The following is a 110,302-nucleotide window of genomic DNA, read 5'->3' as shown; positions in this document are numbered from 1 at the left end:
CCCTCGCCAAGTCGTACATAGTAACGTACGCCTGCGGGCAGGGTAAGTTCGCTGGCCGACAAACCGATGCTCAGGACCGCCTGGGACAATTGTATCGAGTTGTTTACCCAACCTTTACCAAGTGCCTACGTGGATCGCCGGGATCTCGCGGTCAGATGTTTCAGGTAAGTAATACCTGCCGCAAAGAGAGTGTTTGAAATGTTGAGTCGAATCGCAAAAGTGTCAATGGTCATTGCCGTACTGGCTTCCCTGTCCGGATGTTTTCCGTTCTGGGGGCCGCACCACGGAGGGGGCTGGCACGGCGATCACCGTTTTGACGGTGGCCCCCATGGGGGCGGCTACTACGGAGGCCCACGTTGAGGCAGGGAGTTATTCGTCGCGGCCTTCCATCATGGTCCGCTTGAGCATCACATAGAGCGCGCCTGCGCCGCCATGCTTGGCCAGGCATGAGCAAAAGCCCAGCACCTGCGGGTGCTGGCGCAACCAGGTGTTGACGTGGCTCTTGATCATCGGCCGTTTGCCATCCAGGCGTACGGCCTTGCCATGGGTCACCCGTACGCAGCGAATTTCCAGCCTGGTGGCTTCAGCGAGGAAGGTCCACAGGGTTTCCCGGGCCATTTCCACGCTCATGCCATGCAGGTCGAGGCTGCCCTCGAAGCTGATCTGACCCAGCTTGAGCTTGCGCATCTGGCCTTCCTGCACGCCATCGCGCGACCAATGCAAGACATCTTCCGGGCCGACATCGATGACAAACTGGTCCGACAAGCCGTCCACAGTGACCGAATCGGTGCGCACGGTGGCAGCCTGGCGCAGTTTTGCCAGATTCTTGCGATCAGTACGGGGCTTGCCCACGTCGGCGTGCTGTTGCTTGAGCGGCTTGATGCCGCGGGTTTCAGATCGAAACAGGGAAAAGTCGTCGTCTTGCATGGGGCCTCCGCGTAGCGGGCTAGTTTAACCGGGTCGTGGCGACCTGGGCGCAACTAAAACGTCGGAGGGAGAGGCGGGTGGGGCTTAATCGTGCTTTTTCATCAAGTGCGGCGACAGGCTCAGATCGCCCTGACGACGCTGGCGGCGGCGACTGCGGCGCCATATCCACACGCCTACGTACAGCGTAAACAGGCCACCGACGGCGATGACCGCCGCGCCAGCCGGGCTGGCATTGAGTTCGCCCAGGGCCTGGGGATGGCCGATCAGGCTGGAAACTCCGGCCACGATCAGCAGGATGCCGAAGGCTGCGAGCAGGGCGGCGAAGGTCGCAACGATACGCATCCGCCAACTGCCGGAGCCCCTTGGGCGCAGGCGTCGGGCATCGAAACCATCGGATACTTTCATTTCGACTTTCCTCCAGATCTATCGGCGCTCTGACCGGGATATGACCCGGTGGTTCCCGTTTTTCCGGAGTCTGCGGGCAAATGCCGGGATTAACGGATAGGCGGTTATGTGAGCGGGTTCACATAACCTGCTGGCGGATACCATTGCCCGAGATGCACGGGCAATCGGTCAAATCAGGTCTTTGGTCAGGGCCAGGGTGGCAAAGTTGTCGGCCATGATTGCCATTTCGGTCTGATGTACGACCTCAGCGCTGATCACGCCGCCTTTGTTTGGCAGGTCGCGGGTGGCGCAGGCATCTTCCACCAGAGTGCAGCGATAGCCGTAGTCCTTGGTGGCGCGCACGGTGGTGCTGATACTCGAATGGCTCATGAAGCCACAGACAATCAGGTCAACGGTGCCGAGCTCCTGCAGCTTCTGGTGCAGGCCAGTGTCCTGGAAGGCGTTGGGCAGACGCTTTTCGATGACGTATTCACCGTCTACCGGCAGCAGTTCGTTCATCAGCTCGCCGCGTTCGCCCTGAGGATCGAACAGGCCGCCGACGGTGCCCAGGTGGCGAATGTGGATCACCGGACGCTTGGCGGCGCGGGCGGCGTCGACCAGGCTGCTGATATTGGCAACGGCTTCTTTGACGCCGGTCAGGGCCAGGGGGCCGCTGAGGTATTCCTTCTGGGCGTCAATGATGATCAGAGTGGCATGACTCAAATTGGCCGGGGCATAACCCTTGCCGCTGAGTTGGAACATGGTCTTTAAATCGGACATCTGGGGCTCCTTTGAGTAGGGCTTTTGCCGCATTGTCCCCCGGCAGAGCTGTTCTGGGAATGGCAACGGTGATATCCCGCGTTTTTGTCGCACCCGAGGCGGGCAAAAAAGCAGGTGATGGCGATTTGCTAGTGGCGCATCGGTGGACGAAACTAGCAGTTGCGGGAGCCGCAATCAATCATGCCATTAAGGCATCGTTTGTCGCTGGTCCGGCTGTTAGAATCGACTGTCGTTTTCTCCAAGGAGCTTGCCCGTGATCAATTCCCGTCTGCGCACCCTGCGTGACCACATTCGATGGGCCGTCAGCCGTTTTCATGAAGAAGACCTGTTTTTCGGTCACGGCACCGACAACGCCTGGGATGACGCCCGGCAGTTGATTCTGGGGGCGTTGCACCTGCCTTGGGAAATCGCCGACAGCTATCTGGATTGCCGCCTGGAGGTTGACGAAATCGCCGACCTGCAGCGTTTGATTGCCCGCCGCGTCGACGAACGCGTGCCGACGCCTTATCTGCTGGGCGAAGCCTGGTTCTGCGGCATGTCGTTCATTGTCGACGACCGTGTGCTGATCCCGCGTTCGCCCATCGCCGAGCTGATCGAGAGCCACTTCGCGCCTTGGCTGGATGGCGAGCCTGCACGCATTCTCGACTTGTGCACCGGCAGCGGCTGCATAGGTATCGCGTGTGCCGACGAGTTCCCTGAAGCCGAGGTGGTGTTGTCGGATCTGTCCTATGACGCCCTGGAAGTGGCCAACCAGAACATCGAGCGCCATGGCGTGGAAGGCCGGGTCTTTACCGTGCAGGGTGATGGCTTTGAAGGCTTGCCCGGCCAATTGTTCGACCTGATCGTCTCCAACCCGCCCTATGTCGATGCCGAAGACTTCGCCGACATGCCAGACGAGTACCAGCACGAACCGGAACTGGCGCTGGCCTGCGGCGATGATGGCCTGAATCTGGTGCGTCGCATGTTGAGCGAGGCCGCCAATCACTTGACCGAGAAGGGCTTGCTGATCGTCGAAGTGGGCAATACCCAGGTACATGTCCAGGCGCTGTACCCGGAAGTCGATTTCCACTGGCTGGACTTCCAGCGCGGCGGCCACGGCGTGTTCATGCTCAGCGCGGCGCAATGCCGTGAGCATCAGGCGGTGTTTGCTGCGCGGGTTTGATGGGCACGAAATTTTTGGGCAATGAATTGTGGGAGCGAATCCTGTAAGGGACTGAATTCTATAGAGGAGCGGATCCTTCAAGGGAATGTGTTCTGTGGAGCGAATTCATTCGCGAAGGCATTATTACAGGCGATGAAATTTATTGGATTTACCGGCCTCTTCGCGAATGAATTCGCCCACAACTGCTCCCAATATTGATGCCTGCTCCGATGTTGGCGATGCGCTTTAACAATGCACCCGACCCATAATCAGGCATCTTGCTGATACCCCGCAAAAATTGGTTCGCCTGCTGCTGAACCAATCCTCTATCCCCTCCCGGACCAATCCCCCGAACCTTTGCTGATTGGCCCGAGCCACCTCGCTTACTCCTCTTCACCCGTCGCCATGTTGAAAAAGCGGCTGAACCAATTTCCATTGGCATCGCTATTGCACTCATCCTGACAGCGCAACGCGGTGTGCTGACCCGTGTTTTTAATGTTCTTAAAGCCTGTCACGAGAAACCATGATGCAAAGGTCCGAGACTGACGCCGATCACGATAACGCTTCCAGGCTGGCCCTTGATGCCCTGCGGCAGATGGTGGCCCAGCATGCGGCGTTCCCTCAGCGGCCATTGCCTACCGAGCGTGAGCTGGCCGTTGATTTCGGCGTCAGCCGCCGGGCTATTCGGCGGGCGCTGGCGGTACTGGAGGCCGAAGGCCAGATCTGGCGTCGCCAGGGCAAGGGCACGTTTGTCGGGCCTACGCCGCCAAGTGCAGCAATGAGTTTCGCCAAATTATCGAGCCGGACCAATTTCAGCGAAGTGATGGAGGCCCGCCTGCACCTCGAACCTGCTCTCGCCTCATTGGCCGCCGTACGGGCCAGTGGTGATCAGATGGCCATTCTACGGCGTCTTGCCGAGCGCACTAATCGTCAGCAGCACGCCACGGAAATCGATGCCGAAGCCATCGAGCTGTGGGACAGCGCCCTGCATCGTGGCATTGCCGAAGCCGCAGGCAACCGCCTGATGCTGGATATCTTCGAGATGCTCGACGCCATCCGCCTCGACCCTGCCTGGCGCGATTTGCGCCAGCGGGCGCGCAATGCCGATCGCCTGGACACCTACAGCCACGACCACGACGACATCGTCGGCGCCATCGAAAGCCGTGACCCGGTCAAGGCCGCCACCGCCATGCGCGGTCATTTACGCGCCTTGCAGCAGGCGCTGGACAACGTTATCCATCAGGACCTCGAGGCGAGCTTATGAGTCAGCAACAGCGAAACAGCTGCGGCCCGGTACTGAGCGTCAGCCAGCTCACCGTGCGTTTCAAGGGCGCACCGGCCAATGTGGTCGATGGCGTGTCCTTCTCGGTGCAACCGGGCAAGACCCTGGCGATTGTCGGTGAGTCCGGCTGCGGCAAAAGCGTCACCTCGATGGCGCTGATGGGGCTGTTGCCGGACACCGCCAGCGTCGAGGCCAGTACTTCCAGCCTGTTGGATGAAACCCTGTTGGGTATGTCCGCCGAGCGTCTGCTGGACGTGCGCGGCAATCGCATGGCGATGATTTTCCAGGAGCCCATGACCTCCCTCAACCCGGTGTTCACCATTGGCGAACAGATCGCCGAAAGCGTGATGCGCCATCAGGGCCTTTCCAGCAAGGACGCCCGGCAACGCGCCTTGCTGATGCTGGAAAAGGTCCGCGTACCCGACGCCGCGCAGCGTCTGGATGCCTATCCCCATGAACTCTCGGGCGGCATGCGTCAGCGCGCGATGATTGCCATGGCACTCGCCAACGACCCGGCGCTGATCATTGCCGACGAACCGACCACTGCCCTGGACGTGACCATTCAGGCGCAAATCCTTGCCTTGGTGGCCAATCTGCAGGCCGAGACCGGCACGTCGATGATCCTGATCACCCATGACCTCGGCGTGGTCGCCGAAGTGGCCGACGACGTCATGGTCATGTACGCCGGGCAAGTGGTTGAAAGTGGCACGGTGAAGACCCTGTTCGATGATCCGCAACACCCTTACACCATTGGCCTGATGGGCTCGATGCCATCCATAGGCCCGCGCGAAGGGCGCCTTGCCACCATCAACGGTCGTGTGCCAACGCCGGCTGAGATGCCAGCGGGTTGTCGCTTCGCCGGTCGCTGCCCGTTCGTTATCGCGGCCTGCCGTGAAGCGCGTCCGCCGTTGCTTGAAGTCTCGCCGGGGCATTTCGCTGCCTGTATTCGCGTTCCTCTGGAGCAGCATCTTGGAGTCAGTGCATGAGCCAGCCCGAAAGCCATCCTGATCAGCGTCTTGATGTGCATAAGCCGATTCTGGAAAGCATCGCCCTGAGCAAGCATTTCAGCAGCGAAGCCGGTCTGTTTCAGCGCAAGAAGCCGCCTGTACAAGCCGTCAACGAAGTGTCCCTGGCCGTGCGCCGGGGCGAGACCCTGGCGTTGGTGGGGGAGTCCGGTTCGGGCAAGTCGACCCTTGGCCGGCTGCTGTTGAATCTACTCAAACCCACTGCGGGCGACGTGATTTACGAAGGGCGCAACCTGGCCAATCTGCCGCCCGACAAGCTGCGTCAGGTACGGCGTGACTTACAGATCATCTTTCAAGACCCCTTCGCCTCGTTGAATCCGCGCATGAGCGTCGAGGCGATTGTCGGCGAGCCGATCTGGCTGCACCGGGACGACAGCCGTAGCGCGCGGCAAGACAAAGTCGCCGAACTGCTGCGCACGGTGGGCCTGGCGCCGGAGCACGGCAGTCGCTACCCCCACGAATTTTCCGGCGGCCAGCGCCAGCGCATCGGCATTGCCCGCGCCCTGGCTTCCGAGCCACGGCTGATTCTCGGCGACGAGCCGGTGTCCGCCCTGGACGTTTCGGTACAGGCCCAGGTGGTCAACCTGCTGGAAGACCTCAAGCATCAGTTTGGCCTGACCCTGGTGATCGTTGCCCACGGCCTCGCGGTGATTCGTCACATGAGCGACCGCGTGGCGGTGATGTACCTGGGCGAGATCGTCGAACTGGCACCGGTCAACGAACTGTTCGAAACACCTCTGCATCCCTATACCCAGGCATTGATGGCCGCCGTGCCAGTCAGCCATCCCGATCTGCGCCATCCACGTCCGCTGCTGGGTGGCGACATGCCCAGCCCGAGCAAACCGCCGTCGGGTTGCCGCTTCCACACCCGTTGCCCCCACGCGCGGCCGTTGTGCCGTGAGGTCAAGCCGCTGTTCGAAAGCGTCGAAGCCGGGCGCCAGGTCGCCTGTCATTACTGGCGCGAGATCGCCAACGCCGGGGCCGGTTCACTGGTGGTGCCGACGCCTGGCGCGGCCTACAGCCAACGCCTGAATCTGTTCAAAAGCCATCAAGCCCTATCTCTGGAGAGTCAGCCATGAAGTTCGCACACCTGATGACAGGAACGCTTTTACTGCTCGCTGCCAATGCCGCTTTTGCCGAAACCACGCTGCGTATCGGCATTCAGGATGACCCTGATGTACTCGACCCGCATCGCTCGCGGACCTATTCGGGCCGCCTGGTCTACACCGCGCTGTGCGACAAACTGGTGGATATCAGCCCGAACCTGACCTACGTGCCGCAACTGGCAACCTCGTGGAGCTGGAGCGAAGACGGCAAGACCCTGACCATGAGCCTGCGCGACGGCGTGACCTTCCACGACGGTGAGGTGTTCGACGCTGCTGCGGTGAAGTTCAACCTGGACCGCGCCCGCACCCTGCCGGACTCGCTGCGCAAGAGCGAGCTGGCGTCGGTGGAAAGCGTCGAGGTAATCGATGCGAAGACGGTGGCGATCAAGGTCAAACAGCCCGATGCCACGCTGATCTCGCAGCTGTCCGACCGTGCCGGGATGATGCTGGCGCCCAAGGCCTCGGCCACTGAAGTGGGTTCTAAGCCGATCTGCTCCGGGCCGTACAAGTTCGTGCAGCGGGTGCAGCAGGACCGCATTGTCCTGGAGCGCTTCGACAATTACTGGAACAAGCAGGCCTACCATTTCGACAAGGTGATCTTCCTGCCGATTCCCGACACCTCGGTGCGTCTGGCCAATCTGCGTTCGGGTGACCTGGACATCATCGAACGCGTGGCACCGACCGACGTGAAGACCGCCAAGGCCGACAGCAAGCTACAGGTATTCAACACCCCTGGGCTTGGCTATATGCAGCTGATGTACAACACCGATAACGGCGAGAAATCCAAGACGCCGATGGGTCAGGACAAGCGCGTGCGCAAGGCTTTTGAGCTGGCCATCGACCGCGATGCGATCAATCAGGTGGTCTTCGAAGGCCTCTATGCACCGAGCGCCCAGCCATTCCCGAAAAGCAGCCCTTACTACGATAAGGACCTGCCGATCCCGACCCGTGACATCGAACAAAGCAAGAAACTGTTGGCTGAAGCCGGGGTCAAGCTGCCTCTGAGTGTCGAACTGAAAGTGGCCAATAATCCGATTGCGCAACAGGTCGGCCAGATTATCCAGGCGATGGCCGAAGAAGCGGGCTTCAAGGTCAACCTGATTGCCACCGAATACGCCACGCTGCTCAGCGAACAACAGGCCGGCAACTTCCAGATCGGCATGAGCGCCTGGTCGGGTCGGCCTGATCCGGACGGTGACATTCATCAATTCGTGACCTGTAAGGGCGGCCAGAATGACGGCCACTTCTGCGACCCGAAACTCGACGAGTTACTGAACAAGGCACGTACGGTCAACGATCAGGCGCAGCGTCAGGCCCTGTATTTTGAAGCGCTGCGCCTGCTCGCCAGCGATGTACCGACCAGCTACCTGTATTTCGACCCGCGCATCATCGCCATGAAAAGCACTATCAGCGGGTTTGTGCCGAATCCGGATGGCCTGATTCGCCTGGCTGATGTGGCCTTTAAATGATTTGTACCCCGCATTGGGACCTTGTGGGAGCGTGGCTTGCCCGCGAACCGGTTTATCGGACGACATATCCGTCGTCTGACTTGACGCCTTCGCGGGCAAGCCTCGCTCCCACATCGGTAGAGGTATGCGCATGCTGACCTTCATCTTCAGACGCCTGTTCAGCGCCATCCCCACGCTGATCCTGGTCTCGCTGTTCGTCTTCACCCTGCAGAAACTGCTGCCGGGTGACCCGGTGCTGGCAATGGCGGGGGAGGAGCGCGACCCGGCGGTTATGGAATACCTGCGGGACAAATACCGGCTCAACGATCCGGTGCCGCTGCAGTACATCCATTGGGTCGGCAACGTGCTGCAAGGCGACTTCGGCACCTCGCTGCGTACCGAACAGCCGGTGACCACGCTGCTCGCCTCCAAGCTGCCGGTGACCATCGAGCTGGCGGTACTGGCCTTGATCATTGCGTTGCTGATCGGCATTCCCACCGGGGTGATTTCCGCCGTGCGCAAAGGCACGGCGGTCGATTACGGAGCCAACGTGGTGGCGTTGTCCGGCATCTCGATACCGCACTTCTGGCTGGGCATTCTGCTGATCATGATTTTTGCCGTGAAGCTGCAATGGTTACCGGCGTCGGGCTTCGTGCCTTTGGCTGAGGACATCGGGCAGAACCTGAAAACCCTGGTGCTGCCTGCTTTTGTGCTCGGTGCCGGGCTGTCCGGGGTGCTGATGCGTCACACCCGCAGCGCCATGCTCGAGGTGCTGCGCGCCGATTACGTGCGCACGGCCCGGGCCAAGGGGCTGTTCCCGCGCACGGTGATTCTCAAGCATGCACTGCGCAATGCGTTGATGCCCATCGTCACCCTGACCACGCTGCTGTTTGGCGAATTGCTCGGCGGCGCGGTGCTGACCGAGCAGGTTTTCAGTATTCCCGGCTTCGGCAAGATGATTGTCGATGCCGTGTTCAACCGCGACTACGCCGTGGTGCAGGGCGTGGTGCTGTGTGTAGCCATTGGCTTCCTGCTCCTGAATCTGCTGGCCGATGTGCTCTACCGCATGATCAACCCGCGCCTGAGGACTGCCTGATGACTTTAATCGCTCCGCTGGCGGCAAAGGCCACGGATACCGCCCTGAAACCCCGTACGCGTTCACCGTTCGTGCGCAAGTTCCTCGCCAATAAAGGCGCGGTGATCGGCACAGGGGTGTTGCTGGTATTCATTCTGGCGGCGCTGCTGGCGCCGTGGATTGCCCCTTACGACCCGCTCAAGGCCAATTTCCTTGCGGTGCGCAAGGCGCCGTCGCTGATGTACTGGCTGGGCACTGACGAACTGGGTCGCGACCTGTTTTCCCGCCTGCTGTGGGGCGCGCGCAGTTCGTTGCTGGCCGGGGGCGTTTCGGTGGCCATCGCCATGGTCATTGGCGTGCCCCTTGGCCTGATCGCCGGTTACTTTGGCGGCAAACTGGACGCGATCATTTCGCGGATTATGGAAGCTCTGCTGTCCTGTCCGTTCCTGGTACTGGCAATCGCTCTGGGCGCGTTCCTCGGGCCGAGCCTGACCAATGCCATGATTGCCATCGGTCTGTCGGCCATGCCGATCTTTTCCCGCCTGACCCGTGGCCAGGTCCTGGCAATCCGCCATGAGGATTATCTGGAAGGCGCCCGGGCCATTGGCTTGCCTGATCGCTGGATCATCCTGCGCTACGTGCTGCCCAACGTGATGTCGCCGTTGGTGGTACAGGCGACCCTGACCATTGCCTCGGCCATTCTTGCCGAAGCCAGCCTGTCGTTCCTCGGCCTGGGCCAGCAGCCGCCTTCACCGTCCTGGGGCTCGATGCTCAATACCGCGAAGAATTTCATGGAGCAGGCACCGTGGATGTCGATTGCGCCGGGTGTGGCGATCTACATCACCGTCCTGTGTTTCAACCTCCTGGGCGACGGTTTGCGTGACGCCCTGGACCCTAAAAGCTGATCACTGCCCAAAGAGAGCCCTTTCATGTTCGATGATCTGGATTACAGCCAACCCTACGCGTCCGCCCGCTCGCCGGTGATGGGCAACAACATGGTCGCCTGCTCGCAGCCATTGGCGGCACAGGCCGGCCTGGACATGCTGCGCAAGGGCGGCAACGCCGTCGACGCAGCGATTGCCGCGGCCATGGTGCTGACGGTGGTCGAGCCGACCGGTTGCGGTATCGGCAGCGATGCGTTCGCTATCGTCTGGGACGGCAAAAAGTTGCAGGGTCTGAATGCATCCGGTCGCTCGCCACAGGGCTGGACACCGGCATTTTTCGACGGCCAGAAAGAAATGCCGCAGCGTGGCTGGGGCGCCGTGACAGTGCCCGGCGCGGTGTCGGCCTGGGTCGCGTTGTCCGAGCGCTACGGCAAGTTGCCGTTTGCCACGCTGGCCGAGCCTGCCATCGGTTATGCCCGCGACGGTTATCAGGTCACGCCGATCATCGCCGAACTGTGGCGCCGTGGTGCCGGGCTGCTCAAGGATCAACCGGGCTTTGCCGAATGCTTCCTGCCGGGGGGCAAGGCGCCGAAGGCGGGCGAGAAGATCAAGCTCACGGATCACGCCAAGACCCTGCAATCGATTGCCGAGACCAAGGGCGAGTCGTTCTACCGTGGCGAACTGGCCCGGGCCATCATCGCCCACGCCAATGCCAACGGCAGCGTAATGAGTCTTGCGGATCTGGCCAGCCACAGGGTTGACTGGATCGAGACCCTGTCGGTGCCCTATGCCGGCGCCGTGGTGCACGAACTGCCGCCCAACGGTCAGGGCATTGCCACGCTGTCCGGCCTGACCATGCTTGAGGCGCTGGGTGTCGGTGAGTATCCGGTAGACAGTATCGCCACGGTTCACCCGGTCCTCGAAGCGATGAAGCTGGCCCTGGCCGACCTCAACGAACACGTGGCCGACAACGACCACATGCGTTTGCGCTCCGAACAGTTGCTCGACCCGGTTTATCTGAAGGAACGTGCCGCGCTGGTCACCGAACAGGCCGCCAACCCCGGTCACGGCTCGCCGAAAGCGGGCGGCACGGTGTATCTGTCGGCGGCGGACGAGAGCGGCATGATGGTCTCGTTCATTCAGTCCAACTACATGGGCTTCGGCTCCGGTGTTGTCGTGCCCGGCACGGGTATCAGCCTGCAGAACCGCGGTGCCGGTTTCAGCCTGGATCCTGCGCATGTGAACGTCGTTGCGCCGGGCAAGCGGCCTTTCCACACCATCATTCCTGGCTTCGTGATGAACGCCGACGGCACGCCATTGATGTCGTTTGGGTTGATGGGCGGGCCGATGCAGGCTCAGGGGCACTTGCAGATGATGATGCGCATCCTGCGCTACAAGCAGAATCCGCAAGCGGCCGCCGATGCACCACGCTGGAGGCTCGAAGCCGGGCTGAAAGTCGCGGTGGAGCGCTCGTTTGACCGGCTGGTGGTGGAAGAACTGCGAGCCAAGGGCCACGACGTTGATATAGAAGAGCCGAGCGGGGTATTTGCCTTTGGCGGCGCGCAGATCATTCAGCGCACCGCGCATGGCTATGTCGGCGGCACCGATCCGCGCAAGGATGGGTTGGTGGCGGCTTACTGAAGAAGGCGGCTAATCATGTGGGACCGGCTTTAGCCGGGAAGACGCTATGACAGGCGATATAGATGTATCGATCATACCTATGTCTTCCCGGCTAAAGCCGGTCCCACTTATCATTCAGAGAACATTCAGCGGTGCGTCGCAATCCAGATCAATAACCCGGCCTGGAACACGGCAAAGGTCACCAGGCAAGCGATGGTAAAGCGCAGGCTGCTGTCTTCGCGCTTGTACTTGCCGACCTTTTCTTCGTGCTGGCGAATCTGGACTTCCTGTTCCTTCATATTCTGTTCGGCTTTCTCGAGCATCTGCGAGGCTTCGAGAATTTCGATGATCTGCACTTTGTCGTTGTTCCAGGTGTTGTTCAGATTGCCAACCTGGACTTCCTTGACGCTGCCCTTGAGGTGCTGGGCGTCGGCATAGCCGACCTCGAAACCGCGGGTGCGCAGGAAGTGGTCGCGGCGCAGGCGGGTGTCTTCGTTGAGGCCGTCCTTGCTCGCCAGGTCAAAGCCTTCGATGCGATAGGTGGCCCAACGCTTTTGCGTCCAGTGGATGGCCTGGGCAATGAGGAAACGGCCGATACCACGGTTCCAGGGTTCGATCTGGATGCCGGAGGCGGGGCCAAAGCTGACAATGCGGGTGACATGATCGACCCAGACATCCAGGTTGTTCTGTTCGCGGCGCACACGCTGGCCTGGCAGCTGGATATTCATGCGCAGCAGGCTGGTTTCCTTGCTGTGGCGCTCGGCCTTGCCGAACTGGACGAAACGCAGCGGTCGGCCACCGGTGGCCCGATCCGTCTGCAAGGGCGCCAGGCGCAGCATCTGGAAAATCTCGGGCTGCACGTCGTCCCACAGCTTGGGAGTGGCTTCGACTTCGGGTGTGGCTTCGGCTTCGGCGGTTTCGGTCATGGGATTTGCTTCAGTCATTAACGACGATCCTGTCCAAGGCATTACGGAGCAAACACGATGCCAGTTCCCCATTATCGGCCACGTTGACGGAATCTGAAGGGCGCGCAGGTTTTGCTGGCGTCAAAAACTTCGCTCAGACCGCCGGCAACGCACCAATAAAGCGCAGGATCCGCTGGGACAGTTGGCTGGCCAAGGGTAGATCCGGATTCTTATAGGAGGCCAGTTGCTGTTTGATGTCATCGGGCACGATACGCATGACATGGTTCATGCCGTCGATCAGCGCCAGTTCGGCCTTGGGATTGGCCTTGTGCAGCAGTTCGGCATCCCGCACACCTACCTGGATATCGTTGCGGCCCTGAATGATCAGCGCCGGGACGCGCAGTTGGCCGAACGCGGCCGCCGGGTCCTGGCGAAACAGCGAGATCAGGTACGGCTGCACACTGGGGCGGAACAGCACCTGCAATTCGTCCGGGACATTGTCGTCGGTCTTGCCCGCCTTGAGGCTGCTCAGCAATTGTTCACTGCGTTGCAGCAACGGCGGCGGCATGCGCTCCTTGAGCTGTTCGCGCAGGACCTGATCCACCGGACGACCGGTGCCCGCCACGGAAATCACCGCCGCCGCGCCGCTTTTTTCTGCTGCCAGGGTCGCTACCAGTGCACCTTCGCTATGACCCAGCAGGATCAATGGGCCCAGGCGCGGGTCGGTCTTGAGTTTCTGGCTCCAGGCCACGGCGTCGGCGACGTAATGGTCGAAGCTCAGGTTGCGCTCATCCGGGGTGGCGGGGTGACTGGCGGCCACGCCGCGCTTGTCGTAGCGCACGCTGGCGATGTTATTGCTGGCCAGCATCAGGGCCAGGCGGCGCAGATTGTCGTTGCGCCCGCCATCGGGGTTGTTGCCGTCGCGGTCGGTGGGGCCGGAGCCGGCGATGATCAACACCACCGGCACCGGCTTGCTCGATTGCGGCAGCAGCAGGGTGCCGAACAGCTCGCCGCTGCCGGTGTCCAGGCTGATCGGCCGTTGCAGCACGACAGGGGCCGCCTGGGCCAGGCCAGTGGCTAATAAAGGGAGGAGCAGGGCAAGCATGCGTAACATCGTAAGGCCACTATTTGCGGGAATGCCGATTGGACGCGGCGCAACGCATAAGGTTCGAGGGTGAAGTCGATGATAAGCCCGCGTATACTTGTCGGCTTGTTTTTATCGATCTCGCTGATTTCTCGGAGCCTCCTGCATGTCCGGCAATACCTACGGCAAGCTGTTCACTGTCACCACTGCCGGCGAAAGCCATGGTCCGGCACTGGTTGCTATCGTTGACGGCTGCCCGCCGGGCCTCGAGCTGTCGCTGCAGGACCTGCAGATCGACCTGGACCGACGCAAGCCCGGCACCAGCCGCCATACCACCCAGCGCCAGGAAGCCGACGAGGTGGAAATCCTCTCCGGCGTCTTCGAGGGCAAGACCACCGGCACCTCCATCGGCCTGCTGATCCGCAATACCGATCAGAAATCCAAGGATTACTCGGCGATCCAGGACCTGTTCCGTCCGGCCCATGCCGATTACACCTACCACCAGAAGTACGGTGTGCGTGACTACCGTGGCGGTGGCCGCAGCTCGGCGCGGGAAACCGCCATGCGCGTGGCCGCAGGCGCCATTGCCAAAAAATACCTGGCGACCCTGGGCATTCAGGTGCGTGGTTACATGAGTCAGCTGGGGCCCATCGAGATTCCGTTCAAGACCTGGGATTCGGTAGAGCAGAACGCATTCTTCTGCCCGGACCCGGACAAGGTGCCGGAACTTGAAGCCTATATGGACCAGTTGCGTCGCGATCAGGATTCGGTCGGGGCGAAGATCACAGTGGTGGCCGAAGGCGTCATGCCGGGCCTGGGCGAGCCGATCTTTGATCGCCTGGATGCCGAACTGGCCCATGCCCTGATGAGCATCAATGCGGTCAAGGGCGTGGAGATCGGCGCCGGTTTCGCCAGTGTCGCCCAGCGTGGCACCGAGCATCGCGACGAGCTGACCCCTGAAGGCTTCTTGTCGAACAATGCCGGCGGCATCCTCGGCGGCATTTCTTCCGGTCAGCCTATCGTCGCCCATCTGGCCCTCAAGCCGACGTCCAGCATCACCACACCGGGGCAGTCCATCGACGTGCATGGCAACCCGGTTGACGTCATCACCAAGGGTCGTCACGACCCGTGCGTAGGTATCCGTGCCACGCCTATCGCCGAGGCGATGATGGCCATCGTGCTGCTCGACCATCTGTTGCGTCATCGCGGGCAGAATGCCGATGTGCGGGTGACCACGCCGGTGCTGGGGCAACTCTGATGGCCAGTGGCGTCACCACCGGCACGGTTTCCTGAGGTGACGCCATCGCCCACGGGGCAGCTTCCTTATTGGCGGCTGTCCGGTTTCTACCTGTTCTATTTCGCCCTGTTGGGGTCGACTGCGCCCTTCCTGGCGCTGTACTTCCACCACTTGGGCTTCGCCAGTGCGCGAATCGGCGAACTGGTGGCGATTCCCATGCTGATGCGCTGCATCGCACCGAATATCTGGGGCTGGCTGGGTGACTACACCGGGCGGCGCCTGGCTATCGTGCGTTTTGGCGCTGTCTGTGCGTTGCTGAGTTTTTCCCTGATTCTGTTCGACAAGAGCTATGCCTGGCTGGCGATGGTCATGGCCCTGCATGCGTTTTTCTGGCATGCCGTGTTGCCGCAGTTCGAAGTCATCACCCTGTCGCACCTGCAAGGGCAGGTGTCGCGCTACAGCCAGATTCGCCTGTGGGGCTCGATTGGCTTCATCCTTGCCGTCGTCGGCCTGGGCCGGTTGTTCGAAAGCTACAGTCTGGACCTGTACCCTCAGGGTTTGATGGTGATCCTGGCCGGGATCATGCTCAGCAGCTGGTGGGTGCCGAATGCGCCGCCCGCCACTTCGACTCGACCGGCCGCAGCGGGTGGTTTTCTCACGCAACTCGGGCAGTCAGGCGTCTGGGTGTTCTACCTGTGTGTGGCGCTGATGCAGTTCAGCCACGGGCCGTACTACACCTTCCTGACGCTGCACCTTGAGCATCTCGGTTACAGCCGTGGCGTGATCGGCCAGCTATGGGCAGTGGGCGTGGTGGCGGAAGTGCTGATGTTTCTGATCATGAGCCGCCTGTTGCAACGGTTCTCGGTGCGCCGGGTGCTGATGGTCAGTTTCTGCCTGGCCGGCATACGCTGGTGGCTGCTGGGCAGCGAAGCCGAATACCTGCCGGTGCTGATTTTCGCCCAGATCCTGCACGCCGCGACGTTTGGCAGCTTTCACGCGTCTGCCATTCATTTCGTGCAACGTACCTTCGGCCCGCAACAGCAAGGCCAGGGCCAGGCGCTGTATGCCGCGCTGTCCGGGACCGGCGGTGCACTGGGGGCGTTGTACGCCGGTTACAGCTGGAACACTCTGGGCCCGGCCTGGACCTTCAGTATCGCCAGCATCGCGGCCATGGCCGCCGCGATCCTGATTGCCACACGAATGAAAGAGGAGGGCGTATGACCCGCGAACAATTGAGCCAGGAAATCATCGATGCCGGGCGCTTCCTGTACGGCCGTGGCTGGTCGCCTGCCACCAGCAGCAACTATTCGGCGCGCCTGTCGGCGACCGAAGTGCTGCTGACCGTGTCGGGAAAGCACAAGGGCCAGTTGGGCCTGGACGATGTACTGACGACTGATCTGGACGGCAACAGCCTGGAGCCGGGCAAGAAGCCATCAGCGGAAACCCTGCTGCACACCCAGCTGTATCAGTGCCGCCCGCAAGTCGGCGCGGTATTGCATACCCACTCGGTCAACGCCACCGTATTATCGCGCCTGACCGAGGCCGATCACCTGGTCTTCGAGGACTACGAGCTGCAAAAGGCTTTCAGTGGCGTGCAGACCCATGAGTCCCGGGTACTGGTGCCGATCTTCGACAATGACCAGGATATCGCCCGCCTGGCCAGCAAGGTACAGCCCTGGCTTGATGCCCATGCCGATTGCGCCGGGTATCTGATTCGCGGTCACGGCCTCTATACCTGGGGTGCGAAGATGAGCGATGCCTTGCGTCAGATCGAAGCCTTTGAATTTCTGTTCGAGTGTGAGCTCAAGACTCGCGCCGTATTAAACCGTTGATAGCTTTTAACCGATCGAGGAAGCCGTGCCATGAGCAGCCTGTCCGTTTATCACGAATCCAGTCCTGAGCAGCCGAACAAGGTCCTGACCCACCTTGAAGACATCGTTTCGACCCTGGCCGAGCATGGCGTGGGCTTTGATCGCTGGCAGGCGGCGACGCCGATCACCCCTGGCGCCAGCCAGGAAGAAGTGATCGCCGCCTACCGCGAGCAGATCGACACGCTGATGAGCGAGCGCGGTTATGTCACCGTGGACGTGATCAGCCTCAACAGCGATCATCCGCAGAAAGCCGAGTTGCGTGCCAAGTTTCTCGACGAACATCGCCATGGCGAGGACGAAGTAAGATTTTTCGTTGCCGGACGTGGGTTGTTTACTCTGCATATCGACGATCACGTCTATGCCGTACTCTGCGAAAAGAACGATCTGATCTCGGTCCCGGCGGGCACTCGCCACTGGTTCGACATGGGTGAACACCCGCATTTCGTCGCGATCCGCCTGTTCAACAACCCGCAAGGCTGGGTCGCAAACTTTACCGGCGAGTCCATTGCCAGCCGTTTTCCCCGTCTTGAAGACTGAATTGAGCTGCTACAGGAACCTGAATTGATATGGCGATAAAAGCGGTCCTGACGGATATCGAAGGCACCACCAGCGCGGTGAGCTTCGTCTTTGATGTGCTGTTTCCCTTTGCGGCCCGGCATCTGCCGGACTTCCTGCGCCAGCATGCCGAGCGCGAAGAGGTGCAAGTGCAGTTGCGCGCCATACGCCTGGACAGCGGCGAACCCCTGGCCGATCTCGAACGGGTGATCGAGATTCTCCTGCAATGGATCGCCGAGGACCGCAAGGCCACGCCGCTCAAGGCGTTGCAGGGCATGGTCTGGGAGCAGGGCTATCAGGCCGGTCAGCTCAAGGGCCATGTTTACCCGGATGCGGTGGACGCGCTCAAACGCTGGCATCAGGAGGGCTATGAGCTGTACGTGTATTCGTCGGGCTCGATCCAGGCCCAGCGCCTGATCTTCGGCTGCTCCGAGGCGGGTGATCTATCGCCGTTGTTCAGCGGCTATTTCGACACCACCTCCGGGCCCAAGCGCGAAGTGAAGTCCTACCGGTCCATCAGCGAGGCGATCAACTATCCGCCACGGGAGACGCTGTTTCTCTCGGATATCGTCGAAGAACTGGATGCCGCCCGGGCTGCCGGCATGGCGACCTGCGGGCTGACGCGCGATGGCGGCGAGCTGGCCGGGCATCCTTGCGTGAGCAGTTTTGCCGAGATCGACCTGGGCGCGTTCTGATATCGGGCAGCAGCAAGCACACAACTGGGTGGGAGCCGGCTTGCTGGCAATGGCGTCGGAGCAATCACCGGCGTGTTGCGCCACCAAGGCGGCTCCTACAGGCAGCAAGTCAGCGCCCACCTGGCATTTCAATTCGTTTGCTTGTGCCCTGTCCGGCAGATCGTGCAAACAGACGTGTTGATTTTCATTGCGGTATCTATCTTTCAAATATAAATCAATCAGACGCTTGTAAGTGATGTCCTGTTTAAAAGTAGGACGCGCCTTTCATATTTGTCAGTAAATCCTGTTTGTTTTGACCTCGGGTTTTAAACGTTTTTATTCGTGTAAGTTTCGCTTTATCAGCCCCCGCCGTTATGCAGATAACCAGGCCGTTGTGCGCGGGGGTTGAATAAGGAGCAGGTCACTATGCGAAGTGCCATACCGGTCAATTCCACCATGGATTTACTTATACAAAAAATGGTCAGCAGTATTACAGAACTTGATGGCCAGCGAGCCATTGAAAACGCCCTGGGTTGGTTAAGGCAGCAATGCGACTGTGAGCGCGCGATGTTCTACCAGTTCAAGGGGACTTCATTACTGACATTCGTGACGTCCAACGTTGACGGTCGCTGGGGGCAACTCTATCAGCGTGGACGCATGTTGAAAGATGATCCGGTCATCAAATGTTACCGCGAACGCCAGGGCTTCCTGGATTGGGCTGAAGCCCATCGACATTACCCGGCCAGCGACGACCTCAACGATGCGGTGATCGACTGCGAGCTGATGCCCGGCCTTTCCTACGGCTATAAAAGCCAGTGTCGTGGTGGTAACGGGATTATCTCGGTGTGTTCGCTCAACGGTATCAAGCGTGCGCTGTCGGTTTCGGATCGATACCTGGTCGCCAGTATGGTGCCGGTCTTGCACATGGCGGGGCGGGGCGTGCGTTTCAGGACGCGCGGGCTGACTGACAGGGAAGTGGAGATTCTGCAATGGGCGCGTGAAGGCAAGACCTCCTGGGAGATTGCCCGCATACGCGAAGTCTCCGAGTCCACCATCAAGTATCACCTCAAGGCCATCTACAACAAGCTCGGCGTCAGTAACCGTGCTCAGGCGGTGGGCGAAGCACTGGGGCAGGGGATCATCAGATAAGAGAAATAAAAAAGACCGCGAGAGCCAGGGGCAATCGCGGTCAATAAGGGTATGAGAGTGAATCAGGTGAGGCAATTACCGGCCCGCGCAATCAGCGGGTGTGATACGTCGGCAGATCAAAACGATGTTGGCTTTGCAGCATGGAAATGGCGGGCAGTTCACTGGCTTGGGCTGCGAGGTCGCGGCGAATGGCGCTGATTACCCACTCCAGTTGCACCGGTGTGTGCAATTGGGCGTAGGAGATGCAGCGACGCGTCTGCTTGCCTTCGCGGTTACGCAGGGACAGCAGCACACCACCGTCGGGACGGGCCTGGGTAGTGACGTCGAATTCGGAGAATACGGAAGCGAATTTTTCTTGGATAAAAGTCATGTCCAGCGGCTCCATTGCTCATGGGATAACAAGCTTGGAATGACTAGTGCAGCCTCTGTGCCACTATTTGAAATGATATTTAATCGTTATTTATCAATCACTTACGATTTTTTGAATAAAACCGTGTCGTGCATTTTGCATGAATGCCTGTCGGGCATCCTGCATTTTGCGGTTTGGGAGAGGGGATTGTGCAAGGGTTTACCGATTTAAGACTGTCATCCTGGGGTTTTATCCCGGGCCAGCAGGATGCGTCGGACCAGTGGTCGCCGCCATGACAAATTTTGTAATCGAGGCCATAGCTTGACCCTGGCGCGGGCGCTCCGGGAGACTGGCCACATATTCAAATCAGCAGGTCCAAGGAGTTTTCCCATGTCAGAGCAAAAGCCCGGCGAGTCCACGCGGATGTCCGACGATGAAGCCCTGGAGTTCGCCGAGCAGGTGTTTGACCTTGCCCGGCAGGGCAATGCCGGGCTGCTCGACAAGCTGCTGGAGAAAGGGTTGAACCCTGACCTGCGCAATCACAAGGGCGATACCCTGTTGATGCTAGCCAGTTATCACGGCCAGCAGGAGACGGTGCAGGTCTTGCTCAAGCACCGCGCTGACCCGGAAATTCGCAACGACAACGGTCAGAGCCCGATTGCCGGCGCGGCCTTCAAGGGCGATCTGGAGGTGGTCAGGCTGCTGGTCGAAGGCGGTGCCAGTGTTGAAGGCGCTTCCCTCGACGGCCGCACGGCCTTGATGATGGCGGCGATGTTCAATCGCGCGGCCATTGTCGACTATCTCATCAGTCAGGGCGCAGACCCTCGTGCCACTGACGCCAAGGGTGTGACACCCATGGCAGCGGCCCAGGCCATGGGCGCCGCCGAGACCGCCGAGCAGTTGCGCCAGCTGGTATCGGCATGAAGATAGAGGTGCGCAGGATTTCCCGTTATCCTGCGCGCCTTGTTTTTTGACCGACCGGGAACGCCCATGAAAGACCAACTCAACGAATTAATCAGCAAAATCAGTTCGGGGTGCATGGGCGACGCAGAAATTGCGCAAATCGCCGACGAAGCCGCCCAGGCTTATGCCGACCCGCAGGCGTTCCTCGCGGCCAACCCGGATATCAATTACGACGACAGCTTTCCCATTCCCCTTGGCGAGTGGGTGGTGATCGGCAGTCTGCCCGAGACGGTATTGTTCCAGGCCGACACCTATATGGACCTGTTTGCCCAGATCGTCGCCTCGTTCGGCCCGGGCGTCGAGTTCAATATCAAGCCCAAGCAACTGGCCAAGACCGAGCCGTTGACCGCACTGAACCGCATCCAGATTCAGTTGGGCAGCATGAACAAGGAAATGGGCGGCTACGTGCTGATGAACCTCAGCCAGCCCCTGGATGACGAGTTGCAGGCCGTACTGGTTTACGGCAACGATCAGGCCAGGGTCCTGGAGTTGTGTGCGGCAGCCGGTATTGCCGCCGCCCCGTCCCTGGAAGCTCTGCGTGTGGCCGTTCACGTTTAACTGGTTGATAGTACGGAACCCTTGCGAAGTGCAGCTATCCTAGGAAGGAGCACTTATCATCTGGAGTATTACCATGGGTTCCGGCTTTAATGGATTGGTTGGACTGATCATTCTGGCCCTGGATATCTGGGCCATTATCAACGTGTTGAAAAGTGGCGCCGAGACCGGGATGAAAATCCTCTGGGTCCTGCTGATTGTGCTCTTGCCCGTGCTGGGCCTGATCCTCTGGGCGATCCTTGGCCCGCGGGGTAATGTGCGGATCTGACGCCTGCCTGTTTCACCAACGCCTGATTGCCTTTGCAGTCGGGCGTTTTTGTTTTTTCGGCCAACACACGCCTGTAGGAATTTCATTCCAAATCCGATCTTCCAGGCGGTCTGAGCGCGTGCACGTTCGACCTGTCATGATTAGCGACGTAGAATGCGCGCCTTTCTTATGGGGCGGCTCACCGTCCTGCCATCAGCATTAAGGGACTCAACCCATGAGCGATTATCAAGAAACGTTGTACGAAGGTTATGGCCAGCGCTTTCGCATGGAAAAAATGCTTCACGAAGTGCGTACCGAGCATCAGCATCTGGTGATCTTCCAGAACCCGCGCATGGGCCGGGTCATGGCGCTGGACGGCGTGATCCAGACCACCGAAGCCGACGAGTTCATCTACCACGAGATGCTCACCCATGTGCCGATCCTGGCCCATGGCGCGGCCAAGCGCGTGCTGATCATCGGTGGCGGCGACGGCGGCATGCTGCGTGAAGTGGCCAAGCATCGCAGTGTCGAGCACATCACCATGGTCGAGATCGACGCCACTGTGGTCGAGATGTGCAAGGAGTTCCTGCCGGAGCACTCCAAGGGCGCATTCGAAGACCCGCGTCTGAACCTGGTGATTGATGACGGCATGCGCTTTGTCGCCACCACTGAAGAGAAATTCGACGTCATCATTTCTGACTCCACCGACCCGATCGGTCCGGGCGAAGTGCTGTTTTCCGAGAACTTCTATCAGGCCTGCCATCGCTGCCTGAACGAAGGCGGCATCCTGGTGACCCAGAACGGCACGCCGTTCATGCAGCTCAGCGGCGTGCAGACCACGGCCGGGCGCATGCGTGGCCTGTTTGCCGACTGGCATTTCTACCAGGCGGCGATTCCGACCTATATCGGCGGCGCCATGACCTTCGCCTGGGGTGCGACCAACAGCGACTATCGCAAGCTGCCCCTGGACATCCTGCGCCAGCGCTTCGCTGGCAGCGGCATCATCACCCGTTACTACAATCCGGAAGTGCATATCGGCGCCTTCGCTCTGCCGCAATACGTGCTCCAGGCTGTGAACAAGCCAAGCAACGACTGAGTCTGTGAAGTGCCCGGGCATCGTCGAAAATGCCCGGGCGAGTGCATTTTTGCAGTCGTGAACACAACTGCTTACACAATCTCCGGCTTTGTCGATGTCCCGTTACACCGCCACAACCCGCGCACGACAGAATTTTCACTCTGCGGCCTCGAAAATCCTCGATGAAATTTTGCCTGCCAACGGTGTAGGCCCTTGCATTGAGAGGCGTTAGCTTTCAGGCTTGCGCGCCATGTGTGCTGCCTGTCGGTCACAAGCTGGGGCAATGACGTAACATTTGCCCCCTCATCGGCGGCCGACCCTCTGGTCGCAACCGGCTGCACCGGTAATTTTGAACTTCAACCTGAATCCAACGGATCCTAGAACGACATGGCCCAAACGGACGCCCTGAGTCATAAGCCCGCCTCCGCGCGCGCGCTTCAACCCACCGTCAAATCGCATCTGGCCTACACGCTGATCAGCGGTCTGGTGCTAATGGTGATGTACAGCCTGCTGCGGCTGGCGCTGCTGGTCTACAACCGGGAAATGATCGGTCAGACCCCGGCTTCGACCTTTTTCGAGGCGTTCGGCAATGGCCTGCGTTTCGACCTGCGCCTGACGGTCTATCTGATCGCGCCGCTGCTGCTGGCTCTGCTCAGTGCCAGGGTCATGCGCTGGCGTGGGCTGTTCCGTTTCTGGCTGACGCTGGGAGCGAGCATCACGCTGTTCCTGGGCCTGATGGAAATGGATTTCTACCGTGAATTCCACCAGCGCCTCAACGGTCTGGTCTTCCAGTACATCAAGGAAGACCCCAAGACCGTCATGAGCATGCTCTGGTACGGTTTCCCGGTGGCCCGCTACCTGATCGCCTGGGCGCTGGTGACCTGGCTGCTGAGCCTGGTGTTCAAGGGCGTTGACCGTATGACCCGGCCGCGTCGCGAATTCAGCATTGGTGCCAACAGCAATCGTTCGGTTGCCCCCTGGTACAAACGCATTGCCGTTCTACTGGTCTGCGTCGCCATCGCCGTCGTTGCTGCCCGCGGCACGCTGCGCCAAGGTCCTCCGCTGCGTTGGGGGGATGCCTACACTACGGACTCCAATTTCGCCAACCAGATGGGGCTCAACGGCACTCTGTCGCTGATCGAAGCGGCCAAGAGCCTGGGTTCCGATGATCGCTCCAATATCTGGAAATCCACCATACCGCAGCCCCTGGCACAACAGACCGTGCGTGACATGCTGCTGACCGCCAACGACAAGCTGGTGGATGCCGATATCGCCGCCATTCGCCGTGATTTCACGCCGCCTGCCGCCAACACGCTGCCGGTGAAAAACGTCGTGGTGATCCTGATGGAAAGCTTCGCCGGTCACTCGGTGGGCGCCCTGGGGGCCAAGACCAATATCACGCCGTATTTCGACAAGCTGGCCCAGGAAGGCCTGCTGTTCGACCGTTTCTTCTCCAACGGCACCCATACCCACCAGGGTATGTTCGCCACCATGGGGTGCTTCCCCAACCTGCCGGGCTTCGAATACCTGATGCAGACGCCCGAGGGTGCCCACAAGCTCTCCGGTCTGCCAGCGCTGCTCAGCGCGCGCAACTATGACGACGTGTATGTCTACAACGGCGATTTCGCCTGGGACAACCAGTCGGGCTTCTTCAGCAACCAGGGCATGACCACCTTCATCGGCCGCAACGACTTCATCAACCCGGTGTTCTCCGATCCGACCTGGGGTGTTTCCGACCAGGACATGTTCGACCGTGGCAACCAGGAACTGAAGGCCCGTGAAGCCACCGGCAAGCCGTTCTATGCCCTGTTGCAGACCTTGTCCAACCACACGCCTTACGCATTGCCAGCGAATCTGCCGGTGGAGCGCGTGACCGATCAGGGCACCCTGAGCGAGCACTTGACCGCCATGCGTTATGCGGACTGGGCCCTGGGCCAGTTCTTCGAAAAGGCCAAGAAAGAGCCTTACTTCAAGGACACCATCTTCGTCATCGTCGGCGACCATGGCTTCGGCAACAACACGCAGCTGACGGAAATGGATCTGGGCCGCTTCAACGTGCCGATGTTGATCATCGCACCGGGCATCCAGCAGAAGTTTGGCCAGCGCAGCCACACCGTGGGTACGCAGATCGATATCGTGCCGACCATCATGGGCCGCCTCGGTGGCGAGACCCGTACCCAGTGCTGGGGCCGTGACCTGCTCAACCTGCCGGAAGGCGACAAGGGCTTCGGTGTGATCAAACCGTCGGGCAGCGAGCAGACCGTCGCCCTGATTACCGGTGACCGTATCCTGATCGAGCCCAAAGGCATGGATCCGAAGGTCCTGACTTACACCCTGGGCGGCAATCAGCATGCCGAAGAACTCAAGGATGTGCCTGACCTGGACGCACTGCGCCTGAAGCTGGAAAGCTTCCTGCAAACCGCGACCAAGAGCCTGCTGGATAACACTGCGGGTGTGGCACCGAGCAAGAACAAGGGCCAGTAAGGGTTTTGTTCGAAACAAGAGAGGGCGCCAGTGATGGCGCCCTTTTTTTTGCAATGAGCTCCAACAAAACGTCATGTCGGTGATAGGTGAGCCCCGGTGTTTTTTGAACGAATGCCCGCGCGCTCATGTCCGAATCAGGTAAGCCGTTTTCCCGGCCGAGCTGAGGAGACATCATGAAGCAGTGGATCATTTCGTATCAGGATAAAGATGGCGAACAACGTAAGTACCCTCATCCCGCCGAGCAGCGGCCAACCGAGGAAGAAGCGGCACAGCTCCTGCGAAAATATCTGTATCCGGTGACATCCGATCTGGATCTCAACGATCTTGAGGGACGCACCGCAGAACCTACGGTCAAGTCGTTGGATGAGCAGAACAGCGTCAAGATTATCTCGATCGCCGAAGCGTCCTGAACGACCAGCAAAAAGCCCATTGGCAGAACGCCGAAGTTGGGGTTACTCTGCAAATGAGTCCGGTCAATTGCTTTGCCGGACTCTTCCATGTCTACGCCGGGCACACTGCCCGGGCTTGTCCGCTTCATGCTTGACTCCTTCGCGGCAGAGTATCTGCTGCGTTCGGGAGCGTTGAAACTCTATCTATCGTTGCATAGGAGGACGTTTCATGAGCACAGCCTATCAAGATGACATCAGCGGTCACGTACTGCGCCGCATGAAAGAGAGCGGTTTCGATTTCGCACGTATCCATCCCATCGAGTTCTATGCCACTTTCCCGAACGAGGAGCGGGCCCGGCAGGCAGCAGAGCAATTTCGTGGAGAATCCTTGAATACCCAGATCAACCCCGGTGATGACGGCGCATGGCATATGCAACTGAGTAAAGTCATGCATGCCACTTACGACGGCATCGGGGATTTTGAACAGGACTTCCAGATGGCCATCACCCCGCTCGATGGTGAGGTGGAGGGCTGGGGAGTGGTCCAGGAAGTATCAGCTGAGCAACGCCTTGCAAATATGACTCCGCGTTACTCGTGTTAAAAGCGACGGTCAGCCCCTCACAGGGCTGGCCGTTTTTTTATTGTTTTGAAATGTCGTGCGCAAAAAAAAGCCACTCAAGAGAGTGGCCCAAAGGGAAGTCCAATAATAATTCCGGTCATCGCAAACGCTGTTGTCTTTTCGAAAAATCTTCGCGTGGCTACGGCTGACACTTGTGTTTGCTAGGTTGCCCGGGATTATCCGGAAACAAATGTCTCCTCGGGAAATCAACTCTGGCTATGCTGGTGATAGATTTAACGATGAAGGACGCTTCCGAATGAGGCGTAGGAGAATTGGTGAGGGCGGATATTGCACAGGAATGGTGCGTTGTTCGTTTGTTGTATATCTAACCAATTGATAAATAAGCGTTTATGCCGATGGCACGGGCCTTGCGAAGGCTCTTGGTGTCCGTGGTGACAAGGAGTACGGCATGATCCGCACCTTTTATGATGAGATGTACGATGCAGGCGGGCTGGTCCGTCCGCATTATCGGGAGTTCGCCCGCTGGCTGGGTGACACGCCTCCTGAATTGCTGGCTCAACGCCGGCGTGAAGCCGACTTGCTGTTCCACCGCGCCGGGATCACGTTCACGCTCTATGGTGACGAACAGGGCACAGAGCGCCTGATCCCCTTTGACACGATCCCGCGCAGCATCCCCGCCAGCGAATGGCGGATCGTCGAACGAGGCTGTATTCAGCGCGTCAAGGCGCTGAACATGTTCCTCGCCGACCTGTATCACGACCAACGTATCATCAAGGCGGGGATCATCCCGGCCGAGCAGGTGCTGGCCAACGAGCAGTATCAGTTGGCAATGCAGGGCCTGAACCTGCATCGTGATCTTTACTCGCATATCTCTGGTGTCGACCTGGTACGCGATGGTGACGGCACGTATTACGTTCTCGAAGACAACCTGCGTACCCCCAGCGGCGTGAGCTACATGCTCGAAGACCGCAAGATGATGATGCGTCTGTTCCCCGAGCTGTTCTCCGCGCAACGCATTGCCCCTATCGACCATTATCCAAGCCTGCTGCTCGATACCCTGAAAAGCTCAAGCCATCTGGATAATCCGAGCGTGGTGGTGCTGACGCCGGGTCGCTTCAACAGTGCGTTCTTCGAACATGCCTTCCTGGCACGGGAGATGGGCGTGGAGCTGGTGGAAGGCGCCGACCTGTTCGTACGTGACGATCGCGTTTTCATGCGCACTACCGATGGCCCCAAGGCTGTCGACGTGATCTACCGCCGTCTGGATGATGCTTTCCTCGATCCCCTGGCGTTCAACCCGGATTCGATGCTGGGCGTGCCCGGCCTGCTGTCGTCCTACCGTTCCGGCAATGTCGTGCTGGCCAACGCCATCGGCACGGGTGTCGCCGATGACAAGTCGGTTTATCCCTATGTCACGGACATGATCCGTTTCTATCTGGATGAAGAGCCGATCCTCAAGAACGTGCCGACCTGGCAGTGCCGCAAGCCCGAAGAGTTGTCCCATGTGCTGGCCAACCTGGGTGATCTGGTGGTCAAGGAAACCCAGGGCTCCGGCGGTTACGGAATGCTGGTGGGACCTGCGGCCACGGCGGCGGAAATCGAGTCTTTCCGCGCTCGCCTCAAAGCCAAGCCACACGCTTATATCGCGCAACCCACATTGTCCCTGTCGACCTGTCCGACCTTTGTCGAGAACGGCATCGCCCCGCGACACATCGATCTGCGCCCATTCGTTCTTTCCGGCCGCGAAACACGCGTCGTGCCCGGCGGCCTGACCCGCGTTGCATTGCGCGAAGGCTCGCTCGTGGTGAACTCGTCGCAGGGTGGCGGAACCAAGGACACCTGGGTGGTCGAGGATTAAGGATGCCTGCCAATGCTAAGTAGAACTGCCTCGGATCTGTACTGGATGTCACGTTACCTGGAGCGAGCGGAGAATCTCGCCCGAATGCTGGACGTGAGCTATTCGCTGTCATTGATGCCCCAGGACGGGCGTGGCGACGGGCTGGATGAAATCGCCATGCCGCTGCTGATCACCGGCACCCTGGAGACCTATCTGGAGCGTCATGGCGAGCTGCATGCCGAGCGCATGCTGCATTTCTTCGCCCTGGACGCAGCCAACCCGGCGAGCATCTACAGCTGCCTCGGCGCGGCCCGGGCCAGTGCCCATGCAGTGCGCGGGCGAATCACCGCCGACATGTGGGAAAACATCAACTCCACTTATCTGGAGATTCGCGGGATCGCCGAGCAGGGCTTGAGCCGCTACGGCATGAGCCGTTTCTGCGAGTGGGTCAAGGAGCGTTCGCACCTGTTCCGTGGCGCGACCTATGGCACCATCATGCGTAACGATGCGTTCCGTTTCATTCGTCTGGGCACCTTTATCGAGCGCGCCGACAACACCATGCGCATGCTTGATGCCCGCTACGAAATGCTCGAACTGCGCGGCACCCAGGCCAATGCGGCGGCCGATAACTCGGCGGCCGGTTATTACGAATGGAGCGCCTTGCTGCGCGCCCTGTCGTCGTTCGAGGCCTATACCGAGGTCTACCGCGACGCGCCGGGCGCCCGTCATGTGGCCGAGCTGTTGTTGCTGCGCGCCGATATCCCGCGCTCCCTGCGCGCCTGTCTTGAAGAGCTGGACCAGATTCTCGCCAGCCTGCCGGGCGCCAACGGTCGTCCAGCCCAGCGCCTGGCGGCGGAAATGGATGCACGCCTGCGCTACACCGGGATCGACGAGATCCTCGATGAAGGCCTGCACGAATGGTTGAACGAATTCATCCCGTTGGTAGCCCAACTGGGTGACGCTATCCACACTTCATACCTGGAGGCTGCATGAGACTCTCAATTAGCCACGAAACGACCTATCACTACGACGATCAGGTTCGGGCAAGCATCCAGTATTTGCGCCTCACGCCCCATGACAGCGAGCGCCAGCACGTCTTGAGCTGGCAGTTGAACCTGCCGCGTCCGGTGCGCGCGCAGATTGACCCGTTCGGCAATATCCTCCATGTGCTGACCCTCGACGAGCCCCATGAAGCCATCATCATTGGTGCCCGTGGTCAGGTCGAGATCGACGAAAAGCGCGAGTCCGAGCACGAAAGCCAGTCGGCCCTGCCGTTCCTGCGCTTTACCCGCTTGACCGAGGCCGACGAGGCGATGCGCATCTTTGCCGCCAAGCAATGCCGCAAGCGCAAGGATCGCACCGCGCTGATCGACCTGATGCACGGCATCAACGAGCACATCACCTACACGCCGGGCTCGACCGAAGTGGAAACCAGCGCGATCCAGGCGTTTGCCGGTCGTTCCGGTGTCTGCCAGGACCATACCCACACTTTCCTTGCTTGCGCCCGCAGCCTGGGAGTTCCGGCGCGCTACGTGTCTGGCTACTTGTACAGCGAAGACAGCGAACACCTGTCCAGCCATGCCTGGGCCGAAGCCTGGATCGATGATGCCTGGTATAGCTTCGACGTGACCAACCAGTTGGCCGTACCTGCACGTCACCTGAAACTGGCGGTGGGGCTGGACTACCTGGACGCCTGCCCGGTACGTGGCATGCGTCGTGGCGGCGGCTCCGAGCAGATGCACGCCAAGGTCTCGGTCACGCCATCGCCGGTGGCCTTGCCGATGATGCAGGCGCAGGTGCAGTAAGTTAGGTCGTTGGAGCGAGGCTTGCCCGCGAATACGTCGGTACATCCGACATCGTATTCGTGTGCAAACCTCGCTCTAACGAATCAGGGCGCTTCAATTCCCCGCCCGCCGCTCCGCCATATGCTGTAAATACCCGATTATCTGGTTCAGCTCACCGTCCGACAGCACCTCTGCCGGGATGGCGGGCATGCGTGCCTGTGGCCATTGGCGCAGGTCCTGGGGATTGCGGATATACAGTTTCAGGTAATCAGCGGTGAAGTATTCGGTGGGGCTGTGGGGCATGTTCAGGTCGGGGCCGACTTGGGCATCGCCTGCGCCGTTGAGCCGATGGCAGGCCAAACAGTGTTTCTGGAACAGAGCGAAACCCAGATTGACCGGATCGTCGGCGGCCAGCGCCGGGTCTGGAGTCAGCGCCGGGAAGCGTTCGGCCACTGACGCCAGCAGGCGCACCTTGGCCACGGCATAGGGCCACTGTTCCGGGCCGATGTCGCCAGCCTGAGGATCGGTCCACACCAGATAAAACGGTCCGGCGCTGTGTTTGCCAGCGCCCAGTGACGGCCAGGGCTGAGCCGGGTCTTCAATGGCCAGCCAGGCCCGTGCGCCACGGTTCTGCAGCAGGGGCCCGGCAGACAGCTCGGCGGCAAAGCCATCAGTGGCCACGACCTGCAAATGGTTTTGCGGGCTGACACCGCCAAGCAGGGCCGCCATCGGCACCACGCGGTAAGTCATCTCTCGCTTGTAGGAAACATCATTGGCTATGCGCACTTCCTGCACCAGAGGGTGGCTCAGCAGTTGCGCGGTGTCCCAGGTATGGACGCCGTCGGCCAGTTCGACGGTCAATTGCGCGGCGTGCAACGGAAGCGCCAGCAAGGTGCCGGCCAACAGGGATAAAAAACGCAAGGACGTTACTCCGCAGGATCATCGCTGGTGTCATACAGGGCGTTATGCAGCTCTTCATAATCGCCGCCGTTGATGATGCCGGAATATCCCGCTCTTATCAGCCGATCTTGCGCTTTACTGGCCTTTTCAATGCTGCTGCTGAAGATGACTACGGAGACGTTACGGTCGTTGAGCACCTGTTTGAGTTGGTTGACCAGACGCACTTCATCGACGCGGATGGCGTTGAGTACCGTACCGGCATCGTAGTCGGTCTGGGGACGCACATCGATTGCCAGCTTGCCCTCACGCAAGGCACTCACAGCGCCAGCTTGATCCACCTCTCCCGCCAGGGCAGTGCCCCAGCAGGCCAGAGTAATGACTGCGATCCATTGATGCATTGGCCGTCCTCCACGAGTCGATGGAAGAAGATTGGCACAGATAAGCTCAACCTGCTGAGTCAATCAGCCGAACAGGCGGGTCATGTTCGGCAGGATCAGCAAGAGCGTGGTGACGAACACGATGAGTCCGGCTTGGCGTAGTTTTGACTGCTTGTACTTGAACATGGCTGACCGCCTTTATTGTTATTGCCTGAGCGAAAAAAGCTCACCGATTTCATTCAAAGAGAACCGGGCAGCTTGCAAAGGTGATTGCGCTGAACAGTGGCTTCGACCGCATGAGGGGCGACAGCCTGGGCACATGATCTGTTTTTTATTGTGCCTGCTGCTACAGACCTAACCTTAGAGCCCGCGTGCGCCACGGCTTAGAACCATTTCGTATCTAAAAGGCTACATTTCCAATCTGAAAGTTATGTGGCAAGGCACATGACTTGCGCCGTTGGCTGGCTAGACACCTTGCCGACTTCGGTCAAGGCAACTAGCCATTACTACCGTTCGTCTGACTCCGATAGTTCCTACGAGGCTCGCCTTGCTGTCGCCCCCACTTAACAGTTCAGGTTCAGGCGTTTGTGGGCAGACTGGTTAAACGCCGCTTGCCATGCGCCGCCGGTTCAAGGCAGGCTCTATTCCTGCACTATTGCCTTTATTGCTTCAGGTATTTTTATGTCGTTACGCATCTGCATTCTGGAAACCGACATCCTGCGCCCGGAACTGGTCGATCAATATCAGGGTTACGGGCGGATGTTCGAGCGGCTGTTCTCGCGTCAGCCGATCGCCGCTGAATTCACCGTCTATAACGTGATGCAGGGCGTCTACCCCGCACTGGATGAGCGTTTCGATGCTTATCTGGTCACCGGCAGCAAAGCCGACTCCTTTGGCAGTGACCCGTGGATACAGGTCCTCAAGGAGTATCTGCTGCAGCTCTACGGCCGTGGCGACAAGCTGCTCGGCATCTGCTTTGGTCACCAATTGCTGGCGCTGCTGCTCGGTGGCAAGACCGAGCGTGCCACCCAGGGCTGGGGCGTGGGCATTCACCATTACGACCTGGCCCCGGCCAAAGCCTGGATGACCCCGGCCATGGACAAGCTGACTCTGCTGATCAGCCACCAGGATCAGGTCACCACCTTGCCAGCCAATGCCACGGTGATTGCCTCCAGCGAGTTTTGCCCGTTCGCCGCCTACCATATCGAAGATCAGGTTCTGTGTTTCCAGGGACATCCCGAGTTCATCCACGAATATTCGCGCACCTTGCTGGATATTCGTCAGGAATCCCTGGGCGAGCAGATCTATCAGAAAGGCATCGCCAGCCTCGACCACGAGCACCATGGCACGACAGTGGCGGAGTGGATGATGCGCTTCGTCGCCAACAAACCGGCCACCGAAACGCTATGAAGGGCGGGGCTGGGCTCAGAACCAGCCCAAACGCCGGAACATCAAAAACAGTGACGTACAACCGGTAAAGATCACGCCCAGCACAATGAAGTAGCCGTATTGCCAGCTCAGCTCCGGCATGTGTTGGAAGTTCATCCCGTAGATTCCGGCAATCGCCGTGGGGAAGGCCAGGATCGCCGCGCCTGCGGCGAACTTGCGCTGCACAATGCTCTGTCGCGATGACTCCAGCAGCATGCCGACTTCGATAGTCTGGCTGGCGATATCGCGCAGGTTGGCGAGGTCCTCCATCTGCCGTTTGACATGGATTTCCACATCACGGAAGTACGGCCGCATGTTCTTGTCGATAAACGGGAAGTTGAGCTTCTGCAGCTCTTCGCCGACTTCCACCATCGGCGATACATAACGCCGCAGGCGCAGCACGTCACGGCGCAGGCTATGGATACGCTGGATATCGGCCTCGTTCAGCGAGCCGCTGAGTACGCTGTGTTCTAGGTCTTCCAGCTCGCAATGAATGGCCTCGGTGACCGGCTGGTAATTCTCGGTGACGAAATCCAGCAGGGCATACAGCACGAAATCCTCGCCATGTTCCAGCAGCAACGGCCGCGCTTCACAACGTTGGCGCACTAGCCCGTAGGACTTCGACTGACCATTGCGCGAGGTGATGATGTAGCCCTTGCCAGCGAAGATATGGGTTTCGATGAATTCGAGTTTGCCGTTCTCGCGAATCGGCGCGTAGGTCACGATAAACAGGCCGTCGCCGAAGCTTTCCAGCTTGGGCCGACTGTGAATTTCCAAGGCGTCTTCGATAGCCAGTTCATGCAGGTTGAACTGCTTCTTCAGGCTGGCCAGTTCGCTGGGGTCGGGCTGCTCAAGGCCGATCCAGACAAAATGCCCCGGCTTGGCGGCCCAGGCCGCGCCTTCATCGAGGGTGATATTGGTGACTTTCTTGCCTGCGTGGTAGACAGCGGCAGCAACGACTCGGCCCATGGCAGTTCACTTCTTTCTTATAGGGTGGCAGTAAGGGCAGCTTAGCGCGTCAAACTCCTCAACTGTAGGAGATGAGCACAGCGTTCATGGGACCCATCACCTGCCGGATAATTTCACCCGACTCGCTGTCGAGAGATCTTGCCTGTTTTTTTTCACGGGAATCTAACGCTGCTGAGACGATTAATCAGCACCATAACGCACCTGTTCAGTGCGAGCGGGACCATTTGAATGGCTGTAAATGCGCACTTTAACAGGGCTCTCGCACCACGGGCGTGCTATGAGTTTTTGCGAAGGCTCTGCTCTAAAACCGTCACTTGTTCACTGTTTTTCGCACTCCTAGGATGACCCCACGAATTACCCAGCCATCGAACAGGCGTGCAAAAAATGAAAATTAAAAATGCTCTGCACAGACCCCTGGTGGTCTTTGTTCTTTTGTATCTCGGTTATGTCATCTCATATATCGACCGCTCGGCGATTTCCCTGGCGCTGTCCCATATTGGCAAGGACTTCAATCTGGGCCCGGCAGAACTGGGTGTGGTGCTCAGCGCGTTTTATCTCGGTTATGCCGCCATGCAGATTCCCGGCGGCTGGCTGGCGGATCGCTTCGGCGCCAAGAGCGTGGTCATTGTTTCGATCAGCCTGTGGTCGATCTTCACCCTGATGACCGGGCTGGCCTGGTCCCTGGCTTCTTTGCTGGTGATCCGTTTTCTGTTCGGTCTGGGGGAGGGCAGCTACCCCTCTTCGGCGATCAAGGGGGTTGCCGAGATCTATACGCGAAAGGACCGGCCGAAGATGGCCAGCCTGATGATTTCCTCCAACTACACCGGCAGCTTCATCGCCCCCCTGATCATTGCGCCATTGATTCTCTGGCTGGGCTGGCGGGACGTGTTCCTGGCCATCGGTGTGGCCGGCATTATCTTCGCGGTAATGTACGCCGCCGTCGTCAAGCGTCCTGAGGCTTATGGCAACTATCAGCCACAAAGCGGCTCGCTGGAGGGCAAGGCCAGTACCCGGGAACTGCTGCGCATGCCGTTGCTGTGGAAGATCGTAGCCATCTGGTTCGCCCTTGGCTTGGTCAACAAGGGGCTGGATGCCTGGATGCCGATGTATCTGTTGACCGCTCGCGGGCTGGATCTGAAGACCGTCGGCCTGCTGGTGCCGCTGCCTTTCATCAGTGCGGCTATCGCCACGGCCATGGGGGGCTGGCTGATGGTCAAGTACTTCGACGGGCGGGAAAAATACCTGATGACGGGCAGCTGTATCCTGACCGGGGTGTTTCTGTATGGCATGTACACCTCGCAAACCACTTCTGAAGTGATTGCCTATCAGGCCGCGGCATACTTCTTCAAATCCTTCGTGTTCGCCGCCGCGTTTGCCCTGCCGACCAAGATTCTCTCGCAGCGCCTGGTAGGTACCGGCATCGGCATGGTCAATTTCGGCGGGCAGTTAGCCGGTTTCGTATCGCCCATGGCGATCGGGTTCCTGGTGTCGTACTACAAGACTTACGATTCGGCTTTCCTCTTCCTGATTGGCGCCACGGCGGTGGCCACTCTGATCAGCATGTCCCTGAGTGCCAGCAAGATTCTCTCGGTGCAACAGGCCAACGCCCACGAGGCCTGATCATGTCACGCACACTCGGCAGGCCGACTGGCAATGGATTAAGCTCGACTGCCTACCGCACAGAGAAATCCATTCCCATGAGCGCTCGAACCTTGAGTGAGACCGCTGTTCGCTACTTCCTGCAAGTGGTCAACAGCGGGTCGATCAGCGAAGCGGCTGCTCGTCTGCATGTGGTGCCTTCTGCGGTCAGCCGCCAGATCAGTCGCCTGGAAAGCGAACTGGGTTCGGTGCTGTTCGAGCGCCAGTCCCGTGGTGTCAGCCTGAGTCCGGCAGGGGAGTTGCTGGCCGCTTATGCTCGCCGCACCCTGCTCGACGCCGAGCAGGTCAGCCAGGAAATCAGCGCCCTGCGTGAGCAGTCCGAATCCCTGATCAGCATCGCCTGTACCGAAGGTTTTGCCTCGCAGTGCCTGCCGGGCGCCATCGCCGGTTTTCGGGCGGGGGGCGCCGGGAGCTGTTTTCGGATCGTCGTCGCCTCGGCCCTGGAGGTGACACGGATGGTCCGTGAGGCCGAAGTGGACATCGGCTTTTCCTTCAGCCTTGGCGTGGCCAAAGACATCAGCGTGGTCTACAGCCAGCCGGCGCCGATCCTGGCGGTGGTCTCGCCGGGCCATCCGCTGGCTGACAGCGGGACCCAGGCGTTGAAACAGGTGGTCGAGCATCCGCTGGCGCTGCCGGGGCCGGACACCACGATCCGTCAACTGCTGAACCTGTATTGCAGTCGCGAAGGGCTCAATTACAAAAGTGTTCTGGACAGTGATCACCTCGAAGCATTGTTGACGTTCTGCATGTCCGGTGCCGCTATCACGTTCTGCGGTGAGTTGTTCGTACGCGAGCGTTTGCGCCAAGGACATCTGGTGGCGCTGACCGTGCCCGAGATGTGTGGTGGCGAGCGCTTCATCGAGATCCAGACCATGGCCAGGCGGCCCTTGTCGACACACTTGCAAGCCTTTATCGAATACATGAAGTGCGTGTTACCTGACACCCATTGCTGACCTTGAATAATCGTTGCAACTGGCATCTTTAAAAGGCATCGCAGCCTTCTAAAAATGTCGGTTGTTGCCCCGCGCCCCGATTTTTATATTGGCCGCAGACTTTTAGTTGAGAACCCTTTTATGCAAACGCAGAACGAACTGGTCGGCAAAAGCGCCGTCGAGCTGAAGCAGTTGATGGACAGCCGGGAAATCTCGCCCGTGGAATTGCTCGATGCCTGCATTGCACGTATCGAGGCGCTTAACCCGAAGATCAATGCGTTCTGCGCCACTTCTTTCGAGCGTGCCCGTGAGGAAGCGCTGGCCGTCGAGCAGGCAATCATGAAGGGGCAGCCGCGCGGTCTGCTCAGTGGCCTGCCCATCGGGATCAAGGATCTGGAAGAAACCGAGGGATTGTTGACCACCTATGGTTCGCCGCTGTTTCGCAGCAATGTGCCGGCCAGGGATAACGAGCTGGTGCGGCGCTTGCGCGCGGCCGGAGCGGTGGTGGTTGGCAAGACCAACGTGCCGGAAATGGGAGCAGGGGCCAACACCCGCAATCCGGTCTGGGGGGCCACGGGGAACCCGTTCAACCCTCGACTCAATGCCGGCGGTTCGTCCGGTGGCGCTGCGGCGGCCCTGGCCGTAGACATGGTGCCGCTGTGCAGCGGTTCGGACACCGGTGGTTCGTTGCGTATCCCGGCAGCCAAATGCGGGATTGTCGGCCTGCGCACTTCGCCGGGCCTGGTGCCCAGCGAGCGAAAACTGTTGGGCTGGACGCCGATTTCCGTGGTTGGGCCCATGGGCCGCACGGTCGATGACACCTGGCTGCAACTGGCCGCGACAGCGGGCGTGGCCGCCAGCGACCCGTTGAGTTATGAGTTCAGCATGCCCGGTGCCGTCAGCGTTGGCGTGGACCTGTCGACCCTGCGGGTCGGCTACACCGAAGACTTCGGTGTCTGTGATGTCGATGACGATATCCGTCAGGTATTCCGTAACAAGATAGCTGCGCTCAAAGGTGTATTTGCTGTCTGTGAAGAAGTACAGATCGACATGCAGCACGCTCATCGCTGTTTTGACGTGGTGCGTGCCGAAGCGTTTGTCGGCAGTCTGCAGGCCGCCTACGAGAAAGATCCGGATTCGCTGGGCCCCAATCCGCGCGCCAATTATGAAATGGGCGCGCAGATGTCGCTCAAGGACTGTGTCTGGGCCGGTGCCGAGCAGACCCGTATCTTTCGTCGTTTCCAGCAACTGTTCAGCCAGTATGACCTGATCCTGTCGCCGACCACGCCGGTCTCGGCGTTCCCTTGGGAGCAGCCATACCTGACCCACATCAACGGCGTGGAACTGGAAAATTATTATCGCTGGCTGGCCCTGACCTACGTCGTCACGCTGGCGACCAACCCGGCCCTGTCCATGCCGCTGGGTGTCGATCACTTGGGCATGCCGTTCGGGATGCAACTGATCGGCAAGTTCCGTGGTGATTTGGAGCTATTGCTGGCAGCCCGCGCCCTGGAAAGTCACTGCGAGCAGAGCGCCGACCTGCGTCGTCCGCTGCCGGATCTTGAGGCCCTGGCCGCCAGCGCCGTGGACCTGTGGACGCCGGTCACCCATCCGCCGCTGGAACAGGCCGTGAGCACTGGCGCCGGTCTCTCCGCTGTTTGATTCGCCTATTTGATGAGTTGCGCACAGCCGTGAAGGTGCGCGCAGCGGAGACCTGAGCATGCTTACGTCGGTGTATGGAAAAAAACTGTCGGACTGGACGCGGGAATTTCCGTTGCTGTCGGCAGTGCTGCAACTTGAGCCTGTCACCTGGTTCAACCCGGCCGTCGCGCCAATGGCCCAGGCTCTTGATGACATTGTCCTGAGGCCGGCCGATGTGGCCGATGCCAGCGCGCGCCTGCAGCGTTTTGCGCCGTTCCTGGCTCAGGTATTCCCTGAGGTTGCGATCAGCAATGGCATCATCGAGTCAGAGCTGGTCGAGGTGCCGAACTTTGCTCAGGCGTTGTGCGAACGCTATGCCGTTACTGAACCGGTCAGGCTGCTGCTGAAAAAAGACAGCCATCTGCCGATCTCGGGTTCGGTCAAGGCGCGGGGGGGGATTTATGAGGTGCTGTTTCATGCCGAACAATTGGCCATCCGCCATGGCCTTCTGAGCGTCGACGATGACTACCGCAAACTCGCCGAGCCGGATTGCCAGGCGTTGTTTGCGGCGCACAAGATCGCTGTCGGCTCTACTGGCAACCTGGGCATGTCCATCGGTATCGCCGGTGCCCGTCTGGGTTTCGCGACCACCGTGCATATGTCCGCCGACGCCCGGCAATGGAAGAAAGACAAGCTGCGTAGCCATGGCGTCAGCGTTATCGAATATGCCGGAGATTACGGTCAGGCTGTTGAGCAGGGCCGCAAGGAAGCGGATGCCGATCCAGGCTGTCATTTCATCGATGACGAAAACTCCACCACGCTATTCCTCGGCTATGCGGTGGCAGGGGAGCGTCTCAAGGTGCAGTTCGAGCAGCGCGGGATCAAGGTCGATGCCGAACATCCGTTGTTCGTTTACCTGCCTTGCGGGGTGGGTGGCGGCCCTGGCGGCATTGCTTTCGGCCTGAAGCTGGCGTTTGGTGACCACGTTCACTGCGTATTTGCCGAGCCTGTTCAGTCGCCGTGCATGCTCATGGGCGTCTATACCGGATTGCACGACGGTCTGGCCGTGCAGGATTTCGGCATCAGCAATCTGACCGCTGCCGATGGACTGGCCGTGGGGCGGCCCTCAGGATTTGTCGGCCGCTCCATGCAGCGCATGCTGGATGGTTATTACACGCTCAGCGATGAAGAGATGTTCGCCTTGCTCTACCTTATGCAGTCGACTCAGGGGATCGCTCTGGAGCCTTCAGCGCTGGCCGGGGCGCCGGGTTTTGCCAGGGTGTTGCATGATCAGGCCTATCGCCAGCGCGTCGGGCTTGAAGGAGCAGGATGCGCCAATGCCACCCATCTGATTTGGGCCACGGGTGGCGGCATGGTGCCTGAGGCCGAAATGGACAAGTACATCGTTGCCGGACATACGCTGGTCACGGCGGGGTTGTGATGGCCTGCGGGGCCGACTTTTACCGGCCCCGCCGTTTTCTGCTGACACAACCGTTGCGCTCGACGGCTTACAACGCGTGGTGCTGATCCTCTTCGATCGCCTTGTCCAGAGTCTCCAGCAGCGCCTTGCGCACCTTGAGCTTGGTCTTTTTGTGCGCGTTCATATTGATCTTCTGCAATTGCAGGGCAACGTTGCGCGCCGCTTGCGGCAACTCTTCGACGCTGACCAGCTTGTCGAAGAACCCGGCCTCCATCGCACCTTTGGGATCGAACATCTCGCCATTGATCACCGAGCGGTTGAACGCCGATTTGCGCAGGCGATCACGGGCCAGTTCGATGCCGACATGGTGCATGGTCATGCCGATCTGCACTTCGTTCAGGCCGATACTGAATGGGCCTTCGACACCAATGCGGTAATCCACCGACAACAGCAGGAACGCGCCCTTGGCCACGGCATGGCCGGGGCAGGCGGCGATCACCGGGAAGGGGTGCGAGAGCAGGCGGCGGGACAGCGTGGAGCCGTCCTTGACCAGATTGATCGCCGCCTCGGGGCTGGAGGTCATGACCTTGAGGTCGTAGCCGCCGGAAAGAATACCCGGCTGACCGGTGAGGATGACCACCGCGCGATCCTTCTCGGCCTGGTCCAGCGCAGCATTCAGGGCGCTGATCACATCCGGGGAAAGGGCATTGACCTTGCCGTTGCTCAGGGTCAGCGTGGCGATGCCCTCTTGCAGCTGATACGAGACCAAATCACTCATGACGCCATTCCTTTTTATTGAAGTGTGCAGACGTTACTCACCCGCGCGGAGCAGGTAAAGCGATGACTGACGGGTCAGGATTTTAGGGCGGCAGTCAGCTCTGTGAGAGCTGATTCTGTAAAATCGAATTTGGTGAGAACGAATTCTGTAGGAGCGAATTCATTCGCGAAGAGGCCGGTACATTCGACCCATTCCACGGCCTGTAATAATGCTTTCGCGAATGAATTCGCACACAAAGAATAAATTGATCCAGTGGGTCACAGGTTGTTCGGAAGAACGGCCACCTTCGCCGTAAACAACGCCACCTTGCCGACCACCTCAATCTCTACGTCGGCAAAGTGCAGCGCCAACGCCGTACGCAACCCTTCAACGCTGTCGCTGCGATTACCGAAAATCCCCTTCTTGTTGTAGACCTCCATCAGCTTGCTGCCAAAACCGTTGTGCCCGGCTTCGTCGCCAAGAATGGTCGCACCGTAGAGCACGCCGCCGTCGGCCAGGGCGTGCTTGAGGTTGGCGAAGACGTGGGCCTTTTCCAGCATGCTGCCGGGCAGGCAGTGCAGCAGGTAGAACAGGGAAATCGAGTCGTACTGCCCGAGCAGCTCGGCGGGCAGCGGCTGGAATATGTCATGGCGAATGACCCGTGTGCTGGCGCGGTTCAGGCGCTTGCGGGCGGCCTCCAGGCTGCTGGTGTTGAGGTCGACCAGGGTGACGGCGGTGGAGTGGGGCAGTTGCGCCTTGGCCAGGTAGTAGCCGGTGCCGACGCCCACATCCATATGGCGAAAACCCACATGGCGACGGAAGAACGGCAGCAGTACCTGGCGGGTCGGGCACTGCCATGCCCATTGATTGGAGATACCCAAAACCCAGGCGTCGTAGAGTTTCAGGGTCAAGGGGGAGTAGACGGCTGCGCCTGCTTCGCTGGTTTGTTGCATGGGACCTCGGTCGTGGTTGTGCCTGCCTTGGGTTGCACTGTGATCGCTGATCGGCAGCAACATCTTTATGGTGATTCGCGAGCTGACATCATAGAGTCTATGTCTCGATTCAGTCACCAGAAGAACAGCGCCTTGGAAACTATCGACTTCGAACTGGACAACCCCGTCTGGCATGCCCTGAGCGGCCCCCACGCTCCTCTGCGCACTGCCACGCCACTGGCCGCCATTTACAACCCGGCGGTGTCGCGCTTTGCCGGGTTGCTTGAACCCTCTGCCGAAGCCTTTGCCCAACTGGCAAGCCTCACTGAACCTGAGGAAATCATCGCCCTGGACACGGCCTGGCCCGTCAGCCCGTCGCCGCACTGGCAGGTGGTCAATGTCGAGAACCTTGAGCAGTTCGTCTGCGGGCAGCCCATCGCATCGGCCATTGTCGGGGCGGACAGGGTGACGGCGTTGAGTACGGATGATGTCGAGCAGATGCTTGATCTGGCTGCCCGGACACAGCCCGGCCCGTTCAGCGCCGAGACCATTCGTTGCGGCTATTACGCGGGGGTGTGGGAAAGCGCACAACTGGTGGCCATGGCCGGTGAGCGTCTGACCTTGGGCCATGCTGTGGAGATCAGCGGGGTGTGTACTGCGGCAAGCCATCGGGGCCAGGGGCTGGCCGGGACCCTGGTGCAGCTGTTGGCGGCCCGGGCCCAGGGTTTGGGCAAATTGCCATTTCTGCATGTGCGGACCGCCAATGTCTCGGCGATCCGGCTTTATGAAATACTCGGCTTTCGCCATCGCCGCACGATGCAGTTGACCATTCTCAAGCGCAATGCGGTTGCCTGAATGTAACGCAATCTGCGCAAATGACCGAAACTCTGTGGGAGCGAATTACGCACACACACACACACACACAGAAACTGCGCCCGCAACATGAAACTTGCTTGCGGGCACCATTCCCCTACCGATTTTTCACGCCGCCTTTACTTTTTCCACGGCATAGTTGTCGTCGGGCCTGTGAAACCGTCGCAGGGTTTGTGTTCCAAGGGTTTGCAGTGAATACCTTTCTTGATTCCGTGTTGTTTCTGGTGGCGTTTGTCTTGGTGATTCTGGGCCTGCGCATGGCTGTCCGTTATTTCTTCCTGACCCCCGAAGAGCGACTTGGCGACGACGTGCAACGCCCCATGACCGAGCCGGCCGGGCTGATTCTTCGCCTGTTGCAGGTGGCCGGTGCACTGGCCGTGTGGCTGGTGGTGCTGGCGACCCTGGTGATGAAGTGGCCCGGTCAACTGGTACTGGACACTGCAGTCAATAACTCGCTCACGGCGTTTCGTGCGCCCTGGTTGCTGCATCTGTTTTTGCTATTGACGATCCCCGGCACAGTTATCTTCGCAACCCTGGCCGTGGCCACGGTTTCGGCGCTGCTGTTCTGGGCAGATCGGTACAAGCGCGTCATCCCCCTGTGGGTGGCATTCGTCGGCGCCGAATTCACTACCTGGGTTTTCAAATACATCGTCAACCGTACCCGGCCACCGTTTCTCGATGGCATCGTCGAACTCAACCCTTCTTTCCCCAGCGGGCACGCCACGGCTTCTACGGTGGTTCTGGGTTTTATCGGTTACATGCTGGCGAGCACGCTCACGCGCCGCCAGCGGCGGGTCGAAGTGGGGTTCTGGTTTGCTGCAGTGGTGGCTTCTGTGTGTTTCAGCCGCCTGTTCCTCAGCCTGCATTACCTCAGCGACGTGCTGGCCGGGTTGTCGATTGGTGGTATGTGGCTGTTGATCGGCATTGCCATTGCCGAGTGGCAGAAGACGCTTTCGTGGGAGCCGGCTCGCTGGCGATCGGGTGCGAAGCGCTCGCAAGGGCAGCGGTGAATGATCGGGCGCCATGGCGAGCAAGCCGGCCCCCACCGGGATATCGCCTTCAGGCCCGCACCTTGAGTTTATGCAGCAAAAATCGATGGTCCGTCGAAAACAGCCGTCGGTAGGTCATCAGCACTGCACCCACTGTACCCAGCGCTGCCGAGGCGGCAATCAGGAACATGATCACGATCTGATAGCGCACCGCATCCACCGGGCTCTCCCCGGCCAATACCTGGCCGGTCATCATGCCCGGCAGGCTGACGATGCCCACCACGCTCATCTGGTTGAGGGTAGGGATCATCCCCGCCCGTACTGCCTGGCGCACGGCCACCTGCGCCGCTTCCCAGCGCGAACCGCCCAGGGCAAGGATCATCTCCACCGTGCCGCGTCCGGAGGTGAGTTCCTGACTCATGCGCTCGATGCCCAGGGATACGCCGGTCAGGGTATTGCCCAGAATCATGCCCAGGATCGGGATCGCATACTGCGGCTCATACCAGGGGCGAATGCGAATGACCACAAACAACCCGACAGCTGCGATCAGCCATGAACTGACCCATACCGACACGATGCTGTCGACGTACTGCCCCTTGTAGCCACGCTTGCCGCGTCCGGCGGCAGAAATACCGGCAATCAGGGTCATCAGGCACATCAGTGGCAATACCACATACCAATAGGCGAACTGGAAAACCCAGCCCAGCAAATAGCCGATGGCGAGCAATTGCACCACGGTCCGCACCGCCGCCAAAAGCAACTGCCGCCCCAGGTCCAGTTTCAAGAGTACGGACAGCAGACCGTTGATCAGGATCAGCGCGGCGGCGATGGCCAGGTCGGTGACGGAAAGATTCTGATAGTTCATTGCGCTTGCGGCCCTGTCATTACGCCAGCGTCCATGGTCCAGTGGCTGCCGCCCATGCGTCGAGCCTGATCCAGGTCATGGGAGACCCAGATAAAGGCTCGTTCCTGCGCGGCATCAGTATTGAACCAGGCCTGTATCAGCGCTTCGATTTCCCTGGCTGATACCGGGTCCAGCGCCGCCGTGGGCTCATCCAGCAGCAGCACGTTCGGGTCCAGTTGCAGGGTTCTGATCAGGGACACCACCTGTGCTTCGCCGCCTGACAGATCACCTGCGGTCTTGGCCAGAAAGCCCGTGCCTTTGCCGGCGCGATCCAGCAGCGCCCGAACCTTGTCGAGGGAGAACAACAAATGCCGTGAGGCCTTGAGGCTGTAGGGAAAACGCAGGTTATCTTCCACGGTGCCTTCAAGGAGCACTGGTCGTTGCGACAGGTAACAGACGCGACTGCGATAGTGCGGCACCTGTGCATCTGCGACAGGTTGGCCGCGCCAGAGGATTTCCCCGCAAGTCGCCCCATCCAGCAGCGCCAGAGTGCGCAGAAAAACGCTTTTCCCCGAGCCTGATGAGCCGGTGATCGCAACGTGATCGCCCTTGCGCAGGGCGAAGTGGGTAGGTTGCAAAAGGACCTGAGCACTGCCGTCGGCGACTCGCGTCAGTGCCCTGGCCTCGACCAGTATTTCACTGCCCATATTGAATATTCCGCCATTTTTACGTGGGCAGAAATTAACATCCAGGACGTGATAGCTTCGTTAAAACCATCAACGCCTTTCATCAACCGAGGAGTCACCATGAGCGTCTACCTGTACGTTGAAATCACCGATAAAGACGAAGCCGCCAAAGCCCAATACGCCGAGGTTGCCGGTGCGACCATTGAAAGCGTCGGCGGCCGCTTCCTGACCCGCGGCCCGTTGACCACCCTGCATGGCGAAAGCCCCTTCGAGCGTGGCCTGATCGTTGAATTCCCGGACCGCCAGACCGCCATCGACTGGTACAACAGCCCGGCATACCAGGCCATTCTCGAAACCCGCAATACCGCATTTGACAGCCGCTTCGTCTTGATTGGCTGATAAAGAATTGATGTGGGACCGGCTTTGGCCGGGAAGGCTCAGGCAGGGGCGATAAATTGCTATCGCCTTGCATTGTCTCCCCGGCTAAAGCCGGTCCCACAGGGAAACATCATCATTTATGAATATCGGCGTGATTTCCGACACCCATGGCCTGCTGCGCCCCGAGGCGCTGGCGGCATTGCAGGGCTGCGAACAGATCCTCCATGCGGGCGATATCGGCAAGCCCGAGATTCTTGAGCAACTGGCGGCCATCGCGCCGTTGCAGGTGGTGCGCGGCAATAACGACCTGAATTTGCCCTGGGCCGAACACATTGCTGACTCGCTGCGCCTGGATTTCAAAGGTTGGCAGGCCTTGTTAGTGCATGACATCGCCGATGTCCCCGCCGAACTGGATGCGGATATCAGGCTGGTCATCACCGGCCACTCCCACAAGCCGCGCATTGACTGGCGCGGCGAGCGGTTGTGGCTCAATCCAGGCAGCGCCGGGCCGCGACGCTTCAAGTTGCCGGTGACGCTTGTTGTGCTTGACGTGCTGGCCGGGTCAATCGAACCTCGATTGATTTCCCTGCTCGAATAAAAAACCATCCGAGGCACCGATTTGACCGACAGAGCAAATAATCCGGCGACGCCCCAAACCATCATCGAATTCTGGAAGCAGGCCGGTCCCAAGCGCTGGTTCCGTAAGGACGATGACTTTGATCAGCTGTTTCGCGAGACCTTTTACAGCGCCCACTTCCAGGCCGCCCGCCGTGAGCTGGAACACTGGCTGAGCGACGCCGAAGGTGCTCTGGCATTGCTGCTGTTACTCGACCAATACCCGCGCAATGCCTTTCGTGGCACAGCGCATATGTTTGCCACCGATTCACTGGCCTGTTACTACGCACGGCAAATGGTCGAGGCCGGTCTGGACCGATTGATTGAGGGGCCATTGCGGGCATTCTGCTATCTGCCCTTCGAGCATGCGGAAAACAACGACGATCAGCGCTTGGCCGTGCAATTGAATCAGGCGCTGGATCCCAAGGACTTCAAGTGGGCCAAAGAGCACGCCGAGATCATCCAGCGCTTTGGCCGTTTTCCCCATCGCAATGCGCTATTGGGGCGGGTGAGTACCGAGGAAGAGCTGGCGTTTCTCGAGGATGGCGGATTTTCCGGCTAAAGCCGGTCCCACAAAAAGCTGCCAGCTAATACCGCCCGTCGCACCCCGCAACTTTTTTTAAACTTTTAATGCCTTCAAACGTTTCTGATATCGGTGGGCGTCATCTTCGTGTCGCCATCGAGTGCTCAGCAACAGTAGGGAGGTCACGTGGCAGAATCGGTTTCGCCCGACAGGGGCACGGTGCATTACTGGTCAGGCGTATCGTTCTGGCTGACCCTGGCGGCAGTCGCGGCCCTGTTACTGGCCAGCGGCTACAGTGCGCTGACCGGCGCCAGCGGTGATCACCTGCGCCTGGCGATGCTCGGTGGCACCGGCGGCTTTGCCGCGACCGCACTGGGCGCGGTGTTTGCCCTGGTGCTGCGCAACATTGCCGCGCGCACCCAGGACATCATGTTGGGTTTCGCTGCGGGCATGATGCTGGCCGCCAGCTCCTTCTCTCTGATTCTGCCCGGCATCGACGCCGCGCAGGCGCTGGTCACCAACAAGGTGCTGGCCGCCGGGATCGTGGTGATCGGGCTGGGGCTGGGTGTAGCGCTGATGATCGGCCTGGATCGCTTCGTCCCCCATGAGCATCAGGACCTTGGCCGCAAAGGCCCGGAAGTTCAGCGGATCAACCGGATCTGGCTGTTTGTCCTGGCGATTACCCTGCACAACCTGCCCGAAGGCATGGCCATCGGTGTCAGTTTTGCCGACGGCAATATGAAAGTCGGCCTGCCGCTGACTACCGCCATTGCCATTCAGGATATTCCCGAAGGCCTGGCCGTCGCCCTGGCCCTGCGCGTAACCGGCATCAGTACGTGGAAAGCCGCGCTGATCGCCGTCGGCTCGGGCCTGATGGAACCCTTGGGCGCACTGATCGGCCTTGGTGTTTCCATGAGTTTTGCCCTGGGCTATCCCATTGCTTTGGGGCTGGCCGCCGGGGCAATGATCTTCGTGGTCTCCCACGAAGTGATTCCCGAGACCCACCGCAACGGCCACGAAACCCCTGCCACCTTGGGCTTGATGCTGGGGTTTGCGGTGATGATGTTTCTGGATACGGCGTTGGGCTGAGGCCGCAAACTAGCTCCTGAGTTGATTGCTTCAATTGAGTCAAACACCATGCAGCGCGCCTTTCTCTGATGACTTGAAGAGGGAACGCTTCGAGAAAGGCTTTCTACTGCGCGGGGTGGATATCCAGGTCACCCTGGATCGCAACGGCTTTGCCGGCGACGGCGATATCTGCCTGTTTGGCGAAATGCTCAACCGCTTCTTTGCCCTGTATGCCGACATTCACCTGTTCAATCGGCTGACGGTGATCCTCGGTCCCGATGAACCTTGGCTGCGCTGGGACGAGAATCATAGTCAGCGGATTCCAGGCTAAGCACTTGCAACAGATGTATCAAAAGATTCCTTCTATCACCCCCAAATAGTGAGGCTATTAGACCTGTGCCCAGACGCGGCTATCTTTATTCAGGTTCTGCACCTGTGTGCCCCTGATCAGGACATAAAAACAAGGCGTAAGCCCGCACCATTACCTGAGGTAGCCCGACATGACCACCGAATCAAAATGCCCGTTCAACCACGCCGCTGGCGGCGGCACCACCAACCGTGACTGGTGGCCGAACCAGTTGAATTTGAAGATCCTCCATCAGCACTCGTCCTTGTCCGACCCCATGGGCGAGGCGTTTGACTATGCCAAGGAGTTCAAGAGCCTGGACTTCGAAGCGGTAAAGCAGGACCTGCGCGCCCTGATGACCGATTCCCAGGACTGGTGGCCCGCTGACTTCGGCCACTATGGCCCGCTGTTTATCCGCATGGCCTGGCACAGCGCCGGGACCTACCGTACCGGCGATGGCCGTGGCGGTGCCGGGGCAGGGCAGCAGCGTTTCGCCCCGCTCAATAGCTGGCCGGACAACGTCAGCCTGGACAAGGCGCGGCGCCTGATCTGGCCGATCAAGCAGAAATACGGCCGCAAGATTTCCTGGGCTGACCTGATCGTCCTCACCGGCAACGTCGCCCTGGAAACCATGGGCTTCAAGACCTTCGGCTTCTCCGGCGGCCGCCCGGACGTCTGGGAGCCGGAAGAAGACGTGTACTGGGGCAACGAGAAAGTCTGGCTGGGCGGCGACACACGTTATGGCAAGGCCCAGCCCCCCGGTGATGGCGCTCTGGTCGCTGAGCCGGAAAAACACGGTCAGGAAGAAAGCCGCACCGGTCCGGCTGGCCGTAATCTGGAAAATCCCCTGGCCGCCGTGCAGATGGGCTTGATCTACGTTAACCCGGAAGGCCCGGAAGGCGTGCCCGACCCCGTTGCCTCGGCACTGGATATCCGCGAGACCTTTGGTCGCATGGCCATGAATGATGAAGAAACCGTGGCCCTGATCGCCGGTGGTCACGCCTTCGGCAAGACCCACGGCGCTGGCCCGGCCTCCAATGTCGGCCCTGAACCGGAGGCTGCGGGTCTGGAAGAGCAGGGCTTCGGCTGGAAAAGCAGCTTTGGCAGCGGCGTGGGTGGCGATGCCATCACCAGCGGCCTGGAAGTGACCTGGACTTCGACCCCGACTCAATGGAGCAACGAGTACCTGGAAAACCTGTTCGGTTTTGAGTGGGAGTTGAGCAAGAGTCCGGCCGGTGCCCATCAGTGGACGCCCAAGAACGGCGCGGGCGCAGGCAAGGTCCCCGACGCCCATGACCCGGGCAAACGCCGCGCGCCGAGCATGCTGACCTCGGACCTGGCCCTGCGTTTCGACCCGATTTACGAGCCTATTTCCCGGCGCTTCCTGAACAATCCCGAGCAGTTGGCCGACGCCTTTTCCCGCGCCTGGTTCAAGCTGACCCATCGTGATATGGGCCCGCTGGCCCGTTACCTCGGCCCGGAAATGCCAACGCAAGAGCTGCTTTGGCAGGACCCGATTCCCGAAGTTGGTCACCCGCTGGTGGACGATCAGGACATCGCCGCGCTCAAGGCCAAGGTGCTGGCTTCGGGGCTTACCGTCTCGCAGCTGGTTTCGACAGCATGGGCGGCTGCGTCGACCTTCCGTGGTTCTGACAAGCGCGGCGGCGCCAATGGCGGGCGCCTGCGTCTGGCGCCGCAGAAGGACTGGCCGGTCAATCAGCCGGAACAACTGGCTCGCGTGCTCAGTACCCTCGAAGGCATTCAGCGTGAGTTCAATGCAAGCGGCAAGAAAATCTCCCTGGCCGACCTGATCGTGCTGGCGGGCAGCGCCGGGGTCGAGCTGGCGGCGAGCAAGGCCGGTTATCAACTGGATGTGCCGTTCACGCCGGGGCGCATGGACGCTTCTCAGGAGCAGACGGATGTCGAGTCGTTCGGTTTCCTTGAGCCCATCGCCGATGGCTTTCGCAACTATCTCAAGGGCCAATACACGGTTTCTGCCGAAGCGCTGTTGGTCGACAAGGCGCAACTGCTGACCCTGACTGCCCCGGAAATGAGCGTACTGCTCGGCGGCCTGCGGGTGCTGAAAGCCAATGTCGGTGACAGCGCCCACGGCGTGTTCACTCAGCAGCCGGAAGCCCTGACCAATGACTTCTTCATCAACCTGTTGGATATGAACACCGAGTGGCGTCCAGGCTTCAACGACACTTTCGACGGTCGTGATCGCAAAACCGGTGCTACCAAGTGGACCGGCACCCGTGTCGACCTGGTATTCGGTTCACATGCGCAGTTGCGGGCGATTGCCGAGGTCTATGGCAGTGCGGATGCCCGGGACAAGTTCGTCACGGACTTCGTCAAGGCGTGGGTGAAGGTGATGAATCTGGATCGGTTTGATCTGAAGTAACTGTTCACCCAAGGACACCCGGTGATCAGGTGGGAGCGGATTCATCCGCGAAGACGGTATTTCAATCGATGACGATCCATCGAATGTACCGACCTCTTCGCGGATAAATCCGCTCCCATCCATGCGTCGCCCCCGAAAGGGGCTTGATCGCAAATCTCACTCCTGAATCGCATTCACCGCGCAATACTCGGCCCATTCCATACCCAGCGCCTCGGCCACCTGACGGTGGGCTTCCAGGCGCATCTCTTTGAGCTGTTCGGGGGTTTCAGCTATCCATTGCAGGGCAAACTCCCAGGTCTCGATCCCCAGTGCCTCGGCTTCATCCTCGAAGGCCCACTGCGTCTGCTGCTTCTGCTCGTGGGCGCTCAGGTCCTTGATCTCGTCCTGCAACGTGGTGTTGCTCGCGAGGTATTTCGCCAGTGCGGCGTCATTCCATTCCAGTGCGTCCATGGCGGTACTCCTGCGTTGGGTGAAATTAGGCGGCGTGGGATTGTGCGCGATAGCGTAGACGGCTACCAGCATAGGTGTAGAGTCGGCTGGGTTTTTTACGGTTTCCTTTTTCCGACGACGAGGGCGTTCAGGTGATTAAAGTCAGTGTGATGTATCCGTTCCAGGAAGGCGCCCGGTTCGATCACGACTACTACCGCGACAAGCATATGCCGCTGGTGCAGTCGCTGATGGGCGACGCCTGCAAGCAGTATGCGGTGGACAAGGGCATTGGCGGCGGCATTCCCGGCTCGGCGCCAATGTTTGAGGCTGCGTGCCATATCTATTGCGAGTCGGTGCAGGCTTTTCAGGATGCGATCGGCCCGCATTCGGCAGTGATCCAGGCCGATATCATCAACTACACCGACCTGACGCCGGATATTCAGATCAGTGAAGTGCGGGTGGGTTGAGGCAGTCGATCAGGGATGAACGATGACCTTGCCGCCCTCGAAGTTGCCGTAAGTGATCTTGATCCGACTGGCTTCTTTGGCGGTGGACTGGCCGCCAGAAGGGTCGAAGCATTCGGCCTCGTAGCGTGCTTCCAGGCAGTTTGACGGTACTTTCGGCGGCGGCGGGCGCATGGCCTGATTGCTTTTGTACAGGTCCGACTCAACCAGGGTGGTTCTGGCGCCGAGAGGGATTTGAAGGATCCGCGTGGCGTTGTTATTGATGATCAGGACATGATCCGCAGGCTCACCATCGCGCGCCAGGAGCGGCGGACCGCGTCGTTGCAGGGCGACATCGCCGACACCATCCGGACAGGCGGTCGAGGAATAGATGATCTTGCCTTCAGGCGTCGTGCATTTAAAAATTTCGCTATGTGCCTGCGTGCAAATGACGGTTGCCGCAGCCGCCAAAGCAAACGATATCCGTTTCATCGCTCAACACTCCTTGTTAGTGGCGCAAGGCTAGCATTTGCCCCCTTATCGGGCAAACATCCCCCACCAGAACACATGACCAAGAATGGCTATCTGTTCTTCCTGAACCTGCTGAAAGGTGTAGTCCTCGTCCGGATGCTCGTCACGGTTGAAGCTGCGAAAACGAATGCCAGACGGCAGGCGATAGACCTGCTTCACCCGCAGCTGACCGTTATGGTTGATGGCATAGAGATCGCCATCGACGATATCGCCAATGGCCGACTTCCCGATATTGACCCCCACCGTGGCGCCGTCGCGCAGTACCGGCAACATGCTGTTGCCACGCACGGTGACGCATTTGGCCTGATCGAACTGCACGCCGTTATGGCGCAGGCTGCGCTTGCCAAAGCGCAGCGATGCATTGGAGCTCTCCTCGATCACGAATCTTCCTGATCCTGCCGCCAATTCAACCTCGCGAAGAAAAGGGACCGACACTTCATCGTCGTCCAGAGGCGTCTGGTCATCCCAGATGCTGATGTCCTGCAACTCGGTATGCGCGGCATTGGCGCGTGAAGTCACCGCCGCCAGGGGTACACGCCCGCGTAGTTGATCGGTGGTCACGCGGAAATACTCGGCAATTTTCGAGATGTGCTTGTCTGCCGGATCGGCGATTTTATCGTTGAGGATCCGGGACAGAGTGGATTGAGGCACTTCGGTGCGGCGATGGAGTTCCGTGGGGGAAATTCCGTCCCGGGCCAGCAGCTCTCTTAAAACAGTCGATACGGTGCGATTGTGCATGGCGTGCATATTGATTCGCGTTTGTGCATATTGCAAATGCTATTTTGCATTTGATTTTATGCGTTGATGCATATATCGTTGCTTTCGCCAGCGAGAAATCCACCGCGAGGCCCGTTATCGAAGGGCTGCGATTCAGACGATTTCGAGGCTGCTTTCCATTGAACAGGAGCACAGCGTGATGATTTATCGAAACGTTTTAGCCGCCGTCGTCCGGGTCCTGGCCGCCGACACCATGAGCGATATCAAGAGCCAGTCCTGGCAGACCCAGGTTACGCCGGGGGAGGTCACCCGGCGCGGCAATGGCCTGAGCAAGGCCGAGATGAAAATCTATGACTGCTGGCTCCATGCACGATTGCATTCTTCCTTGTCCGAAGAGCAGTGGAGCGCCCTGGTCGGAAAATTCTCCACCCACCTGACGCAAAAGATCGCGGCGCTTCGACTGCTCACTCCCCTGATCAATACCCCGGCGCCCTCGTTGTTCCGCGAACGCTGTGTAGTCACCTGGGGCTTTCCCCTGGTCAAGGGCGCGGCCCACGGCAAGCGTTCCACTGCGGTATTGCCTGCGGCCTGGTACGACATGTCCAACTGGGATGACGAGGTTCGCTCCGAACGTACACGGCAACGCTGGGCTGCAGGTATTCGTCGTGACCTGGAGGCGCGAGTGAATCAGGCGCTGCTCAGGTCCCAGGACGTATTCGAATCAGAAGGCTTATTGAGTGAAGAGGTCGCCTGACGGTTGTGAAGTGCTCTAGCTAGTTGTCTGAGTCGTATTGTTTTAACAAATAACCCGGTTAATTCCGGGTTATTGCGTGGTCGTTGTTTTTTATATTTAAAAATTTAAAAAAAACTATAAATATGTATTTACAGGCGTGTCGCCATGACGTAGATTTTCTCCATGCTGTTGTTTTTGTGAGTGACACAGCAACAGTCAGTTTAATCCTCTTGTACCCAACTAACTTAACAATCCTTCCACCTCATTTAGCGAGAGCCACCATGACGCCGGATAACGATCCGTCATTCTGGGCTGGCATCTGGCTGGCCCTCACACATTCTTCATGGCAAGGCGCAATTATGGCCGTGATCATTTCTATCCTGCGCGTTCTTTATGACGCCAAGGAAACCAGTACGTTGCGCATTGTTCTAGAAGCCTTGATCTGTGGCGGCCTCAGCTTGTCGGCCAGCAGCATCATCGAATGGATGGCCTGGCCGTCCAACTTATCCATTGGCGCCGGCGGCGCGATTGGCTTTATCGGGGTCACGGCTATTCGTGAACTGATTATTCGCCTGATCAGTCGCAAAGTTGACGCTTCCTGATTATCCAGCGCCGAGCCGGCAGATAATAAGGTACCTGTCATGTTGAAAGATTGCAGATGTGGGAAATGCAAAAGACTTCTTGCCCGTCTGGGTGGAGTAGCAGAGCTCCAGATCAAATGTTCCCGATGCGGGACGTTGAATCATGTGAAGGCCTCGAGCCTTGAGCTATCGCCTTTGAGCGAAATGAATGCAGCTAGCGCTGCAAAACCAAATCATTTGACTTAAAGGTAAAAATCATGACTGTATATGCAGAAGATTTCGGTGCAATTGGTGACGGCGTCACTGATGACACTGCAGCAATTCAGACTGCACTAAATAGCCTGGGCGTGGGCGGCGGCGAGGTAGTACTACGTAACCGTTACCTGCTCGATACCCAGTTGACCGTCCCTGAAAACTGCCGCTTGCTGGGTACGTTTAGCCCTTTTGGCATTTTGCCTTGGCAGAACTCTCAACAGGCCCACAGCCTGGCGAGCACGCTGATCGTGAACAAAGACTTCTCGATCACCCTGAGTGCGGGTTCTCAGTTGGAAAACCTGTCGGTGATACGCAAGGGGACGACAAAAGGAGAACCAGATACGTCACTATTTAAAGGCACTGCGATTGTTGGTCACGGTGTTGACGGTAATGAAATGGATGGCATTGGCCTCCGTAACTTACAGATACTGGGATTTGATACAGCGATTGATTTGGACTATGCTCCACGATCGGTTATTGACTATGTATCTGGTGACAACAAAAACGGTATCCGCTACGGTACTATTTACGATGTGATTCGTATCAGTAATGTTCATATGTGGCCATTCCATACTATTGGCGCTGGTATGGAAGGCGCAGCACACAATCGAGGCGGTATTGCACTTTACTTGGGGGCACGTAACGATATTGCTGAGATTACTAATGTTTTTAGTTATGGTTATTTGCGTGGGATCAATCTTGGGGACAGTATTGGTACGGCTACGTTCGTAAACTGTCACGCCGACAATACCCGCATGAATCCCAATAGCATTGGTTTCGTACTCGAAGGAGGGGCTGCTCATACCACGTTCATTGGCTGTTCTTCCTACTCCAATAACCACGGTTTCTGGTGTACGCCACTCGCAACCGATAATATTCACTTCACGAACTGTCGAGCTGTCGATAATAGCGGTTACGGCTGGCGCGTTGAGACGGGAACCGTGCGATTGACGGCTTGCGAGGTGAGTGGTTCATCCCCTACCGCTGCGGCTTATGGTGTCTCGGTTAACGCTTCTGGCTCCATCGCAACGGTCGAAGGCTGTAGCTTCTCCGGTTTGAATACCAATAACTTGCTGGCCAGTGCCGGCGGAAAAATTTACGAGCACAACAATAAGTTCGATAACGCTGCACCCAACCGTGGCTGGCTGGTGGATCAAATTCCATCCACCGATCCGCTTGTACTTCCTATGAATGGCGATGTGTTCACCGTCACCGGCACTACCGGTTTCGGCAATCTGTACAACGACTGGGCCGGTCGTGAAGTCACCCTCATCTTCCAATCGAGCCTGACCGTCTATGACGGCTCCAGCATGCATTTGAACGGTGACTTTGTCGCCACGCCGGACGATGTGCTGAAGTTGGTCCATAACGGTACCTACTGGTGCGAGGTATCGCGTTCGGCCAACTGATCGAGCCTGTGACCGATTGGGGGGGAGCGGCCCCCTTTCTGCCCGCGCATTTTTAATGCGCGGGCTTTTTTTTGTCTCGAGGAAACTCATCATGGCAATCACCTCTCGCGGTATCCGCAATAACAACCCCGGCAATATCGATTACAACAAGACCAATCAATGGCAGGGCCAGTTGCCGTTTGATCCGGCCGTGGAGTCGCGCTTTGCCTGTTTCGATACGCCGGAAAACGGTATTCGTGCGCTGGGTAAACTGCTGCGCACTTATCAGGCCAGATACGCGCTTTATACGGTCAGCGACATTATCCAGCGTTGGGCGCCTGCGTCAGAGAACGATACGCAGGCTTATATCGCTGCGGTTGAACAACGGATTTTGTTGCGTACGGGTAAGCCGGTTACGCAACTGGATCTGGGTAATCCGGACATGTTGAGTTGCCTGGTACAGGCGATTATTCAGCATGAAAACGGTCGGGTGCCTTACAGCGCGGCGACCCTTGATGAAGGCGTGCGCCGGGCGTTGTTGTGAGCGGCGTGGCGTTGAAGTGGGGCGCGTTGGTTGTGTTGCTGTTGGGCTTGTTGGTCGCGGCTTATCAGCTCGGTGCTGGTGATACGGCGAAGGACTGGCAGGGCCGGTGGGCGGATCAGCAGGTGCTTGAGGCCAAGGTGTTGGCGGCTGCGAGCAATGTTAATCGGGCTGAGGAACAGCGCCGTCAGGGTGCGGTGAATGAGGCGGGGAATGATGCACGAATTCAGATTATTCAGGCGGGCGCTGATGCTGTGGTTGCCGATGCTGCTGGTCAGCGCCTGCACGACGCGGCCCGAGACCTGGCCGGCCGCGCAAGTTGCGCCGCCGGTGGTGCCGCAGTTGCCGAGCGAGGCACGTCAGCCACCCGCGCCGCCATGGTGCTCTCCGAACTGTTCCAGCGGGCTGACCAGCGAGCGGGCGAGTTGGCAAAGGCGTATGACAGCGCCCGAATAGCGGGATTGGCGTGTGAGGCGGCGTATGACGGGGTCAGGGGTAGACAGTAGCGATGGGCTTGCGCAATACCTGTGGGACCGGCTTTAGCCGGGAAGGCGTATTCCCGGCTAAAGCCGGTCCCACATGAGTACGCCGTTTGTCGGGGGTGAGCCGGCGACTGTTATTTTTGCTGACGAAATGGGCCGTTTTGGTGGGGCTTTTCTGTTTCTCTTGAGTGAAGTTTCCGAGACAATCCCGACCCTCTTGCGTGAGGTGTTTTCGGGCTCTAGGGTGCGCCGGTCGCTGAATCTCAGTGATCGGGTTTAGCAGCCTGAATCGGTTTCTAGAAGCGCAAGTGTCGTTATGGCGGCTTTGCGTGGGGCACCTACGGGTGCGCCGGAATCTAGTTCCGACCGGTCTGCTAACCCGCGTTAAAGCCGTCACCTTGCTCGTTTAGCAGCGAGCAAAAGGTGGCCTCATCTGGAACTGGATATATGAACAAAATACCTTCAGCCGAATCCTTGGCTGCCCTCGAAAAATCCCTGCTCACGATCTCCGACATGCTGCGTTGCACCACCGCCGTCGCCTATGAAAGCGGCGAAGCGCGGGCGGGCGATGAGCGTGATCTGCCCTTTGCCGTGGTGCATATGCTCGGTGCGATGAAGGCCGAGCTGGATTTATCGCTGCATCACGTCGGGTCCTGCTAACGCCGGGGCGTCGGTGATTCTGTGGGGCCGGAGTGAGCCGAGAGGGCGCTTTCCCGGCTAAAGCCGGTCCCACAGGGTAGGGGTGGGCCGCGCCTCTATATATGCAACCACGCCAACAGACCCAACACCACACTGCCACCGGCCGCCGTGTAGGCCAGGTTTTTCAGCCATTCCTTGCGCGTCAGCAACGTGATGGCGGCCATTGAGATGGCAATCTGGATCGCCATCATGGCCTGGGCCCAGCGGTGGTGCTGGTGCAGGGCCTTCTCCGATTTCTCGTCCCATTCGCTGGCCTGGGCTTCGAGTTCGTCGGCCTTTTTCTTGACCTCTTCCTTCTCGGCCTTATAGCGCTGTGCTTCGGCGGCGTAGTGCTTGGTGTCTACGCCTGGGATCTGCATGGCCAGTTCCGACAGGTTTTGCCGGCTGGATTTGGCCTGGTAGTAATTCCACTGGTTCGACGCTTCGGTTTTCTTGATCGCCGCGTTGTTCTTGTCGATGGCCGCTTCGCTTTCGCTGGAGCCCGCCTGATAGCTGAGCAGGGCGCCGAGGGTGGCCATGATGGCCGTCATGACCGCGATTTTGCTGGCGAAGCTGTCGCCGTGACGGTGGGCGTGCTCGGTAACGTGTTCCACGTGGCGCTCGTGAGGGCTGGGAACTTCGAACTCTTCAATCATGAGGGCGGATCTTTGGGCGAAGGGGAGGGCACGCAGTGTAATGGCGCTTCATATACAAAGTGCTATCGTAATGTATCGATTCTGATACCGTATCTGAACAGTAGCTGAACGGATGGCGAAAACGCCAAATGCGTCAGCGTATTTGCCCTTTAATGCGCTGAATCTGCCATCCGTAGCGTAGGAAAAGCCGCCGGGCTTTTTTTGCGTTTGGGCATGGCGACAGGCTGTCGGGTTTTTCCGTGAGAACCCGTAGAAAAATAATAAAGCGCCGTTCCCTGATGGGCGGCAATGGATAAGACATGTCTCGCCTCGTTGTAGCGGTTAGCGCCGTTGATATGCAGGACGTTACCGGGGTTGGTGACGGGCAGGACGATCAAGGAATGATGTTATGAGCAGTACGCGCTTTTCCCATATAGATAGCCTGCGGGCGATTGCCGCTCTGTTGGTGATCTGGATGCACACCAGCGAGCAGTTTGTGCTGATCGCTACGCCGTCTATTCAAGACCGGCTTCATGACTTTGCCGCGCTGATTGATGTCGGCCGCATTGGCGTGGTGATTTTCTTCGCCGTCAGCGGTTTTGTGATTCCGTCCAGCCTGCGAGGCGAGCGGCGTGAATCCTGCCGTGAATTCCTGATCAAGCGCCTGTTTCGCTTGTATCCGGTCTACTGGTTCTCCATTCCTTTCGGCCTGATTACCTTTTGGTATATCTGGGGCAAGGACATTTCCCTGTCGTCGATCCTGTGGAACCTGACCATGCTGCAGGAGGCCATGGGCCATCCTTCGGTACAGGGCCAGTACTGGACCCTGCAGACCGAGCTGGCGTTTTACGTCTTGTGCGTGGTGCTGTTCGTCCAAGGTGTATTGCGCTCGCCAACGGTATTGATCGGGCTGATCTTTGCCTTCAGCACCTTTACGTTGTTGCCGCTATTGGTGGCGTTTGTGGGCCATCCATTGCCCTACACGCCGGATCCGGTGCTGACGATGTTATCGCTGCACTTGAGCATCATGTTCTGGGGCGCATTATTTCGCATGTGGTATGACGGCCAGGCGCTGCCGGTACTGGCGAAACTGTCAGTATTTGGATTCGTCGGCCTGTGGGCGATGTTTGCCGGGGTGGCGGTCACTTATTACATGGTGAAAGTCGATCCGGATATCAAAGTCATTCACTTCTTTATCCCTTATGCCATCGGTATCGTGACCTTTCTGGCTCTGGCCACGGTGTGCAAGTTGAATTGGGCCTGGCTGGCGTGGCTGGGGGCGATCAGTTATTCGCTATACCTGTTCCACCCGGTGGTGATGTACAGCATGGTCTGGGTGATCCAGAACTGTCATATCGAGTGGATTCAACACTGGTACACCGGCGCTTATATGGCCGTTGCGCTATTGGGGACGATCGGGATGTCGGCACTGACCTATAAGTACATCGAGTTGCCGGCGATCCGCATGGGCAACGCCCTGGCGCGTCGTTCGCGCGCGCCGGTGCAGATCGTGCCTCAGGCCGGAGTGCTGAAGTAGGGCGCAGGCACTATCGGTAAAGAAAAAGCCCTGAACTGTTCAGGGCTTTTTTTAGGTGCGATTTATTGTGCCGAGAGCATCCATTTGCCGTTGACCAGGGTAAAGGTGTCTTGCTGTTTCATGCTCGTGCCGGTGAGCAGGCTGATATTGGCGCTCACCCGCGCTTTATCACCGGGTAGCAGTTGCACGCCAGTCACATCCACCTGTTGGACGAACTGATGCAGGCTGACGAGGCTTTCGCACAGTTCCTTATCGTTGCTGTGCATGTTCGCGACGAGCTGGGGCCAGTCGCTGAGCTTGCGCATTTGCGCGCAGTCCGTTGATGCCCAGAAAGCCTTGAAGGCGTTTGCGGCAGATTCTTCCTGTCCGGACGGTTCCTGCGCCCAGGTCAGCGTGCTGGCAAGGGGGAGGGCGAGGGCAAAAACCAGGCGCTTCAATTGCGGAGTCCTGCTTGGATTAAAGGCCAGATGCTATCAAGCCTGTGTCAATAGAGCGGACAACTGTTTCATGTTCTTTTCATTTTGTTACAACTTATTTTTAACAGCCACATCGGGATCATGGGCCATCGTCGGCGGCATGCCGACCGAATAGAACAATTCCGTCTTACCTACCCGGTGTGTGCAATGAATAAACTTCCGCAGATCACGCTTGCGTTCTGGATCATGAAAATCTGTGCCACGACTCTGGGCGAAACGGCTGGCGATCTGCTGTCCATGACCCTGGATGTCGGCTATGCCATGAGTTCGCTGATTCTGATCAGCGTCTTTGTTATCACTCTGCTGACGCAACTGGCCTCCAAGCGCTACCACCCGATGCTGTATTGGATTGTGATTCTGTCCACCAGTACGGCGGGCACGACCATGTCGGACTTTATGGACCGCACTCTGGAGCTGGGTTATGCGACAGGCTCGGCGATTCTGATCGCGATTCTGCTGGGGATTTTCACGGTCTGGTACATGAGTGAGAAATCACTCTCGGTGAACCATATCGCTTCGCGCAAGGCCGAGTTGTTCTACTGGTTCGCAATCCTGTTCTCCAACACCCTGGGCACCGCGCTGGGCGACTTCCTGGCTGACGATTCCGGGCTGGGCTTCATGGGCGGCGCGCTGCTGATCGGCTCGGCTATCGCGGTAGTCATCGTGCTGCATTACACGACCAAACTGTCATCGGTGATGCTGTTCTGGATCGCCTTCGTCCTGACCCGGCCTTTCGGCGCGACCCTGGGCGATGTGCTGACCAAATCTCATGATAAAGGTGGCCTGGACTTCGGCACGGTCGGCTCGTCCCTGGTGTTGCTGAGCATTCTCGTGGCGTTGGTGATTGGCGCCACGCTGCAGAATCGCAAGTCCTCGCCAGCACTGGCGCAAAGTTGACCGGCGGGTAAGCATTATCGGCGCGGCGCAAACAGAAGATGTTTGCGCCTTTTTTTTGCCGAGAATTTGCGGGAGCAGACAGGATAAAAACCGCAACACGACAAAACCGCAAGCCTGTTGCAGCGCTTGCGGTGCATGAAAGGGAGGAGCTGCCGAAGGCTGCGATCCGTTCGCAGCCTTCGGCAGCTCCTACAAAGCCTCTGTCTGACTCAGGAGTGATGTTCGCTGTGAGTCGGATGAGAGTGTGGGATGTTCTTGGGCCCCATGATCGCCCAGAGCATCACGCCCAACACTGGCACCCAGATGATGATCACCTGCCAAAATGCCTTGCTCTCAGCATTGGCGGCGCTGCGCCTAATACTGAAAACAGCAAACAGATCAGCAAGCACCACGACTACAGCCAACATTATCCAGTAATACTCAGTTCTCATGTGTCACCTCCGCAGGGTTACAGGTTTAGTGTAGGCGTGCTTGCGAAGGGTTCAGAGAAATTCACGAACTGACGATGGATGGTGCATTTGCATCGCTCGACTGAATGAGTCTGGCAGTATGCACGCGATAAGAAGGAGTTTTTTCCAAACGCCAGAAACCACAAAGCCCCTGAGTTCGCCAGGAATCTCAGGGGCTTTGTGTTGTTTCAATTTGGCGGTGAAGGAGAGATTCGAACTCTCGATACAATTTCTTGTATACACACTTTCCAGGCGTGCTCCTTAAGCCACTCGGACACTTCACCGTATCTCATCACAGGCTTGCTGTGTCGAGGCGCGCTAATGTAGTTGAAACCTTTCCCGAACGCAAAACTTTTTTTCAGAATTTTCATGCGGTTAAGCAGAAAAGCGTCCGGCAGTGGCTAAAAGCCTTGCCGGACGCCTGGGGTTGCCTTGGATCAGGCGCCGAAGCCGCCGTCGATGGTCAGGCTCGCACCGGTGATGTAACCGGCTTCCGGGCCTGCCAGGTAGCTGACGAAGCTGGCGACTTCTTCAACGTGGCCGTAGCGACCGACGGCCATCAGCGGGATCAGCGAGTCGGCGAAGTCGCCGCTGGCCGGGTTCATGTCGGTGTCGACCGGGCCGGGCTGAACGTTGTTGATGGTGATGCCGCGCGGGCCGAGGTCGCGGGCCAGGCCTTTGGTCAGGCCGACAAGGGCCGATTTGCTCATGGCGTAGACGCCGCCACCGGCGAAGGGCATGCGGTCGGCGTTGGTGCTGCCGATGTTGATGACGCGGCCGCCTTCTTTCATGTGTTGGGCGGCGGCCTGGGTGGCGATGAAGACGCTGCGCACGTTGATGTTCAGGGTGCGGTCGAAGTCTTCCATGCTGAAGTCTTCCAGCGGGCCGACGGCCAGTACGCCAGCGTTGTTGACCAGAATGTCCAGGCCGCCAAAGGCTTGCACGGTGCTGGTGACCGCTGCGCGGATGGCTTTTTCATCGGCGCTGTCGGCGTGGATGGCCAGAGCCTTGCCGCCTGCAGCGGTGATGCTGTCCTGCAGTTCCTTGGCCTTGGCTTCGGAGCTGACGTAGGTAAAGGCGACTGCTGCGCCTTCTGCGGCCAGGCGCTTGACGATGGCGGCGCCGATGCCGCGTGAGCCGCCCTGGACCAGTGCGGTTTTGCCGGTGAGGTTTTGTGCGTAAGTCATGGTGTTCTCCAGTAGTGGGGAGTGAGTTGATGGGGGCCAGTATCGAACTCTGATTAACCCCTGAGTAGCCGGTAATTGAGATAGTCTGTGTAAACCAAAAGTATCGAATGGCGACCTCATGGAACACTTCAACAGCATTGAGTGCTTTGTCTGCAGTGCCGAGGTGGGCAGTTTTGCCGAGGCTGCGCGGCGTTTGAGCCTGACGCCCGCAGCGGTGGGCAAGAGTGTCGCCCGCCTGGAGGCCGGACTTGGCGTGCGGCTGTTCCAGCGTAGTACCCGCAGCCTGACCTTGACTGAAGCGGGGCAAAGATTTCTTGCCGAGGTCGGTACCAGCTTCCATACCATCCAGAATGCCGTGGCCAATATCGCCAGCGCCCAGGGTCAGCCCGCAGGCACGCTCAAGGTCAGCATGGGCACGATATTCGGGCGGCTGTATGTTCTGCCGCTATTGGGTGAGTTCCTGCGGCGCTATCCGGCGATCAGTCCGGACTGGCATTTTGATAACCGTCAGGTGGATTTGATTGCCCAAGGGTTCGACGCGGCCATTGGCGGCGGTTTCGAGCTGCCTCAAGGCGTAGTGGCGCGCAAGCTGGCGGTGGCGCATCGGGTGTTGGTGGCGTCCACCGGCTACCTGGCCAGTCATGCGCCGATCAGCCATCCGGACGATTTGTTCGGGCACGATGGCATTCTGATCCGTTCGCCCCAGACTGGCCGTGTGCGCAATTGGCCGCTGACCAGTCGCCAACAGACGCAAAGCCCGCTGAGCCTGAAACAACGCATGACCATGAGCGATTCCGAGGCCGCCTGCTCTGCCGCCGAACAGGGCCTGGGCGTCGCCCTGGTGAGCATGCCGTTCGCCTTGCCTTACCTGAAAAGCGGCGCCCTGCAACGGGTGTTGCCGGACTGGTATGTCGATGATGGCAATATTTCGCTTTATTACCGCGAGCACAAACTGCTGCCCGGCAAGAGCCGGGCCTTCGTCGACTTCATCATCGAGCAGTTCGCCGAGCAGGGTTTGGCTCAGCGATTCAGTGCGATTTGACCATTTACCTCTTCGGGACACTCCCATGCACCTGCACTCCAATACCACCCTGATCATCATCGACATGCAACAAGGCATGAACTACCCCAAGTTGGGGCGGCGCAACAATCCGGATGCAGAGAGCCAGATGCTGGCGCTGTTGCAGGCATGGCGCCAGGCCGGGCGGCCGGTGATTCATGTGCGGCATTTTTCCCGTTCGCCGGATTCAGTGTTCTGGCCCCAGCAGTCCGGCGTGGAATATCAACCGGCATTTTTGCCGTTGCCGGGCGAGCGGGAGTTGCGCAAGCAGGTGCCGGATGCGTTCAGTGCCAGTGTTTTGGAGCAATGGCTGCGCGATGACGCGATCACTCAGGTGGTGATCGTCGGCGTGATCACCAATAACTCGGTGGAGTCCACGGCGCGCAGTGGCGGCAATCTGGGCTTCGAGGTGATCGTGCCCCATGACGCCTGTTACACCTTCGACGGCGTGGACTTTTTTGGCACGCCGCGTACGGCTGAAGAGGTGCATGGCATGTCCCTGGGCAACCTGCATGGCGAATATGCAACGGTGCTGGCGACCCGGGACTTGCTGGCGGCTGACTGATTATTCGTGATGGGCCCGGGCGCGTTTGAGCAGCTTCTTGCAGCGCTCGGACAGGTGAATGATCCGCACGTGCTTGCCCGCCTTGGCGTAGCGCTCGCGCAGAGTATTCAGGGCGGCGATTGCGGAGTAGTCGACGAAGGCCAGGTGGCTGCAATCCAGGGTGACGTGGTCCGGGTCGTTGGCCGGGTCAAACTGATTGAGGAAGGCGGTGGTCGAGGCGAAAAACAGCGTGCCGTGGACGTGATACAGCTTCTCGCCGTTTTCCACATGGCTGTCCGAGTACAGCTGTCGCGCGTGCTGCCAGGCGAAATTCAGGGCGGCGATGATGATGCCGTAGAACACTGCCGTGGCCAGGTCGGTCAGGACCGTGATGACGGTCACGGCAATGATCACCAGTACGTCGTTGAGCGGCACTTTGTTGATCACACGCAACGAGGCCCAGGCAAAGGTCTGCTGTGACACCACGAACATCACCCCGACCAGGGCAGCGAGGGGGATGCTCTCGATCATCGGCGAGAGAAACAATATGAACAACAGGATTGCCACGCCCGCGACGACGCCCGACAACCGGCCGCGCCCGCCCGAGCCCAGGTTGACGGCGGTCTGCCCGATCATGGCGCAGCCGCCCATGCCGCCGAACAGGCCCGAGGCGATATTGGCCGCGCCCAGGGCGACGCATTCGCGGTCCGGGTAGCCACGGCTTTCGGTGATTTCGTCGGTGAGGTTGAGGGTCAGCAGGGTTTCCAGCAGGCCGACCAGAGCCATGAGGATTGCGTAGGGTGCGATGATGCGCAGGGTATCGAGGTTCCAGGGGATATCCGGCACGGCAAAAGCGGGCAGGCCACCGGCGATATGGGCCATGTCGCCGAGCGTATGGGTCGGTAGTTTCAACAGGTAGACCAGCAGCCCTGTGGTGAGGATCGCTACCAGAGCCGGCGGCACGCTACGGGTCAGGCGCGGCAGCAGGTAGACAATGGCCATGGTCAGGACCACCAGACCCGCCATAAGGTACAGCGGCTGGCCGCTGAGCCAGGTGTCACCGGACTTGAAGTGCTCCAGCTGAGCCATGGCAATGACGATGGCCAGGCCGTTGACGAAGCCGAGCATTACCGAGTGCGGCACCATGCGCACCAGCTTGCCCAGCCTCAGCAGACCAAAGGCCATCATCACCACTCCGCCCAGCAGCACCGTGGCCAGCAGGTATTGCACGCCGTGTTGCACCACCAGCGCGACAATCACCACCGCCATTGAGCCCGCCGCACCGGAAACCATTCCCGGGCGTCCACCGAACAGTGCCGTGAGGGTGCAGATAATGAATGCGCCGTACAGACCCATCAGCGGGTTGAGATGGGCCACCAGGGCAAAGGCAATACATTCGGGGACAAGAGCGAAAGAGGTGGTGAGCCCGGCCAGGGCGTCGGTGTATAGGCGTTTGGCGGTCATGAATTACCTGTTGAACCTGGGGCGGGGAATGGAGCCGATGAGGATGGCAGCGCCATGTGTCGCTATTTCGGGGATGGCAATCCTACAGCAATTTGCCTGCCATTCGATTGGTAACCCTGTGGGACCGGCTTTAGCCGGGAAAAGTGCATTCCCGGCTAAAGCCGGTCCCACAGGAGATGGCGGGCGCCTGGTGCTATATGCTTGCACCCCTTGCCCAGACAGACGGTGATTGGTTGATGAGCGCGGTATCCCCCCTGCAAGCCTACGAACAGGCGGTCGCACAACGTGGCTTTCAGCCTGATGCCGCGCAATTACAAGCGGCGCAGCAACTGGAGGCGTGCTATCAGGCGTTGCAGGGCAACGGCGTTCCGGCCAAGGGCGTGTACCTGTGGGGGCCGGTGGGGCGGGGCAAGACCTGGCTGATGGACCGCTTTTTCGACAGCCTCAGCGTGCCAGCCCGGCGCCAGCACTTTCATCACTTCATGCGTTGGGTGCACAAGCGCCTGTTCGATCTGGTCGGCATCGCCCAGCCGCTGCAGGTGCTGGCTAAAGAGCTGGGGCGGGATGTACGGGTGCTGTGTTTCGATGAGTTATTCGTCACCGATATCGGCGATGCGGTGATTCTCGGCGGCTTGTTGCGGGCCATGTTCGAAGAGGGCGTGGTGCTGGTCTCGACGTCCAACCAGCCGCCCGAGCAGTTGTATAGCAACGGCCACAATCGTGAGCGCTTCGTTCCGGCCATTGCGGCGATCAACCGCTATATGCAGGTGCTCAGCGTTGATGGTGGCGAGGATCATCGCCTGCATCCGGGGCAACTGCATCAGCGCTATTGGCTGAGTCAGGCCGGTGTTGCCAGTGCCCTGACGGGTGTATTCGAGCGTTTGAGTGCAGGTCAGGCGGCGTCTGATGAGCTGGTCATGCTGGGGCGCCGGGCGATCAATGTGGTGCGCCAGACGCCTACGGTTCTGTGGTGTCGCTATGCCGACCTGTGCGAGCAGCCCTTGGCGGCCATGGATTTCATCGAACTGTGCGACCGTTTCTCGGCGGTGCTGCTTGGCGAAGTACCGGCATTGAGCGCGCCCCAGCGCGAAGGGCGGATTGCCCGTGGCACCGAGGATGCTGTGGAGCAAGTGGTGGCCGGGGACCGCGAATTGCCCCAACTGTCGCCCCACGACGATGGCGTGCGCCGTTTCATTGCCCTGGTGGACGAGTGTTACGACCGCCGCGTACCCCTCTATATTGAAGCGGCAAAGCCCATAGACGCGCTGTACACCCAGGGTTATCTGTCGTTCGCCTTTCGCCGTACGTTGAGCCGTTTGCAGGAGATGCAGCTGGAGCGGTTTACCGATTGATGATTGAAATACGAGTTGTGGGATCGGCTTTAGCCGGGAAAGGGCCGGTATATTCGCTGCATTTTTTTCGCAAGCAACGACGTCTTCCCGGCTAAAGCCGGTCCCACATGATTCCTATGTCTTCACCTGCGGCGCCTTTGCGCCAACAGATGTTTGCAGCCTTCACCCATCAGCACCAGCACGGCCAGCCAGATCGGCAGATAAGTCATCCATTCATCACGGCCAATGCTTTCCCCCAGTAACAGCGCGACCCCCACCAGCAGCACCGGCTCCACATAGCTGAGCAACCCGAACAGGCTGAACGCCAGCAGGCGGCTGGCGAGGATGTAGCTGATCAGGGCCGAGGCGCTGATCAGCCCCAGCAGCGGAATCAAGCCGTACAGTGCTGGAAATTCGCGCAGCGCGCCGGGGTTGCCATGAACGATGAACCACAGGCTGGCGGGCAGCAGCAGGGCCATGTCGCACCACAGGCCACCGAGGTTATCGACCTTGAGCCTGCGGCGCAGGATGAAATAGAACGGGTAGCCCAGGCAGACCAGCAGGGTCTCCCAGGAGAAGCTGCCCAGGCGCAGCAGCTCGTTGCCGACCCCGACCAGTGCACAGGCCGCCGCGATTTTTTGCAGGCGCGACAGATGTTCGCCGTACACAACACGGCCGGTAAGAATCATGCTCAACGGCAGCAGGAAATAACCGAGGGACACCTCCAGGCTGCGCCCGTGCAACGGCGCCCACATGAACAGCCACAGTTGCACGCCCATCAACGCCGAGCACAATGGCAGGCCGATCCATAGCAATGGCTCGCGGCGGATGCGCGAGAGCAGGCTGCGTACCAGATGCCATTCACCGCTGAGCAGCAGGAACAGGGTCGCGCAGGGGGCGGTCAGGAGCATGCGCCAGCCGAAGATTTCTTCGCCACTGAGCGGTTTGAGCAAGGAGGTGTAGTAGTACATCACGGCAAACAGGCAGGACGCCGAAACCGACAAGACAATCCCTTTGTACACAGCGGCCTCGTTTATCTTTTTATTGGATGACTGAATGAGGGCCAGTCTATCCGAAGCGCACCACAAAAGGGCTGGCAGGAAACGACCTACGTTTGGCAGGGAACGATATACCGCGCCGCTTGAGCGGTTTCGGGCCAGCCCCGAGACTATATCCGACGCGTCACGACGGCGCGACTTCCTACAGGACAGCCTTCATGAGCACTTCCATCGCCGGTATCAAAATCCCTGACAGCGCCCTGGCCCGGGCTACCACCGAGTACATCCGCGAGCAGGAAGACGACCTGCTGTTCCATCACTCGCGCCGGGTATTTCTCTGGGGTGCCCTGAGCGGTGAGCGCAAGGGTCTCAAGTACGACGCCGAGCAGCTTTACGTGGGTGCGATGTTCCATGACCTGGGCCTGGTTGAGGCTCATCGCAGTGAGAAGGACCGCTTCGAAGTCGACAGCGCCAACGCGGCGGTGAAGTTCATGAAGCCATTCGGCTTGACCGATGCGGATATGGAACAGGTGTGGTTATCCATCGCCCTGCACACCACTCCGGGCGTGCCCGAGCATCTGCGGCCGAACGTGGCACTGGTTACCGCCGGTGTGGAAATGGACGTGCTGGGTATTGACTACGCGGCGTTCCCCACCGTGCAGCGCGAAGCGGTGGTGCATGCTCACCCGCGTGGTGACGGTTTCAAGGAATGCATCTTGTGTGCCTTCGCCAACGGCTTCAAGCACAAGCCCGATACTACGTTTGGCACGGTCAACGCGGATGTGCTGGTCGATGCCGTACCGGGCTTCAAACCGCTGAACTTCGTCGAGATCATCCGCAAGTCGCCCTGGATCTCCTGATCCCTGATCGGCCAAGTGTGGGACCGGCTTTAGCCGGGAAGATGCCAGTACATCCGCTACATTTCCTCGAATTGGGATAGGTCTTCCCGGCTAAAGCCGGTCCCACAAAGGCTCATGCTTTGCATCAAGGATGTTAGGCTTGCGCATCTGCCGGATGGAACCGCCCGGCGTTTGCGAAGGATTCGGCATGACCTCCATCAGTACCTCCGCTCCCGTCCTGCCGGGGCGGGCGGAGCAGTTTTCCACGCGGATTGCGTTTTTCATTGCCGGTTTCGGTGTTGCTGCCTGGGCACCGCTGGTGCCTTACGCCAAGGAGCGGGTCGGTCTGGATGATGGCACGCTAGGCTTGCTGCTATTGAGTCTGGGCCTGGGCTCGATCATTGCCATGCCCCTGGCCGGAGCACTGGCGGCGCGTTTTGGCTGCCGTCGTGTGCTGACGGTTTCCAGCCTGTTGATCTGTCTGTGTCTGCCCTTGTTGGCGTTGGTTTCAAGCCTTCCTGTGTTCATTGCCACGCTGTTTGTGTTCGGCGCCAGCCTCGGCGCACTGGATTGCACGATCAATATCCAGGCGATCATCGTCGAAAGGGCCAGTGGCAAGACCATGATGTCGGGCTTCCACGGCCTGTTCAGCCTTGGCGGGATCGCGGGCGCGGCGGGTGTCAGTGCGATGCTCGCCCTCGGTGCGTCGCCATTGATCGCCATGCTGGTGGTCGCGGCCGGTCTGCTGATCGCCTTGCTCAAGGCCTGGCCGCACCTGTTGACCTATGGCAGTGATCGCGACGGCCCGGCCTTTGCCATTCCTCATGGGGTGGTGCTGTTTATTGGTCTGCTGTGCTTTACCGTGTTCCTCACCGAGGGCGCGATGCTGGACTGGAGCGCGGTATTCCTCACGTCCTTGCGCGGTGTCGAGACGGCGTATGCCGGGTTGGGCTATGCAGTATTTGCTCTGACCATGACCCTTGGGCGTCTGTCCGGCGACTGGATCGTGCAACGGCTGGGGCCCAATCGGGTGATCATTTTCGGCGGGCTATGTGCGGCGGCGGGCCTGGCGCTGGGTACGCTGGTTCCGAGCTGGGAGGCGACCCTGCTCGGTTATGCCTTGGTCGGTGCCGGTTGCTCGAATATCGTGCCGGTGTGTTACAGCGCCGTGGGGCGGCAGACGAGCATGCCGGAAAATGTCGCGGTCCCGGCCATCAGCACCCTGGGTTACGGCGGCATTCTGGTGGGCCCGGCGGCGATAGGCTTTGTCGCCCATGTCAGCAGCCTGGAGCTGGCGTTTATGGTGGTTGCCGTGATGCTGCTTGGTGTTGCGGCGAGTGGGCGGATCCTGAAGACTTGACGGACCAGGCAATGGCTCACGTGGGACCGGCTTTAACCGGGAAGACATATTGCAATTCAAGGAAATGCAGCGGCTGTACCGGCCTCTTCCCGGCTAAAGCCGGTCCCACAGATCTCATTCCAATTCAGCTGATCATCACATCAACTTGCGCGCCATCCCCGACACCCGGATCGAACTGCCCGGCTCATCCTTGATCTCTGCCCGTAGCAGCGAGCGGCTGCCCATGTCTTCGCCCTGGACGATATCGATCACGCCGCCATGGGGCCAGCCCAGATCACGCAGGTAGCCGGCAAAGGCGGCGGTGGCTGCGCCGGTGGCCGGGTCTTCGTAGACGCCGCCGTAGGCAAAGGGGTTGCGGCTGTGGAAACGCTGCGGGCTCTCGGCAAAGATCAGCAGCACGGTGCCCCAGTTCTCGGCGCTCATCAGCTGTTGCCCGGCCTGTTGCTCGTAGTGCATGGCCTTGAGTCTTTCCCGACTGTTGAGGGCGATGACCAGGTGCTGAATGCCACCATTGATCAGCGCGGGCGGGATGGCCGGTTCGAGGTCGGCATGACTGTAACCGAACAGCGCCAGAGCTTTTTCCAGGGCCAGCGGGTCGAGCGGTTTGCTGAAGGTGGGCGGCGATTGCAGGGCGGCGCTGATCAACTCGCCCTGGGCATAGCCTTCGACGCTGATCTGCGCGTTGTTCAAGGTCAGTTGGTATTTGCCATCCCCGTGCAGACCGGCCAGTGCCGCGCCGAGGGCGATGGTGGCATGGCCGCAGAACGGTACTTCGGCTTCTGGCGCAAAGTAGCGCACGCGCCAGCCGCCTTCGACGGGCATGGCGAACGCGGTTTCCGAGAAGCCGACTTCGGCGGCGATGCGTTGCATTTGCGCAGCCTCCGGCAGGCTGTCGCCAATCCAGACACCCGCCGGATTACCGCCTTGATCGCCATCGGAAAACGCTGCCAGTTTGAGAACGCCGCTTGTCATGCTTGCAAAACCTTATGCGGGAAGATGAACGCCAATCTTGCGCGGATCGGCGTGGTTGTTCCAAGCAAAAGTTCTGATGCATGGCATTCAGCCGGCTGATCCACTCAAGCGGTCGGCGACATGGCGAAGCCGACGCCGAAACGGTTCCAGGCATTGATGGTGGCGATGGCCAGGGTCAGGTTGACCACTTCGGCTTCGCTGAAGTGCCCCAGCAGGTTTTCGTACTCGGCCTGATGCGGTTGGTGATGGGTTAGCAAGGTCATGCTTTCGGTCCAGGCCAAGGCGGCTTGTTCGCGCGGGGTGAAGAACGTGGTCTCTTTCCAGACGCTCAAGGTTTGCAGGCGTGCTTCGGTTTCACCGGCCTTGCGCGCATCGTTGGCGTGCATGTTCACGCAGTAGGCGCAGCCATTGAGCTGGGAAGCGCGCAGGCGCACCAGTTCCAGCAGCGAGTTTTCCAGGCCGGTCTGGCCGAGGGCGGCTTCCAGTGCAGCCATGGCTTTGTAGGCTTGCGGTGCGGCAGAGGCCCAGGCGAGACGTTTGTTCATGGGGAGGTGCTCCGTAAGGCAGTGAGTTTCGATGGCGCTACCTTAGTCTTTGGTTGGCATGAATTGGATAGCCAATTTCCTGCCTTTCAGGCAGACCAATTCACAACACACTTCATGAACGGGGCCGCCACGTTTTGCGCCTTGTGGGGAAACCCCAGCGAACTAGCATGTAGTGACAATTCCAAGGGAGTCATTTCCATGTTCGCCGGATTCCAGAAAGACCAGCGTCACGTCAATGGCGTCGATATCGCCTATCGCATGGGCGGCTCGGGGCCGGGCCTGCTGCTGTTGCACGGCCATCCCCAGACCCACGTGATCTGGCACAAGGTTGCCGCGCAACTGGCGGAGCATTTCACCGTGGTCGCCGCCGACCTGCGCGGTTACGGCGACAGCAGCAAGCCTGAGGCCGATGAAGCCCACGCCAATTACTCCAAGCGCGAGATGGGCCGTGACGGTGTGGAACTGATGCGCTCCCTGGGCTTCGAGACCTTCTCGGTCCTGGCCCACGACCGTGGCGCCCGCGTCGCTCATCGCCTGGCCCTGGATCACCCGCAACAAGTGACGCGCATGGTCCTGCTGGACATCGCCCCGACCCTGGCCATGTACAGCCAGACCGACGAAGCCTTTGCCCGGGCCTACTGGCACTGGTTCTTCCTGATCCGCCCGGCGCCGTTGCCGGAAAGTCTTATCGAAGGCAATCCCGAGCAATACCTGCGCAGCGTCATGGGCAGCCGTAGCGCCGGGCTGTCGCCGTTCACCGACGAGGCGTTCAGTGAATACGTGCGCTGCCTGAGCCTGCCGGGCGCGGCGCGGGGTGTCTGCGAGGATTATCGCGCCGCCGCCAGCATCGACCTTGAGCACGACCGCCTCGATATCGCGGCCAAACGTTATCTGCCTATGCCGCTGATGGTGCTCTGGGGCGCCCAGGGTATCGTCGGACGCTGCTTCGATCCGCTCAAGGAATGGCAGCAGATCGCCAGTGATGTCCGCGGCCAGGCCCTGTCCGGTGGCCATTACCTGGCCGAAGAAGTCCCCGAGGAACTGTTGAGCCATGTGGTGCCGTTCCTGACCTGATGAAAGCCCGCCACCTTATGACCTGATGCCTTCACAAAAGCCCGCGCGCATGAGCCCGATCATGCGCGACGGCAGCGCTTTGCCCGCTGCTTTTGCAGCCCACACACCCGAGATAATAAAAATGACAATTGGAAAACTGCTGGGCACTTTGTACTTCCAGGTAATCGTCGCGATTATTCTGGGCGTGCTGATCGGAAACTACTGGCCGGCCATCGGCATCGATCTCAAACCGCTGGGTGATGGCTTCATCAAGCTGATCAAGATGATCATCGGTCCGATCATTTTCTGTACCGTGGTCAGCGGCATCACCAGCATGCATGACGTCAAGCAGGTCGGCCGGGTCGGCGGCAAGGCGCTGCTGTATTTCGAAGTGGTGTCCTCGATTGCCCTGGTGCTCGGGCTGCTGGCGGCCCATGCGCTGCATCCGGGGGCGGGCTTCAATGTCGACGTCAATACCCTGGACGCCAAGGCCATTGCCGGTTTCGTCAGCGATGCGGCCCATGGCGAAGGGGTCTCGGGCTTTCTGTTGCACGCCATTCCGGCGACCTTCTTCGATGCCTTCGCCAAGGGCGAGATCCTGCCGGTGCTGCTGGTATCGGTGATGTTCGGCATTGCCCTGGTCATGGTCGGCGAGAAGGGCCGGCCACTGGTGGCCATAGTCGGGCAGGCCAGCGAAGTGTTCTTCCGTATCGTCGGCATGATCAGCCGCGTCGCACCCATCGGCGCTTTCGGTGCCATTGCCTTTACCGTGGGTAAATACGGCCTGGCGTCGCTGCTGCCCTTGCTCAAGTTGATCGGCACTTTCTACCTGACGGCTTTCCTGTTCGTGGCCTGTGTACTGGGCAGCATTGCGCGCTACACCGGCTTCAGCATTTTCCGCCTGATGGGTTACATCAAATCCGAACTGATGATCGTGCTGGGCACCAGTTCATCGGAGTCGGCGCTGCCGCAACTGATGCAGAAACTGGAAAGCCTCGGCTGCTCCAAGGGCGTGGTCGGTATCGTCGTACCCACCGGCTACACCTTCAATCTGGACGGCACCAATATTTACATGACTCTGGCGGTGCTGTTCCTGGCCCAGGCGACCAATATCGACCTGAGTCTGGAGCAGCAACTGACCCTGTTGGCCGTGGCCATGCTGACCTCAAAAGGCGCGGGAGCAGTGGTGGGTGCCGGTTTTGTCGCATTGGCGGCGAGCCTGGCGGTGGTGCCAACCGTGCCGGTGGCCGCGATGGTGCTGATTCTGGGGGTGGACCGCTTCATGGCCGAATGCCGCTCACTGACCAATATTATCGGCAACGCCGTCGCGGCCTTGGTGGTGGCTTCCTGGGAAGGTGAGTTGGACCGCGAGAAGATGGCACCGATCGCCTTGCGTCGTGGGCGCAAGGCGGCGGTGGAGGTGATCAAGCAGGGCTGAGTGCTGGCTTGTCGGCTTTGGCTGCAGGCGAACGCCCGCGCAAGGTGTGGCCATAGAAGGCCATGGCGGTAAGCAACGTCGACAACCAGACAAAGATCCCGGCCCAGAAAGTGTGGGACATGAAATGCCAGCCCTGTACGACTCTCGTAGTGCCATAAATGCAGCCGAGGATCATCGATGCCCAGAACAGAATACTGGCATGGCGCCAACGATAACGCAGGGCAACGAAGTACAGCGCCACCAGGGTGAAACCGCCGGACGCATGACCGCCCGGCCAGCAACGGCCTGCGCCGGCTTCATGCAGCAGATTGAAGTTTTCGTACCATTCCTGACGCGGCATGTCGCCGCCGTACAGGGTGGTTTCCACCGGGCAATAGATGCTGGTGTGGCTTTTCAGGTAGTGGATCACGCCGGTGGCGATGGCGAAGGCCACGACTACGAAGAAGAAGTCCAAACGGTAGCGAGTGAGCCATTGCAGCGGCCCGGCGATTCTTGCCGGGGCGCGCTCAGGCTTTAGGACCAGCGGAATCAGCGACAGCATCGCACCGACGATTGCCAGTTCACCAACCCAGTTGGGAATGATACGTGCCCAACGGTGAGTGATATTTTCGAACAAGCGATTATGTTCAAAGGGGAAAGCATGATCGGCGGGGTTATAAAGCCAATTACTGATGGTTATATCAAACCCCGCCAGATCGAACACGACGAAGACCAGCAACGCCAATATCAGCGGCGTGCCGAACTTGATCAGATATAAGCGCGCGTCAAACCGGTTCAAATCATGAAGCTCCATCGATAAAACAGATTGTATTCAAGGCGTTTTCGCCAGTACGGTTTTCCAGCCGGGCGCATCCATAAAACCGAGAATCTTTGGCTTATGGCTGGTGGGGTCAATGGAAACGATCAACGATGCACCGTAATTCATCATGGTTCGGGGAATATTCAGGGACTTTTCCAGTTGGTCGATACATTCGCTGTGGGTGACCAGGATCAGATTACGTTGATCAACTTTATGTGACACGACGTCCTGAAGCATGGTCTTGCGGCAATTGATCAGCCAGTCCTGATTGGCGACTGTGCGATCGAAGACAAAATGCGAGGTCTGGGTGGTGCGCAGCAGTGGGCTGCTGAAAATATCGGCGTTGCCGAGGCCCATGGTCTTCATTGACTTGTTCAGCTCGATTGCCATGTCCTGGCCTTTGCGGGTAATGCCCTCAGGCTCGGCCATGCAGGGATTGGTGGAGTGATCGCAGCGTTCGACATGGCGCATCAGCACCACCAGTTCGCCGCGTGCCCAGAGGCCGTTGATATCGGCTTTCTGAAAATTGTTGCGTTGGGCGAGGTCGGGGGCAGAGGCGGGGGAAAAAGCATAGGCGCTCAAGGCTGCCGTGATGATCAGGCCGGATACGATGAAAAGGATGCTTCGATAAGGCCGCAGGATGCTGAAGCCGCTGCGCCCGTTCAATACGATTCGGCTGAGAAATGTTTCCATGGTCAAACAGTTCCGGCAAGAGGGGGGTTAACGCTCTGGGCCGGAGTTTATGAGGCGGCAAGTCAATGTCCGGTGAAAGGGATGTGAAAAGCTTTTCACAACTGTAACAGCGGGCACAGGGTGCCCGCGTAATTGACAGTGGCAGGGTATTAAATCCTGCTTCTGTAATATTTTTGTCTTGAAACTGTGCGGTTGGAAATATTAGAAGAACACTTTCACCAACACGCTCGCCGTATTTTGATTGGTGTCGAAGTTACGGCTGTTTTCAATGCCGTACTTGTTGCTCCAGTAATCATACTCGATGCCGACGTAGAGCTTTTTCTCCGGGTAGTTCAGCGCTTTGCCCAGATCGTATTTGATCTGTGGGTTGAAGTGCAGGTTGGAGTGGTAGCTGCCATGGGAATTGACGTCGTTGTCCACCACCCAGTCCATGAAACCGTCGATCAGCACGTCGGACTTACCCACGGGGATGGTGTAGGACCACACCGGCGTGATCTGCCAGGCGTTGTCACCGGCACGCGGGCCTTCGGTGTAGCGCTTGTAGAAGTTGAGCTGGAAGTAGTCGAAACCGGGGACATTGAGGTCGAAACCGGGGCCGATCAGATAAGACTCGACATCGCCTTCGCCGAACTCGTAGGTCGCGGCCAGCAGCACGTCGGTAATCGGGCCGAACTGGAATTTCTGGCCGAAGATCTTGCCCATGGACAGGCGCGGGGAGAACTCGCCGTAGTAGGTGTTGGTGCCGACACCAGGGTCGCGCTTGCCGTTGTAGAAGATCTTGTCGATGAACAGGAAGTTATCGCCGTACTTCCAGCTGTCGGCGTGTTCGAAGGTGAAGGTCTGCTGGATTTCCGGATTGACGGCGAAGTCCTTGCCGTTCAGGTAGGTCAGGCTGTTGCTCTGCCATTGCAGCAAGTCCTCTGCCATGGTTGGCCCGGCGGCCAACAGACTGGTGGCCAGAATCGCGCTGGAAAGAATACGGTTCATCGATTTGCTCCCTTGGGTCGAAGTTTTCGTTGAGGGGTAACGCTCTGTTTTGGCGTCTTTTCCCGGTTAAAAATACTGTCTGATTGGTCAGCTTTAAGGTGATAGCAAGAGCTGCGCCAATCCCCTGAAAAAAGACGAGAAAGAGCATTCGGCTGATGAAAAATCAGTCGATTTCGCAGTTTTCAGGATTATTCCAGCCGAAGTTTCCGGGATTTATTAATGGTCTGACCGGTCAGGAAGATTTCTACCCATGGCGGGCAGGGGGCGCGCAGGATACTGAGTGAGCCGGGGTGCTTCAAGTGCGCCTGGATGGGGCGCAAGGGGAGAAGATGGGGCGGGGATATCAAGCGCCGAATACTGTTGTGGGACCGGCTTTAGCCGGGAAGACGTCGGCAGGATCGATACACTTCTATCGTCTGCCCTATTGTCTTCCCGGCTAAAGCCGGTCCCACAGAGTTTTCATTATTCCAGGCAGGTGTTAATTGATCTTCGCCCCGGCATCGATCCACGCCCCGAGCATGTCCCGTTCCTGTTGGGTCATCTGGGTGATGTTGCCCAAGGGCATGATCTGCGCGGTCACGGCCTGGGCCTGGATGCGTGGCGCCAGTAGCTGGATCTGCTGCGGGGTGTCGAACATGATTCCGGCCGGGGCGCTGCTGAACAGCGAGCTGGTCGGTTTGGCCGAATGGCAGACGGCGCAGCGTTGCTGGATCACCTGATGGATCTTCTCGAAGTCCACCTCGGGGGTCTTGGCTACGACTACCGGTTCGGGCGCCGCTGCTGGTTTCACTTCATCAGCCCGATGGCCGCCGATGGCCGTGGCCGGCAGTGGCTGATAGTCGATTTTCGCCGGGCCTGGCGCTGTAGCTGAAGGCAGTGGCGCCGGGCCGGTGACATAGGCCAGGCAAAGCATGCCCAAGGCGGCCACGGGCAGGGTCCAGGCGAACTTGTGGCTGTTGTGGCGGGTGTTGAAGTAATGCCGTACCAGCACCGCCAGTACCGCGATACCTGCGAGAATCAGCCAGTTGTAAGGGCTGCCGTAGGTGCTCGGAAAGTGGTTGCTGATCATGATGAAAAGCACTGGCAGGGTGAAATAGTTGTTGTGCCGCGAACGCAGCAGGCCCTTGGCCGGAAGTGCCGGGTCCGGCGTGCGGTTTTCGGCGATGGCCGCGACCAGGGCGCGCTGGGCGGGCATGATGATGCGGAACACGTTGCCGACCATGATGGTTCCGATCACCGCGCCCACATGCAGGTACGCGCCACGGCCGCTGAAGATCTGGCTGTAGCCGTAGGCCGCAGCTACCAGCAGGATGAACAGGATCAGGCCGAGCAGGGCTGGGCGCTTGCCCAGGGCCGAGTCGCACAGAAAGCTGTAGACGAACCAGCCGACGATCAGCGAGCCCAGGCCGATATGCACGCCTTCGGCGCCGGTCAGGCTGCTGCCGGGGGCGAGCAGGTAAAGGGTAGGGTTGGCGTAGAAGACGACGCAGAGCAGCGCCACCCCGGACAGCCAGGTGGAGTAGGCCTCCCATTTGAACCAGTGCAGGTTCTCCGGCATGGTTGGCGGTGCCAGTTTGTATTTTTCCAGGTGATAGATGCCGCCACCGTGGATTGCCCAGAGGTCTCCGGACAGACCGTCACGCGGGTTGACCCGGTTGAGGTTGTTCTCCAGCCAGACGAAATAGAACGAGGCGCCGATCCAGGCCACGCCCACGATCATATGAACCCAGCGCACGCTCAGGTTCAGCCATTCCATCAGATGTGCTTGCACAGTCATTACCGTTCGCCTGCCCCCATTTGCGGGTGTACAGGCCCTTTTTAAAAGTGGGGATCAAGAACCAGCATCTGGTCCTCTTCGAAGAAATGCTCATCGCAGTTATTGCCACTGCCACTGCGATCAACCACCAGGAAGTCATCCCGCTTTTCGATCGTCAGCACCGGGTGGTGCCAGACGCCGCGATGGTAATTAACGCCCTGCCTGCCGTTGCTGACGAAGGCGCGGGTCAACTCTGAGTCAGGTACATCGCCAAGTGGCGCGACCACGACCAGAAAAGGGTTGCCGAGCAGCGGCACAAAAGCCTGGCTGCCCTGGGGATGGCGCTCGAGCATGCGTACGGTCAGCGGCATTTCCAGGGCCTCGGCGCGGAAGATACTGATGATCGCCTTGTCGTCCGGCTGCGCGGTCTGCACCTCGGCCAAGCGATGGAAGCGCTGGGTCGAGCCGTTGTTGATCATGAAGTGGGCGCTGCCGTCCGTTTCGATGACATCACCGAAGGGGGCAAAGGCTTCTTTGGTCAATGGCTCGATAATCAATGTGCGCATGCGGGGTCTTCTGTTTTCTGAAATCGAATGTGTAAATACACCACAACGGTGGGACCGGCTTTAGCCGGGAAGGCGTCGGTATGATCGATACATCTCTCTCGCCTGCCATATTGCCTTCCCGGCTGAAGCCGGTCCCACGGAAAAAGCTCTTTTATTTCGAGACCTTGCCCAACACGCGCAGGCGACTCACCCCACCATCGGGAAACACGTTCAGGCGGATATGGGTGATCGGGCCCAGGGCCTTGATCTGCTGTGCGAACTCATGCTCGGCGTGCATGCTCAGTTTCTGGCTGGGCAGCAGTTCGCGCCAGAACAGGCTCTGGGTTTCGATCTGGCTGTCGGTACCGCCTTTGACGAACGCCGCCTGGATCGAGCAGCTGTCCGGGTAGTTGCCCTTGAAGTGCAGGGTGTCGACTATGACTTTTTCCACTTCGCCGGCATGGCCCAGGGCGATGATTACCCAGTCATTGCCTGGCGTGCGGCGGCGTGCGGTTTCCCAGCCGTCGCCCATGTTCACCCCGCGGCCTGGGTTGAGGATGTTGCTCATGCTGCCGTAGTGCTCGTCAGAGCAGGCCAGGGAGCGGCCACCGTTGAGGGCGCTGACCAGGTCGATCTGCTCATCGGCGCTGACCTGCGACCAGTCGCGGTACGGCACGCCATATACGCGCAAGCGTGCCACGCCGCCGTCAGGGTAGATATTGAAACGCAGGTGGCTGTACGCCTGGCTGTCGTCGATAGCATGGTAGTGATGGCTGTTGCCTTGCAGTTCGACGGCAGGCAGCACTTCAACCCACTGGGTGTTTTCGTCCGGTTCGCCCGAGGCCAGGAAGCAGGCTTCAAGGGAAGCCGAAGGCGGGAAGTTACCGGTGAAATACGAAGTGTCGATGTCCACGCCCTTGATCGTGCCGGGTACGCCCAGGCGGATCACGGCAGTGTCGAAGCCTTCAAAACGCTTGCGCCGCGATTCCCAGCCGTCCATCCATTTGCCGTTGTCATCGAACACGCCTTCTTTCCACACCGCCGGAGTAGGCTGGAACAGGCGGTTGGCGTCGGCGAACCAATCGTCGGTGACGGAAAGGATTTTGGTGCCGAGGCGAGCATCGGCCAGGTTGACGAACTTTTCGAACGGTGCGGCGTAAACTTTCATTCTTGGGTCTGCCTTGTGATGACGGGGACGCTATCGGCTGAGCCTACAGGGCTTGCAGGCGAAATAGCGCGATCTTGTTGATTTCAGCCAGGGCGCAGGCGAATTCGGTGGCGGCTTTATGATGAACGCGCGTTTCAAAGGCGGCGAGGATCTGATGCCGATTGCTGCCCTTGACCGCCATGATGAAGGGAAAGCCGAATTTTGCCTTGTAGGCCGCGTTGAGTTCGGTGAAGCGCTGGAATTCTTCCGGGGTGCACTGGTGGATGCCGGCGCCGGCCTGCTCGCCGGTGCTGGCGGCAGTCAATTGGCCTTGCACGGCAGCCTTGCCGGCCAGGTCCGGGTGGGCGTTGATCAGGGCCAGTTGCGCCGCGTGATCAGCGCTGAGCAGCACCTCGCTCATGCGTTCGTGCAGTGCTTCTACAGTGTCCAGCGGAGTGTCGTGGTAGCGGTCCCAGGTGGTTGCCGCTACCCAGGGCGAATGCTCGTAGATATCGGCCAGGGCGCGGACAAACTCCTCGCGATTCGATGGCGAGGGCAGGCCGCTCATTGCCCTGCCTCGGTCGCCTGGTACGGATGTTCACTGTGCCAGTGCCGGGCGATATCGACGCGGCGGGCGAACCATACGTGCTCATGGCTCTTGGCGTATTCGATGAAGCGCTTGAGGGCCGCCAGACGCGCCGGGCGGCCGATCAGGCGGCAATGCAGGCCGATGGAAAGCATCTTCGGCGCTTCGCTGCCTTCTTCGTAGAGCACGTCGAAGGCGTCCTTGAGGTACTGGAAAAACTGTTCGCCGTTATTGAAACCCTGCACCTGGGTGAAACGCATGTCATTGGTGTCGAGGGTGTAAGGGATTACCAGATGGGGCTTGCCGGTGGGGTTGTTCGGCTCCCAGTAGGGTAGGTCGTCGTCGTAGGTGTCGCAATCGTAGAGAAAGCCGCCTTCTTCCATCACCAGGCGCCGGGTATTGGGCCCGGTGCGGCCGGTATACCAACCCAGTGGCCGCTCGCCGCTGATCTCGGTGAGGATGCGGATGGCCTCGAGCATATGGGCGCGCTCCTGGGCCTCGTCCATGCACTGATAGTCGATCCAGCGATAACCGTGGCTGCAGATCTCGTGGCCCTGGGCAACCATGGCGCGGATCACGTCCGGGTGACGCTGGGCGGCCATGGCCACGGCGAAGATGGTCAGGGGAATGTCGAATTCCCTGAACAGCTTGAGGATGCGCCAGACGCCGGCGCGGCTGCCGTATTCGTAGAGCGATTCCATGCTCATGTTGCGCGCGCCCTGCAACGGCTGCGCGGCGACCATCTCGGACAGAAAGGCTTCGGATTCCTTGTCGCCATGGAGGATATTACGCTCGCCGCCTTCTTCGTAATTGAGCACGAACGACAACGCAATGCGGGCATTGCCGGGCCAGTGCGGATGGGGCGGGTTACTGCCGTAACCGATCAGGTCGCGTGGGTAGTCGGTGCTCACTACAATTTTCCTTCAAGGCAGGTGGCGGCGGGCAAGGTGTTGATTGTATACAATCTTTGTTTCGAATCGTAAGCCCATTGACGAAAACGCCATGGCTTAAGGTAATGCAATAAACTTGCCTGATTGGTCAGGTTAACGGTAAAAACTCCAATACTTTCCTCGGTGTGCCCTTGAACAGGGTGATCTCGGTGGCTCAGACTTTTACGCAGCCAGCGTTACGGGATTTATTGTGTACAGTTTTTCACCGAAATGTCTTAATCGTGCATCGTTTTGGTTTTTCCTGCACCTTCAAGGTGCGTGACTTCACTATCCTCCACCGCCACAGGAGCGTCGATACGCCATGGGACGATTGACTACACACGTACTGGACTCGGCCTACGGTCGTCCGGGCAGCAATATTGCTGTCGAACTGTACCGGGTCGCAGGCTCGCAGCTTGAGCTGCTTGCCAGCACCCTGACCAATAGCGATGGCCGCTGCGACACGCCCTTGCTGCAAGGTGAGGCGTACTGCTCCGGGGTCTATCAACTGCATTTTCATGTCGGTGATTACTACCGCGCATGTGCTGTCGACCTGCTCGAACCTGCGTTCCTTGACGTCGTGGTGCTGCGCTTCGGGATTGACGCCGGTCAGGAGCACTACCATGTGCCGCTGTTAGTCTCGCCCTACAGTTATTCGACCTATCGCGGCAGCTGAGCCGTCGCGCCGGGCCTGACGGCTGACGCTTGCCTGCCCACACTGCAGGCTTTTTTATGGGCGCTAAAAAAGCACTGTTGTACATAGTTAGCGCCATTTCCCGCCCTGCTTTAGGGAAGCTCCAGCGATCTGAATCAATGGAGCTTCACCTGATGGAAGACTCACACGACACCCTCGACGATCTGCTGACCTTGGGCAGCCTGTCCCCGGCGTTTCCCGAAAGCCTGCTGCGACAGAACATTACCGACCTTGAGCGGCGCATTCTTGCCTGGGTCGGGCAGGAGATCGAACACGCTACGCGGCTGGCGAGCTATCAACTCTGGAATGGCAAACTCAAGGCTGCCGTCGAAGCCGCGCAAGCCATCACCCAGGTTTTTCATGACCGTGTCGCGCCGCTGGAAAGCGACTTCCTGCTCAAGCACCAGGCTTCGCTGATCAGGCTGCGTCAGCAGGGGCTGCTGGCCGAAGCGCAGCTGCAGCTCAGTGAAGGACGACTGGATGACGCCGACTTGCAGCGACTCAAGCAGGCTCTGGAGATGGTTGCGAACGTCGAGCCGAGTGCCGACACGGTCTATCTGGATCTGTGCATTGCCGATGACGACGTGCCCATCGAGTTGAGCGGGGTTCTGATTGTCACTTCGGCCCAAGCCGCCAGCACGCCTGGCCTTGAAGAGCCCGCGTTGTTGTACGTTCCCGGCAGTGGCGGTGGCCTGCATAAGTTCGCGTCGTTGCAAGCGCTCAAGGATCGCCTGCGCCTGACCCTGTGCAGCGGCCTGGAAACGCCGCTGTGGCGTCACGTGTCGGCGCGCAAAAGAATGCGGGCAATGAGCGGTGAGATGCAGTTGCTCACCCGCGTTATCAGCGGGCGCCCGGTCGGCCACGGCGTACAGGCGCAAATCAGGCAACTTGAAGCGTCCTTTCAGGCCGCCCAGGCCGGAGAGTGTTTTTTCTCTGACAGTGACACTCGGGACGAAACCCTGATCCGGCTGTATCGGGAGACGGCCGACAATCTGTCAGTGCCGGTCAATGAAGTACGTGAACAGGTCGTTGAGCGCATCGCCGAGCAGCAACGCACCGCCGAACTGGCGGCGAAACTTCCGCAGTGGCTGCTCAATGCCCCGGTCGATAGCCGTGTCGAGTACGTCGACATGCTCAAGGAGTATCGCAGTGCCGCCGTTCTGCTGGAAACCCATCTTCAAGAGGTGCTGCCTGGTTACGAGGACTTTGCTGCGCAATGCCTGGCCGAGCGGATCAGGCAGGACCTCAAGCTGGACGTGGATGCCGCACAGCTGATGATCGAATTGCCGCAAGAGGTACGTCACGCTATCGATATTGCGCCCGAGACTCCGCGACCGTTCAGCTTCTGGCAAGCGTCCGGGGCCTGGGTAAAGCAGAACCTGGCGCAACTGGCCTGCTACAACCTGGACCCGGACGATGTGGCAACCCGGGCGCTGTGGTCTTTCGCCAGAATCAGCTACCCGCCAGCGCCGCAATTATCGGGGTTGTCAGCCATCGACGGGGCCTATCTGCATGGCATCATTCCCGCTCTGGATGTGACGCAAAAATATCGCCGATTGCTGCAACAGGTTTTCGGGACGCGCTCCAACGGAACGATTGCCAACGCCGAAATGAAACTCAAGCCCTTCGAGCTGGAGCTTGTCCTCAACGGCTTCGCCGCCCGCCATCGTCACCTGCTGACGGACGCAGGTTACGACCTGTTGCGGCAGGCGGCGCGGGCGCGTTCGGTCAGTGAGCTTAACCGCGCTGGAATCTTTACCGATTGGGTGATCTTCAAACCGGGGCAGGCGCTCAGTGGCGAGCGCAGCGATACGACCCTGCAAGGGCTGTGCGTGATCCGCCATCCGGCGAGCAGCAAAGTGCTGATGTACCTGCCCCAAGTGCCGGATGGCGACTGCCTGATCGAAACCAATAGCCTCGAACAAGCTCGTGAGCGCCTCATGCAGAGTCTCAAGCGGTTCAGCTCGCGGGTCGTCTGGCTGGCCTCTCGGGTGGACGACACGGTCGATCGGCAACGTCATGAGCAGTACATCAACCAAGCCCTGCAGCGCAATTTTGCCGGGTTCATCGGCTTCGTTCCTTCACTGGATCTGTTGCCGTGCCAGCAGCAATGCAACGCCCGTGAGTGGCTGCACTATCAGCAGACGCGCCTTTACGGCCGCAGCAATCGCGAACTCGGCATGGTGCGCGAGCGCCAGCGCAACGAGGTCTACCTGATGTTCCTCAAGGCCGGCCTGGCGTTCATTCCGGGTCTGGGTGTGCTGCTCAGCGTCAAGGATGGCTGGGATGATACCCAGGCTGCGGCCGACGCCTTGCAGAGCGGCAGAGTCGAGGACGGCGTATGGATGGCGGGCAGCGCGCTGCTCTGTGTGGCGGACGTGCTGCTCTCGGTGGTGCCGGGAGCCGCTGGTGTGGCGGCATTGTCCCGCACGGCGCGCAAGGCGACCCGTGTCCGGCAGGCGGCCCGATTATTGGAGTCAGTGCCTTCAGTGTCGCGCAAACGCTATGTGATCAAGCCGTTCGCCGGCTATGAAACCGTGCTGGCCCGAGCCGGAGCCGTACCCCTCAGCGGGCGTGATGCCGGTGTCTGGCGCAAGGATGGCAAGTGGTTCATCTATCGCCAGGACAAGGTCTACGAGGTCTATCGACGTTCCAACGAACAGATCCTGCGCTTGAAGAAGACTGCCGCTCAGGGTTACGAACCACCGGTGCGTCTGGTGGGCGGGCACTGGGTCTATCACACCGATGTCGGCCTTAAGGGCGGCGGGCGCTCATGGATCGCCGAGATTCTCATCAGCCAGTGCGGGCTCTCGCGGCAGGACGCCCGCCGGCTGCTCGATCAATTTGCCTTTCCCGAAGCGCTGCAACTGCGTATGGAGCTGGATGTGGCCTGGTTCTATCAGGCGCACCGGACCACGCCGTCCTGGGCCGAGCGCTACCGGCGTCCGATAACGAGTCAACCGGGCGCATCAACATCGACGGCGACCGGAACCAAGCGCAGGCACCCTGAGTCCGGGCAGGGCGAAACTCAGCGTCGTCCTGAGCTGCCCATTGCAGGGCCGTCGCGGCCGACGGCAGGGCCTGAAAACTGGCAGGACTGGGCGCTGGCCACGACGGAGATCAGCGTCATGGATCAGATCAGCTTTATCCCGCCGATCTTTCGTTACAACCGCAGGCCGGATCTGGATGCCATCCGCATCGGCAAGGATTATTACGAAATATTGCCAAGGAATATCGGCGAACCCGGGATCGACGCTCTGATTCGAAACAGACAGGTGCCCTGCGTCAGCTTTGCGGATCTGAGTGACGTGCTTCGCCACAATCTCAACAATCAGCCTTGGGTTGCCCGGTTTGATCAGGGGGCGGGGCAATGGCGGATACAGGGCGTGCTATTCAGCCAGCCACTGGAGAACCTGATCGAGGCCAGCCGCCCAGGTTTTACCGGCGCAACGCAAAGGGTCCTGGCGCAAAAGCTGTTTGACCTCGCTCAGACCGAATCGCCGCATTTGACGGCAGACCGCTTGCTGACCATGAACGCCACGCTCAAGGCCTGGCAGCAAGGCGGCCCGGCACCCTTGGCGCAGCTCAATGACCCGCTGCTGATGCTCAGTGGTGCCAGACACTTGAGTAATGCCGATGGCTCGCATTTTTGGCGGGTCGGCAACGAAAGTGCGCATCAGCCCTTTTATCGCCTGGATTTTTCCGCACGCGATCCGATGATCGCCGCCCATCTCTACGATTTGACTGTCGATGGCAGCGCCCAGGCCTCGAGAACCCTCAGGGCGCTGATGGCTCGGGCGCTTAGCCTCAATGGTTATGAGGTGCTTGGCCATGAGTTTCAGTGGCGACAACGCAATTTCATGGTATTTCGCCGCCCAGGGCTGGAGGAAGTGTTTCTACTGAATCTGCGCCAGGGGCGGCATTCGATCATTGAGTCAACACCGGGCCGGGTGATCGCCTACGATCAGTTTCTCGCGCTATGGCTGGCTTCGCCCGCCCTGGGTGATGCTGCGGACCCTGTTGTAGTGGCGTTGCGTGAGGCTCACGCCAACGGCAGGCTGGTGTTGCTGATTGGCGGTATCAATATCAACGCTGTGGAATTGGGGGGAACGCAGGTGTTCGTCATGCGTCTGGCCAATGACCTGAACAGTTGAACTCACCCTGAACCTTGCATCGCGGTGGCGGATAAGCGCTGCCGCGATGTTCTGCCGCCATGGCGTGTGTACAATGCATCGATACAAAGTTGCCACTCTTCTGGCTGCAATTGCCTGATTCCACCTCAACGAGCGCTCATGAACGAACCATTGACCCCCCTTAAAAAACAGCCGCGCCCGGCCAAGACCGTGCGCAGCGGTACTCAGGACGATATGGTCTACACCTATGTTTTCGAGGCGATCCTTGAGCAGCGCCTGGCACCCGGCACCAAGTTGAGTGAGGAGGCGCTGGGCGAGATCTTCGGTGTCAGCCGTACCATCATCCGCCGCGCGTTGTCGCGTCTGGGCCACGAAGGCGTGGTGCTGTTGCGGCCCAATCGCGGCGCGGTGGTTGCCAGCCCCAGTGTCGAGGAGGCGCGTCAGGTGTTTTTTGCCCGGCGCATGGTGGAGAAGGCCATCACTGAATTGGCGGTGCAGCACGCCACCGCCGAGCAACTGGCGCAGCTGCGGCAGATGGTCAATGACGAGCGCGACAGTTTTTCCCGTGGCGACCGTGGCGCCGGCATTCGTCTGTCAGGGGAGTTCCACCTGCAGCTGGCGGTTGCGGCGAAAAACGCGCCACTGATCAGCTTCCAGCGCAGCCTGGTGTCGCAGACATCCCTGATCATTGCCCAGTACGAGACCAGCAACCGTACCCACTGCTCCTGGGATGAGCACGCTGAGCTGATCGACGCCATCGAATCCCGGGATGCTGCCCGTGCTGTGCAGCTGATGATGCATCACATGGATCATATCGACAGCCAACTCAACCTCGACGACGACAGCGCCTCGGATGATCTGCATGCGGTGTTCTCGCATTTGATGCTGGGCAAGAAAAAGCCGCGTTCGGCCTGAGGTCTCGCTTAAATCCGTAGGAGCGAGGCTTGCCCGCGAAAGCAATATTTCAGACGCAGAAGATGTGCTGGGTGTACTGGCCTCTTCGCGGGCAAGCCCGGCTCCTACGGGATTGTGTGTAATTTCAATTTCTGCTGTGCACCAAACTCCCCGCCGCATACGTCCGGCTCACGGTCCGGTCGTCCCCCAGCGTCATCAACACAAACAGAATCTCGGCAATGTCTTTGGTCTGTTTCAGGCGGTAGGACAACAGGGGCGTGGCGTGATAGTCCAGTACCACGAAGTCCGCTTCGTTGCCCGCCCTCAGGCTGCCGATGCGCTCGTCCAGGCGCAGGGCACGGGCGCCACCGAGGGTGGCCAAGTACAGCGACTTGAACGGGTTGAGCTTGGCGCCCTGTAGTTGCATGACCTTATAGGCTTCATTCAGGGTCTGCAGAATCGAGAAACTGGTGCCGCCGCCAACATCAGTACCCACGCCGACATTGACCTTGTGCCGCTCGGCCATGGGCAGGTTGAACAGGCCGCTGCCGAGGAACAGGTTCGAAGTGGGGCAGAAGGCGATGGCCGAGCCGGTCTCGCCCAGGCGCGCGCATTCGGCGTCGCACAGGTGCACGCCGTGGGCGAACACCGAGCGTTCGCCCAGCAGTTTGTAGTGGTCATACACATCCAGATAACCGCTGCGCTCGGGAAACAACGCCTTGACCCACTCGACTTCCTGCAGGTTCTCGCTGATATGGGTCTGCATGTACAGGTCGGGATATTCCCTCAGCAGCTGCCCGGCCAGGGCCAGTTGTTCGGGTGTGCTGGTCGGCGCGAAGCGTGGCGTGACCGCGTAGTGCAGACGGCCCTGACCGTGCCAGCGCTCGATTAACGCCTTGCTGTCGGCATAGCTCGATTCGGCGGTGTCGACCAGGTCGTCCGGGGCGTTGCGATCCATCATCACCTTGCCCGCGATCATTCTCAGGTTGAGCTTCTGCGCCACCTGAAAGAACGCCTCCACCGATTCCTTGTGCACACTGCCGAATACCAGTGCCGTGGTGGTGCCGTTGCGCAGCAGTTCCTTGACGAAGATATCCGCGACTTCGGCGGCATGGGCCGGGTCGGCGAACTGTTTTTCGCAGGGGAAGGTGTAGGTGTTGAGCCAGTCCAGCAACTGCTCGCCATAGGCGCCGATCATGCCGGTCTGAGGCAGGTGGATATGGGTGTCGATAAAGCCTGGGGTGATCAGGGCATCGGGATACTCGATCAGCTCGACGTCCACTTCCAGGCTGCCCAGCAGATCGGCGGCATGGCCGATGGCGACTATCTGACCGTTCTCAACCAGCAGCAGGCCATCGGCAAAGTACTCGTAGGAATCTTCGATGCCCACTTCGGCGGGGTCGGCGATGCTGTGCAGGAGGGCGGCGCGATAGGCGGTTTTGTTCGGGTTTGGCATAGAGCTCATCGAGGTCCCTGGCTGCGGCGCGAGACCGGCAATAGTTGGGCGACCGGCTCTTGTCCGGCGCTGGATTGGCCAAAGCTGGCGTTATAGGTGGCAATGACTTCGGCGGCGATGGACACGGCAATCTCGATAGGCAACTTGCCTTTGACTTCGGCCAGGCCCATGGGGCAGCGCATGCGTTGCAGCAGGGCCGGCTCAAAGCCGCGATCACGCAGGCGATGCTCGAACTTGACCCGCTTGGTCTTCGAGCCGATCAGGCCGAAATAGCCGAATTCAGCGCGCTTGAGGATGGCTGCGGTCAATTCCAGATCCAACTGATGGTTGTGAGTCATGACGATGCAGTAACTGCCTGCGGGCAGTTCGGCGATTTCGTCCAGCGGCTCTTCGTTGAAGATTTTCAGCACCCCGGCGGGCAGGGTGTCGGGGAACTCGTTTTCCCGGGAGTCAATCCAGCGCACTCGGCACGGCAGGCTGGCCAGTAATGGCACCAGCGCCCGACCGACATGCCCGGCACCGAATACGGCGATCTGCGCCTGAGGCTGGCCCATGGGTTCGAACAGCAGGACATTCACTCCGCCACAGCACTGGCCGAGGCTGGCACCGAGGCTGAAGCGCTCCAGGCGTGTGCCCTGGCTGCCGCTGGCGAGCATGTCCCGGGCGATTTCCATGGCCTTGTATTCCAGATGGCCGCCGCCGATGGTGTCGTAAATCTTTGCGGCGCTGACCACCATCTTCGAACCGGCATTACGCGGGGTCGAGCCGCGCTCTTCGATGATGGTCACGAGCACGCAAGGCTCGTCCCGGGTTTGCAGATCGGCCAGGGCGCTGATCCAGTTGGTCATGGCAGTCTCCCGTCGATTTCCTGTGGGAGCGGATTCTGTGGGACCGGCTTTAGCCGGGAAAGCGTCGGTGCAGATGCTAGAGAGGTGTCGACAGCACTGGCCTCTTCCCGGCTAAAGCCGGTCCCACAATCCTTCTCTGCCTTGAGGTTGAATTCGCGCATCTGTTCGCAACCCCACAACACTCGCTCCGGCGTAGCCGGGGCATCGATGTGTGGTTGCTGGCGGTAGTCGCCGAGGCTGGCCACGGCGTCCTTGATTGCGCACCAGGCAGCGATGCCGAGCATGAATGGCGGCTCGCCCACGGCCTTGGAGTGGAACACAGTGTCTTCCGGGTTCTGGCGTTTTTCCACCAGCTTGACCCGCAGATCCAAAGGCAGATCAGCAACGGCGGGGATTTTGTAGCTGGCCGGCCCCGAGGTCATCAGCTTGCCCTTGTCGTTCCACACCAGCTCTTCACAGGTCAGCCAGCCGGCGCCCTGAATGTAACCTCCTTCGACCTGACCGATATCGATGGCCGGGTTCAGTGAAGCGCCGACGTCGTGGAGGATGTCGGTGCGCAGCATTTTGTATTCGCCGGTCAGGGTATCGACGATGACCTCGGCACAGGCCGCGCCAAAGGCGAAGTAATAGAAGGGCCGGCCACGAGCCTGAGTGCGGTCGTAGAAGATCTTCGGCGTCTTGTAATAACCGGTGCTCGACAGCGATACCTGGCCCATCCACGCCTGTTGCGCCAGTGTGGCGAAGCTCAGCAGTTGTTCGCCAACGCGCACATGGCCGTTGCGAAACTCGACTTCGGACTCCGTCACTTGATAGTGCCGCGCGGCAAATTCCACCAGGCGCTGCTTGAGGATTTCGGCGGCATTCTGCGCCGCCTTGCCGTTCAGGTCGGTGCCGCTGGAGGCGGCCGTGGGCGAGGTATTGGGCACCTTATCGGTGTTGGTCGCGGTGATCTGGACGCGCCCGATATCGACCTGGAAGACTTCGGCCACTACTTGGGCGACCTTGGTATTGAGGCCCTGGCCCATTTCTGTGCCGCCGTGGTTCAGGTGGATACTGCCGTCGGTGTAGATATGGATCAGCGCGCCAGCCTGGTTGAGAAAGCTGGCGGTAAAGGAAATGCCGAATTTCACCGGGGTCAGGGCCAGGCCTTTCTTCAGGATCGGGCTGGCGGCGTTGAAGGCACGGATCGCTTCACGGCGCTCGGTGTAGTTGCAGCTGGCTTCCAGCTCGGCAGTGATTTCCTCGAGCAGATTGTGCTCGACGGTCTGGTAATAGTGGGTGACGTTGCGCTCGTCCTGGCCGTAGTAATTGCGCTTGCGAACAGCCAACGGGTCTACGCCCAGATAGCGGGCGATGCTGTCCATCACCTCTTCGATGGCCACCATGCCTTGCGGGCCGCCAAAGCCGCGATAAGCGGTATTGGATGCCGTATGGGTCTTGCAGCGATGGCCGTTGACGGTGGCGTCGCCCAGGTAATAGGCGTTGTCGGCATGGAACATGGCGCGGTCGACAATGGACGCTGACAGGTCCGGCGAGTAGCCGCAGTTACCGGCCAGATCCAGCTGGATACCGTGCAGACGACCGGTGTCATCGAAGCCGACGTCGTATTCGATATAGAAGGGATGCCGCTTGCCGGTCATCAGCATGTCTTCGACCCGGGGCAGGCGCATCTTGGTCGGCTGGCCGGTCAGATGAGCGATCACCGCGCACAGGCAGGCCGGGCTGGCGGCCTGAGTTTCCTTGCCGCCAAAGCCGCCACCCATGCGGCGCATATCAACGACGATGCGGCTCATGGGCACGTCGAGGACTTCAGCCACCAGCTTCTGGACTTCCGTCGGATTCTGGGTCGAGCAGTAGACGATCATGCCGCCGTCTTCGCTGGGCATGACCGACGACACCTGGGTCTCCAGATAGAAGTGCTCCTGACCGCCGATATGCAGGCTGCCTTGCAGGCGATGGGGCGCCGAGGCCAGGGCCGTGGTCGAGTCGCCGCGCTGATGGGTATGGCTGTCGAGGACAAAGTGCTTCTTGCGCAGGGCTTCGACCACATCGAGCACGGGCACCAGGTCTTCGTATTCGATTACTGCCGCCATGGCTGCCTGCCGGGCGATTTCCAGGCTGCTGGCGGCGACGGCCAGGACCGGTTGGCCGACGAACTCGACGATATCGATGGCCAGCAGCGGATCACCGGGCAGCAGCGGGCCGATGTCCTTGAGACCGGGAATATCCTCGTGGGTGATGACGATACGCACGCCGTCGAAGGCCAGGCACGGTGTCGTATCAATACTGAGGATGCGCGCATGGGCACGGTCGGACAGGCGCGCATAGACGTGCAACTGGTTGGGAAACTCCAGGCGGTCGTCGATATACAGCGCCTCGCCTGACACATGCTTGTCGGCGCTGTCGTGCTTGACGCTGCGACCGACGCCGGTGGTCAGGTCCTGACGAAACAGGTCGGCCAGTTCGGCCTGGGTTTTTTGCGGCGCGTGATTAGACATAAGCAGTCACCCGCGTCTGGATATTCGGCGTTTGCAGTTCGATAAAAGCCTTGCGCAGCAGGTTGCGCGCGGTGAGCAGGCGGTATTCCTTGCTGGCGCGAAAGTCCGACAGCGGCGTGAAATCATCACCGAGGGCAGCGCAGGCCTGCTCCAGGGTGTCAGAATTCCAGGTTGCGCCGATCAGCGCCTGTTCACAGGCAGTCGCACGCTTGGCAATGGCCGCCATGCCGCCGAAGGCCACCCGGGCATCGACGACCCTGCCATTGTCGATTTCCAGACGCAGGGCTGCGCAGACGGCAGAGATATCGTCATCCAGGCGTTTTGACACTTTATAGGCGCGGAACAACTGTCTGGCGTTGGCCTTGGGTACAACGATGGTCTCGATGAACTCGCCGGGCTGACGGGCCGTGACCCGGTAATCGATGAAGTAATCCTCAAGCGCCAGGGTGCGGCGGTTGTCGCCCTTGCGCAGGATCAGTTGCGCGCCAAGGGCAATCAGCAGCGGCGGGGTATCGCCAATGGGCGAGGCATTGCCGATATTGCCGCCCAGGGTGCCCTGGTTGCGGATCTGCAGCGAGGCGAAACGCTGCAACAGCTCGCCGAAGTCCGGGTATTGCGCAGCCAGTGCGGCGTGGCAATCGCTCAAGGGTGTGGCGGCGCCGATTTCCAGGCGATCGTCCAAGTGCCGGATGCCCTTGAGTTCGGCGACATTGCCGACATAAATCATCACCGGCAGTTGGCGATGCAACTGGGTCACTTCCAGTGCCAGGTCGGTGCCACCGGCCAGCAACCGGGCGTCGGGGTTCTGTTCGTAAAGATTGGCAAGGTCAGCCACGGTGTAAGGCATCAGGCAACGCTTGTTGCCGTCGCTCAGCTCAAGATGCGGTTGCGGGGCGATGGCGCGCAGGCGGGCGATGGTTTCCTGCTCTCGCTGATCGAAGGGGTCGGGCTGACGCTGGCTGCACGCCTGTTCGGCGGCGGCGAGAATCGGCCGGTAGCCGGTGCAGCGACACAGATTGCCCGCCAGGGCTTCGTGGGCCTGATGGCTGTCGGCGCCGCTGCTGTTCTTTTGCAGGGCAAACAACGACATGACGAAGCCTGGCGTACAGAAACCGCATTGCGAGCCGTGGCAGTCGACCATGGCCTGCTGCACGCTGTGCAGACAGCCCTGGTGCTTGAGGTCCTCGACACTGATCAGCTGTTTGCCGTGCAGCGAGGCGACAAAGGTCAGGCAGGAGTTGAGGCTGCGATAGCGCAGGCGGTCCTGGCCGTCGCCGTCGGTTTCCAGCTCGCCAACCACTACGGTGCAAGCGCCGCAGTCGCCGCTGGAGCAGCCTTCCTTGGTGCCGGTCTTGTGCACATGCCCGCGCAGGTAATTGAGCACCGTCATATTCGGGTCCAGTACATGCTCGGTCTGCAGGGTCTGGTTGAGAAGAAACTGGATCACGGCGCAGCGCCTCTATCTTTTGTAATCGAACGTGTCGATGAATCTATCAGCTCTGATTATAGGATCAATTAAAATCTGACTTTCGGGTCAAGAAAGTCTGTTTTTCCGGCTTCGCACGATCAGTGGCTGTCGGGGGATGCAATGAATCTGTAAGAAGATGTTCAAAGGTTTGCGTATTTCGTGCCAGTTCGCGGCAAGTGGCCCTGCGCCATCGCACTCCAGTGCGATACACTTCGCCGCTTTGCCGCCACAGACTCCAGATTCAAGGGACAAACATGACGTTCAAGGCCCCGGACAGCCTCGCCGAGCAAATCGCTCAACACCTTGCCGAGCGCATCATTCGTGGTGAGCTCAAGCCGGGCGAGCGCATCCAGGAACAAAAGGTCACTCAGGCGCTGAACGTCAGCCGCGGTTCGGTGCGCGAAGCGCTGCTGATCCTCGAGCGCCGCCACCTGATCGTCATCCTGCCGCGCCGTGGCGCTCAGGTTACCGAGATCACGGCCCATAACGTGATCAGCCTGTGCAACCTGATGAGCGAGTTGTATGTTCTGCTGGCCATTGCCGTCGGGCGCACCTGGAAGGAGCAGGCTGACCTGGGCGCCTTCCTGCAAATCCAGCAGCGGCTGATCGCCAGTTCCGAGCGCGCGGATGTTCAGGCCTTCGTCGAAGACAGCTTCAATGTCATGCGTGCCGCGTTCCCGTTTGCCGACAACCCGTATCTGCAAGAGACGGTGGAAAATCTGCAACCGTCCATGAGCCGTAACTATTCTCTGGCCCTGGAGCAGCGCAAGGCGGAAATGGGCGATTACCTGAACCTGTTCGCGAATTTGCTCGGCGCCGTCATTGCCCGCGATGAAGTGCTGATCCGCAAGGTCCTGGGTGACTACGCCGAGCGCAGTTGCAAGCTGATCCTGTCCGCGTTGACGGCAGGCTGACCCGTGCGGCTGAAGTGCATCAAGCTGGCGGGGTTCAAATCCTTCGTCGACCCCACCACGGTGAACTTCCCCAGTAATATGGCGGCGGTCGTCGGCCCCAATGGCTGCGGCAAATCCAACATCATCGACGCCGTGCGCTGGGTGATGGGCGAAAGCTCGGCGAAGAACCTGCGCGGCGAGTCGATGACCGACGTCATCTTCAACGGCTCCACCAGCCGCAAGCCGGTGAGCCAGGCAAGCATCGAACTGGTATTCGACAACTCCGACGGCACCCTGATCGGCGAATACGCCAGCTACGCGGAAATCTCCATTCGCCGCAAGGTCACCCGCGACAGCCAGAACAGCTACTACCTGAACGGCGCCAAATGCCGTCGTCGTGACATTACCGATATCTTTCTCGGCACCGGCCTGGGGCCTCGCAGCTATTCGATCATCGAGCAGGGCATGATCTCCAAGCTGATCGAGGCCAAGCCCGAAGATCTGCGCAACTTCATCGAAGAAGCCGCTGGCATCTCCAAGTACAAGGAGCGCCGTCGCGAGACGGAAAACCGCATCCGCCGCACTCATGAAAACCTTGCCCGCCTGACCGACCTGCGCGACGAGCTGGAGCGCCAGCTCGACCGTCTGCACCGTCAGGCCCAGGCCGCCGAGAAGTTTCAGGAATACAAGGCCGAGGAGCGTCAGCTCAAGGCGCAATTGTCCGCCCTGCGCTGGCAGGCGCTGAACGAGCAGGTGGCTCAGCGCGAGTCGGTGATCGGCAATCAGGAAGTCGGTTTCGAGGCGTTGGTTGCCGACCAGCGCAGCGCCGATGCCAGTATTGAGCGCCTGCGCGACGGTCATCACGACCTGTCCGAACGCTTCAATCTGGTGCAGGGGCGCTTCTATTCGGTCGGCGGCGACATTGCCCGGGTCGAGCAGAGCATCCAGCATGGCCAGCAGCGCCTGCGCCAGTTGCAGGACGATCTGCGCGAAGCCGAGCGCGCCCGTCAGGAAACCGAGTCTCATCTGGGTCACGACCGCACCTTGCTGGCGACCTTGGGCGAAGAGCTGGAAATGCTCGAGCCCGAGCAGGACATCACCCAGGCCGCCGCCGAAGAGTCGGCCATTGCCTTGGAAGATGCCGAAATCGCCATGCACGGCTGGCAGGAACAGTGGGACGCCTTCAACCTGACCTCCGCCGAGCCGCGGCGACTCGCTGAAGTCCAGCAGTCGCGCATCCAGCAGCTTGAGCAGAGCATGGAGCGTCTGGCCGAGCGCCAGCGTCGTCTGGGCGAAGAACGGGCGTTGCTCGCCGCCGACCCGGAAGACGCTGCCATTCTCGAGCTGAGCGAAGACCTCGCCAGCCGCGAAATGACCCTCGAAGAATTGCAGGTGAGCGAAGAGCAGCTCGTCGAACGCCTTGAGCAGTTGCGCGACGAACTGCAGCGGGCCAATCAGGCGCAGCAACAGGCCCAGGGCGAACTGCAACGCCTTAATGGTCGTCTTGCATCGTTGGAAGCCCTGCAGCAGGCCGCTCTCGATCCGGACACCGGCACCGCCGAATGGCTACGCGAACATGAACTGAGCGAGCGCCCGCGACTGGCTGAAGGATTGCGGGTCGAGGCCGGGTGGGAAATGGCCGTGGAGACCGTGCTGGGCGCAGATCTGCAAGCGGTATTGGTCGATGATTTCGCCGGTCTGGATCTGGCCGGTTTCAGTCAGGGCGATCTGCGTCTGCTCAGTCCTTCCCATGAGGGCGCCCGCATGCCCGGTAGCCTGCTCGACAAGGTCGACAGTGATCACGATCTGTCTGCCTGGTTGGGCCAGGTGCTGCCGGTGGAGAGCCTCGACGAAGCTCTGGCCCGCCGTAGTCAGTTGAGTGCCGGGCAGAGCCTGATCAGCCGTGATGGCTACTGGGTTGGCCGACACTTCTTGCGCGTGCGCCGGGCCAGTGAAGCTCAGAGCGGCGTTCTGGCCCGTGGTCAGGAGTTGCAACGGCTGAACCTTGAACGGGACGAGCGCGAAGCGACCCTGGCCGGCCTCGAAGAGCAACTGCTCAGTCTGCGTGAACAACAGCTGCAACAGGAAGACGCCCGTGAGCAAGTGCGCCGTCGCCTGCAGGACGAAGCCCGGCAGCAGGGCGAACTCAAGGCGCAGCTGTCTGCCGCCAGGGCCAAGGTCGAACAGTTGACCTTGCGCCGCACACGCCTGGACGACGAACTGACCGAGCTGGCCGAGCAACGCGCCATCGAACACGAAGAACTGGGCGAATCACGCCTGCAATTGCAGGACGCTCTGGATGCCATGGCGCTGGACAGCGAGCAGCGCGAGCAACTGCAGGCCCGCCGTGACAGTCTGCGCGAACGCCTTGACCGGGTGCGCCAGGAAGCCCGTCAGCACAAGGATCATGCCCATCAACTGGCGGTGCGTCTGGGCTCGATCAAGGCTCAGCATGATTCGACCCGTCAGGCCCTTGAGCGTCTGGAGATGCAGTCCGAACGCCTGAGCGAACGCCGTGAGCAACTAAGTCTGAATCTGGAAGAGGGCGAAGCACCGCTGGAAGAGCTGCGCCTCAAGCTCGAAGAGTTGCTGGAACGGCGTATGGTCGTCGACGAAGAAATGCGTACGGCGAAAAACGCTTTGGAAGACGCCGACCGTGAACTGCGCGATGCGGAAAAGCGCCGTACCCAGGCCGAACAGCAGTCCCAGTTGCTGCGTGGCCAGCTCGAACAACAGCGCATGGAGTGGCAGTCCCTGACTGTGCGCCGCAAGACTCTGGAAGATCAACTGCACGAAGATGGCTACGACTTGCACGGCGTTCTGGCGACCCTCACCAGTGACGCCAACGAGAAAGAAGCCGAAGAAGAACTTGAGCGCATTGCCGCGCGTATTCAGCGCCTGGGTGCCATCAACCTCGCCGCCATTGACGAATATCAGCAGCAATCCGAACGAAAACGCTATCTCGATGCCCAAAATGCGGATCTGGTAGAAGCACTTGAGACGCTGGAAAACGTCATTCGCAAGATCGACAAGGAGACGCGCAACCGCTTCAAGGAGACCTTCGATCAGATAAATAGCGGAATTCAGGCACTTTTCCCGAAAGTTTTCGGTGGTGGCAGCGCTTATCTGGAACTGACGGGCGAAGATTTACTCGATACAGGGGTGACAATCATGGCGCGTCCCCCGGGCAAGAAGAACAGCACCATCCATTTGCTGTCCGGCGGCGAGAAAGCCCTGACCGCATTGGCCCTGGTATTTGCCATTTTCAAACTCAACCCGGCACCGTTCTGCATGCTCGATGAAGTCGATGCGCCATTGGACGATGCCAACGTAGGACGCTACGCCAGGCTCGTGAAGGAGATGTCGCAAACTGTGCAGTTCATCTATATCACCCACAACAAGATCGCCATGGAAATGGCCGATCAACTGATGGGCGTGACCATGCATGAGCCCGGTTGTTCGCGGTTGGTGGCGGTGGATGTCGAGGAGGCCATGGCCTTGGTGGACGCCTGATGGCGCGCCGGTAAGTGGCTATTGGATAACGCAATGTGCGGTAGATAGCGCTTGTGACACAAAGCAGATGTAACAACCGGTGTAAAGTTACCTTTGGTCGTGCTAGCTTAATGTCCACTTTTTACTTTTTGCGTGGGCAAAATGCCAGTTAGAACATAGACTTGGCACCACGTTTTAAAGGGGTTTAAGCCCCTTATATTTCAAGCATTTTTCATAGAGGCACTGGATTACATGGAAATCGGTCTGCGCGAGTGGCTGATCGTCATCGGCATCATTGTCATCGCCGGTATTCTTTTTGATGGCTGGCGGCGGATGCGTGGCGGTAAGGGCAAGTTGAAATTCAGGCTCGACCGCAGTTTTTCCAACCTGCCGGACGACGATGAACCGTCGTCCGCAGAGTTGCTTGGCCCGGCTCGAGTACTCGATACCCAGAAAGAGCCGCAGCTCGACGAACACGACCTGCCTTCCATGTCCGCCACGCCGCGTGAGGGCAAGCGCAAGCGTAAGGATGAGCCGCAGCAGGGCGATCTGAACCTGGAGGTCGAAGCGACCCCGAGCCTGTTCAGTGCCCGCGACGACGACTTCCCGGACGACAAGCCGGCGCAGCGCATCACCGAAGACAAGGACCTGGCGCCTGTCGAGGAAGTATTGGTGATCAGCGTGATTTCCCGCGATGAAAGTGGTTTCAAAGGCCCGGCCCTGCTGCAGAATATTCTGGAAAGCGGCCTGCGCTTCGGCGAAATGGACATTTTCCATCGTCACGAAAGCATGGCGGGTAACGGCGAAGTGTTGTTTTCCATGGCCAATGCGGTCAAGCCGGGCATTTTCGATCTGGACGATATCGACCATTTCAGCACCCGTGCTGTGAGCTTCTTCCTCGGCCTGCCGGGCCCGCGCCATCCGAAACAGGCTTTTGACGTCATGGTCGCCGCTGCCCGCAAGCTGGCTCATGAGCTGAACGGCGAGCTGAAGGATGACCAGCGCAGCGTCATGACCGCGCAAACGATCGAACATTATCGTCAGCGCATCGTCGAATTTGAACGCCGCGCCCTGACTCAGCGCCGCTGAAAGGTTGCCGTAACCTGTGGGAGCGCGGCTTGCCCGCGAAAAACGATGACGCGGTATGTCTGGTTCACCGCGTTGATTCAATCGCGGGCAAGCCGCGCTCCCACAGCGGTACACAACACATGCATGAATTGAGCAGCCTCGGCTGCTCTTTTGCTTTTCGAGAGAACACCGTATGAACGCCGCCGAAAGCCGAATCCTGGAACTGCGTGCCGAGCTGGACCAGCATAACTATCGCTACCACGTCCTCGACGAGCCAAGCATCCCTGACGTCGAGTACGACCGCCTGTTCCACGAGCTCAAGGCGCTGGAGGCCGAGCATCCGCATCTGGTCACGCCTGACTCACCGACGCAACGGGTGGGTAGCGCGGCGCTGGCGGCTTTCACTCAGGTTCGCCATGAAGTGCCGATGCTCAGCCTGGGCAACGCCTTCGAAGAAACCGACATGCGCGAGTTCGACCGCCGTGTCACCGAAGGCCTGGACCTGCCCGCCGGCGACCTGTTCGGTGGCGGCGCGGCGGTGCAGTACAGCTGCGAGCCGAAACTCGACGGCCTGGCGGTAAGCCTGCTCTACGTCGACGGTGCTCTGGTGCGTGGCGCGACCCGTGGCGACGGCACCACCGGTGAAGACATCAGTGTCAACGTGCGCACCGTACGCAACATCCCCCTCAAGCTGCACGGCAGCGGCTGGCCGCAGACGCTTGAAGTGCGCGGCGAAGTGTTCATGTCCAAGGCCGGTTTCGAACGCCTTAACGCCAGCCAGTTGGAAGTCGGTGGCAAGACCTTTGCCAACCCCCGTAACGCCGCGGCAGGCAGCCTGCGCCAGCTGGATTCGAAGATCACCGCCAATCGTCCGCTGGAGTTCTGCGCCTACGGCCTGGGTCAGGTGTCTGCCGAGTTTGCCGATACCCATATCGGCAACCTCAACAAGCTCAAGGAATGGGGCATGCCGGTCAGCCGCGAGCTGAAGCTGGCCAATGGCATTGATGAGTGCCTGGCGTATTACCGGGACATCGGCGAGCGGCGCCTGACCCTGTCCTATGAAATCGATGGCGTGGTGTTCAAAGTCAACAGCCTGGCGTCCCAGCGCGAACTGGGCTTTCGCGCCCGTGAGCCGCGCTGGGCCATTGCGCACAAATTCCCTGCGATGGAAGAGCTTACCGAACTGCTCGACGTCGAGTTTCAGGTCGGCCGTACCGGCGCCGTGACCCCGGTGGCGCGCCTCAAGCCGGTCAAGGTCGCGGGCGTGACCGTGGCCAACGCCACCCTGCACAACATGGACGAAGTCGCGCGCCTGGGTGTGATGATCGGCGACACGGTGATTATCCGCCGCGCTGGCGATGTGATCCCCCAGGTGGTTCAGGTGGTACTGGAACGCCGCCCGGAAAATGCCCGGGCTGTGGAAGTACCGCAAACCTGTCCGGTGTGCGGCTCCCATGTCGAGCGCACGCAACTGATCAAGCGCAGCAAGGGCAAGGAAACCGTCAGTGAAGGCGCGGTGTATCGCTGCGTCGGCCGCCTGGCCTGTGGTGCGCAGCTCAAGCAGGCGATCATCCACTACGTGTCGCGCCGGGCCATGGATATTGAAGGCCTGGGCGACAAGACCATTGAGCAACTGGTGGACGAGAAACTGATTGGCTCGCCGGCCGATCTGTACAAGCTCAAGTACGACGACATCATCGATCTGGAGGGCTTTGCCGAAATCTCCAGCAACAAGCTGCTCAAGGCCATTGCCGATAGCCGTCAGCCGACCCTGGCGCGGTTTATCTACGCCCTGGGCATTCCCGATGTCGGCGAGGAAACGGCCAAGGTCCTGGCCCGCTCCCTGGCTTCTCTGGAACGCGTCGCACAGGCGTTGCCGCAGGTTCTGACGTACCTGCCGGATATCGGCCTGGAAGTGGCCCACGAGATCCACAGCTTCTTCGAGGACGAACATAACCAGCAGGTGATCAAGGCTCTGCGTGATCCGGCTGAATGCGGGCTGCAGATTCAGGGCGAGGGCGACCTGAGTGCCGAATTCGCCGCCAGCGCTGACCTGGCCGGGATGCTCGACAAGCTCAATATCCCTTCGGTCGGCCCCGGTGGTGCGCAGAAGCTGGCGGACAAGTTCGGTTCGCTGGACGCGGTAATTGCCGCCGACTGGCTGGACATGCGCCAGACCCTGCCGGAGAAGCAGGCGAAGTCCGTGCGCGAGTATTTCGACTTGAAGGCCAATATCGAACTGGCCAAGGCCATCGAAGCCCAACTCAAGGCCTTCGGCATGCACTGGCACAGTGAGAAAAAGACCGTCGAAGGCCTGCCCCTGGCCGGACAGACATGGGTCCTGACCGGCTCGCTGGAACTGATGAGCCGCGATGTGGCCAAGAGCAAACTCGAAGGCCTGGGTGCCAAGGTCGCCGGTTCCGTATCGGCCAAGACCCATACCGTGGTCGCCGGGCCAGGGGCGGGATCGAAGCTGGCCAAGGCCAATGAGCTGGGGCTCAAGGTGCTGGATGAAGAGGCGTTTGTGGCGTTTCTTGGGAAGCAGGGTGTAGCAGTGGATTGATAAAACCTGTGTTTTTAAGCGGCGCCGCGATGCCCTGTGGGACCGGCTTTAGCCGGGAAGACAATGGGACAAACGATAGATATATATCGATCTTACCAGCGCATTCCCGGCTAAAGCCGGTCCCACACAATTGGCTATCTGCCTTGAATATACACATCACGAAATAAACGGAACCCCTACAACCGGCCATGATCTAGTTCATGTCCTCAAGGAGATCGACATGTTCCGTTATTTCGACCAGCTCACCTCGCGCATTGCCGCGCCCTTTATCAGCGAGACCCGGCGTAACAGCAAGGTCTGGCAATGCCGCTGCGGCCAGTCGATCTTTTTCCCCAATACCCAGTGCCTGGCCTGCTCGGCGGAGCTGGGTTACTTGCCGGAAACAGGGCGCGTCGCGGCGATCGAGGCGGATCACGATTTCAACGTCTGGCGCGTCCTCGACGAGCCCGGCCGTGGCCTGTACCGACGCTGCGCCAACCTGGATACCCCGGCGGCCTGCAACTGGTTGTTTCCGGCCTGGGCCACTGGCGAGTTTTGCGTGGCTTGCAGCCTCAATCGCACCATTCCTGATCTGTCGATCACGGAAAATGGCGAGCGCTGGCGCAAGGTCGAGACGGCAAAGCGGCGGATGGTGGCGCAGTTGATCAGCCTGGGCCTGCCGGTCATTCCCAAGTCGGTGAATGAGCAGAATGGTCTGGCGTTCGATTTCGTTGGTGTCGACCTGGAAGGCAAGCGACCCATGACGGGTCATGCCGATGGTCTGATTACCCTGGATATCAAGGAAGCGGACGACGCCCATCGCGAAGCGATTCGCGTGCAGATGCACGAGCCGTACCGCACCTTGCTCGGCCATTTCCGACATGAAGTCGGCCACTATTACTGGGATCGTCTGATTGACAACAGCTTCTGGATCGACGGCTTTCGCCAATTGTTCGGCGACGAGCGCGCCAGTTACGCCGATGCCCTGGAGCATCACTACCAGAACGGCACGCCGGACAACTGGCAGCAAGGCTTCGTCAGCGCCTACGCCACCATGCATCCGTGGGAAGACTGGGCGGAAACCTGGGCTCACTACCTGCACATGATGGATGCGGTAGACACCGCCCTGGGCTTTGGCATGAGCGCTCAGGAAATGGACCTGGACTACCAGCCGTTTCCGCTGGAAACCCTCTATGACCCGCAACACCCTGGCGGTCCGGCGTTTCTCGCCTTCGTCAACGCCTGGATCGAACTGGCCGGCATGCTCAATGAGTTGTCGCGCAGCATGGGCCAGCCGGACTTCTATCCGTTTGTCCTGTCACCGTCAGTGATTACCAAGCTGCATTTCATTCATCTGGTGATCCAGAACACCGGTGGCAAAGCGGATGAGGTGTTGCAGGCGACATGACCTTGCGCGGGAGGGGTTGCGAGAGACCGCAACTTTGCGGGAGCGAATTCATTCGCGAAAACGGTAATAAAGACGGTACATCTGTGTCAGATGTACCGGTCTATTCGCGAATGAGTTCGCTCCCACAGGGTCTGCTTGCGCCCCCTCCCTATTACAGCGCCAGTACCATGCGCCGTTCATAACCGATGCGTCCCTCGTAAGCCTGGCCGGTGTCGATCCAGCCCTGGCTGCGATACAGGTTCATCGCCGCCAGATTGTCGGCATCTACCGACAGCATCAGTTGTTGTACCTCCGGCCATTTGAGTCGGGCGGCCTGGGGTAGGCCTTGCAAAAAGACCTTGCCCAGGCCCTGACCCTGAACGCGATGATCGATTTGCAATGCGTGCAGGGTCGCTGCATCCGCTTGCGCCCAATGAGGCAGGCAGCTGCGGCGCTTGAGCAGGAAGAAACCGCGGGGAATGTCATCGACCAACAGGGCGAAGCCGGCAACATCGCCACTGGGCCTGATCAACAGCGTGTTCAACGCACAGTAGATATCGCCGGAGAAAGCCAACTGTTCAGGCAGAATCTCCAGGGATTCGAGCTGTTGGCGCTGAGTTTCATTCAGTTCTTCGTAGGACACAACGTCGGTTTTCTTCACAGCAGGGATGCACCGTCTGACAAGCGATGTGGGCGGTGCGCAGTATGACGGGTGTTTGAGCGAATCGCTCGGGTTAAACACGCGGCGCTGCTCAACTCCCGACTATTGCCAGCGCCTCACTGGAGGACAATGGCCGCTTCATCCGTTGCGACAGGGTGGCCATGAGGCGCTGACGCCCGCAGGCGACCACTGACTCCACCTGATCATCGACGCATAGCAGAGCGATAAAGGCGTGTTGCTCGGGCTCACCGACATACTCGATACGGTTCCAGTCCCTGGCGTAGCCCAATACTTCGTAGGTCTTGCCGTAGTGGTAGGTCCAGAAGAACGGCACATCGGCAAATTCACCCTGCTCGCCGAGCATGTTGCCGGCAGCCACGCGGGCCTGTTGCTGGGCTACACGCCAATGCTCGATACGCGTCGGCTGACCCGCCAAAGGGAAAGTTACTACATCCCCTGCCGCCCAAAGGCCGTCTGCAACCCGCATACCGCCATCAGCCATCAGGGAGTGATCATCGGCCAGGGCCAGTTCGCGCACCGGTTCGGTCGCCGGACTTACCCCGGTGCCGATCAGGACGAGGTCGGTTTCCAGTCGCTTGCCGTTATCCAGTACCACTGCATGGACCTTCGCGGCTCCCTCCAGCAGCACTGGCTCGGTGCCGGTATGGAAGACCACACCGTTGCGCTCGTGCAGTGCACGCAGGGCGCGGCCGATACGTTCGCCCATCTGCTTTTGAAACGGCACCCCATGGCGAGTGACTACCTGGACCTCAAACCCGGCTTTGCGCAGTGCCGCAGCGGTTTCCAGGCCAATGAAGCTGTCGCCGATGATCGTCACACGGGTATTGGCCTCGGCAGCTTTCAGCAGTTGCTCTGCATCGGCCAGGGAGCGCAGTACGAATACGCCGGGCAGGTGGGCGCCTTCGATTTGCGGGCGCAGGGGAATACCCCCGGTCGCCAGGAGCGCGGCGTCATAGATCAGGCTGCGACCGTCGTCAAAGCTGATGGTTTTGGTCTGGTTATCGACCCTTTGCACTCGTCCGTGCAGGCGCTGTATTCCGGCGCTTTGATAAAAGCTGTCGTCGAGCAGGGGTGGAGTTTGTGCCGGGGGCATTTCACCGGCCAGAACAAACTTGCTCAGGGCGGTCCGGTCATAGGCATTGCGTTGCTCTTGATCGATCCATAGCAGTTGCCCGGTGTAGCCTTTTTCGCGTAAGGCTGCCACCGCCGCCGAACCTGCAGCGCCAGCGCCGATTATGACGAAACAGCGGTTGTCGGGTGCGACGGGGCCGTCGGCAGCAGACTCTGGCTGATCGTCTACCCAGATCCTGTTGCCTTCGATACGTACCGCATGGCGTTTCAGGCTGGTCAGGGCAGGGGGCTCACACACGGCACCGCTGTCGATGGCAAATGCCGCCTTGTGCCAGGGGCAGATCAGGTAGCCCTCGCAGATCGCGCCTTTTTCCAACGGAGCACCCGCGTGAGGGCAATTGGCCTGAAAGGCTCGCACCTGTTTGACGTTGGACACCAGCACCACCTCTGTGGAACCGGCCTGTACCCGTATAGGGCGAGAGTCATTCACCTGGTCAAGATCCGCGACCGCGTGGAAGGTCATGGGCAATCTCCTGTGGGTTTTATGGGACCGGCGTCAGACGAGATAGCGTCCGCCCGGCTAAAGCCTGTCCCGCGCGATGGCTAGGGACGCTACTCACGAACCTCCGCCACCCGCCCCACCACCTGCGCCGCCTCCGGACCCGCCACTGCCGCCAGCTCCGCCACCCGCGCCGGAGCCTGAACCTGCACCGGAGCCAGAGCTGCCGGTCCCCGAGCCACCTGTACCGGTCCCCGTGCCAGTACCGCCTGTGCCATTGCCGGAGCCGGAATTGATGCCACCACCGCCGCCACCATTATTGGTGCCTGGCATGCTGCTGCCGTTGCTGTTGCCCATGCCATTTCCGGAGTTGGTCGACCCATTGGGCGCACCGGGATTGGAACCCGGCGGTAAGGCCGAGCCGTTCATGATGCCGCCGTTGTTAGTACCGCTGGGGTCAGTGGTACTCGTCGCTGCCACTACAGGCACCGATAGCACGCAGGTCAATCCGGCCAGGGCCAATGCACGACTTAGAGAGCTTTTCATGAAAGAACCTCTTGTTGTTTTTTCGAGCGTTGCGTGGGTGAGCGTTTACAAGCCTCACAACGTTGGGAAATGGCAGGCCGCGCAAAGTTTGAAAAAACCTGCGGATTGACGACGAATGGAGTGGCTGGCTTATCCAGGCTGCCGCTGGTCATGTGCAGGGCACTCTGGCTTGAGAGACCTTTCTCAACTGCATGTCCGGATGGTCCGGACCGTGCAATGGAGATCAATCATGCAACGTGAACCCGAGACACCCGAAAACCCCGATGACGATCTGGGTTTCGATCCGGAGTCGCCGGATGTCAGTGATCCGCAAGTCGATCCGACGCATCCCGCGCGCACCGGCAACGAACCCCATAACAAACCCCGGCCGAAAACCAATCCGGCAGTGAAATAAGCTGCGCTGCGAAGACGCTGCTGCTGCGGTCAGCGTCTTCAGAGCACTTGATCACGCAACGGAATCGATTCGTTGGCGCCTGTCGGAGGCGCTGCGCGAGTCAAGGTAACCGGGACGGATTTTGCCGCCGGTACTTTGCTGCGTTCGGCGTGATGCCAGAGCGGTACCAACGGGTTGCACTCCGGGTAATAGGCGGCGGCGCAGCGTTCGGGAATGTCATAGGCGATGATCTGCAACGGTCCGACTTCCCGTACCACGTCAGGCTCAATCGCTGTGCGAACCATGACCCAGTCTCCGGGTGCAAGGTTGAGGCGGATGATGTCGTTGCGGTTAAGAAAAATCACGCTGCGGGTTCCACTCACCCCCCTGAAACGGTCGTCATAGCCGTAGATGGTGGTGTTGAACTGGTCGTTGCTGCGCAGCGTCATCAGCTGTCGAACGTCGCGGCGCTCGGCGTTGCGGGAAACGTCATCGTCTTCATCCAGCGCTGCGGGCGTCTTGAATTGCGCCTTGCCGGTTGCCGTGAGCCATTTACGTTCGCAGGCAGGCAGTGGCCGATGAAAGCCGCCGCGCTGCCACATGCGTGCCTCCATATCGTGAAAGATGTCCGGGTAGATCTGAGCGATTGCTTTGCGGATCAGGCTGTAGTCGCGCTGCCATTGTGCCCAGGGTATCGTTGTCCGTCCCTCAAGCGTCGCTTGGGCCAACCCACTGATGATCGCGACTTCGGACAATAACTGGTCGCCCGCAGGCTCTCGGGCGCCGCGCCAGCCATGAATGCAGCCGGTGCTGTCTTCGGTGCTGTAGGCCTGTTCGATGCCGTCCTGACGGTCGATTTCGGTATGGCCCAGGCAGGGCAGCAGCCAGGCCTGCTCGCCAGGCAAGAGGTGCGAGCGGTTCAGCTTGGTGGCGACCTGAACGTTCAGCGCCAGTCGCGACCAGGCGGGTTCCATTTGCGAAGTGTCGGGAATGGCCCGCAGGAAATTACCGCCCAGGCCGATAAAGCCCTGCACACTGCCATCTAGCATGCCTTCACAAGTTTCCACCGTGGCCCGGCCTTTGTCGGGCGGTACGCTGAAACCGAACAGCGTCTGGATCCTGTCCCCCGGCACCTTGGCAGGGTCTTCGGTAATGCCCACCGTACGTTGCCCTTGCACGTTGGAGTGCCCGCGTACCGGGCAGATGCCCGCGCCGGGCTTGCCGATATTGCCGCGCAATAGCAACAGATTGACCAGCATCTGCACGTTTGCCACGCCGTGGCGGTGTTGGGTCATGCCCATGCCGTAGATCACCATGACCCGTTCGCTGCGGGCATACACGGTGGCTGCAGCCTCCATGGCGCCCCGATGCAGACCGGAACGATGTTCCAGATCGTCCCACGAGTAATGGTCGACCTGAGCAACCAGATCCATCAGGCCTTCGGTGTGCTCGGTCATGAACGCATGATCCAATACCGCTTGCCTGCCCTCGGTCTCGGCCGCGCGTTCCATGGCCAGTAATGCCTTGATGATGCCCATGATCGCTGCGGTATCGCCGCCTATGGCGACTTGATGGTACTGGGTACTGATGACGGTGGACTCGGGGCCGAGCATTTCGCTGGGCGATTGCGGGTTGACGAAACGCTCCAGACCGCGCTCGCGCAACGGGTTGAAGGTGATGATCGGCACGTTGCGTCTGCGTGCTTCCTGCAGTGGATGGAGCATGCGCGGGCTGTTACTGCCGACGTTCTGGCCGAAGAAAAAAATGCAGTCGGTATGTTCGAAGTCGGCCAGGGTTACCGTGCCGACCGGCACGCCAATGCTTTCCTGCAGACCCACCGAGGTGCTTTCGTGGCACATGTTGGAGCTGTCCGGCAGACTGTTGGTCCCGTAGGCCCTGGCCAGCAGCTGATACATGAACGAGGCCTCCAGGGATGCCCGTCCCGAGGCATAGAAGACCACTGAGTCCGGGGTCATACGGCGTAACTGCGCGCCGATTTGCTGGAAGGCTTCTTCCCAGGAGGTAGGTACGTAGCGATCACTGGTCGGGTCGTAGCGCAGCGGATGAGTCAGTCGCCCCTGTTGCTCCAGATCATAATCACGCCAGGTGCGCAGTTCACTGACGGTGTGGCTGGCGAAAAACTCCGGCGAGGTTCGCCGGGACGTAAGTTCCCAGGCAGTGGCCTTGGCGCCGTTCTCGCAAAACTCCAGGACATGGGGATTGCCGGGCTTGGCCCAGGCGCAGCTGACGCAGGCAAAACCTTTGGGCTTGTTCTGTTTCGCCAGGGCCGCAAGCGATCCGCCCAGAGCCTGTTCGCGCCATAGAATATTCATCACGGAAAACGCCGAACCCCAGCCGCCGGAAGCCGAGGTGTAGGGGTGATAGTGAGCCGTGGAATGAAGGATGCGCATGAGTTCACCTCTGAAGCACTGGCGGGCAAGTGAGCAGTTATTGCGCTACGACGCGGGAAGCACGGCAAAGGTTCGACGGTATTTACCGAGCGGCGCACACCGCTGGTCAATGTCGCAGGGAACCGGAAAAAAATGCCCAGGGTCTACCGGCACAGATATTCGAACGCAATCTCGGGAGCAGCAGAAATGGAAGAGCAACGCAAAACCCCGGAGCTGGATGCCTGGTATCTGGTGCTGGAAGACAGCGGCTATCGCAACGATTCGCCGGACGCCTGGCATGAAACCCTGACCAGTGCGGCCGATGAGCTGTTACGTGGGGGTGTGATCGACTGGGATGACTGTCAGGCGCTCAAGGCGCGGGCAGACGCCAGCTATGAACGCGCTGTCGATGACGCAGTGGCGGCAAAACTGGATGATCCCGAGGAGTAAGCCTCAAGAAGGCTTGTCCTCTTCCTGTTCTGACCAGTCCCGGGTATCCGCCCGGGACTGATCGTTCTTGCGCTCGGGATCATCGGGTTTGATTGGCGCGGACAGCGGGTATTCCGGCGTTTGCTCGTCATCGTGCTGATCGTGAGTCTTCATGGGGCTTACCTAGTTACCGTCGGCCACTTTGCGCTCGATCTCGGCTGTTTTTTGATTGAGTTCTTCCACCTCCTGCTCCTTGGTCCGGGTCGAGGAGGGTGTGATGGTTTGGTCGACACCTTTGGTGGCTTCACTGCGGTCTTCAAGATCGCGTTCGACGACGTTGACGGGTTTGCCGGCGGCATCGGTTGGCGGATTGTTTGACGCCGAGTTGACCGGCTTGGAACGTTCTTGGGTGCTCATCGGGACTTCCTCCAGAGTGTGAACTTTGGAGGGGAACAGTTCACATGAGTTCGATTCATTTGCCGGGCGGTAGCGACAACGCCCAAATAAAACCGGCCGCCCAATCGGGCTGAACTTTCTGATTCGGCCTTGCCTCCCATTCTCTGTCTGCCCGTTCAGACGGGCCAATTTGACTAGAGGAAGACCATCATGAGTACCGAGCTGCAAGGCAAGAAAGTCCTGATCATCACCTCCAACTCCGGTATCGAGCGCGATGAATTGCTCAAGCCGCTGGAAGCCCTGCGGGGTTTTGGCGCGACCGTCACCCATGGTTCGAGCAAGGGCGGTATCACGCAAACCTGCCTGCATGACGCCGACAAGGACGTAACGGTAAAGTCCGACAGCACGCTGGCCGCTCTCAACGCGTCGGACTTCGATGCTCTGGTGATTCCGGGCGGCACAGTCAATGCCGATACGTTGCGTCAGGACGCCGATGCCCAACGGATCGTCAATGAGTTCGTCAAGGCGGGCAAAACCGTTGCGGCGATCTGTCATGGCCCCTGGCTGTTGATCGACGCCGGTGTGGTTGAGGGCAAGACCCTGACGTCCTACCCCAGCGTGCGTACCGACCTGATGAACGCCGACGCGGCGGATTGGGTCGATGCCGAGGTCAAGGAATGCCCGGCCAATGGCTGGACGCTGATCACCTCACGCAACCCCGACGACCTGCCCGCGTTCAACAAGGCGATCGCCAGCGCCCTGCAGGCCGCCTGAGGCACCCACAAGGCCGCCGCGCCCCGCCACACAAGTGCTTGAGCACTCTCAAGTTTTTTATCCGCAACAACGGGTTGTAACTTCGCTCAAGACCGGTACAATGGCGCGGCTCGCCGAGAGGTGAGCGTCGTTATGGTGACCCCATCGGTCCCCCCGCAACGATTACCCGTCAACCTGGTCAGATCCGGAAGGAAGCAGCCACAGCGGGAACATTGTGTGCCGGGGTGTGGCTGGTGGGGTTGCCTCCTTAACGGCCCTTCGCTTTACTTTCCTCGTGTAGACCGCTCAACACTTCGGATACCCTGCCGCTTGGACCGATGTATTGTTCAAGATCGCGTCGAGTAAGACCCTGCTGATCCATGACGAATTTGATAGCTTCAATAGGGGTCGCAGCAGGGATCGGATAGTGTTTGTTCTCGTAAACCTCAATCAGAGTCACCAGCACTTCCATTTCGTCGGCCTCGGGCGTTCCGGCTTCTGCCTGGAAGATCGTCTCCAGTCGCTGGAAAGCGGCACGAAGGTCGTCGTCGTTGCGGATAGGCTTAACATTCATTGATGGTCTCCACGTCTATTTCGTCGTAACGCTTGTGCGTGCCGATGAACTTTACCCAGGCGATGCCAACTCGGTACTGCATTTCGACAACAAGTCGATATACCTGCGGTCATTGGACACTCGATAGTCAAATCGGTAGCGTTCGGTCCAACGTCTGATCCAGTTCAGGAGCCCACCCATGCCCCGCCTCGAGCAAATCCGCCTCATGGCTGCCTACAACCAGTGGATGAACAACCGCCTCTATGAAGCCGCTGCCAGCCTCCCGGAAGAGGCCCTGCGCGAAGACCGCAATGCGTTTTTTGGTTCGATCATCGGGACGCTGAATCACCTGTTGGTCGCGGACACCATCTGGTTGCAACGCTTTGCCCGGCATCCGTCCTTGCACGCGGCGCTGGATCCGCTGCGTCAGAGACCTGCGCCGCAAGGCTTGAGCCAGTTGCTGTTCGAGAGCTTCGGCGAGATGCGCGAGCACCGGATTTTTCTGGACCGGATCATCACCGAGTGGGTCGAGGTGTTGAGCGAGGCGGATCTGGATAGGGCGGTGTCTTATGCCAATACCCAGGGCACTCCTTTTTCGCGTGATTTCCATGCACTGCTGACCCACTTCTTCAATCATCAGACCCATCACCGTGGCCAGGCAACGACGCTGCTGTCGCAAGCGGGCGTCGATGTCGGCTCCACCGATCTGTTGAATCTGATTCCCGCCTTATAGCGGGCCGAAGCGTTCTTTCAGCCATGGAGTGATATCGAATGACGGACAGGCTTTGGTGAATTCATTCGGGGTGATGCGGCCGTCGCTGTTCTTGTCCGGCGACAAATCGCGATGGCCGCAGATGCGCGCTTTTGGATAGCGGACCTTCAGTTCCCTGAGCAGGCGTTCCAGGGTCGTGAACTGCTCGTCGGTGAAGTTGTTGGCCGGTTTGTTATTAAGATCGACACCCCCTACCAGGCAAATGCCGATGGAACGGGCGTTGTGGCCGGTGGCATGGGCACCGATGGCGTTTTCCCTGCGGCCCGGCTCCAGTTCGCCATTGCGGCGGATGACATAGTGATAGCCCACTGT

General features: G+C 59.7%; 111 protein-coding genes, 1 tRNA gene, 1 other RNA gene and 2 pseudogenes (1 of these 115 only partly in view). 69 read left to right on the top strand and 46 right to left on the bottom strand.

All coding sequences use genetic code 11. The features are described 5' to 3' along the window. Window positions 1-369: 369 nt before the first annotated feature. The 3 genes from AC1Z24_RS22900 to AC1Z24_RS22890 form a co-directional block, all read right to left on the bottom strand. The gene (locus AC1Z24_RS22900) at window positions 370-927 is read right to left on the bottom strand and encodes a Smr/MutS family protein (protein ID WP_483742833.1); all 558 of its coding nucleotides are present in this window, start codon (window positions 925-927) and stop codon (window positions 370-372) included. 84 nt (window positions 928-1,011) lie between these two features. Then, window positions 1,012-1,332, bottom strand: a complete 321-nt coding sequence (locus tag AC1Z24_RS22895; RefSeq protein WP_259102176.1) for a hypothetical protein — start codon at window positions 1,330-1,332, stop codon at window positions 1,012-1,014. A gap of 168 nt (window positions 1,333-1,500) precedes the next feature. Beyond that, a complete protein-coding gene (locus AC1Z24_RS22890; RefSeq protein ID WP_483742832.1) occupies window positions 1,501-2,091 on the bottom strand; it encodes a cysteine hydrolase family protein in 591 nt (196 codons plus the stop codon). 253 nt (window positions 2,092-2,344) lie between these two features. Here AC1Z24_RS22890 and prmB point away from each other — a divergent pair, with 253 nt between their 5' ends. The 8 genes from prmB (at window position 2,345) to AC1Z24_RS22850 (ending at window position 11,693) form a co-directional block, all read left to right on the top strand. Beyond that, complete coding sequence (gene prmB / locus AC1Z24_RS22885) at window positions 2,345-3,253, top strand: 50S ribosomal protein L3 N(5)-glutamine methyltransferase (RefSeq protein ID WP_483742831.1); 909 nt, start codon at window positions 2,345-2,347, stop codon at window positions 3,251-3,253. A gap of 505 nt (window positions 3,254-3,758) precedes the next feature. Continuing rightward, window positions 3,759-4,496 (top strand): FadR/GntR family transcriptional regulator, encoded by a 738-nt coding sequence (locus tag AC1Z24_RS22880; protein ID WP_483746691.1) that lies wholly within the window; start codon window positions 3,759-3,761, stop codon window positions 4,494-4,496. Then, window positions 4,493-5,500, top strand: a complete 1,008-nt coding sequence (locus AC1Z24_RS22875; RefSeq protein WP_483742830.1) for an ABC transporter ATP-binding protein — start codon at window positions 4,493-4,495, stop codon at window positions 5,498-5,500. Before AC1Z24_RS22880 ends, AC1Z24_RS22875 begins: the two co-directional genes overlap by 4 nt. After that, the gene (locus AC1Z24_RS22870) at window positions 5,497-6,618 is read left to right on the top strand and encodes an ABC transporter ATP-binding protein (RefSeq protein WP_483742829.1); all 1,122 of its coding nucleotides are present in this window, start codon (window positions 5,497-5,499) and stop codon (window positions 6,616-6,618) included. The genes AC1Z24_RS22875 and AC1Z24_RS22870 overlap by 4 nt, the downstream gene beginning before the upstream one ends. Then, window positions 6,615-8,114: an ABC transporter substrate-binding protein gene (locus AC1Z24_RS22865; protein WP_483742828.1), complete on the top strand. Its 1,500-nt coding sequence runs from the start codon at window positions 6,615-6,617 to the stop codon at window positions 8,112-8,114. Before AC1Z24_RS22870 ends, AC1Z24_RS22865 begins: the two co-directional genes overlap by 4 nt. Before the next feature lie 130 nt (window positions 8,115-8,244). After that, the gene (locus AC1Z24_RS22860) at window positions 8,245-9,189 is read left to right on the top strand and encodes an ABC transporter permease (RefSeq protein ID WP_259102162.1); all 945 of its coding nucleotides are present in this window, start codon (window positions 8,245-8,247) and stop codon (window positions 9,187-9,189) included. After that, window positions 9,189-10,073 carry an ABC transporter permease gene (locus tag AC1Z24_RS22855; protein WP_483742827.1) on the top strand — a complete coding sequence of 295 codons (885 nt, stop codon included), beginning with the start codon at window positions 9,189-9,191 and terminating at the stop codon, window positions 10,071-10,073. Before AC1Z24_RS22860 ends, AC1Z24_RS22855 begins: the two co-directional genes overlap by 1 nt. 24 nt (window positions 10,074-10,097) lie before the next feature. Next, window positions 10,098-11,693 (top strand): gamma-glutamyltransferase family protein, encoded by a 1,596-nt coding sequence (locus tag AC1Z24_RS22850; RefSeq protein ID WP_483742826.1) that lies wholly within the window; start codon window positions 10,098-10,100, stop codon window positions 11,691-11,693. Between the two features lie 125 nt (window positions 11,694-11,818). Here the strand turns inward: AC1Z24_RS22850 and AC1Z24_RS22845 are convergent, their stop codons facing one another. Both AC1Z24_RS22845 and AC1Z24_RS22840 read right to left on the bottom strand, forming a co-directional pair. After that, window positions 11,819-12,616, bottom strand: a complete 798-nt coding sequence (locus AC1Z24_RS22845; protein WP_483742825.1) for a hypothetical protein — start codon at window positions 12,614-12,616, stop codon at window positions 11,819-11,821. A gap of 115 nt (window positions 12,617-12,731) precedes the next feature. Continuing rightward, entirely contained in the window at window positions 12,732-13,691 is a 960-nt protein-coding gene (locus AC1Z24_RS22840) for an alpha/beta hydrolase (RefSeq protein ID WP_483742824.1), read from the bottom strand. Between the two features lie 136 nt (window positions 13,692-13,827). Between AC1Z24_RS22840 and aroC the strand changes: the two genes are divergently transcribed. From aroC to AC1Z24_RS22810, 6 genes are all read left to right on the top strand, one after another. Next, the gene (gene aroC, locus AC1Z24_RS22835; RefSeq protein ID WP_259102149.1) at window positions 13,828-14,919 is read left to right on the top strand and encodes a chorismate synthase; all 1,092 of its coding nucleotides are present in this window, start codon (window positions 13,828-13,830) and stop codon (window positions 14,917-14,919) included. Window positions 14,920-14,955: 36 nt separating this feature from the next. After that, window positions 14,956-16,119, top strand: a complete 1,164-nt coding sequence (locus tag AC1Z24_RS22830; protein WP_483742823.1) for an MFS transporter — start codon at window positions 14,956-14,958, stop codon at window positions 16,117-16,119. Continuing rightward, window positions 16,116-16,730: a methylthioribulose 1-phosphate dehydratase gene (locus AC1Z24_RS22825; protein WP_483742822.1), complete on the top strand. Its 615-nt coding sequence runs from the start codon at window positions 16,116-16,118 to the stop codon at window positions 16,728-16,730. The genes AC1Z24_RS22830 and AC1Z24_RS22825 overlap by 4 nt, the downstream gene beginning before the upstream one ends. A gap of 30 nt (window positions 16,731-16,760) precedes the next feature. After that, window positions 16,761-17,306, top strand: a complete 546-nt coding sequence (locus AC1Z24_RS22820; RefSeq protein WP_483742821.1) for a 1,2-dihydroxy-3-keto-5-methylthiopentene dioxygenase — start codon at window positions 16,761-16,763, stop codon at window positions 17,304-17,306. A 29-nt stretch (window positions 17,307-17,335) separates the two neighbouring features. Further along, window positions 17,336-18,019, top strand: coding sequence for an acireductone synthase (gene mtnC, locus AC1Z24_RS22815; protein ID WP_483742820.1), 684 nt, complete (start codon window positions 17,336-17,338; stop codon window positions 18,017-18,019). A gap of 405 nt (window positions 18,020-18,424) precedes the next feature. Further along, window positions 18,425-19,147 carry a helix-turn-helix transcriptional regulator gene (locus AC1Z24_RS22810; RefSeq protein ID WP_483742819.1) on the top strand — a complete coding sequence of 241 codons (723 nt, stop codon included), beginning with the start codon at window positions 18,425-18,427 and terminating at the stop codon, window positions 19,145-19,147. A gap of 91 nt (window positions 19,148-19,238) precedes the next feature. Here the strand turns inward: AC1Z24_RS22810 and AC1Z24_RS22805 are convergent, their stop codons facing one another. Continuing rightward, a complete protein-coding gene (locus AC1Z24_RS22805; protein WP_259102134.1) occupies window positions 19,239-19,517 on the bottom strand; it encodes a DUF3509 domain-containing protein in 279 nt (92 codons plus the stop codon). A gap of 369 nt (window positions 19,518-19,886) precedes the next feature. On the opposite strand from AC1Z24_RS22805, the gene AC1Z24_RS22800 reads away from it, so the two are divergent. The 10 genes from AC1Z24_RS22800 (at window position 19,887) to AC1Z24_RS22755 (ending at window position 29,431) form a co-directional block, all read left to right on the top strand. Then, window positions 19,887-20,420 (top strand): ankyrin repeat domain-containing protein, encoded by a 534-nt coding sequence (locus AC1Z24_RS22800; RefSeq protein WP_483742818.1) that lies wholly within the window; start codon window positions 19,887-19,889, stop codon window positions 20,418-20,420. Between the two features lie 66 nt (window positions 20,421-20,486). Then, window positions 20,487-21,017, top strand: a complete 531-nt coding sequence (locus tag AC1Z24_RS22795; RefSeq protein ID WP_483742817.1) for a hypothetical protein — start codon at window positions 20,487-20,489, stop codon at window positions 21,015-21,017. Between the two features lie 73 nt (window positions 21,018-21,090). Continuing rightward, window positions 21,091-21,282: a PLDc N-terminal domain-containing protein gene (locus tag AC1Z24_RS22790; protein WP_259102125.1), complete on the top strand. Its 192-nt coding sequence runs from the start codon at window positions 21,091-21,093 to the stop codon at window positions 21,280-21,282. A gap of 214 nt (window positions 21,283-21,496) precedes the next feature. After that, window positions 21,497-22,357, top strand: a complete 861-nt coding sequence (gene speE / locus AC1Z24_RS22785) for a polyamine aminopropyltransferase (protein WP_483742816.1) — start codon at window positions 21,497-21,499, stop codon at window positions 22,355-22,357. A 366-nt stretch (window positions 22,358-22,723) separates the two neighbouring features. Then, window positions 22,724-24,820, top strand: coding sequence for an LTA synthase family protein (locus tag AC1Z24_RS22780; protein WP_483742815.1), 2,097 nt, complete (start codon window positions 22,724-22,726; stop codon window positions 24,818-24,820). A 173-nt stretch (window positions 24,821-24,993) separates the two neighbouring features. Continuing rightward, complete coding sequence (locus AC1Z24_RS22775) at window positions 24,994-25,230, top strand: hypothetical protein (protein ID WP_483742814.1); 237 nt, start codon at window positions 24,994-24,996, stop codon at window positions 25,228-25,230. A 208-nt stretch (window positions 25,231-25,438) separates the two neighbouring features. Continuing rightward, complete coding sequence (locus AC1Z24_RS22770; RefSeq protein WP_483742813.1) at window positions 25,439-25,810, top strand: ribonuclease E inhibitor RraB; 372 nt, start codon at window positions 25,439-25,441, stop codon at window positions 25,808-25,810. Window positions 25,811-26,237: 427 nt separating this feature from the next. Beyond that, complete coding sequence (locus AC1Z24_RS22765; RefSeq protein WP_259102114.1) at window positions 26,238-27,647, top strand: circularly permuted type 2 ATP-grasp protein; 1,410 nt, start codon at window positions 26,238-26,240, stop codon at window positions 27,645-27,647. Window positions 27,648-27,659: 12 nt separating this feature from the next. Continuing rightward, window positions 27,660-28,619: an alpha-E domain-containing protein gene (locus tag AC1Z24_RS22760; RefSeq protein ID WP_259102112.1), complete on the top strand. Its 960-nt coding sequence runs from the start codon at window positions 27,660-27,662 to the stop codon at window positions 28,617-28,619. After that, complete coding sequence (locus AC1Z24_RS22755; RefSeq protein ID WP_259102109.1) at window positions 28,616-29,431, top strand: transglutaminase family protein; 816 nt, start codon at window positions 28,616-28,618, stop codon at window positions 29,429-29,431. The genes AC1Z24_RS22760 and AC1Z24_RS22755 overlap by 4 nt, the downstream gene beginning before the upstream one ends. 93 nt (window positions 29,432-29,524) lie before the next feature. Here AC1Z24_RS22755 and AC1Z24_RS22750 read toward each other — a convergent pair whose 3' ends face one another. Further along, window positions 29,525-30,331, bottom strand: coding sequence for a c-type cytochrome (locus AC1Z24_RS22750; RefSeq protein ID WP_483742812.1), 807 nt, complete (start codon window positions 30,329-30,331; stop codon window positions 29,525-29,527). Between the two features lie 5 nt (window positions 30,332-30,336). Then, on the bottom strand, window positions 30,337-30,708 hold the full coding sequence (locus tag AC1Z24_RS22745; RefSeq protein ID WP_483742811.1) for a rhodanese-like domain-containing protein: 372 nt from the start codon (window positions 30,706-30,708) through the stop codon (window positions 30,337-30,339). Between the two features lie 660 nt (window positions 30,709-31,368). On the opposite strand from AC1Z24_RS22745, the gene AC1Z24_RS22740 reads away from it, so the two are divergent. Then, entirely contained in the window at window positions 31,369-32,097 is a 729-nt protein-coding gene (locus AC1Z24_RS22740; RefSeq protein WP_483742810.1) for an amidotransferase, read from the top strand. Window positions 32,098-32,112: 15 nt separating this feature from the next. Here the strand turns inward: AC1Z24_RS22740 and AC1Z24_RS22735 are convergent, their stop codons facing one another. Then, the gene (locus AC1Z24_RS22735) at window positions 32,113-33,084 is read right to left on the bottom strand and encodes a magnesium and cobalt transport protein CorA (protein WP_483742809.1); all 972 of its coding nucleotides are present in this window, start codon (window positions 33,082-33,084) and stop codon (window positions 32,113-32,115) included. Window positions 33,085-33,468: 384 nt separating this feature from the next. Here AC1Z24_RS22735 and AC1Z24_RS22730 point away from each other — a divergent pair, with 384 nt between their 5' ends. The 4 genes from AC1Z24_RS22730 (at window position 33,469) to dsdA (ending at window position 38,757) form a co-directional block, all read left to right on the top strand. Continuing rightward, on the top strand, window positions 33,469-34,704 hold the full coding sequence (locus AC1Z24_RS22730) for an MFS transporter (RefSeq protein WP_483742808.1): 1,236 nt from the start codon (window positions 33,469-33,471) through the stop codon (window positions 34,702-34,704). A gap of 77 nt (window positions 34,705-34,781) precedes the next feature. Beyond that, the gene (locus AC1Z24_RS22725) at window positions 34,782-35,696 is read left to right on the top strand and encodes a LysR family transcriptional regulator (RefSeq protein WP_483742807.1); all 915 of its coding nucleotides are present in this window, start codon (window positions 34,782-34,784) and stop codon (window positions 35,694-35,696) included. A 120-nt stretch (window positions 35,697-35,816) separates the two neighbouring features. Further along, the gene (locus AC1Z24_RS22720; RefSeq protein ID WP_483742806.1) at window positions 35,817-37,337 is read left to right on the top strand and encodes an amidase; all 1,521 of its coding nucleotides are present in this window, start codon (window positions 35,817-35,819) and stop codon (window positions 37,335-37,337) included. A gap of 58 nt (window positions 37,338-37,395) precedes the next feature. After that, window positions 37,396-38,757, top strand: coding sequence for a D-serine ammonia-lyase (gene dsdA / locus AC1Z24_RS22715; RefSeq protein WP_483742805.1), 1,362 nt, complete (start codon window positions 37,396-37,398; stop codon window positions 38,755-38,757). A gap of 67 nt (window positions 38,758-38,824) precedes the next feature. Here the strand turns inward: dsdA and AC1Z24_RS22710 are convergent, their stop codons facing one another. Together AC1Z24_RS22710 and AC1Z24_RS22705 are read right to left on the bottom strand one after the other, a co-directional pair. Further along, window positions 38,825-39,514 carry a crotonase/enoyl-CoA hydratase family protein gene (locus AC1Z24_RS22710; protein ID WP_483742804.1) on the bottom strand — a complete coding sequence of 230 codons (690 nt, stop codon included), beginning with the start codon at window positions 39,512-39,514 and terminating at the stop codon, window positions 38,825-38,827. Between the two features lie 257 nt (window positions 39,515-39,771). Further along, complete coding sequence (locus tag AC1Z24_RS22705) at window positions 39,772-40,446, bottom strand: class I SAM-dependent methyltransferase (protein ID WP_483742803.1); 675 nt, start codon at window positions 40,444-40,446, stop codon at window positions 39,772-39,774. Between the two features lie 99 nt (window positions 40,447-40,545). On the opposite strand from AC1Z24_RS22705, the gene AC1Z24_RS22700 reads away from it, so the two are divergent. After that, window positions 40,546-41,280 (top strand): GNAT family N-acetyltransferase, encoded by a 735-nt coding sequence (locus AC1Z24_RS22700; RefSeq protein ID WP_483742802.1) that lies wholly within the window; start codon window positions 40,546-40,548, stop codon window positions 41,278-41,280. 209 nt (window positions 41,281-41,489) lie between these two features. Continuing rightward, window positions 41,490-42,308: a phosphatase PAP2 family protein gene (locus AC1Z24_RS22695; protein ID WP_483742801.1), complete on the top strand. Its 819-nt coding sequence runs from the start codon at window positions 41,490-41,492 to the stop codon at window positions 42,306-42,308. Between the two features lie 49 nt (window positions 42,309-42,357). On the opposite strand, the gene AC1Z24_RS22690 is transcribed toward AC1Z24_RS22695, so the two are convergent. After that, window positions 42,358-43,152 carry an ABC transporter permease gene (locus AC1Z24_RS22690; protein ID WP_483742800.1) on the bottom strand — a complete coding sequence of 265 codons (795 nt, stop codon included), beginning with the start codon at window positions 43,150-43,152 and terminating at the stop codon, window positions 42,358-42,360. Next, on the bottom strand, window positions 43,149-43,838 hold the full coding sequence (locus AC1Z24_RS22685) for an ABC transporter ATP-binding protein (protein ID WP_483742799.1): 690 nt from the start codon (window positions 43,836-43,838) through the stop codon (window positions 43,149-43,151). The genes AC1Z24_RS22690 and AC1Z24_RS22685 overlap by 4 nt, the downstream gene beginning before the upstream one ends. A 99-nt stretch (window positions 43,839-43,937) precedes the next feature. Here AC1Z24_RS22685 and AC1Z24_RS22680 point away from each other — a divergent pair, with 99 nt between their 5' ends. From AC1Z24_RS22680 to katG, 6 genes and pseudogenes are all read left to right on the top strand, one after another. Continuing rightward, on the top strand, window positions 43,938-44,216 hold the full coding sequence (locus AC1Z24_RS22680) for a DUF1330 domain-containing protein (protein ID WP_483742798.1): 279 nt from the start codon (window positions 43,938-43,940) through the stop codon (window positions 44,214-44,216). 118 nt (window positions 44,217-44,334) lie between these two features. Beyond that, window positions 44,335-44,793 carry a metallophosphoesterase family protein gene (locus AC1Z24_RS22675; RefSeq protein ID WP_483742797.1) on the top strand — a complete coding sequence of 153 codons (459 nt, stop codon included), beginning with the start codon at window positions 44,335-44,337 and terminating at the stop codon, window positions 44,791-44,793. A gap of 21 nt (window positions 44,794-44,814) precedes the next feature. Then, entirely contained in the window at window positions 44,815-45,372 is a 558-nt protein-coding gene (locus tag AC1Z24_RS22670) for a DUF924 family protein (RefSeq protein ID WP_483742796.1), read from the top strand. 180 nt (window positions 45,373-45,552) lie between these two features. Continuing rightward, a complete protein-coding gene (locus AC1Z24_RS22665; protein WP_483746690.1) occupies window positions 45,553-46,422 on the top strand; it encodes a ZIP family metal transporter in 870 nt (289 codons plus the stop codon). A gap of 82 nt (window positions 46,423-46,504) precedes the next feature. After that, a pseudogene (locus AC1Z24_RS22660) lies at window positions 46,505-46,732 on the top strand (type VI secretion system baseplate subunit TssF); the annotation flags it as partial. A 169-nt stretch (window positions 46,733-46,901) separates the two neighbouring features. Further along, window positions 46,902-49,148: a catalase/peroxidase HPI gene (katG, locus tag AC1Z24_RS22655; RefSeq protein ID WP_483742795.1), complete on the top strand. Its 2,247-nt coding sequence runs from the start codon at window positions 46,902-46,904 to the stop codon at window positions 49,146-49,148. A gap of 156 nt (window positions 49,149-49,304) precedes the next feature. On the opposite strand, the gene AC1Z24_RS22650 is transcribed toward katG, so the two are convergent. Then, complete coding sequence (locus AC1Z24_RS22650; RefSeq protein WP_483742794.1) at window positions 49,305-49,598, bottom strand: DUF6388 family protein; 294 nt, start codon at window positions 49,596-49,598, stop codon at window positions 49,305-49,307. Window positions 49,599-49,729: 131 nt separating this feature from the next. On the opposite strand from AC1Z24_RS22650, the gene AC1Z24_RS22645 reads away from it, so the two are divergent. Continuing rightward, on the top strand, window positions 49,730-50,044 hold the full coding sequence (locus AC1Z24_RS22645) for an EthD family reductase (protein WP_259102034.1): 315 nt from the start codon (window positions 49,730-49,732) through the stop codon (window positions 50,042-50,044). A 9-nt stretch (window positions 50,045-50,053) separates the two neighbouring features. Here AC1Z24_RS22645 and AC1Z24_RS22640 read toward each other — a convergent pair whose 3' ends face one another. Then, on the bottom strand, window positions 50,054-50,512 hold the full coding sequence (locus AC1Z24_RS22640; RefSeq protein ID WP_483742793.1) for a DUF4124 domain-containing protein: 459 nt from the start codon (window positions 50,510-50,512) through the stop codon (window positions 50,054-50,056). A gap of 45 nt (window positions 50,513-50,557) precedes the next feature. After that, the gene (locus tag AC1Z24_RS22635) at window positions 50,558-51,289 is read right to left on the bottom strand and encodes a S24 family peptidase (RefSeq protein ID WP_483746689.1); all 732 of its coding nucleotides are present in this window, start codon (window positions 51,287-51,289) and stop codon (window positions 50,558-50,560) included. A 175-nt stretch (window positions 51,290-51,464) separates the two neighbouring features. Here AC1Z24_RS22635 and AC1Z24_RS22630 point away from each other — a divergent pair, with 175 nt between their 5' ends. The 8 genes and pseudogenes from AC1Z24_RS22630 (at window position 51,465) to AC1Z24_RS22595 (ending at window position 55,908) form a co-directional block, all read left to right on the top strand. Further along, entirely contained in the window at window positions 51,465-52,022 is a 558-nt protein-coding gene (locus AC1Z24_RS22630; RefSeq protein ID WP_483742792.1) for a hypothetical protein, read from the top strand. A 260-nt stretch (window positions 52,023-52,282) separates the two neighbouring features. Beyond that, entirely contained in the window at window positions 52,283-52,603 is a 321-nt protein-coding gene (locus tag AC1Z24_RS22625) for a phage holin, lambda family (RefSeq protein ID WP_483742791.1), read from the top strand. A gap of 39 nt (window positions 52,604-52,642) precedes the next feature. Further along, entirely contained in the window at window positions 52,643-52,828 is a 186-nt protein-coding gene (locus AC1Z24_RS22620) for a Com family DNA-binding transcriptional regulator (RefSeq protein ID WP_483742790.1), read from the top strand. Window positions 52,829-52,839: 11 nt separating this feature from the next. Further along, a pseudogene (locus AC1Z24_RS22615) lies at window positions 52,840-52,953 on the top strand (glycosyl hydrolase family 28-related protein); the annotation flags it as partial. A gap of 279 nt (window positions 52,954-53,232) precedes the next feature. Next, window positions 53,233-54,246, top strand: a complete 1,014-nt coding sequence (locus tag AC1Z24_RS22610; RefSeq protein ID WP_483746688.1) for a right-handed parallel beta-helix repeat-containing protein — start codon at window positions 53,233-53,235, stop codon at window positions 54,244-54,246. A 91-nt stretch (window positions 54,247-54,337) separates the two neighbouring features. Then, on the top strand, window positions 54,338-54,769 hold the full coding sequence (locus tag AC1Z24_RS22605) for a structural protein (RefSeq protein WP_483742789.1): 432 nt from the start codon (window positions 54,338-54,340) through the stop codon (window positions 54,767-54,769). Continuing rightward, window positions 54,766-55,272, top strand: coding sequence for a DUF2514 family protein (locus AC1Z24_RS22600; RefSeq protein ID WP_483742788.1), 507 nt, complete (start codon window positions 54,766-54,768; stop codon window positions 55,270-55,272). Before AC1Z24_RS22605 ends, AC1Z24_RS22600 begins: the two co-directional genes overlap by 4 nt. 423 nt (window positions 55,273-55,695) lie before the next feature. Further along, complete coding sequence (locus AC1Z24_RS22595) at window positions 55,696-55,908, top strand: DUF6124 family protein (RefSeq protein ID WP_483742787.1); 213 nt, start codon at window positions 55,696-55,698, stop codon at window positions 55,906-55,908. A 95-nt stretch (window positions 55,909-56,003) separates the two neighbouring features. Here AC1Z24_RS22595 and AC1Z24_RS22590 read toward each other — a convergent pair whose 3' ends face one another. Further along, window positions 56,004-56,582, bottom strand: a complete 579-nt coding sequence (locus tag AC1Z24_RS22590) for a DUF4337 domain-containing protein (protein ID WP_483742786.1) — start codon at window positions 56,580-56,582, stop codon at window positions 56,004-56,006. Window positions 56,583-56,970: 388 nt separating this feature from the next. Between AC1Z24_RS22590 and AC1Z24_RS22585 the strand changes: the two genes are divergently transcribed. Then, complete coding sequence (locus AC1Z24_RS22585; RefSeq protein WP_483742785.1) at window positions 56,971-58,098, top strand: acyltransferase family protein; 1,128 nt, start codon at window positions 56,971-56,973, stop codon at window positions 58,096-58,098. 62 nt (window positions 58,099-58,160) lie between these two features. On the opposite strand, the gene AC1Z24_RS22580 is transcribed toward AC1Z24_RS22585, so the two are convergent. Next, window positions 58,161-58,535, bottom strand: coding sequence for a hypothetical protein (locus AC1Z24_RS22580; protein WP_483742784.1), 375 nt, complete (start codon window positions 58,533-58,535; stop codon window positions 58,161-58,163). A gap of 186 nt (window positions 58,536-58,721) precedes the next feature. Here AC1Z24_RS22580 and AC1Z24_RS22575 point away from each other — a divergent pair, with 186 nt between their 5' ends. Then, window positions 58,722-59,471: a COG4705 family protein gene (locus AC1Z24_RS22575; RefSeq protein ID WP_483742783.1), complete on the top strand. Its 750-nt coding sequence runs from the start codon at window positions 58,722-58,724 to the stop codon at window positions 59,469-59,471. Between the two features lie 209 nt (window positions 59,472-59,680). Here AC1Z24_RS22575 and AC1Z24_RS22570 read toward each other — a convergent pair whose 3' ends face one another. From AC1Z24_RS22570 to AC1Z24_RS22560, 3 genes are all read right to left on the bottom strand, one after another. Continuing rightward, window positions 59,681-59,902 (bottom strand): PLDc N-terminal domain-containing protein, encoded by a 222-nt coding sequence (locus tag AC1Z24_RS22570; RefSeq protein ID WP_259102016.1) that lies wholly within the window; start codon window positions 59,900-59,902, stop codon window positions 59,681-59,683. 212 nt (window positions 59,903-60,114) lie between these two features. Beyond that, window positions 60,115-60,204, bottom strand: a tRNA-Ser gene (locus tag AC1Z24_RS22565). Window positions 60,205-60,357: 153 nt separating this feature from the next. Further along, window positions 60,358-61,107, bottom strand: a complete 750-nt coding sequence (locus AC1Z24_RS22560) for a 3-oxoacyl-ACP reductase family protein (protein WP_483742782.1) — start codon at window positions 61,105-61,107, stop codon at window positions 60,358-60,360. Between the two features lie 118 nt (window positions 61,108-61,225). Between AC1Z24_RS22560 and AC1Z24_RS22555 the strand changes: the two genes are divergently transcribed. Then, window positions 61,226-62,149 (top strand): LysR family transcriptional regulator, encoded by a 924-nt coding sequence (locus tag AC1Z24_RS22555; protein WP_259102011.1) that lies wholly within the window; start codon window positions 61,226-61,228, stop codon window positions 62,147-62,149. A 25-nt stretch (window positions 62,150-62,174) separates the two neighbouring features. Further along, window positions 62,175-62,732, top strand: a complete 558-nt coding sequence (locus AC1Z24_RS22550; protein WP_483742781.1) for a cysteine hydrolase family protein — start codon at window positions 62,175-62,177, stop codon at window positions 62,730-62,732. On the opposite strand, the gene AC1Z24_RS22545 is transcribed toward AC1Z24_RS22550, so the two are convergent. Further along, window positions 62,733-64,175: a SulP family inorganic anion transporter gene (locus AC1Z24_RS22545; RefSeq protein ID WP_483742780.1), complete on the bottom strand. Its 1,443-nt coding sequence runs from the start codon at window positions 64,173-64,175 to the stop codon at window positions 62,733-62,735. It lies immediately after the preceding gene. Between the two features lie 236 nt (window positions 64,176-64,411). Here AC1Z24_RS22545 and zapE point away from each other — a divergent pair, with 236 nt between their 5' ends. Beyond that, entirely contained in the window at window positions 64,412-65,527 is a 1,116-nt protein-coding gene (gene zapE, locus AC1Z24_RS22540) for a cell division protein ZapE (protein ID WP_483742779.1), read from the top strand. Between the two features lie 122 nt (window positions 65,528-65,649). Here the strand turns inward: zapE and rarD are convergent, their stop codons facing one another. Further along, on the bottom strand, window positions 65,650-66,528 hold the full coding sequence (rarD, locus tag AC1Z24_RS22535; protein ID WP_483742778.1) for an EamA family transporter RarD: 879 nt from the start codon (window positions 66,526-66,528) through the stop codon (window positions 65,650-65,652). A 194-nt stretch (window positions 66,529-66,722) separates the two neighbouring features. Between rarD and AC1Z24_RS22530 the strand changes: the two genes are divergently transcribed. Both AC1Z24_RS22530 and AC1Z24_RS22525 read left to right on the top strand, forming a co-directional pair. Next, window positions 66,723-67,364 carry an HD domain-containing protein gene (locus tag AC1Z24_RS22530; protein ID WP_483742777.1) on the top strand — a complete coding sequence of 214 codons (642 nt, stop codon included), beginning with the start codon at window positions 66,723-66,725 and terminating at the stop codon, window positions 67,362-67,364. Window positions 67,365-67,551: 187 nt separating this feature from the next. After that, window positions 67,552-68,703, top strand: coding sequence for an MFS transporter (locus AC1Z24_RS22525; protein WP_483742776.1), 1,152 nt, complete (start codon window positions 67,552-67,554; stop codon window positions 68,701-68,703). 135 nt (window positions 68,704-68,838) lie between these two features. Here the strand turns inward: AC1Z24_RS22525 and AC1Z24_RS22520 are convergent, their stop codons facing one another. Both AC1Z24_RS22520 and AC1Z24_RS22515 read right to left on the bottom strand, forming a co-directional pair. Beyond that, window positions 68,839-69,675: a PhzF family phenazine biosynthesis protein gene (locus tag AC1Z24_RS22520; protein ID WP_483742775.1), complete on the bottom strand. Its 837-nt coding sequence runs from the start codon at window positions 69,673-69,675 to the stop codon at window positions 68,839-68,841. A gap of 104 nt (window positions 69,676-69,779) precedes the next feature. Beyond that, complete coding sequence (locus tag AC1Z24_RS22515; RefSeq protein ID WP_483742774.1) at window positions 69,780-70,220, bottom strand: carboxymuconolactone decarboxylase family protein; 441 nt, start codon at window positions 70,218-70,220, stop codon at window positions 69,780-69,782. Between the two features lie 198 nt (window positions 70,221-70,418). Between AC1Z24_RS22515 and AC1Z24_RS22510 the strand changes: the two genes are divergently transcribed. Together AC1Z24_RS22510 and AC1Z24_RS22505 are read left to right on the top strand one after the other, a co-directional pair. Further along, window positions 70,419-71,294 carry an alpha/beta hydrolase gene (locus tag AC1Z24_RS22510; protein ID WP_483742773.1) on the top strand — a complete coding sequence of 292 codons (876 nt, stop codon included), beginning with the start codon at window positions 70,419-70,421 and terminating at the stop codon, window positions 71,292-71,294. 121 nt (window positions 71,295-71,415) lie between these two features. Next, window positions 71,416-72,711, top strand: a complete 1,296-nt coding sequence (locus AC1Z24_RS22505) for a dicarboxylate/amino acid:cation symporter (RefSeq protein WP_483742772.1) — start codon at window positions 71,416-71,418, stop codon at window positions 72,709-72,711. On the opposite strand, the gene AC1Z24_RS22500 is transcribed toward AC1Z24_RS22505, so the two are convergent. From AC1Z24_RS22500 to AC1Z24_RS22490, 3 genes are all read right to left on the bottom strand, one after another. After that, window positions 72,698-73,489, bottom strand: a complete 792-nt coding sequence (locus AC1Z24_RS22500) for a phosphatase PAP2 family protein (RefSeq protein ID WP_483742771.1) — start codon at window positions 73,487-73,489, stop codon at window positions 72,698-72,700. The two genes, AC1Z24_RS22505 and AC1Z24_RS22500, sit on opposite strands and share 14 nt — an antisense overlap. A gap of 33 nt (window positions 73,490-73,522) precedes the next feature. Further along, on the bottom strand, window positions 73,523-74,203 hold the full coding sequence (gene pmrG, locus AC1Z24_RS22495) for a lipopolysaccharide core heptose(II)-phosphate phosphatase PmrG (protein WP_483742770.1): 681 nt from the start codon (window positions 74,201-74,203) through the stop codon (window positions 73,523-73,525). 201 nt (window positions 74,204-74,404) lie between these two features. Continuing rightward, window positions 74,405-75,190 carry an outer membrane protein OmpK gene (locus AC1Z24_RS22490; RefSeq protein ID WP_483742769.1) on the bottom strand — a complete coding sequence of 262 codons (786 nt, stop codon included), beginning with the start codon at window positions 75,188-75,190 and terminating at the stop codon, window positions 74,405-74,407. 155 nt (window positions 75,191-75,345) lie between these two features. Between AC1Z24_RS22490 and AC1Z24_RS22485 the strand changes: the two genes are divergently transcribed. Beyond that, window positions 75,346-75,474, top strand: coding sequence for a hypothetical protein (locus tag AC1Z24_RS22485; RefSeq protein WP_483742768.1), 129 nt, complete (start codon window positions 75,346-75,348; stop codon window positions 75,472-75,474). Between the two features lie 194 nt (window positions 75,475-75,668). Here AC1Z24_RS22485 and AC1Z24_RS22480 read toward each other — a convergent pair whose 3' ends face one another. The 5 genes from AC1Z24_RS22480 to puuE form a co-directional block, all read right to left on the bottom strand. After that, entirely contained in the window at window positions 75,669-76,961 is a 1,293-nt protein-coding gene (locus AC1Z24_RS22480) for a urate hydroxylase PuuD (RefSeq protein WP_483746687.1), read from the bottom strand. Between the two features lie 47 nt (window positions 76,962-77,008). Next, window positions 77,009-77,512, bottom strand: a complete 504-nt coding sequence (locus AC1Z24_RS22475) for an ureidoglycolate lyase (protein ID WP_483742767.1) — start codon at window positions 77,510-77,512, stop codon at window positions 77,009-77,011. A gap of 151 nt (window positions 77,513-77,663) precedes the next feature. Then, complete coding sequence (alc, locus tag AC1Z24_RS22470) at window positions 77,664-78,659, bottom strand: allantoicase (RefSeq protein WP_483742766.1); 996 nt, start codon at window positions 78,657-78,659, stop codon at window positions 77,664-77,666. A gap of 43 nt (window positions 78,660-78,702) precedes the next feature. Continuing rightward, window positions 78,703-79,206 (bottom strand): 2-oxo-4-hydroxy-4-carboxy-5-ureidoimidazoline decarboxylase, encoded by a 504-nt coding sequence (gene uraD / locus AC1Z24_RS22465; protein WP_483742765.1) that lies wholly within the window; start codon window positions 79,204-79,206, stop codon window positions 78,703-78,705. After that, window positions 79,203-80,135 carry an allantoinase PuuE gene (gene puuE / locus AC1Z24_RS22460; RefSeq protein WP_483742764.1) on the bottom strand — a complete coding sequence of 311 codons (933 nt, stop codon included), beginning with the start codon at window positions 80,133-80,135 and terminating at the stop codon, window positions 79,203-79,205. Before puuE ends, uraD begins: the two co-directional genes overlap by 4 nt. A gap of 340 nt (window positions 80,136-80,475) precedes the next feature. Between puuE and uraH the strand changes: the two genes are divergently transcribed. The 3 genes from uraH (at window position 80,476) to AC1Z24_RS22445 (ending at window position 85,895) form a co-directional block, all read left to right on the top strand. Next, entirely contained in the window at window positions 80,476-80,829 is a 354-nt protein-coding gene (uraH, locus tag AC1Z24_RS22455; protein ID WP_483742763.1) for a hydroxyisourate hydrolase, read from the top strand. A gap of 152 nt (window positions 80,830-80,981) precedes the next feature. Beyond that, entirely contained in the window at window positions 80,982-85,001 is a 4,020-nt protein-coding gene (locus AC1Z24_RS22450) for a dermonecrotic toxin domain-containing protein (protein WP_483742762.1), read from the top strand. Between the two features lie 138 nt (window positions 85,002-85,139). Beyond that, window positions 85,140-85,895 carry a GntR family transcriptional regulator gene (locus AC1Z24_RS22445; RefSeq protein ID WP_259101962.1) on the top strand — a complete coding sequence of 252 codons (756 nt, stop codon included), beginning with the start codon at window positions 85,140-85,142 and terminating at the stop codon, window positions 85,893-85,895. A 124-nt stretch (window positions 85,896-86,019) separates the two neighbouring features. Here AC1Z24_RS22445 and guaD read toward each other — a convergent pair whose 3' ends face one another. From guaD to xdhA, 4 genes are read right to left on the bottom strand one after another with little or no spacing between them, the layout of a single operon-like run. Beyond that, window positions 86,020-87,330 (bottom strand): guanine deaminase, encoded by a 1,311-nt coding sequence (guaD, locus tag AC1Z24_RS22440; protein WP_483746686.1) that lies wholly within the window; start codon window positions 87,328-87,330, stop codon window positions 86,020-86,022. Window positions 87,331-87,335: 5 nt separating this feature from the next. After that, the gene (xdhC, locus tag AC1Z24_RS22435) at window positions 87,336-88,178 is read right to left on the bottom strand and encodes a xanthine dehydrogenase accessory protein XdhC (RefSeq protein ID WP_483742761.1); all 843 of its coding nucleotides are present in this window, start codon (window positions 88,176-88,178) and stop codon (window positions 87,336-87,338) included. Next, on the bottom strand, window positions 88,175-90,676 hold the full coding sequence (gene xdhB, locus AC1Z24_RS22430) for a xanthine dehydrogenase molybdopterin binding subunit (RefSeq protein WP_483742760.1): 2,502 nt from the start codon (window positions 90,674-90,676) through the stop codon (window positions 88,175-88,177). Before xdhB ends, xdhC begins: the two co-directional genes overlap by 4 nt. After that, window positions 90,669-92,123: a xanthine dehydrogenase small subunit gene (gene xdhA, locus AC1Z24_RS22425; protein ID WP_483742759.1), complete on the bottom strand. Its 1,455-nt coding sequence runs from the start codon at window positions 92,121-92,123 to the stop codon at window positions 90,669-90,671. Before xdhA ends, xdhB begins: the two co-directional genes overlap by 8 nt. A gap of 275 nt (window positions 92,124-92,398) precedes the next feature. Between xdhA and AC1Z24_RS22420 the strand changes: the two genes are divergently transcribed. From AC1Z24_RS22420 to AC1Z24_RS22400, 5 genes are all read left to right on the top strand, one after another. Next, window positions 92,399-93,058, top strand: a complete 660-nt coding sequence (locus tag AC1Z24_RS22420; protein ID WP_483742758.1) for a GntR family transcriptional regulator — start codon at window positions 92,399-92,401, stop codon at window positions 93,056-93,058. Window positions 93,059-93,061: 3 nt separating this feature from the next. Then, window positions 93,062-96,550, top strand: coding sequence for a chromosome segregation protein SMC (gene smc, locus AC1Z24_RS22415; RefSeq protein WP_483742757.1), 3,489 nt, complete (start codon window positions 93,062-93,064; stop codon window positions 96,548-96,550). A 231-nt stretch (window positions 96,551-96,781) separates the two neighbouring features. Further along, window positions 96,782-97,618, top strand: a complete 837-nt coding sequence (gene zipA, locus AC1Z24_RS22410; RefSeq protein WP_259101947.1) for a cell division protein ZipA — start codon at window positions 96,782-96,784, stop codon at window positions 97,616-97,618. A gap of 172 nt (window positions 97,619-97,790) precedes the next feature. Further along, entirely contained in the window at window positions 97,791-100,160 is a 2,370-nt protein-coding gene (gene ligA / locus AC1Z24_RS22405; RefSeq protein WP_483742756.1) for an NAD-dependent DNA ligase LigA, read from the top strand. Window positions 100,161-100,380: 220 nt separating this feature from the next. Next, window positions 100,381-101,547 (top strand): zinc-binding metallopeptidase family protein, encoded by a 1,167-nt coding sequence (locus tag AC1Z24_RS22400; RefSeq protein ID WP_483742755.1) that lies wholly within the window; start codon window positions 100,381-100,383, stop codon window positions 101,545-101,547. 151 nt (window positions 101,548-101,698) lie between these two features. Here the strand turns inward: AC1Z24_RS22400 and AC1Z24_RS22395 are convergent, their stop codons facing one another. The 3 genes from AC1Z24_RS22395 to AC1Z24_RS22385 all read right to left on the bottom strand — a co-directional run bounded on the left by AC1Z24_RS22395 (window position 101,699) and on the right by AC1Z24_RS22385 (window position 104,324). Beyond that, window positions 101,699-102,187, bottom strand: coding sequence for a GNAT family N-acetyltransferase (locus AC1Z24_RS22395; protein ID WP_483742754.1), 489 nt, complete (start codon window positions 102,185-102,187; stop codon window positions 101,699-101,701). A gap of 91 nt (window positions 102,188-102,278) precedes the next feature. Further along, window positions 102,279-103,802: an FAD-dependent oxidoreductase gene (locus AC1Z24_RS22390; protein WP_483742753.1), complete on the bottom strand. Its 1,524-nt coding sequence runs from the start codon at window positions 103,800-103,802 to the stop codon at window positions 102,279-102,281. 93 nt (window positions 103,803-103,895) lie between these two features. After that, window positions 103,896-104,324 carry a hypothetical protein gene (locus AC1Z24_RS22385; RefSeq protein WP_483742752.1) on the bottom strand — a complete coding sequence of 143 codons (429 nt, stop codon included), beginning with the start codon at window positions 104,322-104,324 and terminating at the stop codon, window positions 103,896-103,898. A 229-nt stretch (window positions 104,325-104,553) separates the two neighbouring features. Here AC1Z24_RS22385 and AC1Z24_RS22380 point away from each other — a divergent pair, with 229 nt between their 5' ends. After that, window positions 104,554-104,718 (top strand): DUF6021 family protein, encoded by a 165-nt coding sequence (locus tag AC1Z24_RS22380; RefSeq protein WP_483742751.1) that lies wholly within the window; start codon window positions 104,554-104,556, stop codon window positions 104,716-104,718. A gap of 38 nt (window positions 104,719-104,756) precedes the next feature. On the opposite strand, the gene AC1Z24_RS22375 is transcribed toward AC1Z24_RS22380, so the two are convergent. Next, entirely contained in the window at window positions 104,757-107,108 is a 2,352-nt protein-coding gene (locus AC1Z24_RS22375; protein WP_483742750.1) for an FdhF/YdeP family oxidoreductase, read from the bottom strand. A 186-nt stretch (window positions 107,109-107,294) separates the two neighbouring features. Here AC1Z24_RS22375 and AC1Z24_RS22370 point away from each other — a divergent pair, with 186 nt between their 5' ends. Then, window positions 107,295-107,537 (top strand): hypothetical protein, encoded by a 243-nt coding sequence (locus AC1Z24_RS22370; protein WP_483742749.1) that lies wholly within the window; start codon window positions 107,295-107,297, stop codon window positions 107,535-107,537. 3 nt (window positions 107,538-107,540) lie between these two features. Here the strand turns inward: AC1Z24_RS22370 and AC1Z24_RS22365 are convergent, their stop codons facing one another. Beyond that, window positions 107,541-107,690 (bottom strand): hypothetical protein, encoded by a 150-nt coding sequence (locus AC1Z24_RS22365; protein ID WP_483742748.1) that lies wholly within the window; start codon window positions 107,688-107,690, stop codon window positions 107,541-107,543. A gap of 9 nt (window positions 107,691-107,699) precedes the next feature. Beyond that, a complete protein-coding gene (locus AC1Z24_RS22360; protein WP_483742747.1) occupies window positions 107,700-107,933 on the bottom strand; it encodes a hypothetical protein in 234 nt (77 codons plus the stop codon). A 189-nt stretch (window positions 107,934-108,122) separates the two neighbouring features. Between AC1Z24_RS22360 and AC1Z24_RS22355 the strand changes: the two genes are divergently transcribed. Next, on the top strand, window positions 108,123-108,686 hold the full coding sequence (locus tag AC1Z24_RS22355) for a type 1 glutamine amidotransferase domain-containing protein (protein WP_483742746.1): 564 nt from the start codon (window positions 108,123-108,125) through the stop codon (window positions 108,684-108,686). Window positions 108,687-108,828: 142 nt separating this feature from the next. Next, window positions 108,829-108,925: signal recognition particle sRNA small type (gene ffs / locus AC1Z24_RS22350), an RNA gene on the top strand. 8 nt (window positions 108,926-108,933) lie between these two features. Here ffs and AC1Z24_RS22345 read toward each other — a convergent pair. Both AC1Z24_RS22345 and AC1Z24_RS22340 read right to left on the bottom strand, forming a co-directional pair. Then, the gene (locus AC1Z24_RS22345) at window positions 108,934-109,239 is read right to left on the bottom strand and encodes a helix-turn-helix domain-containing protein (RefSeq protein ID WP_483742745.1); all 306 of its coding nucleotides are present in this window, start codon (window positions 109,237-109,239) and stop codon (window positions 108,934-108,936) included. Continuing rightward, complete coding sequence (locus tag AC1Z24_RS22340) at window positions 109,229-109,321, bottom strand: hypothetical protein (protein WP_483742744.1); 93 nt, start codon at window positions 109,319-109,321, stop codon at window positions 109,229-109,231. The genes AC1Z24_RS22345 and AC1Z24_RS22340 overlap by 11 nt, the downstream gene beginning before the upstream one ends. 96 nt (window positions 109,322-109,417) lie before the next feature. Here AC1Z24_RS22340 and AC1Z24_RS22335 point away from each other — a divergent pair, with 96 nt between their 5' ends. Beyond that, window positions 109,418-109,951 (top strand): DinB family protein, encoded by a 534-nt coding sequence (locus tag AC1Z24_RS22335; RefSeq protein ID WP_483742743.1) that lies wholly within the window; start codon window positions 109,418-109,420, stop codon window positions 109,949-109,951. Here the strand turns inward: AC1Z24_RS22335 and AC1Z24_RS22330 are convergent. Beyond that, on the bottom strand, window positions 109,946-110,302 hold the 3' portion of the coding sequence (locus tag AC1Z24_RS22330; protein WP_483742742.1) for an N-acetylmuramoyl-L-alanine amidase. It continues 123 nt past the right edge of the window; the window shows 357 of its 480 coding nt (coding positions 124-480); its start codon lies off the right edge, out of view; its stop codon occupies window positions 109,946-109,948. The two genes, AC1Z24_RS22335 and AC1Z24_RS22330, sit on opposite strands and share 6 nt — an antisense overlap.

Source organism: Pseudomonas sp. JL23, from assembly GCF_056933585.1.
The sequence above is the reverse complement of the archived record's forward strand: the minus strand, read 5'-3'. Positions and strand labels throughout refer to the sequence as shown.

What these genes read in the sequence shown, in the direction of transcription:
- AC1Z24_RS22900 (WP_483742833.1), bottom strand. Translation starts at nt 927, where the DNA reads ATGCAAGACGACGACTTTTCCCTGTTTCGATCTGAAACCCGCGGCATC.
- AC1Z24_RS22895 (WP_259102176.1), bottom strand. Translation starts at nt 1,332, where the DNA reads ATGAAAGTATCCGATGGTTTCGATGCCCGACGCCTGCGCCCAAGGGGC.
- AC1Z24_RS22890 (WP_483742832.1), bottom strand. Translation starts at nt 2,091, where the DNA reads ATGTCCGATTTAAAGACCATGTTCCAACTCAGCGGCAAGGGTTATGCC.
- AC1Z24_RS22880 (WP_483746691.1), top strand. Translation starts at nt 3,759, where the DNA reads ATGCAAAGGTCCGAGACTGACGCCGATCACGATAACGCTTCCAGGCTG.
- AC1Z24_RS22875 (WP_483742830.1), top strand. Translation starts at nt 4,493, where the DNA reads ATGAGTCAGCAACAGCGAAACAGCTGCGGCCCGGTACTGAGCGTCAGC.
- AC1Z24_RS22870 (WP_483742829.1), top strand. Translation starts at nt 5,497, where the DNA reads ATGAGCCAGCCCGAAAGCCATCCTGATCAGCGTCTTGATGTGCATAAG.
- AC1Z24_RS22865 (WP_483742828.1), top strand. Translation starts at nt 6,615, where the DNA reads ATGAAGTTCGCACACCTGATGACAGGAACGCTTTTACTGCTCGCTGCC.
- AC1Z24_RS22860 (WP_259102162.1), top strand. Translation starts at nt 8,245, where the DNA reads ATGCTGACCTTCATCTTCAGACGCCTGTTCAGCGCCATCCCCACGCTG.
- AC1Z24_RS22855 (WP_483742827.1), top strand. Translation starts at nt 9,189, where the DNA reads ATGACTTTAATCGCTCCGCTGGCGGCAAAGGCCACGGATACCGCCCTG.
- AC1Z24_RS22850 (WP_483742826.1), top strand. Translation starts at nt 10,098, where the DNA reads ATGTTCGATGATCTGGATTACAGCCAACCCTACGCGTCCGCCCGCTCG.
- AC1Z24_RS22845 (WP_483742825.1), bottom strand. Translation starts at nt 12,616, where the DNA reads ATGACTGAAGCAAATCCCATGACCGAAACCGCCGAAGCCGAAGCCACA.
- AC1Z24_RS22840 (WP_483742824.1), bottom strand. Translation starts at nt 13,691, where the DNA reads ATGTTACGCATGCTTGCCCTGCTCCTCCCTTTATTAGCCACTGGCCTG.
- aroC (WP_259102149.1), top strand. Translation starts at nt 13,828, where the DNA reads ATGTCCGGCAATACCTACGGCAAGCTGTTCACTGTCACCACTGCCGGC.
- AC1Z24_RS22825 (WP_483742822.1), top strand. Translation starts at nt 16,116, where the DNA reads ATGACCCGCGAACAATTGAGCCAGGAAATCATCGATGCCGGGCGCTTC.
- AC1Z24_RS22820 (WP_483742821.1), top strand. Translation starts at nt 16,761, where the DNA reads ATGAGCAGCCTGTCCGTTTATCACGAATCCAGTCCTGAGCAGCCGAAC.
- mtnC (WP_483742820.1), top strand. Translation starts at nt 17,336, where the DNA reads ATGGCGATAAAAGCGGTCCTGACGGATATCGAAGGCACCACCAGCGCG.
- AC1Z24_RS22810 (WP_483742819.1), top strand. Translation starts at nt 18,425, where the DNA reads ATGCGAAGTGCCATACCGGTCAATTCCACCATGGATTTACTTATACAA.
- AC1Z24_RS22805 (WP_259102134.1), bottom strand. Translation starts at nt 19,517, where the DNA reads ATGACTTTTATCCAAGAAAAATTCGCTTCCGTATTCTCCGAATTCGAC.
- AC1Z24_RS22800 (WP_483742818.1), top strand. Translation starts at nt 19,887, where the DNA reads ATGTCAGAGCAAAAGCCCGGCGAGTCCACGCGGATGTCCGACGATGAA.
- AC1Z24_RS22795 (WP_483742817.1), top strand. Translation starts at nt 20,487, where the DNA reads ATGAAAGACCAACTCAACGAATTAATCAGCAAAATCAGTTCGGGGTGC.
- AC1Z24_RS22790 (WP_259102125.1), top strand. Translation starts at nt 21,091, where the DNA reads ATGGGTTCCGGCTTTAATGGATTGGTTGGACTGATCATTCTGGCCCTG.
- speE (WP_483742816.1), top strand. Translation starts at nt 21,497, where the DNA reads ATGAGCGATTATCAAGAAACGTTGTACGAAGGTTATGGCCAGCGCTTT.
- AC1Z24_RS22780 (WP_483742815.1), top strand. Translation starts at nt 22,724, where the DNA reads ATGGCCCAAACGGACGCCCTGAGTCATAAGCCCGCCTCCGCGCGCGCG.
- AC1Z24_RS22775 (WP_483742814.1), top strand. Translation starts at nt 24,994, where the DNA reads ATGAAGCAGTGGATCATTTCGTATCAGGATAAAGATGGCGAACAACGT.
- AC1Z24_RS22770 (WP_483742813.1), top strand. Translation starts at nt 25,439, where the DNA reads ATGAGCACAGCCTATCAAGATGACATCAGCGGTCACGTACTGCGCCGC.
- AC1Z24_RS22765 (WP_259102114.1), top strand. Translation starts at nt 26,238, where the DNA reads ATGATCCGCACCTTTTATGATGAGATGTACGATGCAGGCGGGCTGGTC.
- AC1Z24_RS22760 (WP_259102112.1), top strand. Translation starts at nt 27,660, where the DNA reads ATGCTAAGTAGAACTGCCTCGGATCTGTACTGGATGTCACGTTACCTG.
- AC1Z24_RS22755 (WP_259102109.1), top strand. Translation starts at nt 28,616, where the DNA reads ATGAGACTCTCAATTAGCCACGAAACGACCTATCACTACGACGATCAG.
- AC1Z24_RS22745 (WP_483742811.1), bottom strand. Translation starts at nt 30,708, where the DNA reads ATGCATCAATGGATCGCAGTCATTACTCTGGCCTGCTGGGGCACTGCC.
- AC1Z24_RS22740 (WP_483742810.1), top strand. Translation starts at nt 31,369, where the DNA reads ATGTCGTTACGCATCTGCATTCTGGAAACCGACATCCTGCGCCCGGAA.
- AC1Z24_RS22735 (WP_483742809.1), bottom strand. Translation starts at nt 33,084, where the DNA reads ATGGGCCGAGTCGTTGCTGCCGCTGTCTACCACGCAGGCAAGAAAGTC.
- AC1Z24_RS22730 (WP_483742808.1), top strand. Translation starts at nt 33,469, where the DNA reads ATGAAAATTAAAAATGCTCTGCACAGACCCCTGGTGGTCTTTGTTCTT.
- AC1Z24_RS22725 (WP_483742807.1), top strand. Translation starts at nt 34,782, where the DNA reads ATGAGCGCTCGAACCTTGAGTGAGACCGCTGTTCGCTACTTCCTGCAA.
- AC1Z24_RS22720 (WP_483742806.1), top strand. Translation starts at nt 35,817, where the DNA reads ATGCAAACGCAGAACGAACTGGTCGGCAAAAGCGCCGTCGAGCTGAAG.
- dsdA (WP_483742805.1), top strand. Translation starts at nt 37,396, where the DNA reads ATGCTTACGTCGGTGTATGGAAAAAAACTGTCGGACTGGACGCGGGAA.
- AC1Z24_RS22710 (WP_483742804.1), bottom strand. Translation starts at nt 39,514, where the DNA reads ATGAGTGATTTGGTCTCGTATCAGCTGCAAGAGGGCATCGCCACGCTG.
- AC1Z24_RS22705 (WP_483742803.1), bottom strand. Translation starts at nt 40,446, where the DNA reads ATGCAACAAACCAGCGAAGCAGGCGCAGCCGTCTACTCCCCCTTGACC.
- AC1Z24_RS22700 (WP_483742802.1), top strand. Translation starts at nt 40,546, where the DNA reads ATGTCTCGATTCAGTCACCAGAAGAACAGCGCCTTGGAAACTATCGAC.
- AC1Z24_RS22690 (WP_483742800.1), bottom strand. Translation starts at nt 43,152, where the DNA reads ATGAACTATCAGAATCTTTCCGTCACCGACCTGGCCATCGCCGCCGCG.
- AC1Z24_RS22685 (WP_483742799.1), bottom strand. Translation starts at nt 43,838, where the DNA reads ATGGGCAGTGAAATACTGGTCGAGGCCAGGGCACTGACGCGAGTCGCC.
- AC1Z24_RS22680 (WP_483742798.1), top strand. Translation starts at nt 43,938, where the DNA reads ATGAGCGTCTACCTGTACGTTGAAATCACCGATAAAGACGAAGCCGCC.
- AC1Z24_RS22675 (WP_483742797.1), top strand. Translation starts at nt 44,335, where the DNA reads ATGAATATCGGCGTGATTTCCGACACCCATGGCCTGCTGCGCCCCGAG.
- katG (WP_483742795.1), top strand. Translation starts at nt 46,902, where the DNA reads ATGACCACCGAATCAAAATGCCCGTTCAACCACGCCGCTGGCGGCGGC.
- AC1Z24_RS22650 (WP_483742794.1), bottom strand. Translation starts at nt 49,598, where the DNA reads ATGGACGCACTGGAATGGAATGACGCCGCACTGGCGAAATACCTCGCG.
- AC1Z24_RS22640 (WP_483742793.1), bottom strand. Translation starts at nt 50,512, where the DNA reads ATGAAACGGATATCGTTTGCTTTGGCGGCTGCGGCAACCGTCATTTGC.
- AC1Z24_RS22635 (WP_483746689.1), bottom strand. Translation starts at nt 51,289, where the DNA reads ATGCACAATCGCACCGTATCGACTGTTTTAAGAGAGCTGCTGGCCCGG.
- AC1Z24_RS22625 (WP_483742791.1), top strand. Translation starts at nt 52,283, where the DNA reads ATGACGCCGGATAACGATCCGTCATTCTGGGCTGGCATCTGGCTGGCC.
- AC1Z24_RS22620 (WP_483742790.1), top strand. Translation starts at nt 52,643, where the DNA reads ATGTTGAAAGATTGCAGATGTGGGAAATGCAAAAGACTTCTTGCCCGT.
- AC1Z24_RS22610 (WP_483746688.1), top strand. Translation starts at nt 53,233, where the DNA reads ATGGATGGCATTGGCCTCCGTAACTTACAGATACTGGGATTTGATACA.
- AC1Z24_RS22605 (WP_483742789.1), top strand. Translation starts at nt 54,338, where the DNA reads ATGGCAATCACCTCTCGCGGTATCCGCAATAACAACCCCGGCAATATC.
- AC1Z24_RS22595 (WP_483742787.1), top strand. Translation starts at nt 55,696, where the DNA reads ATGAACAAAATACCTTCAGCCGAATCCTTGGCTGCCCTCGAAAAATCC.
- AC1Z24_RS22590 (WP_483742786.1), bottom strand. Translation starts at nt 56,582, where the DNA reads ATGATTGAAGAGTTCGAAGTTCCCAGCCCTCACGAGCGCCACGTGGAA.
- AC1Z24_RS22585 (WP_483742785.1), top strand. Translation starts at nt 56,971, where the DNA reads ATGAGCAGTACGCGCTTTTCCCATATAGATAGCCTGCGGGCGATTGCC.
- AC1Z24_RS22575 (WP_483742783.1), top strand. Translation starts at nt 58,722, where the DNA reads ATGAATAAACTTCCGCAGATCACGCTTGCGTTCTGGATCATGAAAATC.
- AC1Z24_RS22570 (WP_259102016.1), bottom strand. Translation starts at nt 59,902, where the DNA reads ATGAGAACTGAGTATTACTGGATAATGTTGGCTGTAGTCGTGGTGCTT.
- AC1Z24_RS22560 (WP_483742782.1), bottom strand. Translation starts at nt 61,107, where the DNA reads ATGACTTACGCACAAAACCTCACCGGCAAAACCGCACTGGTCCAGGGC.
- AC1Z24_RS22555 (WP_259102011.1), top strand. Translation starts at nt 61,226, where the DNA reads ATGGAACACTTCAACAGCATTGAGTGCTTTGTCTGCAGTGCCGAGGTG.
- AC1Z24_RS22550 (WP_483742781.1), top strand. Translation starts at nt 62,175, where the DNA reads ATGCACCTGCACTCCAATACCACCCTGATCATCATCGACATGCAACAA.
- AC1Z24_RS22545 (WP_483742780.1), bottom strand. Translation starts at nt 64,175, where the DNA reads ATGACCGCCAAACGCCTATACACCGACGCCCTGGCCGGGCTCACCACC.
- zapE (WP_483742779.1), top strand. Translation starts at nt 64,412, where the DNA reads ATGAGCGCGGTATCCCCCCTGCAAGCCTACGAACAGGCGGTCGCACAA.
- AC1Z24_RS22530 (WP_483742777.1), top strand. Translation starts at nt 66,723, where the DNA reads ATGAGCACTTCCATCGCCGGTATCAAAATCCCTGACAGCGCCCTGGCC.
- AC1Z24_RS22525 (WP_483742776.1), top strand. Translation starts at nt 67,552, where the DNA reads ATGACCTCCATCAGTACCTCCGCTCCCGTCCTGCCGGGGCGGGCGGAG.
- AC1Z24_RS22520 (WP_483742775.1), bottom strand. Translation starts at nt 69,675, where the DNA reads ATGACAAGCGGCGTTCTCAAACTGGCAGCGTTTTCCGATGGCGATCAA.
- AC1Z24_RS22515 (WP_483742774.1), bottom strand. Translation starts at nt 70,220, where the DNA reads ATGAACAAACGTCTCGCCTGGGCCTCTGCCGCACCGCAAGCCTACAAA.
- AC1Z24_RS22510 (WP_483742773.1), top strand. Translation starts at nt 70,419, where the DNA reads ATGTTCGCCGGATTCCAGAAAGACCAGCGTCACGTCAATGGCGTCGAT.
- AC1Z24_RS22505 (WP_483742772.1), top strand. Translation starts at nt 71,416, where the DNA reads ATGACAATTGGAAAACTGCTGGGCACTTTGTACTTCCAGGTAATCGTC.
- pmrG (WP_483742770.1), bottom strand. Translation starts at nt 74,203, where the DNA reads ATGGAAACATTTCTCAGCCGAATCGTATTGAACGGGCGCAGCGGCTTC.
- AC1Z24_RS22490 (WP_483742769.1), bottom strand. Translation starts at nt 75,190, where the DNA reads ATGAACCGTATTCTTTCCAGCGCGATTCTGGCCACCAGTCTGTTGGCC.
- AC1Z24_RS22485 (WP_483742768.1), top strand. Translation starts at nt 75,346, where the DNA reads ATGAAAAATCAGTCGATTTCGCAGTTTTCAGGATTATTCCAGCCGAAG.
- AC1Z24_RS22475 (WP_483742767.1), bottom strand. Translation starts at nt 77,512, where the DNA reads ATGCGCACATTGATTATCGAGCCATTGACCAAAGAAGCCTTTGCCCCC.
- alc (WP_483742766.1), bottom strand. Translation starts at nt 78,659, where the DNA reads ATGAAAGTTTACGCCGCACCGTTCGAAAAGTTCGTCAACCTGGCCGAT.
- uraD (WP_483742765.1), bottom strand. Translation starts at nt 79,206, where the DNA reads ATGAGCGGCCTGCCCTCGCCATCGAATCGCGAGGAGTTTGTCCGCGCC.
- uraH (WP_483742763.1), top strand. Translation starts at nt 80,476, where the DNA reads ATGGGACGATTGACTACACACGTACTGGACTCGGCCTACGGTCGTCCG.
- AC1Z24_RS22450 (WP_483742762.1), top strand. Translation starts at nt 80,982, where the DNA reads ATGGAAGACTCACACGACACCCTCGACGATCTGCTGACCTTGGGCAGC.
- AC1Z24_RS22445 (WP_259101962.1), top strand. Translation starts at nt 85,140, where the DNA reads ATGAACGAACCATTGACCCCCCTTAAAAAACAGCCGCGCCCGGCCAAG.
- guaD (WP_483746686.1), bottom strand. Translation starts at nt 87,330, where the DNA reads ATGCCAAACCCGAACAAAACCGCCTATCGCGCCGCCCTCCTGCACAGC.
- xdhC (WP_483742761.1), bottom strand. Translation starts at nt 88,178, where the DNA reads ATGACCAACTGGATCAGCGCCCTGGCCGATCTGCAAACCCGGGACGAG.
- xdhB (WP_483742760.1), bottom strand. Translation starts at nt 90,676, where the DNA reads ATGTCTAATCACGCGCCGCAAAAAACCCAGGCCGAACTGGCCGACCTG.
- AC1Z24_RS22420 (WP_483742758.1), top strand. Translation starts at nt 92,399, where the DNA reads ATGACGTTCAAGGCCCCGGACAGCCTCGCCGAGCAAATCGCTCAACAC.
- zipA (WP_259101947.1), top strand. Translation starts at nt 96,782, where the DNA reads ATGGAAATCGGTCTGCGCGAGTGGCTGATCGTCATCGGCATCATTGTC.
- ligA (WP_483742756.1), top strand. Translation starts at nt 97,791, where the DNA reads ATGAACGCCGCCGAAAGCCGAATCCTGGAACTGCGTGCCGAGCTGGAC.
- AC1Z24_RS22400 (WP_483742755.1), top strand. Translation starts at nt 100,381, where the DNA reads ATGTTCCGTTATTTCGACCAGCTCACCTCGCGCATTGCCGCGCCCTTT.
- AC1Z24_RS22390 (WP_483742753.1), bottom strand. Translation starts at nt 103,802, where the DNA reads ATGACCTTCCACGCGGTCGCGGATCTTGACCAGGTGAATGACTCTCGC.
- AC1Z24_RS22385 (WP_483742752.1), bottom strand. Translation starts at nt 104,324, where the DNA reads ATGAAAAGCTCTCTAAGTCGTGCATTGGCCCTGGCCGGATTGACCTGC.
- AC1Z24_RS22380 (WP_483742751.1), top strand. Translation starts at nt 104,554, where the DNA reads ATGCAACGTGAACCCGAGACACCCGAAAACCCCGATGACGATCTGGGT.
- AC1Z24_RS22375 (WP_483742750.1), bottom strand. Translation starts at nt 107,108, where the DNA reads ATGCGCATCCTTCATTCCACGGCTCACTATCACCCCTACACCTCGGCT.
- AC1Z24_RS22370 (WP_483742749.1), top strand. Translation starts at nt 107,295, where the DNA reads ATGGAAGAGCAACGCAAAACCCCGGAGCTGGATGCCTGGTATCTGGTG.
- AC1Z24_RS22365 (WP_483742748.1), bottom strand. Translation starts at nt 107,690, where the DNA reads ATGAAGACTCACGATCAGCACGATGACGAGCAAACGCCGGAATACCCG.
- AC1Z24_RS22360 (WP_483742747.1), bottom strand. Translation starts at nt 107,933, where the DNA reads ATGAGCACCCAAGAACGTTCCAAGCCGGTCAACTCGGCGTCAAACAAT.
- AC1Z24_RS22355 (WP_483742746.1), top strand. Translation starts at nt 108,123, where the DNA reads ATGAGTACCGAGCTGCAAGGCAAGAAAGTCCTGATCATCACCTCCAAC.
- AC1Z24_RS22345 (WP_483742745.1), bottom strand. Translation starts at nt 109,239, where the DNA reads ATGAATGTTAAGCCTATCCGCAACGACGACGACCTTCGTGCCGCTTTC.
- AC1Z24_RS22340 (WP_483742744.1), bottom strand. Translation starts at nt 109,321, where the DNA reads ATGCAGTACCGAGTTGGCATCGCCTGGGTAAAGTTCATCGGCACGCAC.
- AC1Z24_RS22335 (WP_483742743.1), top strand. Translation starts at nt 109,418, where the DNA reads ATGCCCCGCCTCGAGCAAATCCGCCTCATGGCTGCCTACAACCAGTGG.